The organism is Streptomyces sp. NPDC007917 (genome assembly GCF_042959105.1).
In the GTDB taxonomy this organism is placed as follows: domain Bacteria; phylum Actinomycetota; class Actinomycetes; order Streptomycetales; family Streptomycetaceae; genus Streptomyces.
Genome location: NZ_JBIBKK010000016.1, coordinates 113,983 through 226,976, shown reverse-complemented (window position 1 = coordinate 226,976; position 112,994 = coordinate 113,983). Strand labels below are relative to the sequence as shown.

Annotated in this window: 77 protein-coding genes and 2 pseudogenes; 33 read left to right on the top strand and 46 right to left on the bottom strand. The window is 73.7% G+C overall.

All coding sequences use genetic code 11. The features are described from left to right. The 4 genes from ACFZDL_RS29735 to ACFZDL_RS29720 all read left to right on the top strand — a co-directional run. The coding region (locus tag ACFZDL_RS29735) for a thioesterase domain-containing protein (RefSeq protein ID WP_353596380.1) at positions 1–937 on the top strand (937 nt) is incomplete at its 5' end. Further along, on the top strand, positions 938–1,621 hold the full coding sequence (locus ACFZDL_RS29730; protein ID WP_353596381.1) for an NAD(P)H-dependent oxidoreductase: 684 nt from the start codon (positions 938–940) through the stop codon (positions 1,619–1,621). Between the two features lie 415 nt (positions 1,622–2,036). Continuing rightward, the gene (locus tag ACFZDL_RS29725; RefSeq protein WP_353596382.1) at positions 2,037–2,510 is read left to right on the top strand and encodes a helix-turn-helix transcriptional regulator; all 474 of its coding nucleotides are present in this window, start codon (positions 2,037–2,039) and stop codon (positions 2,508–2,510) included. A gap of 123 nt (positions 2,511–2,633) precedes the next feature. Continuing rightward, positions 2,634–3,869 (top strand): MFS transporter, encoded by a 1,236-nt coding sequence (locus ACFZDL_RS29720; protein WP_353596383.1) that lies wholly within the window; start codon positions 2,634–2,636, stop codon positions 3,867–3,869. Positions 3,870–3,890: 21 nt separating this feature from the next. Here the strand turns inward: ACFZDL_RS29720 and ACFZDL_RS29715 are convergent, their stop codons facing one another. Next, on the bottom strand, positions 3,891–4,676 hold the full coding sequence (locus tag ACFZDL_RS29715; RefSeq protein WP_353596384.1) for a DeoR/GlpR family DNA-binding transcription regulator: 786 nt from the start codon (positions 4,674–4,676) through the stop codon (positions 3,891–3,893). A gap of 175 nt (positions 4,677–4,851) precedes the next feature. Here ACFZDL_RS29715 and ACFZDL_RS29710 point away from each other — a divergent pair, with 175 nt between their 5' ends. The 4 genes from ACFZDL_RS29710 to ACFZDL_RS29695 all read left to right on the top strand — a co-directional run bounded on the left by ACFZDL_RS29710 (position 4,852) and on the right by ACFZDL_RS29695 (position 9,711). Further along, positions 4,852–5,742 (top strand): SIS domain-containing protein, encoded by an 891-nt coding sequence (locus tag ACFZDL_RS29710; RefSeq protein WP_353596385.1) that lies wholly within the window; start codon positions 4,852–4,854, stop codon positions 5,740–5,742. Positions 5,743–5,828: 86 nt separating this feature from the next. Next, positions 5,829–6,671: a class II fructose-bisphosphate aldolase gene (locus ACFZDL_RS29705; RefSeq protein WP_353596386.1), complete on the top strand. Its 843-nt coding sequence runs from the start codon at positions 5,829–5,831 to the stop codon at positions 6,669–6,671. Between the two features lie 197 nt (positions 6,672–6,868). Continuing rightward, the gene (locus ACFZDL_RS29700; RefSeq protein WP_353596387.1) at positions 6,869–7,570 is read left to right on the top strand and encodes a glycoside hydrolase family 75 protein; all 702 of its coding nucleotides are present in this window, start codon (positions 6,869–6,871) and stop codon (positions 7,568–7,570) included. Between the two features lie 119 nt (positions 7,571–7,689). Beyond that, entirely contained in the window at positions 7,690–9,711 is a 2,022-nt protein-coding gene (locus ACFZDL_RS29695) for an AMP-binding protein (RefSeq protein ID WP_353596388.1), read from the top strand. On the opposite strand, the gene ACFZDL_RS29690 is transcribed toward ACFZDL_RS29695, so the two are convergent. After that, positions 9,644–11,092 carry a hypothetical protein gene (locus ACFZDL_RS29690; RefSeq protein WP_353596389.1) on the bottom strand — a complete coding sequence of 483 codons (1,449 nt, stop codon included), beginning with the start codon at positions 11,090–11,092 and terminating at the stop codon, positions 9,644–9,646. The genes ACFZDL_RS29695 and ACFZDL_RS29690 overlap by 68 nt on opposite strands. Positions 11,093–11,110: 18 nt before the next feature. Next, the gene (locus ACFZDL_RS29685) at positions 11,111–11,611 is read right to left on the bottom strand and encodes a GNAT family N-acetyltransferase (protein ID WP_353596390.1); all 501 of its coding nucleotides are present in this window, start codon (positions 11,609–11,611) and stop codon (positions 11,111–11,113) included. A gap of 99 nt (positions 11,612–11,710) precedes the next feature. Here ACFZDL_RS29685 and ACFZDL_RS29680 point away from each other — a divergent pair, with 99 nt between their 5' ends. Then, the gene (locus ACFZDL_RS29680; protein ID WP_353596391.1) at positions 11,711–12,175 is read left to right on the top strand and encodes an STAS domain-containing protein; all 465 of its coding nucleotides are present in this window, start codon (positions 11,711–11,713) and stop codon (positions 12,173–12,175) included. Here ACFZDL_RS29680 and ACFZDL_RS29675 read toward each other — a convergent pair. The 3 genes from ACFZDL_RS29675 to ACFZDL_RS29665 form a co-directional block, all read right to left on the bottom strand. Continuing rightward, complete coding sequence (locus ACFZDL_RS29675; protein WP_353596392.1) at positions 12,074–13,072, bottom strand: sigma-70 family RNA polymerase sigma factor; 999 nt, start codon at positions 13,070–13,072, stop codon at positions 12,074–12,076. The genes ACFZDL_RS29680 and ACFZDL_RS29675 overlap by 102 nt on opposite strands. Positions 13,073–13,216: 144 nt before the next feature. Beyond that, a complete protein-coding gene (locus ACFZDL_RS29670) occupies positions 13,217–13,468 on the bottom strand; it encodes a DUF6296 family protein (protein ID WP_353596393.1) in 252 nt (83 codons plus the stop codon). A 101-nt stretch (positions 13,469–13,569) separates the two neighbouring features. Beyond that, the gene (locus ACFZDL_RS29665; protein WP_353596394.1) at positions 13,570–15,006 is read right to left on the bottom strand and encodes an MDR family MFS transporter; all 1,437 of its coding nucleotides are present in this window, start codon (positions 15,004–15,006) and stop codon (positions 13,570–13,572) included. Between the two features lie 105 nt (positions 15,007–15,111). Between ACFZDL_RS29665 and ACFZDL_RS29660 the strand changes: the two genes are divergently transcribed. Further along, a complete protein-coding gene (locus ACFZDL_RS29660) occupies positions 15,112–15,831 on the top strand; it encodes a TetR/AcrR family transcriptional regulator (RefSeq protein ID WP_353596395.1) in 720 nt (239 codons plus the stop codon). A gap of 40 nt (positions 15,832–15,871) precedes the next feature. Here ACFZDL_RS29660 and ACFZDL_RS29655 read toward each other — a convergent pair whose 3' ends face one another. Next, positions 15,872–16,588, bottom strand: coding sequence for a 2-oxoglutarate/malate transporter (locus ACFZDL_RS29655; RefSeq protein WP_353596396.1), 717 nt, complete (start codon positions 16,586–16,588; stop codon positions 15,872–15,874). A 41-nt stretch (positions 16,589–16,629) separates the two neighbouring features. Between ACFZDL_RS29655 and ACFZDL_RS29650 the strand changes: the two genes are divergently transcribed. Further along, a complete protein-coding gene (locus tag ACFZDL_RS29650; RefSeq protein ID WP_353596397.1) occupies positions 16,630–17,265 on the top strand; it encodes a helix-turn-helix domain-containing protein in 636 nt (211 codons plus the stop codon). 31 nt (positions 17,266–17,296) lie between these two features. On the opposite strand, the gene ACFZDL_RS29645 is transcribed toward ACFZDL_RS29650, so the two are convergent. From ACFZDL_RS29645 to ACFZDL_RS29635, 3 genes are all read right to left on the bottom strand, one after another. Next, the gene (locus tag ACFZDL_RS29645) at positions 17,297–17,773 is read right to left on the bottom strand and encodes a nucleoside deaminase (RefSeq protein ID WP_353596398.1); all 477 of its coding nucleotides are present in this window, start codon (positions 17,771–17,773) and stop codon (positions 17,297–17,299) included. An 84-nt stretch (positions 17,774–17,857) separates the two neighbouring features. Further along, positions 17,858–18,412: a TerD family protein gene (locus ACFZDL_RS29640; protein ID WP_353596424.1), complete on the bottom strand. Its 555-nt coding sequence runs from the start codon at positions 18,410–18,412 to the stop codon at positions 17,858–17,860. 190 nt (positions 18,413–18,602) lie between these two features. After that, positions 18,603–18,983, bottom strand: a complete 381-nt coding sequence (locus ACFZDL_RS29635) for a hypothetical protein (protein WP_353596399.1) — start codon at positions 18,981–18,983, stop codon at positions 18,603–18,605. 329 nt (positions 18,984–19,312) lie between these two features. On the opposite strand from ACFZDL_RS29635, the gene ACFZDL_RS29630 reads away from it, so the two are divergent. The 6 genes from ACFZDL_RS29630 to ACFZDL_RS29605 all read left to right on the top strand — a co-directional run bounded on the left by ACFZDL_RS29630 (position 19,313) and on the right by ACFZDL_RS29605 (position 35,038). Further along, positions 19,313–26,587, top strand: a complete 7,275-nt coding sequence (locus ACFZDL_RS29630) for an SDR family NAD(P)-dependent oxidoreductase (protein ID WP_353596400.1) — start codon at positions 19,313–19,315, stop codon at positions 26,585–26,587. Next, positions 26,584–31,383: a beta-ketoacyl synthase N-terminal-like domain-containing protein gene (locus ACFZDL_RS29625; RefSeq protein ID WP_353596401.1), complete on the top strand. Its 4,800-nt coding sequence runs from the start codon at positions 26,584–26,586 to the stop codon at positions 31,381–31,383. Before ACFZDL_RS29630 ends, ACFZDL_RS29625 begins: the two co-directional genes overlap by 4 nt. A gap of 9 nt (positions 31,384–31,392) precedes the next feature. Then, positions 31,393–31,722, top strand: coding sequence for a phosphopantetheine-binding protein (locus ACFZDL_RS29620; RefSeq protein WP_353596402.1), 330 nt, complete (start codon positions 31,393–31,395; stop codon positions 31,720–31,722). A 3-nt stretch (positions 31,723–31,725) separates the two neighbouring features. Next, the gene (locus ACFZDL_RS29615; protein WP_353596403.1) at positions 31,726–32,571 is read left to right on the top strand and encodes an alpha/beta hydrolase; all 846 of its coding nucleotides are present in this window, start codon (positions 31,726–31,728) and stop codon (positions 32,569–32,571) included. Beyond that, the gene (locus tag ACFZDL_RS29610; protein WP_353596404.1) at positions 32,568–33,824 is read left to right on the top strand and encodes a glycosyltransferase; all 1,257 of its coding nucleotides are present in this window, start codon (positions 32,568–32,570) and stop codon (positions 33,822–33,824) included. Before ACFZDL_RS29615 ends, ACFZDL_RS29610 begins: the two co-directional genes overlap by 4 nt. A 122-nt stretch (positions 33,825–33,946) precedes the next feature. Continuing rightward, positions 33,947–35,038 (top strand): methyltransferase domain-containing protein, encoded by a 1,092-nt coding sequence (locus ACFZDL_RS29605; protein ID WP_391192897.1) that lies wholly within the window; start codon positions 33,947–33,949, stop codon positions 35,036–35,038. 67 nt (positions 35,039–35,105) lie between these two features. Here ACFZDL_RS29605 and ACFZDL_RS29600 read toward each other — a convergent pair whose 3' ends face one another. Then, entirely contained in the window at positions 35,106–35,384 is a 279-nt protein-coding gene (locus ACFZDL_RS29600) for a hypothetical protein (RefSeq protein WP_353596406.1), read from the bottom strand. A 248-nt stretch (positions 35,385–35,632) separates the two neighbouring features. On the opposite strand from ACFZDL_RS29600, the gene ACFZDL_RS29595 reads away from it, so the two are divergent. The 5 genes from ACFZDL_RS29595 (at position 35,633) to ACFZDL_RS29575 (ending at position 44,019) form a co-directional block, all read left to right on the top strand. Continuing rightward, a complete protein-coding gene (locus ACFZDL_RS29595) occupies positions 35,633–38,431 on the top strand; it encodes an alpha/beta fold hydrolase (protein WP_353596407.1) in 2,799 nt (932 codons plus the stop codon). 201 nt (positions 38,432–38,632) lie between these two features. After that, positions 38,633–39,487: an ABC transporter permease gene (locus ACFZDL_RS29590; RefSeq protein ID WP_353596408.1), complete on the top strand. Its 855-nt coding sequence runs from the start codon at positions 38,633–38,635 to the stop codon at positions 39,485–39,487. Positions 39,488–39,597: 110 nt separating this feature from the next. Then, positions 39,598–40,506 (top strand): ATP-grasp domain-containing protein, encoded by a 909-nt coding sequence (locus tag ACFZDL_RS29585; RefSeq protein ID WP_353596409.1) that lies wholly within the window; start codon positions 39,598–39,600, stop codon positions 40,504–40,506. Then, the gene (locus ACFZDL_RS29580; protein WP_353596410.1) at positions 40,503–41,327 is read left to right on the top strand and encodes an alpha-L-glutamate ligase; all 825 of its coding nucleotides are present in this window, start codon (positions 40,503–40,505) and stop codon (positions 41,325–41,327) included. Before ACFZDL_RS29585 ends, ACFZDL_RS29580 begins: the two co-directional genes overlap by 4 nt. Before the next feature lie 166 nt (positions 41,328–41,493). Then, positions 41,494–44,019, top strand: coding sequence for a SpoIIE family protein phosphatase (locus tag ACFZDL_RS29575; protein ID WP_391192873.1), 2,526 nt, complete (start codon positions 41,494–41,496; stop codon positions 44,017–44,019). 180 nt (positions 44,020–44,199) lie between these two features. Here the strand turns inward: ACFZDL_RS29575 and ACFZDL_RS29570 are convergent, their stop codons facing one another. The 5 genes from ACFZDL_RS29570 to ACFZDL_RS29550 form a co-directional block, all read right to left on the bottom strand. Beyond that, the gene (locus ACFZDL_RS29570; RefSeq protein WP_353596412.1) at positions 44,200–45,429 is read right to left on the bottom strand and encodes an alginate lyase family protein; all 1,230 of its coding nucleotides are present in this window, start codon (positions 45,427–45,429) and stop codon (positions 44,200–44,202) included. 98 nt (positions 45,430–45,527) lie between these two features. After that, on the bottom strand, positions 45,528–46,196 hold the full coding sequence (locus tag ACFZDL_RS29565; RefSeq protein ID WP_353596413.1) for a ThuA domain-containing protein: 669 nt from the start codon (positions 46,194–46,196) through the stop codon (positions 45,528–45,530). A gap of 163 nt (positions 46,197–46,359) precedes the next feature. Then, the gene (locus tag ACFZDL_RS29560) at positions 46,360–47,409 is read right to left on the bottom strand and encodes a substrate-binding domain-containing protein (RefSeq protein WP_391192895.1); all 1,050 of its coding nucleotides are present in this window, start codon (positions 47,407–47,409) and stop codon (positions 46,360–46,362) included. Positions 47,410–47,604: 195 nt separating this feature from the next. Next, on the bottom strand, positions 47,605–49,242 hold the full coding sequence (locus tag ACFZDL_RS29555) for an AMP-binding protein (protein ID WP_353596415.1): 1,638 nt from the start codon (positions 49,240–49,242) through the stop codon (positions 47,605–47,607). A gap of 123 nt (positions 49,243–49,365) precedes the next feature. After that, positions 49,366–51,906: an ATP-dependent Clp protease ATP-binding subunit gene (locus ACFZDL_RS29550; protein ID WP_353596416.1), complete on the bottom strand. Its 2,541-nt coding sequence runs from the start codon at positions 51,904–51,906 to the stop codon at positions 49,366–49,368. A 235-nt stretch (positions 51,907–52,141) separates the two neighbouring features. Between ACFZDL_RS29550 and sigJ the strand changes: the two genes are divergently transcribed. Both sigJ and ACFZDL_RS29540 read left to right on the top strand, forming a co-directional pair. Then, positions 52,142–53,014 (top strand): RNA polymerase sigma factor SigJ, encoded by an 873-nt coding sequence (gene sigJ, locus ACFZDL_RS29545; protein WP_353596417.1) that lies wholly within the window; start codon positions 52,142–52,144, stop codon positions 53,012–53,014. A gap of 72 nt (positions 53,015–53,086) precedes the next feature. Continuing rightward, the gene (locus tag ACFZDL_RS29540; protein ID WP_353596418.1) at positions 53,087–54,166 is read left to right on the top strand and encodes an FAD-dependent oxidoreductase; all 1,080 of its coding nucleotides are present in this window, start codon (positions 53,087–53,089) and stop codon (positions 54,164–54,166) included. 49 nt (positions 54,167–54,215) lie between these two features. Here the strand turns inward: ACFZDL_RS29540 and ACFZDL_RS29535 are convergent, their stop codons facing one another. Continuing rightward, positions 54,216–63,536, bottom strand: a complete 9,321-nt coding sequence (locus ACFZDL_RS29535; protein WP_353596419.1) for an amino acid adenylation domain-containing protein — start codon at positions 63,534–63,536, stop codon at positions 54,216–54,218. A 411-nt stretch (positions 63,537–63,947) separates the two neighbouring features. Here ACFZDL_RS29535 and ACFZDL_RS29530 point away from each other — a divergent pair, with 411 nt between their 5' ends. Then, positions 63,948–65,096: a CapA family protein gene (locus ACFZDL_RS29530; protein ID WP_353596420.1), complete on the top strand. Its 1,149-nt coding sequence runs from the start codon at positions 63,948–63,950 to the stop codon at positions 65,094–65,096. Between the two features lie 69 nt (positions 65,097–65,165). On the opposite strand, the gene ACFZDL_RS29525 is transcribed toward ACFZDL_RS29530, so the two are convergent. The 7 genes from ACFZDL_RS29525 to ACFZDL_RS29495 all read right to left on the bottom strand — a co-directional run bounded on the left by ACFZDL_RS29525 (position 65,166) and on the right by ACFZDL_RS29495 (position 72,053). Then, positions 65,166–65,591: a tetratricopeptide repeat protein gene (locus tag ACFZDL_RS29525; protein ID WP_353596421.1), complete on the bottom strand. Its 426-nt coding sequence runs from the start codon at positions 65,589–65,591 to the stop codon at positions 65,166–65,168. Between the two features lie 25 nt (positions 65,592–65,616). After that, on the bottom strand, positions 65,617–66,282 hold the full coding sequence (locus ACFZDL_RS29520; RefSeq protein ID WP_353596422.1) for an FMN reductase: 666 nt from the start codon (positions 66,280–66,282) through the stop codon (positions 65,617–65,619). Continuing rightward, on the bottom strand, positions 66,279–67,376 hold the full coding sequence (locus ACFZDL_RS29515) for an LLM class flavin-dependent oxidoreductase (RefSeq protein ID WP_353596423.1): 1,098 nt from the start codon (positions 67,374–67,376) through the stop codon (positions 66,279–66,281). Before ACFZDL_RS29515 ends, ACFZDL_RS29520 begins: the two co-directional genes overlap by 4 nt. Before the next feature lie 131 nt (positions 67,377–67,507). Further along, positions 67,508–68,446, bottom strand: coding sequence for a glucose-6-phosphate dehydrogenase assembly protein OpcA (gene opcA / locus ACFZDL_RS29510; protein ID WP_391192893.1), 939 nt, complete (start codon positions 68,444–68,446; stop codon positions 67,508–67,510). Positions 68,447–68,506: 60 nt separating this feature from the next. After that, positions 68,507–69,301 (bottom strand): DUF2127 domain-containing protein, encoded by a 795-nt coding sequence (locus ACFZDL_RS29505; protein ID WP_353594277.1) that lies wholly within the window; start codon positions 69,299–69,301, stop codon positions 68,507–68,509. A gap of 70 nt (positions 69,302–69,371) precedes the next feature. Further along, entirely contained in the window at positions 69,372–70,493 is a 1,122-nt protein-coding gene (locus ACFZDL_RS29500; RefSeq protein WP_353594276.1) for a CapA family protein, read from the bottom strand. Between the two features lie 9 nt (positions 70,494–70,502). Further along, a complete protein-coding gene (locus tag ACFZDL_RS29495; RefSeq protein WP_353594275.1) occupies positions 70,503–72,053 on the bottom strand; it encodes a PLP-dependent aminotransferase family protein in 1,551 nt (516 codons plus the stop codon). Between the two features lie 28 nt (positions 72,054–72,081). On the opposite strand from ACFZDL_RS29495, the gene ACFZDL_RS29490 reads away from it, so the two are divergent. Continuing rightward, on the top strand, positions 72,082–72,957 hold the full coding sequence (locus ACFZDL_RS29490; RefSeq protein ID WP_353594274.1) for an L-histidine N(alpha)-methyltransferase: 876 nt from the start codon (positions 72,082–72,084) through the stop codon (positions 72,955–72,957). 55 nt (positions 72,958–73,012) lie between these two features. On the opposite strand, the gene ACFZDL_RS29485 is transcribed toward ACFZDL_RS29490, so the two are convergent. Next, entirely contained in the window at positions 73,013–75,412 is a 2,400-nt protein-coding gene (locus tag ACFZDL_RS29485; protein ID WP_353594273.1) for a tetratricopeptide repeat protein, read from the bottom strand. Between the two features lie 53 nt (positions 75,413–75,465). Next, positions 75,466–77,319: pseudogene (locus tag ACFZDL_RS29480) on the bottom strand (BTAD domain-containing putative transcriptional regulator); the annotation flags it as partial. Positions 77,320–78,007: 688 nt separating this feature from the next. On the opposite strand from ACFZDL_RS29480, the gene ACFZDL_RS29475 reads away from it, so the two are divergent. From ACFZDL_RS29475 to ACFZDL_RS29455, 5 genes are read left to right on the top strand one after another with little or no spacing between them, the layout of a single operon-like run. Next, positions 78,008–78,652 carry a hypothetical protein gene (locus ACFZDL_RS29475; RefSeq protein WP_353594272.1) on the top strand — a complete coding sequence of 215 codons (645 nt, stop codon included), beginning with the start codon at positions 78,008–78,010 and terminating at the stop codon, positions 78,650–78,652. Then, a complete protein-coding gene (locus ACFZDL_RS29470; RefSeq protein ID WP_353594271.1) occupies positions 78,639–80,396 on the top strand; it encodes a GH3 auxin-responsive promoter family protein in 1,758 nt (585 codons plus the stop codon). The genes ACFZDL_RS29475 and ACFZDL_RS29470 overlap by 14 nt, the downstream gene beginning before the upstream one ends. Then, positions 80,393–81,253, top strand: coding sequence for an SAM-dependent methyltransferase (locus ACFZDL_RS29465; RefSeq protein WP_353594270.1), 861 nt, complete (start codon positions 80,393–80,395; stop codon positions 81,251–81,253). The genes ACFZDL_RS29470 and ACFZDL_RS29465 overlap by 4 nt, the downstream gene beginning before the upstream one ends. Continuing rightward, positions 81,250–82,557, top strand: coding sequence for a hypothetical protein (locus ACFZDL_RS29460; protein WP_353594269.1), 1,308 nt, complete (start codon positions 81,250–81,252; stop codon positions 82,555–82,557). The genes ACFZDL_RS29465 and ACFZDL_RS29460 overlap by 4 nt, the downstream gene beginning before the upstream one ends. Then, positions 82,554–83,303 carry a DUF6182 family protein gene (locus tag ACFZDL_RS29455; protein ID WP_353594268.1) on the top strand — a complete coding sequence of 250 codons (750 nt, stop codon included), beginning with the start codon at positions 82,554–82,556 and terminating at the stop codon, positions 83,301–83,303. Before ACFZDL_RS29460 ends, ACFZDL_RS29455 begins: the two co-directional genes overlap by 4 nt. A 5-nt stretch (positions 83,304–83,308) precedes the next feature. Here ACFZDL_RS29455 and ACFZDL_RS29450 read toward each other — a convergent pair whose 3' ends face one another. The 11 genes from ACFZDL_RS29450 to ACFZDL_RS29400 all read right to left on the bottom strand — a co-directional run bounded on the left by ACFZDL_RS29450 (position 83,309) and on the right by ACFZDL_RS29400 (position 93,247). Next, positions 83,309–83,713 carry a VOC family protein gene (locus tag ACFZDL_RS29450; RefSeq protein ID WP_353594267.1) on the bottom strand — a complete coding sequence of 135 codons (405 nt, stop codon included), beginning with the start codon at positions 83,711–83,713 and terminating at the stop codon, positions 83,309–83,311. A gap of 128 nt (positions 83,714–83,841) precedes the next feature. Beyond that, positions 83,842–84,072: a DUF1348 family protein gene (locus ACFZDL_RS29445; protein WP_353594266.1), complete on the bottom strand. Its 231-nt coding sequence runs from the start codon at positions 84,070–84,072 to the stop codon at positions 83,842–83,844. A 118-nt stretch (positions 84,073–84,190) separates the two neighbouring features. Beyond that, complete coding sequence (locus ACFZDL_RS29440) at positions 84,191–85,315, bottom strand: LLM class flavin-dependent oxidoreductase (RefSeq protein ID WP_353594265.1); 1,125 nt, start codon at positions 85,313–85,315, stop codon at positions 84,191–84,193. A gap of 59 nt (positions 85,316–85,374) precedes the next feature. Then, positions 85,375–85,929 (bottom strand): NADPH-dependent FMN reductase, encoded by a 555-nt coding sequence (ssuE, locus tag ACFZDL_RS29435; RefSeq protein ID WP_353594264.1) that lies wholly within the window; start codon positions 85,927–85,929, stop codon positions 85,375–85,377. A 217-nt stretch (positions 85,930–86,146) separates the two neighbouring features. After that, positions 86,147–86,227, bottom strand: a complete 81-nt coding sequence (locus ACFZDL_RS29430) for a putative leader peptide (RefSeq protein ID WP_353594285.1) — start codon at positions 86,225–86,227, stop codon at positions 86,147–86,149. Positions 86,228–86,328: 101 nt separating this feature from the next. Then, positions 86,329–87,618 (bottom strand): MFS transporter, encoded by a 1,290-nt coding sequence (locus ACFZDL_RS29425; RefSeq protein WP_353594262.1) that lies wholly within the window; start codon positions 87,616–87,618, stop codon positions 86,329–86,331. Continuing rightward, a complete protein-coding gene (locus ACFZDL_RS29420; protein WP_353594261.1) occupies positions 87,615–89,363 on the bottom strand; it encodes an ABC transporter permease subunit in 1,749 nt (582 codons plus the stop codon). The genes ACFZDL_RS29425 and ACFZDL_RS29420 overlap by 4 nt, the downstream gene beginning before the upstream one ends. 47 nt (positions 89,364–89,410) lie before the next feature. Further along, on the bottom strand, positions 89,411–90,907 hold the full coding sequence (locus ACFZDL_RS29415) for an ABC transporter substrate-binding protein (RefSeq protein ID WP_353594260.1): 1,497 nt from the start codon (positions 90,905–90,907) through the stop codon (positions 89,411–89,413). A 21-nt stretch (positions 90,908–90,928) separates the two neighbouring features. After that, positions 90,929–91,531 carry a GNAT family N-acetyltransferase gene (locus ACFZDL_RS29410; RefSeq protein ID WP_353594259.1) on the bottom strand — a complete coding sequence of 201 codons (603 nt, stop codon included), beginning with the start codon at positions 91,529–91,531 and terminating at the stop codon, positions 90,929–90,931. A gap of 16 nt (positions 91,532–91,547) precedes the next feature. Continuing rightward, positions 91,548–92,339: an ABC transporter permease gene (locus tag ACFZDL_RS29405; RefSeq protein WP_353594258.1), complete on the bottom strand. Its 792-nt coding sequence runs from the start codon at positions 92,337–92,339 to the stop codon at positions 91,548–91,550. After that, positions 92,336–93,247, bottom strand: coding sequence for an ATP-binding cassette domain-containing protein (locus ACFZDL_RS29400; protein ID WP_353594257.1), 912 nt, complete (start codon positions 93,245–93,247; stop codon positions 92,336–92,338). The genes ACFZDL_RS29405 and ACFZDL_RS29400 overlap by 4 nt, the downstream gene beginning before the upstream one ends. 102 nt (positions 93,248–93,349) lie before the next feature. Between ACFZDL_RS29400 and ACFZDL_RS29395 the strand changes: the two genes are divergently transcribed. Beyond that, positions 93,350–94,630 carry a histidine kinase gene (locus ACFZDL_RS29395; protein ID WP_353594256.1) on the top strand — a complete coding sequence of 427 codons (1,281 nt, stop codon included), beginning with the start codon at positions 93,350–93,352 and terminating at the stop codon, positions 94,628–94,630. 1 nt (position 94,631) lies between these two features. After that, positions 94,632–95,282 (top strand): response regulator transcription factor, encoded by a 651-nt coding sequence (locus ACFZDL_RS29390; RefSeq protein WP_353594255.1) that lies wholly within the window; start codon positions 94,632–94,634, stop codon positions 95,280–95,282. A 453-nt stretch (positions 95,283–95,735) separates the two neighbouring features. Here the strand turns inward: ACFZDL_RS29390 and ACFZDL_RS29385 are convergent. From ACFZDL_RS29385 to ACFZDL_RS29345, 9 genes and pseudogenes are all read right to left on the bottom strand, one after another. Next, positions 95,736–96,113, bottom strand: a pseudogene (locus tag ACFZDL_RS29385) (GtrA family protein); the annotation flags it as partial. 29 nt (positions 96,114–96,142) lie between these two features. Beyond that, a complete protein-coding gene (locus ACFZDL_RS29380; RefSeq protein WP_353594284.1) occupies positions 96,143–97,105 on the bottom strand; it encodes a glycosyltransferase family 2 protein in 963 nt (320 codons plus the stop codon). 28 nt (positions 97,106–97,133) lie between these two features. After that, positions 97,134–99,851: a YfhO family protein gene (locus ACFZDL_RS29375; protein WP_353594254.1), complete on the bottom strand. Its 2,718-nt coding sequence runs from the start codon at positions 99,849–99,851 to the stop codon at positions 97,134–97,136. A gap of 345 nt (positions 99,852–100,196) precedes the next feature. Next, complete coding sequence (locus ACFZDL_RS29370) at positions 100,197–101,168, bottom strand: lysylphosphatidylglycerol synthase domain-containing protein (RefSeq protein ID WP_353594253.1); 972 nt, start codon at positions 101,166–101,168, stop codon at positions 100,197–100,199. A 46-nt stretch (positions 101,169–101,214) separates the two neighbouring features. Next, complete coding sequence (locus ACFZDL_RS29365; RefSeq protein WP_353594252.1) at positions 101,215–102,483, bottom strand: glycosyltransferase family 87 protein; 1,269 nt, start codon at positions 102,481–102,483, stop codon at positions 101,215–101,217. Next, complete coding sequence (gene mptB, locus ACFZDL_RS29360) at positions 102,480–103,934, bottom strand: polyprenol phosphomannose-dependent alpha 1,6 mannosyltransferase MptB (protein WP_353594283.1); 1,455 nt, start codon at positions 103,932–103,934, stop codon at positions 102,480–102,482. Before mptB ends, ACFZDL_RS29365 begins: the two co-directional genes overlap by 4 nt. Before the next feature lie 54 nt (positions 103,935–103,988). Continuing rightward, complete coding sequence (locus ACFZDL_RS29355) at positions 103,989–110,654, bottom strand: type I polyketide synthase (RefSeq protein ID WP_353594251.1); 6,666 nt, start codon at positions 110,652–110,654, stop codon at positions 103,989–103,991. A gap of 80 nt (positions 110,655–110,734) precedes the next feature. Then, the gene (locus tag ACFZDL_RS29350; RefSeq protein ID WP_391192890.1) at positions 110,735–112,024 is read right to left on the bottom strand and encodes a beta-ketoacyl synthase N-terminal-like domain-containing protein; all 1,290 of its coding nucleotides are present in this window, start codon (positions 112,022–112,024) and stop codon (positions 110,735–110,737) included. 450 nt (positions 112,025–112,474) lie between these two features. Continuing rightward, on the bottom strand, positions 112,475–112,978 hold the full coding sequence (locus ACFZDL_RS29345; protein ID WP_353594249.1) for an AraC family ligand binding domain-containing protein: 504 nt from the start codon (positions 112,976–112,978) through the stop codon (positions 112,475–112,477). Positions 112,979–112,994 lie beyond the last annotated feature (16 nt).

The window sequence follows — 112,994 nt, the reverse complement described above, 5'->3', positions numbered from 1 at the left end:
CGGACGAGCCGTGGAACTCGGCATCCGCACACTGTTCAACACACCCACCATCGCCGGACTGGCCGCACTCATCGACTCCGGCACAGGCGGAGCGGACGCCATCGAGACGGCTGATCCGCTGGCGGTGATGCTGCCGCTGCGCGCCGGCGGTCACAGGCCTCCGGTGTTCTGTGTCCACCCCGCGGTCGGCATCGGATGGGTCTATGCGGGGCTGCTGCGGTATCTGGACGCCGACACCCCGCTCTACGTCCTCCAGTCGCCGATGCTCTCCGATCCGGCTGAGCGTCCCGGCAGTCTTGCGGAGATCGCCGAGACGTACATCGGACACATCAGGAAGGTGCAGGCCACCGGCCCGTACCATCTCGTCGGCTGGTCCTTCGGGGCCGGCGTGGTGCAGGAGATCGCCGCGCGGCTGCAGTCGGAAGGCGATGAGGTCGGGCTCGTCGCCGTTCTCGACGGTTATCCGGTCGTACCGCAGCTGACGGACGAGGCATCCGGTCTCGGCGCCCTTCTGGACTCGGTGGGCCTGCTGGCGGCGTCGGGAGGCTCCGCGGGCGAGGGCACCGAGGCGGCGGTCGACGACCGTTCGCCCGATATCGACGAGGAGCGGTTCCTCAGCCTCGCGGCGGAGCCGGGCAGCCTTCTCTCGCTTCTCCCGGCGCGGGCGCTCGCGCTGCTCCCCCAGGTGTTCGCCACCCATGTCGCGCTGTCGGGGGCGATCAGCGGCCATGTCTTCCGTGGTGATCTGCTCTTCTTCTCCGCCGCGGTGGGCAGAGGGGACGGCTGGCCGACTCCGGAGGCGTGGCGCCCGTACGTGGCCGGGGCCATCGAGGTGACCGAGGTACCCGTCGCACACGGCGCCATGACCGGGCCCGAGGCGCTTGCGGTCATCGGTCCGCGCCTGGCGGCGCGACTTCGAAGGGCGGTGTCGGCCTGAATGGGGCGCGCGGCGGCGGATGTCAGGGGACTTGTGGTGCGGGAAGAGAGTGAGGGCATCGTGCCGGAAGCGGTCCAGGTAGTGGGAATCGGCGGGTCCAACAGGGCGGGCTCGACCGCGGAGAAGGCCTTGCGCATCGCCCTCGCCGCGGCTGTCCGCCGGGGCGCGCGAGTGAAACTGATCAGCGGGCCGGACCTGGTGATGCCGCTGTACGAATATACGGCGGCAGAGCGGCCCGAACGGGCGAGAGCACTCGTCGAAGCCGTCTCGTCGGCAGACGGCCTGATTATCGCCACGCCCGCCTACCATGGCTCGATCTCGGGAATGGTGAAGAACGCACTCGACTACATGGAGGAACTGCGCGCGGACCGGCGGCCGTACTTCTCGGACCGGGCCGTGGGCTGCATATCGGTCGCCGGGGGCTGGCAGGCGTCGGCGTCGGCGGTTGCCGCGCTCCGGACGAGCGTTCACGCGCTGCGTGGCTGGCCCACTCCGCTCGGTGTCACGATCAATACGGAGACCACTTCGTTCGACGCCGACGGCCGGGTGCAGGATCCACAGGTGGCCGAACGCCTTGAGCTGGTGGCCGAGCACGTCGTCGAGTTCGCCTTGATGCGACGGATGTTGAAGGCGCAACAGAGGGAAACACCCGCGCTGCGGGAGCTTGCCCCGGCACAGATCTGACCGGCACGGCCACATATTGCCAAAGCCCTTGACACCCCTGCGGGCGGCACTTTAGCTTTCGGGACGGCGTTCAATATATTGATCCATGACCAGAGTGGGACCGTCAGTGGCTCAATGCGGAGCAGCTGAGAGCGGTCTGCGGGGATCGTTCGAATCTGGACGGGGGACAGTACATTGGGACGGGTGGCCATAAAACCACACCCCAAGACAGGATTAGCCGGGCGCGCAATCTTTGACACGGCCCGGAAGCGCCGCCACGCTGAAACCTTTTGGCGCATGTCGAATTCTTCTCCACCTCACACATGCCCCCGCCCTCGCTGATGCCCCGTCACGGGGCAGGAGCCCGGGGATCGGCCTGTCTAAATCCAGTGCACTAGCCTCTCGATATGGGGCAATGTCCATGGAAAGGGATGTCGTGAGCATATCTGAGAAATCTTCCCAATTCGGGGAGATTCTTCGGGAGTATCGAATATCATGCGGAATGACACAACAGGAGCTGGCGGACTTCTCAACGCTCAGCGTGCGCGCCATCCGGGATCTGGAACGCGGGAAAGTGGCCAGACCGCGGAAGGAAACTCTCCGTCTTCTGGTAAAGGCCCTGGATCTGCCCGCCGATGACCGTGAAAGATTTGAGTCACTGTTGATTTCGGCCCGCGGCAATCGATTCAGGTCGGCCGATCCCAACTCTCGGCAGCGAAATTCCCCCGCGAGCAGCCCTCGTGAGGATGCGCCGGATGTGGTACTCGCATACCTGCCCGAACGGGGCGCGGTGACACCTGATGCGCTAAACGGCGGAATCTATGCGGACGTGCTGAGTTCCCTGGCCAAGAACTTAAACCTGACAGGGCGTCACATGGCCATCGTGGTTCTCTCGCCGGACAGAGCGTGACCATTTCTCCTTTTACAGCGGTCCCCCACGCCAGAAGTGCCCGCGATGGCGGCCGTATCCGCAGACGGCCTCGTGACGGAGAGAACTGAATCAGTGGACAGCGAGACGAGTGCAGGGAAGTCCGTGGCAGAAGCGGCCCGTCCGGCCACCGCGGAGACGCACCGACTGGGCAGACCGGTCTACCTTCTCACGCTCTGCCAATTCCTCTACTACGCGGGCGTCAGCGTCGATCTGACCCTGACGGCCGTCGTCGGTCTCGAGATGGCGCCGGCGGCCGCCCTGGCGACGGTGCCGCTCACCCTGATGACGGTGACCGGAACCATCGCTTCGTACGCGACCGGAATGCTTTCCGCGCGTTACGGACATCGCACGGTCCTGGCGGTGGGCGCCTGTATCGCGGTGACCGGTGGCCTGGTCTCCATGCTCGCCGTCCAGACGGATTCCTTCCTCACCTTGTGCGTGGGGACCGCCATGGTCGGGGTGTACCGGTCGACGGGGGGCTACTTCCGGTTCCTCGCGGCGGACCTGGTGCCCAAGGCATCCCGGACCAGGGCGCTGAGCACGGTTCTCTGCGGTGGTGTGGCAGCGGCGATCGTCGGCCCCTGGGCCGCGACCGAGAGCAGTGGCCTCATGGGAGCCGAGTTCGCCGGCTCCTACCTGTTGGTGTCGTGCCTGGCGTTCGCCGTCGTGCCCGTCATCCTCGCCGTGCGACCCGCCTCGCCTCGTCCGACGGAGGCGGATGCCGACGCGGAGGAGGAGGAAACGGCCCAGGCCACGCGCGTCCGCGATGTCGTGCACACCAGTGACTTCCGCAGGGCCTTCTCCTTGCTGGCGGTGTCCACGGGCGTGATGACCATGCTGATGGCCGTCGGCCCGATCGGCAGCAAGCACGCCGGGCACTCCTTGTCCCAGGGAGCCATGATCATCCAGTGGCACATGGTGGGGATGTTCGCCCCCGCCTTGTTCAGCGGCAGGCTGACCACCGCGTGGGGCCCTCGCTGGACCGGGACGCTGGGGGCGTTTCTCCTGGTCACAGGGGCCGGCATCGGTTCGCTCGGCACGGGGATGTCCGCGTTCATGGTGTCGTTGGGGCTCGTGGGCGTGGGATGGAATCTCGCGTATGTCTCCGGCAGCGCCTATGCGGTCCGTTGCTACCCGCAGGGAAAGGGCGGGCGTGTCCAGGCCACGATCGAGGGCAGCACCGCGTGTGTGGGCGCCGTGGCCTCGTTCTCGGCCAACATGGTGTTCTCCCAGCTGGGATGGACGGGGACGAACCTCGCGGCGCTGGTCCTGCCGCTGATCGTCTGCGTGTGGCTGGCCCTCGCCCGCAACTCCGAGCGTGAGCCGGCCACCGCCTGAACCCGCCCGTCAGGGCAGCACTCAGGCCTGGATGACCCGGATGTCGGCCTCGGTGAAGCGGGCGACGAGGTCGTCAGGGGCGCCGGTGTCGGTGACCAGCACATCGATCTCGTCGATCGCGCAGATACGGGCGAAGGCGCGGTGGCCCAGCTTGGTGCTGTCGGCCACCACGACCACCCGCTCCGCGCGGCGGGCCATCAGGTGGTTGATGCTCGCCTCGCCCTCGTGGTGGGCGGTGGCGCCCTGAGTGAGGTCCAGCGCGTCCACACCGATGACCGCCACATCGAGGGAGACCTGGTCGAGCACCCCGGTGGCCAACGGGCCCATCAGCTCGAAGGACTGGGGACGGGCTACCCCGCCGGTGAGCACGATCTTGATCTGTGGGCGCACGGCCAGCTCACCGGCGATGTTCAGCGCGTTCGTCACGATGGTGACGGCGGGGGCGCCGCCGGGGGCGGTCAGGTCCGCGCGGGTGGCGATGGCACGGGCCGCCTCGGTCGTCGTGGTCCCGCCGTTGAGGCCGACGATCGCGCCGGGGTCGACCATCTGGGCGACGGCGGCGCCGATCCGCTGCTTCTCGGATGCGCGCCGGGCGGTCTTGTAGCGCAGCGGGAGGTCGTAGGACACGTTGTGCGCCACCGCGCCGCCGCGCGTGCGGGTGAGCATCTGCTGTCGGGCGAGTTCGTCGAGGTCGCGGCGGATCGTCGCAGCGGACACCGAGAGCTCGGCCGCCGCCTGTTCGAGGTCGACCTTGCCGTCCCGGGCCAACAGCTCCAGCAGGGCGTTCCAGCGTTCGGGCCGTTTCACGCCGTCTCCCTCACCCCGTCCTCGCCCGCGCTCGCCCGTCGTCGACCGCGCCGCTCACCCTATCGCGCCTGACGGGGAGCGCTGGACTTCTCTGCAAAATCATGCGCATTATCGGCCCGTACGATGCAACTCAGATCACGCCGTCTGCTCATTCACGCATGACAAGGGGAGCCGCATGAGCTACACCGAGGCCGAGATCGCCAGCCAGCCGGACTGCTGGCGCCGCGCCGCGGATCTGGTCCGGGAGCCGGGCGGAGCGGTACGGGAGGCGCTGCCCCGGGCGGGCGAGCGGGTCGCCGTGGTCGGATGCGGCACGTCGTGGTTCATCGCCCAGTCGTACGCGGCGCTGCGGGAGTCGGCGGGCCAGGGGGAGACGGACGCGTTCGCCGCCTCGGAGATGCCGATGGGCCGCCGTTACGACCGGGTGCTCGCGCTGTGCCGGTCCGGCACCACGACCGAAGTGCTCGAACTCCTCGGCCGCTTGCGCGGCACCGCGCCGACCACGGTGGTCACCGCCGTGCCCGGCTCCCCCGTCACCGAAGTGGCGGACTCGGTGATCCTGCTCGACTTTGCCGACGAGGAGTCCGTCGTACAGACCCGCTTCGCGACCACCGAGCTCGTCCTGTTGCGGGCCCACCTGGGCACCTCGCTCGACCGCCTGGAGGCCGACGGGCGCGCCGCCGTCGCCGCGCCGGTGGCCGACGGCCTGCTGGACGCCGAGCAGTTCACCTTCCTCGGGCGGGGCTGGACGTACGGACTGGCGCAGGAGGCCGCGCTCAAGATGCGCGAGGCGGCGGGGGCGTGGACCGAGGCCTATCCGGTGATGGAGTTCCGGCACGGTCCGATCAGCGTCACCGGCCCCAAGAGCGTGGTGTGGTGGCTCGGCGAGGGCGCCTGCGGGCTGGAGGAGGAGATCGCGGCCGCCGGCGGCCGGCTGGTCGGGGACGGACGGGACCCGGTGGCCGAACTGGTGGCGGTGCAGCGGCTCGCCGTCGCGATCGCCCAGGCGCGCGGCCTCGACCCGGACCGGCCCCGGCATCTGACCCGCTCGGTGATCCTCGGGTGACCGCGCGGCCCGGCGCGCTGCCGGGCCGCCGCCCAGTGCTGAGAGCGGGACAACCCAGACCAACGAACAGCGGAAGGAGCCGGGCCATGCCACTGGTGGCGACCGGCGAGATCGTCGGGCCGGCCGTACGGGCCGGGCTCGGCGCGGGGGCGTTCAACGTCATCCAGATCGAGCACGCGCAGGCGATCGTCGCCGGGGCGGAGGCGGCCGGCGCTCCGGTCATCCTGCAGATCAGCGAGAACGCCGTGCGGTACCACGGGGCGCTGGCCGCCATCGGGCGGGCGGCCGTGGAGGTCGCGGCCGCGGCGCGGGTGCCGGTCGCCGTGCACCTGGATCACGCGACCGACCCGGCCCTGGTGCGGGAGGCGGTCGGGCTCGGATTCGGGTCGGTGATGTTCGACGCCTCCGCGCTGGGCTACGAGGCCAATGTGGCAGCCACCGCCGAGGTCACCGCCGACTGCCACGCCCAAGGGGTGTGGGTGGAGGCCGAGCTGGGCGAAGTCGGCGGGAAGGACGGGGTCCACGCGCCGGGGGCCCGTACGGATCCGGCCGAGGCCGCCGCCTATGTCGGGGCGACCGGTGTGGACGCGCTCGCGGTCGCGGTCGGCACCTCCCACGCGATGGTCGTCAAGGAGGCGGTGGTGGACCTCGGGCTGGTGGCGGCCCTGCGCGCGGCCGTGCCCGTACCGCTGGTGCTGCACGGCTCCTCCGGCGTGCCCGAGGCGGATCTGACCCGTGCGGTGGAGGCGGGCCTGACGAAGGTGAACATCGCCACCCACCTCAACGTGGCCTACACGCGGGCGATCCGCGACCACCTCGCGGCCCATCCCGAGGCCGTCGACCCGCGCCGCTATGTCGCCAAGGCCCGCGACGCGGTGGCGCGCGAGGTGGCCCGTCTGCTCCCGCTGCTGCGGGCCGTCGCCCCCTGACGCCCCCTGACGCCCCCTGACGCCGCCTCCGACGCCGGCCGGGGTGTCCGCCGGGGCGTCGGGGGCGGCGCCCCTTCGTCGCACCAGGTCCCCTCGGTGCCCGAACCACGATCCGCGCCCTCACTGTTGACATGAGCTTATCAAGTCGTCCACGCTGCAAGGGAGGTTAGGAAAGGTTCCTAACAAAGGGGTGTGTCATGCGTAAGCGACTCGCGTTCGCGCTCGCCGGCGCCGGTCTGCTGGCCGTCTCCGTCACCACGGGCGCCGGTGCCGCCACCCGGGGCCCGGCACCGGCCCCCGAGTCGGCCAGCGAAGGCACGGTCACGGCGGCCCAGTTACTCGCCAAGGTGCAGAGCTGTTCGCAGATATCCAACGGCAAGTACCGCACCGACGACGAGACCTCGGCCACCATCCCGGTCTGCGGCGCCAACGGGGCGGTCTTCTGGAAGGCCGACATGGACATCGACTGCGACGGCCAGGTCACCTCGCGGTGCAATGAGGACACCGACCCGTGGTTCCAGGACGACACGGCCTTCCACCAGTCGGACGGCAAGCCGCTCATCGCCGACAAGCTGCCGTACGTGGTGGTGCCGAGCGCCAGCTCCACCTGGAACTACAGCCAGGCGGGCATCAAGGGCGGCGGCGTCGTCGCCGTCGTCTACAACAACAAGGTGGAGTACGCCGTGGTCGGCGACACCGGCCCCACCAAGATAATCGGCGAGGCGTCCTACGCGACGGCCAACGCGCTGGGGATAGACCCCGACCCGGAGACCGGCGGCGCGGACTCGGGCGTGACGTACATCCTGTTCAAGAACTCCTCGGTCTCCCCCATCGAGAACCACGCCAAGGCGGTCTCCGTGGGCGACGGCCTGGCCAAGCAGTTCATTCAGAACAACTGACCCCTACCCGGGTGCAACCGCCGGCCACCGGTCCGGCGTGCCAGTGTGCGGAAGCGCGGCCCTGGGCATGATCACAGATCAGGCGCAGGGCCGATCCGACGACCGCCGGGGGACACGTCATGCCGCAGGAGCCGCCCGCATCCCAGGATTCCGCCTCTCGCGCACGACGGTGCGTCCACCAGCTGTACGAGGACCACGCGCGCCGCACGCCCGACGCGGTCGCCGTCATATCGGGTTCACAGCAGCTGACGTACCGTGAACTGGACGAAAGGGCCAACCGGTTGGCCCGTCATCTGCGGGATGCGGGCCTGCCCCGGGGCGGGCCGGTGGCGGTGTGCCTGGGCCGCGATGCCGAGGTCCTGACCGCGGTGCTCGCGGTGCTCAAGGCGGGCGGGGCGTATGTGCCCGTGGAGCCGGACGCGCCGCCGCCGGTGCTGCGGCAGATACTCGCGGACCCGGGGCTCTTCGCCGCGGTCACCCGGGAGTCGCTGCGGGTCATGGTGTCCGACACGGTCCGCTCGGGCCGGCCGGTGATCTGCCTGGACACCCAGGCCGAGGCCATCGCCGCCCGGTCCGGGGAACCGCTGGACGCCGGGGTCGGCGCCGCTGACCTGGCGTGTGTGCTGTACACCTCCGGCACGGCCGGGCGGATGCCGCGGGGCGTTCTGCTCGAACACCGCACTCTGGCCGGCGCCTACGAGGGGTGGCGGGTGGTGTACCGCCTCTCTCCCGACGACCGCCACCTTCAGACGACGCCGTCGGAGTTCGCCGGATTCACGGCCGACTGGGTCCGCGCGCTGTGCTCGGGCGGCACGCTGGTGCTGGCGGGCCGGGACGAGGATCTGGACCGGGCGGGCGACGCCGCCCCGCTGCACCGGTTGATCGTCGACCGGGCGGTCACCGTCGTGGCGTGCGACGTCCCCACCGTACGCGGTCTGCACCGGCACCTGCGGTCGCGGGGCGCGGACCTCGCGGACGTACGGCTGATCGCGGTCTCGGGCGACAGCTGGTACCTGGACGAGCAGCAGGCCCTGCGCCGGACCCTGGGGCCGCATGTGCGGATCCTGAACGTCTACGGCGTGACCGAGGCCGCCGGATCGGGCGCGTACTTCGAGCTGCCCGACCGGCCCGCGACGACCGACCACCCCGAGCGCGTCTCGCCGATCGGCACGGCCTTCCCCGGCGCGGACCTGGCGGTGCTCGGCCGGGGCGGGGCGCCGGCCGCCTGGGGGGCGCGGGGCGAACTGGGCATCAAGGGACCGGTCGTGGGCCGCGGCTATCTCAATGGCCCGGCCTTCGCCGCCGGTCGCTTCCTGCGCACCGGCGACCTCGGCCGGATGCGTGACGACGGGGGGCTCGAACACCTCGGCCGGGTGGGCTCGCACGCCGACGCCGAGGCGGTGCTGCGCGGGCATCCCTCGGTCGGGGAGTGCCTGGTCACCGACATCGACAACGCCCAGGGCCACAAGACCCTGACCGCCTATGTCACCCCCGTGGACGGCGGCGAGGTCAACCCGAGCGAGCTCAGACTGTTCCTGGCCACCCGGCTGCCGTCCCCCCGGACCCCGCGCTCGGTGGTCCGGGTGACCTCGCTGCCCCGCACCCGGGCCGGCAAGCTCGACCGGAGCGGTCTTCCGCTGCCGGCACAGCGCGATGCCACACGGCGCGCGCCGGGCGGGAAGGGGGCGGTGTCGGGTGACGGGGGCGACGGGTGCGGCGTATGGGGCTCCGTCGCGGTGCTCACGCTGTTCTTCTCCTTTCTGTCCATGTTTCTCACCGACGCTCTGTGGCCGTATTCGACCGATCTGTCGCTGGTTCCCCAGCCCTGGGCGGCGCTGTTCACCGGGCTGTACCTCTGTGAGTCGCTGGCCTTCGGGCTGGGGATGGGATTCCTGTTCTGCGGGCGGCCGTTGATGGACCGCCAGGGGCGCTCCCCCGCCCTGACGAGCGCCGCGCATCTCGCGGTGGCCTGGCTGCTGATCGCGTGGTGGCCGCAGGACAACTACTACCGGCTCGCGGCCAAGACGGACTGGGCGCGGCAGGCCGCCCTCGTCTACGCCTTCAACGTCACGCTCATGATCGCCGCCGTCGTGGTCCTCGCGTTCGTCGTGGCGCGGCCCCGGACGGCGGACCGGAGCTGACGCCGGCGTCCGTGAACATCCCGCCCAGGGCGTCGTTGGCCGAGCGCACTACCGCCTCCGCCGCGTCCAAGGCCCCGGTTGTGCGGGCCGCGAGCGCCACGCCCACAGAGGGGTCGGGCTCGAAGGCCGCGGTCACCACGGTCGGCAGCAGCGTCACCCCGAGCGCGCGGCACCGGCGGGACACCTCGCCGAGGTGGCCGGCCAGCGCCGCGGCGGGGAGCCGGGCGCCCAGCGGCAGCCGGTCCAGGGTCCGTACGAGGGGCCGGCCGCCCCGGAGCCGGGCCAGCCTGGCCTGGATCATGAACGCCACGGCCGGGCCGGTGAGCCGGAGGTTGATCTCGACGGGGGCGAGCCGACCCGCCCGGTCCATGACGAAGTCGACGTCGTACCAGCCCTGGTAGCCCTCGGCGGCCAGGGCCCGGCCCACGGCCGTCGCGAACCGCTCGGCGACTCCGGCGGGCGCGTCGGGGACGGCCCCCGGGCCGACCGTGACCCCCTGGTAGTTCGTCCCGTCGATGTCCATCACGCCCACGCCGACGGGGTGGACGGCGCCCCCGTCGTCGACGACGGCGTCGAAGGTCAGGTTCCGCAGGGGGCCGGAGCCGTGGACGTACTCCTCGATCAGCACGGTGCCCCGGGCCAGTCGTCTGGCGAGGGCCCGGGCGCCGCCGGACTCGGCGACCTGGCCGGGCGTCACCACGGTGGTGCCATGGCCGCCCACTCCGTACTCGGCCTTCACCACCACCGTGGCTCCGGCTGCGGCACGGGCGGCCAGCGCGCGGGCGGCCCCGCGACGCGATGTCACGCGCTCCTGCGCGGGGACGACGATGCCGGGATGGGCCGGGGCGAGCGTGCGGAACAGCTGGTGGGCGGCTGCCTTGGACTCATAACGGCGCGTCACGCGCAGCGCCCGGCCGAAGCCGTCCGGTCCGACGTCGGGCCCGGACCCCGGGCTTGCCCCGGACCCGGGCGCGGACCCGGACCCGGGCCCGGTCCCGGCCGTCGGCCGAGCCCCGGCGAACAGCCGCTCGGATTCCGGAGTGCGGCCCCAGGTGATCACCTGCAGCCCGGACCGCCGGATCCGCTCCAGCAGCGCCGGCCTGGACCGCAGCCCCTCCGCCACCCCGCCGTCCTCGCCCGCGACCGCGCCGTACACCGCAACGTCTTGCCACTCCAGCACGCGCGACAGCTCGCGCGCCCAGAAGTCGTCGATCTGCCGCGGGAGCACGAGGATCCGCGGATGGGGGCTGTAGAAGGCGGCCAGGCAGGCGTAGTGGCCGCCGGCGCGCCGCACCGCGGGCGAACCGCCGGCGAACTGGGCGTTGAAGTCGCCGACGTTGCCGATGTGCACGGCCGGTGCCCCGCCGGTCCACGCGCGCACCCAGGAGGGCTCCGGCAGTCAGGGCCAGGCGGCCAGCAGCGGCAGGGCCCGGTCCGGGATGGATCCGGACGGCGCGTCGCCGACCCGCTGTGCGCCCATCGCCAGATAGAAAGACTCGGCGTTGGGGTCGGCCTCGATGGTCAGCCGTGTGAAGCCGAGCCGGCCCGCCTCCCGCAGCACATGCCGGTACAGCAGGCGGCCCACTCCCCCGCCGATCGCGTCCGGGTCCACGAACAGCATCCCCAGCTCACCCTCGGGGCCGTCTCCCTCCAGGGTGGCGAAGCCCAGGATCCGCCCGCCCTGCTCCGCGACCGTCGTCCTACGGGCCGCCACCTCGCCCGGGCGCAGCCGCAGTTCCTCCCGGCAGGCGGCCAGGAACGCCTCGTCGTACCCCCAATGGCCCTTGGACCTGAGCGCCAGCTCGCTCAGCGCCTCGGCCTCGTCCTCCCGCCCCGCCCGCAGCCGCCGCACCGCGTCCGCGGGCCCGGCCGCCGCCCTCCCGGGCCGATCACTCGTCATGTACAGATCCTGCCATCCCGGGCGATGAATTTCCCGGCACCGGCCGGTCTTCCAGGGTGAACGCACCAAGAGGACGAACTCACCGAGAGGAGGTGGACGTTGACCGCTCATGACGGGACGCCGACGCCCCGCGGCCCGGATCCCGAGCCCGCCGGCGGCCCTGGTGACCCCACGGTGGACACCCCGGCCGTGCTGGTCCTGGACCCCATGGTCGGCCGCGCCGAGGTGCCCGGGCTGTGCGCACGCCTGCGCGAGCTGGTGTCGCATGGCGCGGGGGCCGGTCCGATCGTGGTGGACGTGGCCGCGGTGCGCGCCCCGGACCTGGCCGTGCTCGAGGCGCTGGCCCGGCTGCAGCTCACCGCCCGGCGCCTGGGCAGCGGGATCCGGCTGCGCGGGGCGGGCGGCGAGCTGCGGGCCGCTCTCGCCCGCTCGGGCCTCGACACCGTGGTGCCCACGGCGGGCCTACCGGGCGTCGACGGGGTCGAGGCGGGCGGGCAGGCCGAACAGGGGGAAGAGGCGCGCGGTGTCCAGGAAGGAGTTGAGCGCGGTGATCCGGCCGGCTGACACCTCGATGACCTGGAGCGCCCATGGCTCATGGCCGCCGTCCGAGGCGGGGCGGTACTGACCGAAGGCGGGCGAGCCGTTCGCCACCGTCGGGATCAGCCGGGAGCCGCAGCAGCCTATGCCCTTGCCCAGCAGCCACCCGCGGATGTCGGCGTGGCCGCGCATCCACAGCGAGTAGGGCGGCATCGACAGCGTCGCGTCCTCGTGCAGCAGGGAGGTGAGGGAGTCGAGGTCGTAGCGCTCGAAGGCATCCACATACCGGGCGAGCAGGGCGCGCTGCTCCTCGTCCAGCGGCTTGACGGGGTCGGTGGCGCTGATCCCGCTGGCGGCGATGGTGGCCCGCGCGCGCTGCAGCGCGCTGTTGACCGACGCGACCGTGGTGTCCAGCAGCTCGGCGACCTCGGCGGCCTTCCAGGCCAGCACCTCCCGCAGGATCAGCACCGCCCGCTGCCGGGGCGCCAGGTGCTGCAGAGCGGCGATGAACGCCAGCCGCACGGACTCCCGCTGGGTGGCCAGCTCGGCCGGATCGCCACCCTCTGCCACGATCCGGCCGTCGGGGGCCGGCCCGACCCACGCGGTCTCCGGCAGGGGCGGGCCGAGGGGCGAGGAAGCCGTCGCCACCGACGTCAGGTCCATGGGCCGGGCGCGGCGCCGGCTGCCGCCCAGCATGTCCAGGCACACGTTGGTCGCGATGCGGTACAGCCACGACCGCAGCGCCGACCGGCCCTCGAACCGGTCGAAGGCCCGCCAGGCCCGGACCATGGTCTCCTGCACGGCGTCCTCTGCCTCGAACGCCGAGCCCAGCATCCGGTAGCAGTAGCCGGTCAGCTCCACCCGGTGCCGCTCCAGCTGCGGCTCGATCCCGGCCGCGCTTTCCGTCACCGTCACGTCAGTCATCGCAAGGCTCCCTGTCGACCCTCCGGCAATCCCTTGGTCGCAAGGTAGCGGCCGGGTCTGACAATCCCCCGGCGCCAGGCCCACCGGCAGCTTCCTCGCAGGCGAACGGCGCAGGTGGGACGGCGCCCGCGGGGCCCGGGAGGCTCAGCCGACGGGGCGCGCGCGCACCGCGGAGGAGTGCACCTGATGCCCGCCGCTGGCCAGCATCCGGACCTCGGCGCGGTCGCTTATCTCGGCCCGCACGATGCCGGTGTCGTCCGCGTACACGGGGTGGCCGCCCGGCCCGCTGCTGTCCGTGCGGTGCACCACCACGACGTCCTCGGCCACGTCCTCGACGGCCTGGGCCGAAGCGTCCGGATGCACGAAGATCAGCTCGTATCTCTCACGACGCGCCATAACACGCCCTCCTGCCACGCCATCCCGCCCACTCCCCAAACCGGGACATTCAACACTATCGAACGGGCCCGAACGCGCAAGAGCGCGACCGGACACACGCTTCAGCTCCGGGATGTTCCGCGCGGCGCGCGGGGCGGGCTCGGCAGCAGCAGCGCGGGGGCGAACGCCAGGACGCAGAAGGCCACGATCCACCAGAAGGTGTCCGCGAAGGCCTCGGCGGGGGCACCCGGCCGACCGGCCGTCCGGTGCCCCAGGATCGTGCCCAGGACCGCCGCGCCGACGGAGGCGCCCACGGTCTGGACCGTGGTGATGGCGCTGGTCGCGCGCGGGATCGCGGCCGGCTCGAGGCCGTGGTACGCGGCCGCCATCACCGGCACGGTGGCGGCGGCCGTGGCCAGGCCCCATACGAACAGCGCGGCGGACAGCAGCAGCTCACTGGTGTCCGAGCCCATCCGGGCACAGACCACGGCCGCGGGCAGGGCGGCGGCGATCCCGGCCAGTACGACCGGGCGGGCGCCGACACGGTCGGTCGCCCGGCCCACCAGCGGCAGGGCGGCCATGGTGCCCAGGCTCTGCGGAATCAGCAGCAGCCCGGCGGTGAGCGCGCTGTGGCCGCGTACCTGCTGGTAGTAGAGCGGCATCAGGAGCATGGCCCCGAAAATCGACATCCGGGAGAGGAAGTTCAGCGCGGACGCGGCGGCGAAGGGCCGCCGGGCGAACAGCCGCGGGTCCACGACGGGCGTGCCGCGGGTGCGCAGGGCGTGCAGCGTGAAGGTGGCGAGCAGCACCGCTCCGGCGGCGGTGGTTGGCACGCTGGTGCGGTAGAGGCCGTAGGTGAGCGCGGCGAGGGCCGGTGACAGCAGGGCGAGGCCCAGCACGTCCAGCGACGGCCCGGCGGCCGCGGGGCGCGGGGCGCGGGGGATGCCCCGCCAGGCCAACACGACGGCCAGCAGGCCGATCGGCACGTTGACATAGAAGATCCATCGCCAGCCGGGGCCCTCCACCAGCAGTCCACCCAGCGGCGGACCGGCGATCGGGGCGAGCTGTGCGGGTATCGCCACGACGCTCATCACCCGGCCGCGCCGCTCGGGCCCGGCCGCCTGGGCCAGGATGGCCATGCTCAGCGGCACGATCATGCCGCCGCCGACGCCCTGGAGCGCCCTGAAGGCGATCAGACTGCCCACCGACCACGCGGTGCCGCACAGCGCCGAACCGGCCGTGAAGACCGTGAGCGCGAACAGCCAGACCTTCTTGGCGCCGAAGCGCTCGGCGGCCCATCCGGTGACGGGGATGACCATGGCGATGGCCAGCAGATAGCCGGTGCTGACCCACTGGATCACGGCTACCGAGGCGTCGACGTCACGGGCGACACCGGCCAGCGCGACGGTGACCATGGTCATGTCGAGCATTGAGGTCAGCGCGCCGACGACGACGATCGCGGCCAGCCGGAGCAGCGCCGCGTCGAGCCGCGCGGGCGCGCGGGCGGGTCCGGGGGCCGGATCGGGGGACGTGGGGCGTTGAGGCGATCGGTCACTCATGGAGAAGGAAACTACACGGTGCAGTGTAGCTCTGTACACTGCACCGTGCAGTTCCCCAGCACGCACCGACCTCGCCGCACCCGCGGCCCCAGACCAGGAGCGCCCATGCCCCGCCAGGCCCCCCTTCGCCAGGGCTCACCCGAGAAGCGCGCCGCCATCGTCGCGGCCGCGCTGCGGATCTTCGTGAACGAGGGGTACGCACGCGCGAGCGTGGACGCGATCGCCGCCGACGCGAAGGTCTCCAAGCGCACCATCTACGACTACTTCGGCGACAAGGAACGCCTGTTCCTGGCGGCCATCGAGGAGACCGAGGCGGCGCAGGAGGAGGGGTTCCAGGCGCTGCTCGACCACACCTTGGACACTGTCACCGTCACCGCCACCGCCACCGCCGCGACCGCGCCGGGAACCGGCGGGCAGGGGCCCAGGGCAGCGGAGCTGGAGGCAGCGCTGATCGCGTTCGGCCGGGAGTTCGCGACCGCCGTCCTGCGGTCGCCCGTGCGGACGGCCCTGGTCCGGCTGATCAGCGCCGAGGCCGGCCACTTCCCCGCCCTGCGGCGCCGCGCGGGCTCGGTGGGACCGGCGCAGCGGGCCATCGCCGAGCGGCTGGCACGGTTCGCGGAGGCCGGGCTGCTCGACATCGCCGACCCGGTCGAGGCGGCTGAGTACTTCGGCCTTCTGATCACCGGCCGGGTGAACAACCGCTCGCTGTTCGGCGCCGTGGAGGTCGACGACGCGCTGATCGACGAGCTGGTGGCCGGCGGGGTGCGGTTCTTCCTGCGCGCGTACGCGCCCGGGCCCCGCCCGGAAGCGGGGACCCGGGGCTGAGCGACGCGCGCCCACGTCGGCGGGGGCCCTCAGCCGCCGGTCAGCCCGGCGCGCAGGACCGCCCGGCCGGGTTCAGCCGGATCAGGGCGGTGCCGTACGCGGCGAGCCAGACGACCCACATCAGCCAGCCGACCAGGCCGAGGAGGCCCAAGGGGCCCGCGTGGTCGATGACCAGGGGGACGAGGGTGGCCGAGGCGAACAGCAGCGCGGCCGACAGCAGCCCCAGGGCGCCGTGCCAGGACCGGATGAGCCCGCTCCGCAGGCCGCCGACGGACAGGCCGACGAGGGCGAGGGCCAGGAAGGTGCCGTTGAGGGTGAACAGCGCGTCATGGAACGCCCACAGCCCCGAGGTCCCGGCGGCGCGGTCCCCGGCCGTCGACGCGAGCGCGAGGCGCACCGCGATGACGCCGGCGAAGGCCGCGTTCTGCAGGATCAGACCGGCGAAGCCGAGGAGCGACCACGCCTCGCCCCGGTCGCGCTCGGACCGCCACAGCGCGGACACCGCGCCCGCGCCGAACAGCGTGGCCAAGGCCCAGGCGGCGGGGGTGAGGGCGGACCCGACGCCGACGACACCCGCCTTCGCACCGAAGAACGCGTCGACCTCGTCCACATCGGCGCCGGTGAGGGGCATACCGGCGGGGACCTGGATCACATTGCTGAACACGATCAGGAAGGCAAAGCCGAGGGCGGCGATACCGCTGATCCGGGAGAAGCCCATCGCCGTCCCGTGGAACGGCCACCATGATTGACGTAGCATGTATTCATTATAAGCAGCGTAAAGCCAAGGGGAGTCAAGCCATGAGCGCAGAGGGCGGCCGGCGCCGTTACGACTCGGTGCGCCGGACGACGCAGGCACAGCAGACTCGCGCGGAGATCGCCGAGGCCGCCCGTCGGCTGTTCGTCTCCCGGGGATGGGCGGCGACCACCGTGCGGGACGTGGCGCGCGAGGCGGGGGTCTCCGTGCCGACGGTCTACGCGGCGTACGGGAACAAGACGGGTCTCACCCGGGCCCTGGCCGACGCGGCCGACCTGACCGCTGACGCGTCGCGCATGCTCGCGGAGTTGGAGGCCCCGGCGGCCGAACCCGCCCGGCAGCTCGCGGCGATGGCCGGATATGACCGGCGGCTGTTCGAGCGCGCGGGAGATGTCATCGCGCTGGTGCGGGAAGCAGGGCGCGTCGAGCCGGAGTTGGCGACCGTCTACCGCGACGGCCGGGCGCGGGGCGACGAGACCCGTGTGCAGGTGTTCTCGTCCTGGCCGGCCGGTGTCCTCCGGCGCGGCCTGGACGTGCGGTCCGCCGTCGATGTCTACGCGGCGCTGTGCAACATCGACGTCTACACCGTGCTCACCGCGGAACGCGGCTGGTCACCCGAGCGGGTCGAGCGGTGGTGGGGCGAGGCGCTGGCCCGGGAGCTGCTCGCGCGAGGTGAGTGAGCTCCCCCTTCCGCCCTCGCCCACCCGCGCTTCAGGAGCCGTGGAAACGGCGGTGCAGTTCGCGTACGCGCTCGGCGAGAGCGGGATACGGGCCCTCCACCACGGCGCCCGGGACGACTTCCCGGATGGGCAGGGTCCGTACGGGAGGGGCCGGGACCCCGAGGTCGGCGAGCCAGGCCGCCAGTTGTTCGGAGGAGCTCGCGTACACGATGCGGCCCAGCCCGACCCAGCCGTGGGCCGCGGCGCACATCGGGCAGTGCTCGCCCGAGGTGTAGACGGTGGCCGCGGCGCGCTCCTCGGGGGTCAGGTGGGCCGCGGCCCAGCGTGCGATCTCGAACTCGGGGTGGCGGGTGCGGTCGCCGGACGCCACGTGGTTGTGGTCCTCGAAGAGGACGGTCCCGTCCGCGGCGACGAGCACCGACCCGAACGGCTCGTCGCCCGCTTCCAGGGCCTCGGTCGCCAGCTCCACGCAGCGGCGCAGATGGCGCAGATCGGCGTCGTTCGCCATGGTGGCCTCCTCGGGAAGTGATCTTGGCGGCATGCTAGGGCCTCGCCGCTTGCGAGCGCATCCTCAGTGAGAGGCCGGCCGGGGTCAGGAGTAGTCCCTGCCCATCAGCCCGGAGAATTCGTCCGGGTCGGTGTCGAATCCGCGGATCCCCTCGTGGAATTGCCACTCCCCCGAGTCGTTCCGGGTGAATTCGGCGATTGTCGCGGCTTTGGCGCCCAGGGCTCCGATGAAACCGCTGTTCACCAGTTCGGTGATCCCGTCGGCTATCCGGAAACTGCAGTTGGCCACGTCGCTGAAGGTCTTCGGACCGCTGCCCTGCTGGATGGCCACGCCCACGACCACACGGGTGTAGGAGGGGGACAGCCGGTCCAGCTCCAGGGTCATGACCTCGTCGGCGCCGAAGCCCTGGCCGGTCTGGCTGTCCCGGTTGAGGGTGATGGTGCCGTCGGGCGACCGGCGGTCGAAGTGCACGAGGTAGGCCGGTTCGCCGTACGGGTCCGCCGCGGTGTAGGTCGCCGCGATGATGTCGAGATCGTGCGGCGGCTGCCCCAGCGGGCTGGGGTCCCACTTGAGCGCCACCTGGACTTTGCTCGGGCCCTTGTTGAGACCGGTCACCTGACTCCCCTTTCCGGAATTGATCCGGCAGAATTCCCGCGCGCCCGGATCCTGCCGCACCAATCCCGCTGCACAACAATGGAGTTCGGATTTTATCAGCGGCATCCGGCCCGGAACGGCGGGACACGGCGGCCAGGCCGTAACGCGCGCCCCGCCCGGCACACCCGCACCGGGCGGGACCCACCGGTACGCACGGGACGCGCCGGTACGGGAATCAGCGCCCGCCGCCGGCCGAGCCCGCCGTCCGGCGGAGCTCATGGCGCAGCCGCACCAGCTCGCCGCGGCCGTGCGCCGAATATGACCCGGTCAACCGCCCCTTCTTGTAGAGCCTGAGCCGGTAAGGGATGGCGCCGGCCAGCCGGAGCACCACCGCGAACGGGGTCAGCAACAGCCGCAGAAGAAGTTCGGCCAGCCAGAAGGGCGTCAGCACCGCGAAGACGAGCAGGAAGGGCACGGCGATGATCGCGGAGATCGGGTCGTCGCCCAGACCGCTCGGGGCATGCTCGAACGCGACTTCCGGTTTGACCTTCCGCTTCCACGCCAGCCTCTGCTGTCGCAGCCGCCACTTGGTTCCGGATCCATCTTTCCAGCGCACCCGGGCACCCTATATCCCCCCTCCGGCCGGGCCGTGGCCGGGGCGTCCCGTCTCTTGGCCGAATCGGCCCGTTCATCGAATGGAAATCGATGATTGACACACCGATGGGGATTCTGCCCTTGTTTGTCGCAAGCGGGCCGTTCGCTCACTCCGGCCGATTCGGCGTGATCACCGGCCCACCGGGGCCTTCGCTCTTGACGTTCCATCAGAGCCGTCGTCTAATTTCATGCCTTGCGCCGCCCCGGGCGGAATTCCGAAGCCGTACCTTCGGTCCACGTTCCGGGAATGATCTCCCTTTACCCCGCTTCGCCGATTCTTTCGGAGACGCCATGAGATCTGCTGACCGGCTCGGCGACCTCGTCCTCGGCATCACTCCCTTCGGGCGACCGGACGCCAGGCTCGCCGCCGCCGTCGGCCGCGCCGGAGGGCTCGGGGTCCTGGACCTGGGAGCCGGGGACCGGCGGGCCCGGGAGGCGCTGGAGCGCCTGCGGGACTGGGCCCCGGGCGGCCGGTACGGCGTGCGGATCGGCCCCGGCTGCCGGCTGACGCCCGCCGACCTGGCGGCGGCCCGCTCCGGGGCGGTTCCCCGGGACGGGGGCGGCGGTGCGGGTCCCGACACGGTGGTGCTCGCGGCGGACTCCCCCTGGGCGGTGGCCGACGCCCTGGGTCGCGGCCGCGTCCTCGCCGAGGTCACCGACCTGGCCGAGGCGCTGGATGCCGTACGGGCCGGGGCGCACGGCCTGATCGCCCGGGGCGGCGAGAGCGGCGGCCGGGTCGGGGGCTTGAGCACCTTCGTCCTGCTGCAGCAGCTGCTCGCCGAGCCGAGGGTGTCCGTACCCGTGTGGGCCTGCGGCGGGATCGGCCTCCACACGGCCGCGGCGGCGGTCGTCGGCGGGGCGGCGGGCGTCGTGCTGGACACCCAACTGGCGCTGCTGGCCGAGTCGGGGGTGCCCGAGGAGACGGCCGCCGCGCTCCGCTCCCTGGACGGCTCGGAGACCGCCGTGGTCGACGGCCGTCGTGTGCTGCGCCGCCGGGGGCGCGAGCCGCGCGCCCGGCCGCTGCCCGTCGGCCAGGACGGCTTTCTGGCGGCGCGCTTCGCCGAGCGGCACGGGGACGTCGGCCGGACCGTACGCGCCGTGGCCGAGGCTGTACGGGATGCCGTACGCGACGAGTGCCCCGCCGCCGCGCTGCGCCCGGGTTCCCCGATGAGCGGGGCGCTCGGCACCCGGCTGCCGGTGGCGCAGGGCCCGATGACCCGCGTCAGCGACCGGGCCGGGTTCGCGTCCGCCGTTGCCGCCGATGGCGCTCTGCCGTTCCTCGCGCTCGCCCTCGCCGGACGCGAGCGGGCGCGCGCCATGCTGGCGGAGGCGGCGGCCGCGCTGCCGGGTCGGCCGTGGGGGGTGGGGGTGCTCGGCTTCGCACCGGAGGAGATCAGACAGGCCCAGCTCGAGGCCGTACGGGAGATCCGCCCCAGCCACGCGATCATCGCGGGCGGGCGGCCCGCGCAGGCCGAGGCGCTGGAGAGGGCCGGGATCGCCACCTTTCTGCACGTCCCTTCGCCGGGTCTGCTGGGGCAGTTCCTGCGCTCCGGCGCCCGTCGGTTCGTGTTCGAGGGCTCCGAGTGCGGCGGGCACGTCGGCCCGCGCCACAGCTTTCCGCTGTGGGAGGCGCAGATCGCGGTGATCGAGGACTTCCTGGACGAGGGGAACACGGACGGGGCGACGGCCCCGGTCGAGGTCTTCTTCGCGGGCGGTGTCCACGACGAGCGGTCCGCGGCGATGGTCGCCGCCCTCGCCGCCCCGCTGACCCGGCGTGGTGTGCTCGTCGGCCTGCTGATGGGCACCGCGTACCTCTTCACCGAGGAGGCGGTCGCCCACGGCGCCGTCCAGCCGCTGTTCCAGCGCCAGGTGGTGGCCGCGCGGCGCACCGCGCTGCTGGAGACGGCTCCGGGACACGCCACCCGCTGCGTCCCCAGCCCGTTCACCGAGGAGTTCGGCGCCGTCAGGGAGCGGCTGCGCGGGGAGGGCGTCCCCGAGCGGCAGGTGTGGGAGCGGCTGGAGCGGCTGAACGTGGGTCGGCTGCGGATCGCGGGCAAGGGCGTCGAGCGCGGCCCGGGCGGCGAGTTGGTGGCGGTCGACGAGGAGCGCCAATACCAGGATGGCATGTTCATGGCGGGTGACGTGGCCGTGCTGCGCTCGGCCACCACCACCGTCGCCGCCCTGCACCACTCCGTCGCCCCGGCCGCCGCCGACTTCTTCGGCCGCGCCGCGGCCGCGCTGCGCGAGCGCCTGGGCGTGGCCCCGCCCGGGTCGGCGGAGCGGGAGGCCCCGGCTCCGCTGGACGTGGCCGTGGTCGGGATGGCGTGCATGTTCCCGCGCGCCCCGGACCTCGCCACGTTCTGGGCCCATGTGGTCGGCGGTGTCGACGCCGTGACCGAAGTGCCCGTCGAGCGCTGGGACCCCGCCGTCCACTACTCCCCCGGCGAGGACGGCGCCACGGCTCCCCACGGCGCGACCGCCTCCAAGTGGGGCGGTTTCCTGCCCCCGATCCCCTTCGACCCCCTGCGCTACGGCATCCCGCCGGCGTCCCTGGGCAGCATCGAGCCGGTGCAGCTGCTCGCGCTCGAGGCGGCGCGGCGGGCCCTGGAGGACGCCGGATACCAGGCGGGGCCGGGCGAGCGGGGCGGCCCCGGCAGCGCGGGTGGCCGGGCCTTCGACCGCTCCCGTACCTCGGTCGTCTTCGGTGCCGAGGCGGGCAGCGATCTGTCGAACGCCCAGACGCTGCGCGCCGTGCTGCCGTCCTACTTCGGCACGGTGCCCGAAGGGCTGGCGGAACAGCTGCCCGAGCTGACCGAGGACTCCTTCCCCGGCATGCTCGCCAATGTCATCGCCGGGCGGATCGCCAACCGGCTCGACCTCGGCGGTGCCAACTACACGGTGGACGCGGCCTGCGCCTCGTCCCTGGCCGCCGTCGACGTGGCCTGCAAGGAGCTGGTCACCGGCAACAGCGACCTCGTGCTGTGCGGCGGGGCCGACCTGCACAACGGCATCAACGACTACATGCTCTTCTCCTCCGTGCACGCGCTGTCCCCGACGGGCCGCTCGCGCACCTTCGACGCCTCGGCGGACGGCATCGCGCTCGGCGAGGGCGTCGCGTGCGTGGTGCTCAAGCGGCTGGCGGACGCCGAGCGCGACGGTGACCGCGTCTACGGCGTGATCAAGGGCGTGGGCAGCTCAAGCGACGGGCGGTCGCTCGGGCTCACCGCGCCCCGGCCCGAGGGTCAGCGGGCCGCACTGGAGCGCGCCTACCGCAACGCCCGCGTCTCCCCCGCGGACGTCGGCCTCGTCGAGGCCCACGGCACCGGCACGGTCGTCGGCGACCGCACCGAACTGACCATCCTCACCGAGGTGTTCACCGCCGCGGGGGCCGCGCCCGGAAGCTGCGCGCTGGGCTCCGTCAAATCGCAGATCGGGCACACGAAATGCGCCGCGGGTCTGGCCGGTCTGGTCAAGACCGCGCTGGCCCTGCACACCGGCGTCAAACCGCCCACCTCGCAGCTGCGCCGCCCCAACGCCTCCTGGGACGCCAAGAGCAGCCCCTTCGCCTTCCACACCGAGGCCGGCCCCTGGGTGGCCCCGCCCGCCGAGCGGATCGCCGGGCTCAGCGCCTTCGGCTTCGGCGGCACCAACTTCCACGTCGTCCTGGCCGCCCACGACGCCGGCCCGCCCCCGTCCCACGCCCTGGACGCCTGGCCCGCCGAGCTGTTCACCTTCCGCGGCACGGACCGGGCCGCGGCCCGCCGCGCCGTCGAGGAGGCACTGGCGCTCGCCGAGGCCAACGAGGCGGCGGGGTCGCCCTGGCGGCTGCGCGACCTCGCCCTCACCGCCGCCACCCGCTCCGAGGCCGGTCAGGGGCCGGTCCTGGCGGCCGTGGTGGCCACCGCAGCGGACGGGCCCACCGGACCGGCGGCGCTGCTGCGCCGGGTCCTGGCGGGGGAACACGACCCGGCCGCGGGGATCTATCTGGCCGACTCGGCCGGGCCGGGCGACCTGTCCGCCGACGGCGGCGCGGGGCGGGGGCCCGGCAAGGTCGCCTTCCTCTTCCCGGGACAGGGCAGCCAGCGGCCCGGCATGCTCGCCGACCTGTTCGTCACCTTCCCCGAACTCCACGGCCACGCGCGGCTCGCCCGATCCCACGCCGCCGTCCTCCACCCGCCGGCCGCCTTCGACGAGCCGGAACGGGCCGCGCAGCGGGCCAGGATCACCGACACCCGGGTGGCCCAGCCGGCGCTCGGCGTCGCCGGCCTGGCCGCGCACTCGCTGCTCGCCGCGGCCGGAGTCCGCCCCGACATGGCCGCCGGGCACAGCTACGGCGAACTGGTCGCGCTCTGCGCGGCGGGCGCGCTCGACCCGCCCGCGCTGCTGGAGCTGAGCGCCGAACGGGCGTCCGCGATCCTGGACGCCGCGCGCGCCGCGGGCCCCGAACCGGGCACCATGGCGGCGGTGACCGCGAGCCGCGAGGACGTCGAACGCGTCCTGCTCCACGGCGGCCTCGCCGGCCAGGTGGTGGCCGCCAATCACAACGCGCCGCGCCAGACCGCGATCTCGGGGCCGCGGCGGGACGTGGACACCGCGGTCGGACTGCTGCGCAAGGCCGGGCATCAGGTGAAGCGGCTCCCCGTGGCCTGCGCCTTCCACAGCCCGCTGGTGGCCACGGCCGGCGACCGGTTCGCCAAGGCCCTCGCCCGGCAGCCGGTCCGTCCGCCCGAGTACCCGGTCTGGGCGAACCGCACCGCCGCCCCGCACGGCGGCCAGCCGGACGCCATCCGCGCGGAACTGGCGGCCCAGATCGGCGCGCCGGTCCGCTTCGTCGAGCAGATCGAGGCCACGTACGAGGCGGGGGCGAGGACCTTCGTCGAGGCGGGGCCCGGCACCGTGCTCACCCGGCTGGTCGGGGAGATCCTCGGAGACCGCCCGCACCGCGCCATCGCCTTCGAGGGGCGGCGCGCCGGGGCACAGGCAGTAAGCGCGGCCGGCGGCGTCGGGGCCGGTCCGCGCGGGCTGTACGGCTTTCTGGACGCTCTGGCCCAACTGGCCGTCGCCGGGCTGCCGGTGCGTACCGGCTGGATGTTCCGCGGCCGCGACGCCGTGGACGCCGGCCGCGCCGCGGCGCCGAAGCGGCCCGGCTGGACGGTGGACGGGCAGCTGGTCCGTACCGCCGCGGGTGAACTCCTGCCGGGCGCGCTGGCCCCGGCCCGACGTGTCGAGGAGACGACGGTGAGCCAGACGGACCGGGACGTGCTGATCCTGGAGTTCCTGAGAACCAGCCGGGAGATGGTGGCGGCCCAGCGCGATGTGCTCCTCACCCATCTGGGGGCCACGCCGGGGGCCGGGCCCGCCGGTCCCGTCGCGCCCGCGGCACCCGGGACTGCCGGAGCGGTCGGGGCGGCGGCCCTTGCGCCACAGCCCCTGAGCGGGCCGCCGCAGACGCCTGTGCCGACACCCGTGCCCACACCGCTGCCCACGCCGATGCCTGCCGAGGCGGCAGCCGTGGAGCCGGTGGCGGTCACCGAGGCGGAGGTGGCCCGTACGGTCGCGCAGATCATCAGCGAACGCACCGGATACCCGGTCGACATGATCGAGCCGGACCTCGACCTCGAGGCGGATCTGAGCATCGACTCGATCAAACGGGCCGAGATCGCGGGCGAGTTGGCGGCCCGCCTGGGCGTCGGCGGCACGGGCGGCAACGGTGCTGCGGCGCTCGCGGACGAAGAGCTCGAAGAGCTGACGAAGGCCCGTACTACCGCCGCGGTCACCGCCTGGCTCACCCCTCGGCTGACGGGCGAGGTGGCGGCGACCGGCGGCGCCGACGCCGCGCCGCACGGCATCGCCGCACCCGTGGCGCCCGGGCCGCAGGCCGCCTTGGGGCCGGAGGGCGCCGGTCCATGGGACGACATCGCCGCGACGCCCGGCGCGCCCACGGTCACCGGCCCGGAGGAAGCCGTCGAGTCCCCGGCGGGCCCGCCACCGCCGAGCGGCCCCGCCGCCCCCGGCCCCCAGGCCGCGGGCTCTGCCGTCAGGGGCGTGGCGCCGAAGCGGATGCGGCTGCGGTCCGTGCCGCTCACCGGGGGCGGGGCGGCCGGCGAGCCCTTGACCGCCCTGTCCGGTCGGCGGTTCGCGCTGCTGGGCGATGACGAGACCCTGGCCGGGGCGGTCGCGGAACGGCTGCGCGGGTGCGGCGCCGAGGCCGTGACCCTGGCGGGCGGGCACCTTCTCGGCGAGGGCGACGGTCCGTCCCCCGGCCACCCCCGGGAGGCGCCCCCGGACGGGGTGATCCTGCTCCAGCCGTCGGCCGCGGCCGGCGCTCCCGTACTGCCCGCGGCGTTCCCCGTCCTGCGGGCGGCCCTGGCGGGCGGGCCGCGGTGGCTGTTGGCCGCACGGCGGGCGGACCCGCTCGACGTCGCGACGGCCGGGCTGCACGGCCTGTTCCGCAGCGTCGCCCGCGAGTACCCGCGGACCGTGGCCACCGTCGTGGACCTCCCCCCGGACGCGCCCGCCACCGCGGTCGCCGACGCGCTGCTGGACGAGGTGTTCGCCCCCGACCACCCGCCCGTCGTGCTGCGCACCGCCGGCGGCCGGCACGGGCTGGAGCTCGTGGAGAGCGGCTTGGGCGTCCTCGGCACCTCGGGCGCCGGGCCCGCCGGGGACGGGGCGGCGGAGGCCGCGGCCATCGGCCTCGACCGCGACTCGGTGATCGTGCTGGTCGGCGGGGCGCGAGGGATCACCGCGCGGTGCGCGGCGGCCCTCGCGGCCGCCACCCGCTGCCGGGTCGAACTGCTCGGCCGCACCCCCGTACCCGCCGGGCCGGAGGACCCGGCCACCGCGGGGGCCCGGGACGAGGCCGCCCTGCGCGCGGCGCTCGCCGCGGCCGGCGGCCGAAGGCCCGCCGAGGTCCAGCGGGAGGCGGCCGGGATCCTGGCGCGGCGTGAAGTGGCCGCCACCCTGCGGGAGCTGACCGACCTCGGGGCCCGGGCGCGCTACCGGTCGGTCGACTTCCGCGACGCCGACGCGGTGCGCCAGGCCGTCAAGGAGATCCACGCCGACCACGGCCGGCTGGACGGCGTCGTCTACGCGGCCGGGGTGATCGAGGACCGGCTGATCGAGGAGAAGTCCGTCGAGTCCTTCCAGCGGGTCTACGACACGAAGGCGGGCGGCGCGCGCACGCTCCTGGACGCGCTGGAGGAGCTGCCGGGCGGACCGGGCGGCGGCGCAGGGGCGCCGTTGTTCGCGGTGCTCTTCGGCAGCGTCTCCGCCGTCCTCGGCAACCGGGGCCAGGCCGACTACGCGGCGGCCAACGACGCGCTGGAAACCCTCGGCGCGCGGTGGGCGGCCCGCACCGGCCGCCGGGCGCTGACCGTCCATTGGGGACCCTGGGCGCCCATCGGCGGGCACGCCGGGATGGTCAGCCCCGCGCTCGCGCGCGAATACACGAGGCGTGGCGTCGAGCTCATCGACCCCGAGGAAGGGGCGATGGCGCTGCTGCGCGAGCTCGCCTGGGGCGAGGAGTCCGCCCGGGCCGTCGTCTACACCGCGTCGAGCTGGTGACCGTGGCGTACGACGGCGAAGGCGGCGGCCGCAGACCCCCGGTGGCGATCGTCGGGATGGCCGTGCTGCTGCCCGGCGCGCCGGACCTGGGGACGTACTGGCGCAACCTGGTGGCCGGCGTGGACGCCATCACGGAGGTCCCGGCCCGGAGGTGGGACGCCGAGTTCTACGCCCCCGGAACCCCCGAGCCCCCCGGGACCCCCGGGAACGGCGTCGGCTCCGCCGCAGACCGGGTGTACTGCCGCCGTGGCGGATTCGTCGACGGGCTCGCCGAGGTCGAGGTCACCCGTTTCGGGATCATGCCCGCCTCCGTCCAGGGCACCGAGCCCGACCAGCTGATCGCCCTGCATGTCGCGGCCGCGGCCGTCGCCGACGCGGGCGGCGAGGGGCGGCTGCCCGACCGGGGGCGGATCGGGGTGGTGCTGGGCCGCGGCGGCTATCTGACGCCCGGTCTGGTCCGCCTCGACCAGCGGGTGCGCACCGCCCACCAGCTGGTGCGCACGCTCGGCGAGCTGCTGCCCGGCCTCGACGCCGACCAGTTGGAGCGAGTGCGGACCGCGTTCACCGAGCGCTTGGGCCCCGACCGCCCCGAGGCCGCCATCGGCCTGGTGCCCAATCTCGCCGCCTCGCGGGTGGCCAACCGGCTCGATCTGCGCGGCCCCGCCTACACCGTGGACGCCGCCTGTGCGTCCTCGCTCGTCGCCGTCGACCAGGCGGTGGGCGAACTGGCCTCCGGCCGGTGCGACGCGGTGCTGGCGGGCGGGGTGCACCACTGTCACGACATCACCCTGTGGAGCGTCTTCGCGCAGCTGCGCGCGCTCTCGCCGAGCGAGCGCATCCGCCCCTTCCACCGCGAGGCCGACGGGATCCTGATCGGCGAGGGCACCGGCGTCGTGGTGCTCAAACGGCTCGCGGACGCGCTGCGGGACGGCGACCGGGTGTACGCCGTCATCAAGGGCACCGGGGTGGCCGGCGACGGTCGCGCCGCGAGCCTGGTCACCCCGGACCCGGGCGGCCAGACGCGGGCGGTGCGACAGGCGTGGCGGGCGGCCGGTCTCGATCCGCGCGAGCCGGGCTCGCTCGGGCTGCTGGAGGCGCACGGCACCGCGACGCCCGCCGGTGACACGGCGGAACTGGTCACGGTGGCGGAGGTCTTCGGCCCCACGTCCGGCGACGCCGCCGGCCGCGCCGTGATCGGCTCGGTGAAGTCGATGATCGGCCACACCATGCCGGCGGCCGGCGTGGCGGGCCTGGTCAAGGCCGCCCTGGCGATCCACCACGGGCTGCTGCCGCCCACCCTGCACTGCGACGAGCCGCACCCGGCCCTGGCCGCGACCCGCTTCCGCCCGATCGCCACGGCGGAGCCGTGGGAGACCGGGCGGGGCGCGGGGGTGCGCCGCGCGGCGGTGAACGCGTTCGGGTTCGGCGGGATCAACGCGCATGTGGTGCTGGAGCAGCCGCCACCGGGGGCCGTTCGGCCCCCGGGGCCCCGGACGCCGGCCACGGCCACGGCGGTGGCCACCGCGCCGGGTGCCGGCGCGCCCGACGCCGTCGGCCCCGCCGCGCGCACGGGCCGGGCCAGGCCCGGCTCCGTCGCCGACACGCCGGACACCGCGGCCGTCACCGCGCCCATGGCCGCGCGGGCCCCCGCGTCCGGGGCTCCCCACACATCCACCGTCCCCAGGGCCCACGTCACCGAGCCGGAGCGCGTACTCACGCTGGGGGCCGAGACCCCGGAGCGGCTGGCCGCGTGGCTGGCGGCGGATGACGCGTCGGTGCGGGCCACCGGGCCCGCGGCGGGCCGGGTCAGGCTCGGCGTCGTCGGGCCGACCGCCAAGCGGCTGGCGCTGGCGCGGCGCGTGGTGGCGAAGGGGGCTTCATGGCGTGGGCGCAACGACGTATGGTTCACGCCCGCTCCGCTGCTGGGCGAGTGCGCGGCGGGCGGGCCGGGCCGGGTCGTCTTCGTCTTCCCCGGCCTTGAGGCCGAGTTCGCGCCACGGGTGGACGGCGTCGCCGAGTACTTCGGGCTCTCCCCCGCCACCGTCGGAGCGTCCGACGGCCGTCCGCCGGTCGGCGACGTCGGCCGCCACGGTGTCGGTGTCTTCGCCGTCGGCCGGCTGCTGGACGGCGCGTTGCGGCGGATGGGGGTGGCGCCGGACGCGGTGGCCGGGCACAGCGTCGGCGAATGGACCGCGATGGTGTCGGCCGGTCTGTACTCCGGCGCCGCGGTCGACGAATTCCTCGGCTCGTTCGACCCCGACGCGCTGCGCGTGCCCGGGCTGGCCTTCGGTGTGCTGGGCGCCCCCGCCGAGCGGGTGCTGGCCGCGCTCGCGGAGGGCGGGGACGGCCGGGTCGTGCTCTCCCACGACAACGCGCCGAGCCAGTCGATGGTGTGCGGGCCGCGGGCCGACGTCGACGCGTTCGTACGGCAGTTGCGCGGCGAGGGGGTGATCGGGCACGTCCTTCCGTTCCAGTCGGGGTTCCACACCCCGATGCTGGCGCCGTACCTGGGGCCGATCAGAGCGGCCGCGGAGCGGTTCGAGCTGTTTCCGCCGAGCGTGCCCATCTGGTCGGGGACGACCGCGGCGCCGTATCCGGCGGACGCGGCCGGGGTGCGGGAGCTGTTCGTCCGGCATCTGCTCGAGCCGGTCCGTTTCCGGCTGTTGACGAAGGCGCTGTACGAGGCGGGCTTCCGGGCGTTCGTGCAGGTCGGCCCGGGGCAGCTGGCCTCGCTCATCGATGACACGCTGCACGGGGCGGAACATCTCGCGGTGGCCGCCGACTCGCCGCACCGCGACGGCGTCGCCCAGCTGCGCCGGGTGGCCACCGCCCTGTGGGTGGACGGGGCTCAGGTGGACCCGTCCCTGCCGCGCCCCGCCACCGCGCCCGCCCTCCCGGCCCCATCCGCCGGCGCACCGCCCGCCACCGCGCCTTCCGCCGGCGCACCGCCCGCCACCGCGCCGAAGCCGGTACGGCTCGACCTCGGTGGGGCGCTGATCTCCCTGGACGCGCGCCACCTCGCCGGGCTGCGCCGCGCGGTGGCGTCCGGCGGCGCCCCTGCCGAGACCTCCGCCCTCCGGGCCGACGCCGTGTCCGCGCTGGACGCGGTGGCCCGGCGGTTTCCGGTGGCCGCGGAACTCGGCGCGCTGCTGCGGGAGACGGCCGGGGCGGTCACCGAGCTGATCGCCGTCGCGGACCGCGCGGGCGGACCGCCGGCCCAGCGGCTCCCGGCGCCGGTCCCCCAGCCGACACCGTCCGCCACCGCACCCCCGCCGACCACCTGGCGCACCGTGCTGCGAGTGTCCACGGACACCATGCCGTACCTGCGCGACCACTGCTTCTTCCGGCAACGGCCCGGCTGGCCCGACGAGTCGGACCGGTGGCCGGTCGTCCCGGCGACCACGATCGTCGGGCACCTCATGGAGGCGGCGGAGCGGGCGGCGCCCGGGCGGCGGGCCGTCGCGGTGCACGGTGCCCGGTTCGGCCGGTGGGTGACCGCCGCGCCGCCCGTCGAGGTGCCCGTCACTGTGACGCCCTCGCCCGACGGCCCGAACCGGCTGGCCGTGGACTTCGGCCGCAGCGCCCAGGGCACGGTGGAGCTCGCGCCCCGCTATCCGCACCCCCGCCCCGCCCCCTGGCCCGCCGACCCGGCCGCAGAGCGGCCCCCCGCCCACACCGCTGCCGAGCTGTACAGCCGGCGCTGGATGTTCCACGGCCCCGCGTTCCAGGGGGTCAGCGAGATCACCGCCATCGGCGCGGCGCGGGTGCGCGGCACGATCACCACACCGGCCGCGCCCGGCGCCCTGCTGGACAACGTCGGCCAGCTCCTCGGCTACTGGCTCATGGCCACCCGCACCGAGCGGACCGTGGTCTTCCCCGTCGGCATGCGGCACATCCGCCTGTTCGGGCCGCATCCGCTTCCCGGCACCGCGGTGGAGTGCGTGATCAGGATCGGCTCGCTGACCGACACCACGCTCGAGGCGGATGTCCAGCTGCTCGTCGACGGGCAGGTGTGGGCCCGGATCGACGGCTGGCAGGACCGCCGCTTCGACAACCACCCGAGCACCCGGCCGGTGGAGCGCTTCCCCGAACTCAACGCGCTCTCCCGGCCAGGTCCCGGCGGCTGGGTGCTGCTGCACGAGCGCTGGCCCGACCTGGCGTCGCGTGAGCTGATCATGCGCAACCACCTGGGCGGCGCCGAGCGCAGGGCGTACGAGCGACAGGCCCCGCGCGGCCGGCGGCAGTGGCTGCTGGGCCGGATCGCCGCCAAGGACGCGGTGCGGCAGTGGCTTTGGGCGCGCGGGGAGGGCCCTGTCTTCCCGGCCGAGATCGAGGTGTACGAGGACGCGCCCGGCCGCCCGTACGTCCTCGGGGCGCACGGCCGGACGCTGCCCGGACTGGACGTCTCGCTGGCGAGCCGGGCGGAGGCCGGGGTGGCCCTGGTGGTGCCGCGCCCGCCGGACCGCGAGAACTCCCGGCCGGGCCCCGGCATCCACATCGAGGAGATCGCCGGGCCGGACACCACCGCACAGGAGACCGCGGCCCTCCGCGCGGCGAAGGAGGCGGTCGCCAAGGCGGAGGGCGTCGGGGACGAGGGCGCCGAAGGCGGGGGCCACGGGCCGGACATCACCGTGCTCGACGCGGAGGACCCGCGGCGGCTCCTGCTCCAGGTGGCCACGGCCGCCGGGCGGCCGCGCCGCTACCGAGTGCACAGCGTGCGTACGGCCAACCCTCCCGGGTTGCCGAGCAGGGACTACGTCGTGGCCTGGACCACCGGCCCGGCGGACGACGAGTAGGGAGACACGATGAACACCGCCAAGCAGACCGCCGCGGCGCCCGTGGCGGACGACGAGGAGACCGTCCTCGCGGACATCGCCGGAATGCTCCGGAACATGCTCGACGAGTACGGCCTCGACGACATCGAGATCGCCGCGGACAGCCGGTTCATGGAGGACCTCGAGCTGGAGAGCATCGACCTGGTCACCCTGGCGGGAACCCTGCAGGCCCGGTACGGACGGCAGGTCAACTTCGCCGAGTTCGTGGCCGGGCTGGAGCTCGACGAGATCATCGACCTCACCGTGGGGCGCCTGGTCGAGTACGTCGTCGGCTGCCTGAAGGCCGCCGGGGGGAGCTGACCGATGGCCATGGTCCACACCGGCGGACCGGACGGCGTCAGGCTCCATGTGCAGCGGCTCGGCCCCGGCCGGACCGGGCCCGGGACCCCCACCGCCGTGCTGGTGCACGGCCTGCTCACCGACAGCCTGGCCGCCTACTACTTCACCGTGGGCCCCGGGCTCGCCGCGGCCGGGGTCGACGTGGTCATGTACGACCAGCGGGGCCACGGGCGCAGCGAGCGCCCGGCGCACGGCTACCGGCTGGAGTCCTTCGTCGGGGACCTGGAGCGACTGCTCGACCGGCTGGGCATCCACGGCCCGGTGCACCTGGTCGGCAACTGCTTCGGCGGGACGGTCGCGTTCCAGTACGCCGTCCGCCACCCGGAGCGGGTGGCCGGCCTCTCGCTGATCGAGTCCGAACCGGCCACCCGCGCATGGGCGGCGAAGCTCGACAGGCTCCTCGGCTACACCGCGGCCCAGCTGTCGGAGCACGAGGCCGACGCCCTGGCCTGGATCGACGCCCACCACGGCGGGCACACCGCCCGGCTGGCCAGATCGGCGGCCCGGCTGGTGCGCACCACCACCATCGCCCAGGACATCCCGTCGAGCCCGGTGCTGGGCGAGGGCCGGATCCGCTCCGTGCACAGCCCGGTTCTCGCCCTCTACGGCGCCGATTCGGACATGGCAGCCCAGGCGCCGTGGCTGGAGTCGCTGCTGCCGTGCAGCCGGACGGTCGTCGTGCCGGGCCACGAGCACTCGGTCCTGGTCGAGGTGCCCGCCCTGGTGCTCGACCATGTCCTCGGCTGGATCGGCGATCCCGGAGGAAGGGCTACGACGGCAGTCCTCGCCGAGGTGGAGGCGGCCTCATGAGAGGTCCCCACACCGCCGGACGCCGCTTCTTGTTCGTCGTGCCGCCGCTCGTCGGGCACATCAATCCCACGCTCGGCGTCGGGGCCGAACTCGCCGCCCGAGGCCACCGGGTGGCCTGGGCCGGGAGCCCTGAGGTGGTGGGACGGCCGGCCGGGGACCGGACGGTGATCTTCCGGTGCGCGGTGCCCCCGCTCGGCGAGGGGGACCTCAGCGCCGTACGCCCCGCGGACGCGCGGGGCCCCGGCGCGCTCAAGTTCCTGTGGGAGCGCTTTTTGGTGCCGCTCGCCGAGGCGATGGCCCCAGGCGTACGGGCCGCGATCCAGGAGTTCCGGCCGGATGTGGTGGTCGCCGACCAGCAGGCCGTCGCCGGTGGCCTGGTCGCCGAGCGGCTGGGCGTGCCGTGGGCCACCTCGGCCACCACCTCGGCGGAGTTCACCGGGGCGCTGGACGGCATGCCTCGGGTCGGCGCCTGGCTGGAGGGGCTGATGGCGGGGGTGCGCACCCGGATCGGCGACCCGGCCGGGACGGCGGATCCCCGCTTCTCGCCCCATCTGGTGCTGGCCTTCACCACCGAGGAGCTGGCGGGCCGCCCCGTGCGGGCCGCGGAGCGGATCCGCTTCGTGGGCCCGTCGATCGCCGTCTCCGCCCGCCCCGCCGCACCCGGCTTCCCCTGGCATTGGCTCGACCCGGCGCGGCCGGCCGTCCTGGTCACGCTGGGCACCGTCAACGCCGACGCCGGGGCGCGCTTCCTCGCCGTCTGCCGGGAGGCCGCGCGCGCCCGCGCCGACCGTCTCCAGACGGTGCTCGTCGACCCCGCCGGTGCGCTTGCGACCGAGTCCGGCGCGGCGCGGGACGACGGCGTGCTGGTGGTGCGCGGGGTCCCGCAGCTGCCGCTGCTGGCGCGGGTCGCGGCCGTCGTGTGCCATGCCGGGCACAACACCGTGTGCGAGGCGCTGTGGCACGGCGTACCGCTGGTCGTGGCGCCCATCCGCGACGACCAGCCCGTGGTCGCCGGGCAGGTGGTGGCCGCCGGGGCGGGCGTGCGGGTGCGGTTCGGCCGGGTCACGGCGGCCGGTCTCGGCGAGGCCATCGACGCCGTCCTGTACGAGCCGGGCCATCGGGCGGCGGCCGAACGCGTCTCGGCGTCCTTCCGCGCGGCCGGCGGCGCCGCCGCGGCCGCCGACCACCTCGAACGGCTGGCAGCGCGGGCCACCACCCGGCCACCTTCACAGCCCTCACTGGAGGAGAGATGAGCAGCGGCGTCGAACCACCCACCGCACGCGGGACCGGCCGGGAGCACCCGCCGGCGGGGCCGGGAGCAGAGCCGGAGGGGCCGGGAGCAGAGCCGGAGGGGCGCGCGCCTGTCGACGGCGGCATGGGCATCCCGGAGGCGAGCCGAGCCCCGAAGAAGGGCGATCGCGCCGCGGCCGTCGCCGCGCTGCGCCCGCGCTACGCGGCGGATCTCGCGCGGGGCACCGGGCGATTCTTCGAGCCGCGCCGGGCGGACTGCCCGTGGTGCGGCTCGGCCCGGCTGGAGGAGCGGCTGCGCACCACCGACCTCTTCCAGCACAAGCCGGGCGGCTTCCGCCTGGATCGGTGCCGGGAGTGCGGCCATGTGTTCCAGAACCCGCGGCTGAGCGGCGAGGGCCTGGAGTTCTACTACCGGGACTTCTACGACGGCCTGGGCGAGAAGGACATGGGCGGTCTCTTCGCCGGGCGGCGGAAGACGTACATCAGGCGTGCCGAGTCGCTGCGGCCCTTCACCGAGACCCCGGGGAACTGGCTGGACGTCGGCACCGGGCACGGCCACTTCTGCGAGGCGGCCCGCGCGGTCTTCCCCGGCACCCTCTTCGACGGTCTTGACCTGAGCGCCGGGGTGGAGCTGGCCGAGCGGGCGGGCCGGGTGACGCGGGGCATCCGGGGCGGCTTCGTCGAGCGGGTGGCGGAACTGGCCGACGGCTATGACGTGGTGAGCATGTTCCACTATCTGGAGCACAGCACGGATCCCCGCGGGGAGCTGCGCGCGGCGCGGCGGGCGCTGCGCCCGGGCGGACATCTGCTGATCGACGTGCCCGACCCGGAGAGCCGCTTCTCCCGGCTGCTGGGCCGCTGGTGGCTGCCGTGGCTCCAGCCGCAGCACCTCCACTTCGTGCCCGTGGCCAATCTGCGCGCGGAACTGTCCGGGCTCGGCTTCACCGTGGTCGCCGAGGAGCACGCCCGGCCGCACGACCCGGTGGATCTGCTCGGCGCGGTGTGGCTGCTGCTGAACGCCGCCGCCCCGCCCGAGGACCAGCCCTGGCTGGCGCGGCCGCCGGGGCGGGCCCGCCGGCTGCTGCGCACGGCGATCGTGCTGGCGGGCCTCCCCGCCCTGCTGGTGGCCGCCGCGCTGGACCAATTCCTGATCAGGCCGCTGGCGGGCCGGCGCCATCTGTCCAACGCCTACCGGGTGGTCGCCCGGCGCGACTGACCGGGCCTGAGAAACCTCGAGCGAGCGGGCCCGCCGCGCCGTGGGACGACGGCGCGGCGGGGCGGCGTCAGCGGTGCTCGTAGCGGATGAGGGACCGCACCATGCGGCAGGTGGTGTCGGAGGGCGGGCGCACCCCGATCCGGGAGGCGGTGGTGCGTATCTTGCGGTTGGGCGCCTGCTCGGGGCGGTACACCCCGGAGTTGAGCAGGGCGATGGCCAGGCGCATGGCCTTCAGCCGGCGGTGGTGGGTCTCGTACCACTCGCGCGGACGTCCGGCGGGCACTCGTTTTGTCGGGAGGGTCGCATAGCTCGGCAGGTCCGGAAGAGGTGTGGCGGCAGCGGCCATCGGCTTCCTCCAAAGGAGGTCGGGGACCCTTGTTCTTGACCCCTCCATTCTACTGCCGGGCACCGACAAAATCCCCTGGCCACGGGCGGTTTGAGCGATTCCGGCAGGCCACTTTCGCAGCGCCTCGCGGACCGCCGCGCCGTACCGCGGGTGGCGTACGGAAGACGGGCAGGGTACTCCCCGGGGAGGGGCCCGGAATCCACCCGGTGTCAGCTGCCCTGTTCCGGAGGCCCGCTTAGGGTGCAGACATGATTCTGCGAAAAGCCCGGCTGCGCGGCCGGCGGCTGATGGTCTCGGCGGCAGCCGCGGTCGCCGTGATCGCGGGTGCGGGCACCTGGGCGGCCGTCGCAGCTGCGTCCGATGACCGCCCGTCCGTCCACCGCGAGGACCAGGTGCTGGACATGCCGGGTGCCCGCATCGACACCTCGTACTTCACCGCGGGCTCCGGCCGCAGGCCGGCGGTGTTGCTCGCCCACGGCTTCGGGGGCAGCAAGGACGATCTGCGGGACCAGGCCGAGGAGCTGGCCCGTGACGGTTACGCCGTGCTGACCTGGTCGGCGCGCGGCTTCGGCGCGTCGACGGGGAAGATCGGGCTGAACGACCCGGAGCGCGAGGGCGCCGATGTCCGGCGGCTGATCGACTGGCTGGCCAAGCGGCCCGAGGTGCGGCTCGACGCGGCCGGCGATCCCCGGGTGGGGGTGGCGGGCGCCTCGTACGGCGGGGCCGCCTCGCTGCTCGCCGCCGGGTACGACCGCCGCGTCGACGCCATCGCCCCCGCGATCACCTACTGGAACCTGGCCGACGCGCTCTTCCCCAAAGGTGTCTTCAAGAGCCTGTGGACCGGCATCTTCTTCACCACCGGCTCGGCGGACCCCACCGCCGGCCAGGCGCCCGGAGACCAGGAGAACCCGGGAGGCCAGGAGAACCCCGGAAGCCAGGAGAACCCGGGAGAGCGGCAGAACCGGGAAGCCCGGACAGGCCAGGAAGCCCAGGCAGGCCAGGCCGCGCAGGCAGGCAGGAAGGGCCAGGGCGGCCAGGGCTGCGGCCGGTTCGAGCAGCGGCTGTGCGCGATGTACGAGCGGGTCGCCGTGTCCGGCAAACCGGACGACGCCGCCCGCCGGCTGCTCGAGGCCCGCAGCCCGTCCGCCGTGGCCGACCGGATCAAGGTCCCGACCCTGATCCTCCAGGGCCAGACCGACTCGCTCTTCCCGCTCGACCAGTCGGACGCGATGGCCAAGGCCATCAAGGCCAACGGGGCACCCGTCGCCGTCGACTGGATCGCCGGCGGACACGACGGGGGCGATCCGGAGACCGGGCGCGTCACGGCCCGCACCCGGGCGTGGTTCGACCGCTATCTCAAGGGCGACAAGGGCGCCGACACCGGGCCCGCCTTCCGGATCACCCGCACCGGCGGGTTCGACTCCACCGACGGCGCCGCCCGGCTCCGCGGCGCGACGGGCGACAGCTATCCGGGGCTCACCGGCCACGGGCGGACCGTGCGGCTGAGCGGCGGTGAGCAGTCGTTCGCCAACCCGCCCGGCGGCGGACCGTCGGCCGTCTCCTCGGTGCCCGGTATCGCGGGTCTCTCCCAGGCCTCGTCCCTGGGCGTCGGGGTCTCGCTCGACTTCCCCGGCCAGTACGCCCGCTTCGACTCCGCGCCGCTGCGCCAGTCGCTGCGCATCACCGGCTCACCCACGGTCAGGGTGCGGGTGAAGGCGGACGCGCCCGACGCGGTGCTGTTCGCGAAGGTGTACGACGTGGGGCCCGACGGGAGGCAGGTGCTGCCCTCGCAGCTGGTCTCCCCCGTGCGGGTCATCGGCGCCGAGCAGGGCCGGACCGTCGAACTCCGGCTGCCCGCCGTCGACCACGAGGTGGAGCCGGGCCACCGGTTGCGGCTGGTGCTGTCCGCGACCGACCTCGGCTACGCCTCGCCGAACGAGCCCGCCGACTACACCGTCTCCCTCGCGGACGGCGGCCTGACGGTCCCCACCGCACCGGGCGTGCGCACCCAGTCCGCCGCTCTGGCCTGGTGGGTGTGGGGGCTGCCGCTGGTGGCCGCCGTGGTGGCGCTGGCCCTGCTGCTGACCGGCAGGAGGCGCACGGCCGCCCCGGCGCCCGACCCGGAGCTGGCCGAGGTGCCGCTGCGGATCACGGGGCTGAGCAAGCGGTACGCGAAGTCGGTCGACCGGTACGCGGTCAAGGACCTCTCCTTCACCGTGGAGAAGGGACAGGTCCTCGGTCTGCTCGGGCCCAACGGCGCGGGCAAGACCACCACCTTGCGGATGCTGATGGGGCTGATCACCCCCGACAGCGGTGAGATCCGCGTGTTCGGACACACCATCAGGCCCGGCGCCTCGGTGCTCTCCCGTGTGGGCGCCTTCGTCGAAGGGGCGGGCTTTCTGCCGCATCTGACCGGCCGGGCCAACCTGGAGCTGTACTGGCGGGCCACCGGCCGCCCGGCCGAGGACGCCCACCTGGACGAGGCGCTGGAGATCGCGGGGCTCGGCGACGCGCTGGAGCGCGCGGTGCGCACCTACTCCCAGGGCATGCGCCAGCGGCTGGCCATCGCCCAGGCCATGCTGGGCCTGCCCGATCTGCTGATCCTGGACGAGCCGACCAACGGGCTCGACCCGCCGCAGATCCGCGAGATGCGCGAGGTGATGATCCGGTACGCGGCGGCGGGCCGCACCGTGATCGTCTCCAGCCATCTGCTCGCGGAGGTCGAGCAGTCCTGCACCCATCTGGTGGTCATGGACCGCGGCCGGCTCGTCGAGACGGGCCCGGTCGAGGAAATCGCCGGCACCGGGAGCAGTCTGCTGGTCGGCCACGAGGGCGAGCTGAGCGACGCCCTGGTGGAGAAGGTGGGCGCGCTGCCGGGGGTCGCCTCCGCGGCGCGTACCGGCGACGGGCTGCTGGTGCGCCTCGACGGCACCGGCCCCGCGCGGCTACTCAACGAACTGGTGCGCCTGGAGATCCCGGTGACCAGCTTCGGGCCCAACCGGCGCCTGGAGGACGCGTTCTTGACCCTGATCGGAGCGCCAGAATGAGCGTGTCTTGGCGCGCTGCGTGGGCTGGACTGAGGAGCCGCGCAGCGACGAAGGAGCGAGCAGTGACGAGGGAAGCCCACGCGTGGAAGCGCGCCAAGACTGAGCGGGGAGGACAGCCCGCATGAGCGTGCCGCAGGAGCGAGCAGTGGCGAAGGAATCCCGCGCGTTGAAGCGCGCCGAGGTCGAGCGGGAGGGTGGCGCATGAGTTCCCTGGTGGAGGCGGCGCCCGGACACCGTCCGGGCCGTACCCTGCCCCTGCGGGTCGAGGCGGTCCGGCAGCTGCGCCGGCGCCGGACCCTGGTGATGGCGACGGTGCTGGCCGCGCTGCCGTTCGTGCTGGTCGCGGCCTTCGCGCTCGGCGGCACCCCGGAGGGGCGCGAGAACCGGACCACGCTCATGGTCACCGCGACGGCCTCCGGGGCCAACTTCGCCGCCACGGCGCTGTTTGTCTCGGCCGCGTTCCTGCTGGTCGTGCCGGTGGCGCTGTTCTGCGGGGACACCGTGGCGGCCGAGGCCAACTGGTCCTCGCTGCGCTATCTGCTGGCCGCGCCGGTGCCCAGGACCCGGCTGCTGCTGAGCAAGCTCGCCGTGGCGCTGGGGTTCAGCGCGGCCGCCATCGTGCTGCTGCCGCTGGTGGCGCTGGTGGTGGGGACGGTGGCGTACGGCTGGGAGCCGCTGCGGCTCCCCACGGGCGGTTCGCTGGCCACGGGCGAGGCGCTGGGCCGGCTCGCCGTCGTGGTCGCGTACATCTTCCTGTCCCAACTGGTCACCGCGGCGCTGGCGTTCTGGCTGTCCACCGTCACCGACGCCCCGCTGGGCGCGGTCGGCGGGGCGGTCGGGCTGACCATCGTGGGCAATGTCCTGGACGCGGTCACCGCGCTCGGCTCCTGGCGTGACTTCCTGCCCGCGCACTGGCAGTTCGCCTGGCTCGACGCGCTTCAGCCGCATGCGGAGTGGAGCGGCATGGTGCAGGGCGTGTCGGTCTCGGTGGCGTATGCGCTGGTGCTGATCGCGCTGGCCTTCCGCGGGTTCAGCCGCAAGGACATCGTCTCCTGACGCACGGCCGTCCCGTTCCCGCCCGCGAGTGCTCCGGCGCGCCATGACATGCTGAGACGTTGTGGCGCGCCGGACGGGTCGGCGAACGTCCGGCGTGACAGGGAAGGTCGATGAGGCTCTGCTTTCTGGTGGAGGAGCACTACCGCCACGACGGTATGCCGTTGGAGGTGATCCGGCAGCTCACCGCCTGGGGACACCGGGTGGATGTGGTGTGGCCCGGGAGTTCGCTGGTGAGCGTGGCGGAGGCGGTGGGGGCGGGCAGCCATGACGCCTGGGTGCTCAAGACGGTCTCCGGGGGTCCGGGCCTGACGCTGCTGGAGGCCGCGGCTGCCGTGGGGCTGACGACGGTCAATGACGCGCGGTCGATTCGCGGGGTGCGGGACAAGGTGCTGGCGGCGGCGATCGGCGCCGCCCGGGGGCTGCCGATGCCGCGGACCTATGCGGCGGCCCGGCCCGAGTCGCTGGCGGAGATTCCGGAGGCGGAGTTTCCGCTGGTGGTCAAGCCCGCTGACGGGAGTTCGGGGCGGGCGGTGCGGCTGGTGTCCTCCCCCGACCGGCTGGCCGGGCTGCGGGCGGAGCTGACGGGGGAAGGGATGCTGATAGCCCAGCCGTATGTGGCCAACTCCGGGGTCGATCTGAAGGTCTACTGCGTGGGCGGCGAGCTGTACGCGACCGAGCGCAGCTCGCCGCTGCACCCCGAGGGGCCGGTGCGCGAGCGACGGGTGCCGCTGTCCGCCGAGGTGGGCCGGATCGCCGCCGAGGCCGGGGCGGCCTTCGGCCTGGATCTGTACGGCGTGGATGTGCTGCTGGGCCCGGACGGCCCGGTGATCGTCGATGTGAACGACTTCCCGAGCTTCCGTCAGGTGCCGGACGCGGCGGCACGGGTGGGACGGGCCGTCCTGGAACTGGCCCGCCGGGGTGCGAGCGGTACGGGGGCGGGGGCTGCGGCCGCGGTGCCCGCCAGGGCGCGGGCGCGGGTGGCGGAACAGGTCCCCGCGAGCGCCGGCGAGGGCCGATGAGGATCGGTCTGATCACCCCGGAGCCGGACCATCCGCTGCTGGCGGCCACGGCCGCGCTGCTGACGCCCCGGCACCGGGTGGAGGTAGTGGACCCGGGCGCCTGGGAGGGCGGGCCGGAAGATCCTGACTCCTTGGGGACACCCGCCGATGTCTATCTGCTGAAGGCGCGGACGCCCCGCGCGCTCGCCCTGGCCCGCTGCCTGGAGGAGCGTGGCGCCCCGGTGCTGAACGCGGCGGGGGCGACCGGGCTGTGCCAGGACCGGACGGCGATGGCCGCGCTGGCGCTCCGGGCCGGGCTGCCGTTCGCGCGCACCCGGACCGTGCCGGCCCTCGCCCGGCTCATCGGCGAGGAGCCCGCGTATCCGGTGGTGGTCAAGAGCCGGCACAGCCGGCGGCACGATCTGGTGGCCCGGGTCGACGACGCCGCCGGGCTGCGCGCCCTGGCCACCGTCTGGTCGGATGAGCCGGTGGTGGTGCAGCCGTTCACCGAGAACAGCGGCTGGGACCACAAGCTGTGGGTGATCGCGGGCCGGGTCTTCGCGGCCGTGCGCCGGTCGGAGCTGGCGGACCCCGCCCGCGGCCCTGCGCTGCCGCTGGCGCCGGGGGACCTGCCGGACGGCTGGGCGCGGCTGGCGCTGCGGGCCGGATCGGTCTTCGGACTGCAGGTGTACGGCGTGGATGTGATCGACGCGGGCGGCGGGGCGCCGCTGATCGTGGACATCAACGCCTTTCCGGGGGTGCGCGGCCAGGCCGGGGCCCCCGCGGCACTGGCGGACCTGGCGGTGCGTACCGCCGAGCAGGGCGCCGTCCCGGCCCGCTGAGCCGTCATGGGTGGCTCCGGTCCCGCTGAGCCCGTCGCGGGCGGATCCGGTCCCGGACCGCGGCGCGGAGTCGATTGAGCGGGCCTGGGCCCGGGGATCATTGTGGGGAGGGGCCGTGGCGTCCGGGCCCCGGGCCCGGGCATTCGGACACGGCCCGGCGAGGCAGATGCCGATGCGCAAGGACGATTCCGCGAGGTCCCGCGGCGGGGCCGGGGAAATCGGGCATCAGCGGGCCGCGCCGCTCTCGGCGGCGATCGAGGTCGATGCCCGGGGATATATCACGGCCTGGGGGGCCGATGCGGCGCGGCTGCTCGGGTACCAGCCCGGCGACATGCTGGGGCATCCGGTGCGGGATCTCCTCGCCGGGGATCTCCCCGCCTCGGCCCGGAGGTATCTGCGCGCGCAGCCGGGCGACGGGTGGAGCGGCCCGATCATGGCCAGGCACCGGGGCGGGCATCGCGTACCGCTGGCGGTCCAGGCACATCCGCTGACCGACGCCCGCGGTGGGATCCACTGGCTCGTGGTGGCGGGCAGGGAAGCGGAGGCCCGGCCCGGCCCGGAGCCCGGCCCCCCGGGGCTGTCCGAGGAGGAGCGGCTGCTGGAGAACTGGACGCTGGCCCAGATGCCGATTCCCGTGGCGGTCTACAACGCCCAGGCACGGCTGGTGGGCGCGAACGTGGCCATGACCCGTCTCATGGGGCGGTCGGTGGACCGGATGCGCGGGCTGCGCCTGCGCGAGATGGACCCGCGGCCCATCGTCCAGGAGCTCGACCGGCTCCAGGAGCAGGTCATCCGCACCGGAGAAGGGCTGAGCCACGAGGGCTTCGACCCCGCCCGGACCGTCTACCTGATCCCCGTGAAGGACGCGATGGGCGTAGTGCGGGGCCTGTCGGCGGTGGTCTTCGACTACACCGAGCAGTACCGGGCCCGCCGTCGGCTGGTCATCGTGGCCGAGGCCAGCGGCCGGATCGGCACCACCTTGGACGTGACGCGGACGGCGCAGGAGCTGGCGGACGTGGCGGTCGACCGGTTCGCCGACTTCGTCACGGTCGACCTGCTGGACGCGATCTACCACGGTCAGGAGCCGATGGTGAGGCCGGCGAGCCGGGCCGTGGACTTCCGCCGTATCGCGCAGCAGTCCGTCCTGGCGGGCTGCCCGGAGGCGGCGCTGGAGGCCGGAGGCGCGGAGTCGTGGCCGGAGTACTCGCCTCCCGCCCAGGCCCTGACGGCCGGCCGTGGGGTGCGGCACTCGATCCGGGACGAGGAGATCCGGCGCTGGATCAGGGAGGTTCCCCGGCGTGCCGAGTCGGTGCACCGGTACGGGATCCATTCGATGATGGCGGTGCCGCTGATCGCCCGGGGCACCACTCTGGGGGTCGCGATGTTCTACCGCCACCGGACGCGCGATCCGTTCGACGACGACGATCTGCTGCTGGCCGAGGAGATCACCGCGCGGGCCGCGGTGTGCGTGGACAACGCCCGCCGCTACACGCGCGAGCGCGCCGTCTCACTGGCCATCCAGCGCAGCATGCTGCCGCGTACGGGGATGCGGCAGGTGGCCGCGTCGATCGCCTCCCGCTACCTTCCGGCGCGCACCGCGGCGGGGGTCGGGGGCGACTGGTTCGACGTCATCAGGCTCTCGGGGGCCCGGATCGCCCTGGTCGTGGGCGATGTCGTGGGGCACGGGGTGCACGCGGTGGCGACCATGGGGCGGCTGCGGACCGCGGTGCGCACACTCGCCGACATCGGCCTTCCCCCGGACGAGCTGCTCACCCACCTGGACGATCTGGTCATCCGCCTGGACGAGGAGGAATTCCACACCGCCGAGGCCGAGCCCCGCCACCAGACCGGCGATGACGCGGCCGAGGAGCGGAAGGACAGCACCGGCGAGCTGGGCGCGACCTGTCTGTACGGGGTGTACGACCCGATCACCCGCACGGCCTCCTTCGCCAGCGCCGGCCATCCCGCGCCCGTCGTGGTCACCCCCGGCGGCGCGGTCACGCTGCCGCGTGTGCCCCCGGGGCCGCCGCTGGGCGTGGGGGGCCTGCCGTTCGAGACCGTCGATCTGGAGCTCCCGGAGGACAGCACGCTCGTCCTGTACACGGACGGGCTGCTGCGGTCCACCACCGTCGACCCCGACGAGGGGCTGGCGCTGCTGTGCCGGGCGCTGGCCGGGCCCGCCGAGTCGGCCGAGCAGATGTGCCAGTCCGTGCTGGACGTCCTCACCCCGGAGCGGGGCAGTGACGACATCGCCCTGCTGATCGCCCGGACCCGCACCCTGGACACCGGCAGCGTGGCTACCCGGGATGTGTCGGCCACTCCGGCCACCGTCGCCGAGGCGCGCCGGTGGGCCACGCGGCAGCTGATGGCCTGGGGCCTGGAGGAGGCGGTCTTCACCACCGAGCTTGTGGTGAGCGAGCTGGTCACCAACGCCATCCGCCACGCCAGCAGCCCCATCCAGCTGCGGCTGATCCATGACACCGGGCTGATCTGCGAGGTCTCCGACGCCAGCAGCACCGCCCCGCATATGCGCCGGGCCCGCAGCTTCGACGAGGGGGGACGGGGCCTGCTGCTCGTCGCCCAGCTCACCCAGCGGTGGGGCACCCGGCAGACCCCGCACGGCAAAGTCATCTGGGCCGAGCAGAGCCTCCCGCCGGGCCATGTGAACGACGCCCTTTCGATCTCCGCCTGAAATGCGAGCAGCCTGGGGCAGAGTTACGGCGTCTTCATGGGTACAAGGTGAGACAGGGGGGCCGTTGTGAACTGCAGTCAGTGCGGAGCGCCGGTCATCCAGGGGCCCACCGGCGGTTGGAGCTGTAACAACTGCGGGGCCTCGGGATGACCGGCGTGGAACGAAGACCGCCGTACCGCCCTACTTGGCGTACAGCAGGGTTCCGTAGCCCAGCTGGTCGAAGCCACCGCTCGTGGAGCCGTAGTCTCCACCGCCGCCCTCGGGGCGGACCTTCTCCGCCATGGCCGTGATGTACGGGACGGACAGGCCCCGGCGCCTGGCGTAGTGGTAGTGCAGGATGTCCCACACCGGCCGGATCTGGCCGCGGCTCGCGGCGGAGATCGCGGTGTGGGACTGCTGGTCGCAGTTCTGGCCGGAGCCCCAGGTGTAGGTGGTGAAGGGGACGTCCTGGCCGAGGTTGTACTTGGCGACGTACTGGGCGGCCTTCATGAAGCGGTTGTTGTCGTAGCCGTACAGGTCGTCGCCCTGGGACCAGGCCATCTCGCAGAAGGCGCCCATCTGGCCCATGCCCATCATGGTGTGGCCCTGGTCGCGGCCGGACTCCTGCCACTGGGCGAGGCCCTGGCTGTCGTACACGAACGGGATGGCGTGCTTGATCGAGCCGTTGCCCGCGCCGTTCTTGAAGTAGTTCACGGCCTGGTCGTACTTGGCCCCGTCATCGCACAGGATGCCGATGGCCAGGATCGAGTTCATGTTGCACAGGTCCCAGTTGGCCCAGTAGTGGGTGATGCAGGCGTCGTTGTGACCGGTGAGGAACTGGTTGTTCAGCGGGTAGAAGACATTGAGCATCATCCTCTTGAACCGGTTGAGGTCGAAGCCGGAGTAGCCGCGCATCAGCTCGCCGGCGTTGGCGAACTGGTAGCCGTAGATCCCGGCGGCCAGGAACCGGTCGGAGGTTCCGGTGACCGTGGTGAGCTTGGCGGACCAGGCGTTGAGGATGTCCCGGGCGGTGTCTCCGTGGGCGGTGGTCCCGGCGATCTTCCAGCGCAGGGCGTTCTGGTAGGCGGCGTGGATGTCGTTGTAGAGGATGCCGTAGTTCTCGCCGGTGCCGCCGCGGATGATGGTGGCCTGCGGGTTGGCCTTCCAGCCTGACTGTGCGTGCGAGTTGGCGATCAGCCGGTTCCAGCCGGCCAGCCACGGGTCGTCCCCGGCGGCCACCCGTACCTTGGCCCGGTTGAGCTCGCCGTAGGCGTTCAGCATGCCCGGGTGGGTGAAGGTGGCCGGGGCGGCGTCGGCGGAGCCCGCGGTGACGGCGGTGGCGATGCCGCCGGCGGCGCCCGCCAGCGCGAGCCCTCCGGCGGCCTTCAGCACTCCGCGGCGGCTGAGCTTGTGTGTGTTCTCGCGGCTCATCGAGAAGTCACTCCCATCGTGGGGGGTCGTGGGGGGGGTGCGGGTGTGGGGGGTGCGAAATGGGGGGTGTGGGGGATGGGGGGTGGTGCGGGATGTGGTCAGAGTGGTGATCGCGCCACGTGGCGGAGCCCGCCGAGGAGGTGGGCCCGGAAGGCGGGATCGTCGTACGCCTCACAGGTGTGTCCGAGCGCGGTGTAGAACACCCGAGCGCCGTCGTGCTCATGACACCAGACGAGCGGATGGTCGTCCCCCATCCCCCCGCCCTCGTACGAGGCCTCGTCGGCGGAGGCCAGCACCCGCACCGCACCGCGCGGGCTGGCCCGGAAGTCGTACCACTCGTCGGTGAACGCCCAGGTGGCGCCCAGATGGCTGGTCGCCGGGTGGTCCCGGTCCTCGATGGTGAGGACGCCCGGCTGCAGCGCGGGGTGGCGGTCGAAGCGGGCCCCGAGCAGCTCGCCGTAGTACGGCCAGCCGTATTCGGTGCACGCGGCGGCGTGGACACCCATGAACCCGCCGCCCGCCCCGCAGAAGGCCCGCAGCGCCTCCCGCCCCTCGGGGGTGAGCACATCACCGCTGGTGGAGAGGAACACCACGGCCGCGAAGCGGTCGAGGCCGCTTTCGAGGGCCCGCGGGTCCTCCGTGGCCACCACGTCGAAGCCGTGCTCGGCGCCGAGCTCACGGAAGGCGCGGACGCCGTCGGGGATGGAGTCGTGCCGATAGGCGGTGGTGCGGGTGCAGACGAGGAACCTCGGCCGGCTCTGCGCCATGGTGGTCGCTCCAAGAAGGCGTGCGGTGGCGGAACTGTGGAAAGCGATTACCATGATGAGGGCACCTCACCGTGACGTCTTCCATCGCTACCAGACGCGAAACTTTTCGATAGCTCCCGCAGCGGGTTCCACCGTCTCAGGAAGCTATCTCAGAGACCGTTTTCTAAGGCGCGCCCCGGCCCTGCGGGCGGCCGGGGCCTCCGGTGGACGCGCGGATGACGATGTGCGTGCCGAGCACCTGATGCTGGCTCTCGGGCAGTTCCTCGCGGTGCAGCGCCAGCCGCACCGCGGTGCGCCCCAGCTCCTCGTGCGGTACGTGCACGGTGGTCAGCGCCGGGTAGACGTCGATCGCCACCGGAATGTCGTCGTAACCGGCCAGCGAGACGTCCTCGGGCACCCGGAGGCCACCCTCGCGCAGCGCCTGCAGCGCCCCCGCCGCCACCATGTCGGTCCCCGCGAACACCGCGCTGAAATCCGCCCCGGAGGCCAGCAGCTCCTGAGCCGCGCGGTAGCCGTGGGTGCGGGTGAAGTTTCCGTCCACGATCAGGGCCGGATCCGGGCTCAGGCCCATCAGCTCATGGGCCCGGGTGAAGCCGCTGATGCGCTGGGTGCTCGTGGACAGGCCCGGGACCCGGGCCAGATACGCGATGCGCCGGTGTCCCGCGCTGAGCAGGTGGGTGGTCATCGCGAAGGCGCCGGCCTCGTTGTCGTAGTCCACGACGGTGGCCGGCACGCCCTCGCCCAGCGGCGGCCTGCCGACCAGCACCAGCCGCGAGCCCACCCGGTCCAGGGCGTGCGCGAAGTGGGTCATCCGGTCCTGGTAGGCCTTGTCCTCCCAGGCGCCGCCGACCACGATCACCGCGTCGGCCCGCTGCTCGCGCATCATCTCCACCACGGCGAGGACGCGCTGCGGGTCGCCGTGCGTGGTGCACAGCATGCACAGCCGCCCCTCGGCGGACGCCTGTTCCTCCACGCCGCGCGCGATGTGCGCGTAGAAGGGTCCGGTCACATCGTCGACGACGAACGCCACCGTCTTGTTGGTGGACCCGCCGAGCGCGCGGGCGTGCGCGTTGACCACGTAGTCCAGCTCGCGCATCGCCTTGAGCACCCTGGCCCTGGTGGCCGCGGCCACCGGATAGGTGCCGCCCATGACGCGGGAGACGGTGGACGCGGACACCCCGGCGCGCTTGGCGACGTCCCTGACCGTGGACACGTCCCTGCCCGCGGTGGACTCGGCCCGCCTGCCCGCCTTGCCCGAGCCGGTCGCCTCTGCTGCCTCGTTCACGTAGGCCTTTCCCCTCGGCCCCTTCTTCTCAGGGCTCGGTTCTCCCCAGCTGCCGCTGGGAGGTGCCCCCAGCCCCCGCGTAACCGTTCACGATAGCCGAGCGGGGGCCCTCCCGGGCCCGGCTCAGCGAGCGCGGGAGCTGACCTGCCGCGGGCGCAGCAGGAAACGCTGGGTCTTGCCACTCGACGTCTTCGGCAGCTCGGCGACGAAGTGCACGCGCCGCGGGTAGGCGTGCTTGGCCAGCCGGTCCTTGACCAGCTGCTGCAGTTCGGCGGCGAGGGCGTCGGGGTCCGAAGGCGACGAGGCCCCCGCGCGCAGCACCACGAAGGCCTCCATGACCTCGCCGTGTTCCTCGTGCGGGACACCGACCGCGGCCGCCTCCGCCACGGACTCGTGCTCCAGCAGCACGCTCTCCACCTCGAACGGGCCGATGCGGTACCCGGCCATCAGGATCACATCGTCGCTGCGCCCGGAGAAGAACAGATGGCCGTCCTCGTCCCGTGCGGCGGTGTCGCCGGAGTAGAACCAGTGTCCGTCGGGGCTGAACTTCTCAGCGGTGCGCTCCGGGGCGTCGCGGTAGCCCTCGAACCACATCAGCGGGCTCTTCGTGATGTCCATCGCCACCCGGCCGGGCATGCCGGGCTGGGCGACGGCGGAGTTGGTGTCCTCGCGCAGGACGGTCACGCTCCAGCCGGGCAGGGGCCGGCCCATGGAGCCGGGCTTGAGGTCGGTGCGCAGCGCGGGGTGCCAGGCGTTGGCGATGGCCATGCCCAGCTCGGTGGAGCCGTAGTGGTCGCGCACCGGGATGCCGAGGGTCTGTTCCGCCCAGGTGACCACGTCGGCCGGGAGCGGCTCGCCGGCGGCGGAGGCGCACCGCAGCCGCACTCCGTCGGGGGCGGGCGTGCCGCGCAGCTTGCGGTAGACGGTGGGGCCCGCGGTGAAGTTGGTGACGTTGAAGCGGGACAGCACCGCCCATGTCGCCTCGGCGGAGAACAGGCTGTTGAACAGCAGGCTGCGCAGGCCGAGGGCGAGCGGGGCGATGATGGCGTAGTACAGCCCGTAGGCCCAGCCCGGGTCCGCGGCGTTCCAGAACACATCGGTGGGCCGGTGGTCGAGGCCGAACTCCTGGTACATGGCGAATCCCGCGACGGCCCGCAGCGGGATGGGCACCGCCTTGGGCGGGCCGGAGGTGCCGGAGGTGAACAGCTCCACGATGGTGGCGTCCCCGCCGAGGGCGACCGGCGTGTCCAGCGGCGGGTGTGCCGCCAGCAGCTCGGCGAAGGACAGGTCGCCTTCCTCGGTGGGCCCGGTGGTGACGATCCGCCACGGCCGGTCCGCGGGGAGGTCGGGGCCCGCGGCCAGCTTGGGGCGCTGCCCGGCGTCCGTGATCACGACCTTGGTGCCGTTGCCGGTGACCCGCAGGGCGATGGCCGGGGGTGCGAACGCCGTGAACAGGGGCACCTGGACGGCGCCGATCCGCCAGATCGCGAGTGTCGCGACGAGCAGTTCGGCGGACTTGCCCATCAGCGTGGCGACCCGGTCGCCGGGGCCCACCCCGAGGCCCGTCAGGGCGCTCGCCATCCGCGCGGAGGCCTCACCGAGTTCGCCGAAGGTCATGTCGTGCCCGTTGAGGTCGGCGCCGACCACCGTGAAGGCGACGGCGTCGGCCGGGTGCCGGTCGCACAGCAGATGGGCGGTGCACGCCGCCGGGTCTCCGAAGGTCTTGAGCAGGTCGGCCATGCGCTGTTCCGGGCTGGTCAAGTGGGCTCCTCGTGCGTGCGGGCGAGCGGAATCCAAGTGCCACGGGTGATGGTGTCCCTGTTGGCTTGTACACGCTATCGCGCCCGCTCGCGAGCTCGGCAACCAGTGTTCACCAGACCGTTGTCAGCCAAGCGCGCCGGTGGGGTTCTCCTCCTTGCGGAAGGTCAGCTTCCCCTCTTCCACGTCGACTTCCACATGGCTGTGCGGCTGCAGCTTGCCGTTGAGCAGCATCCGGGACAGCGGGTTGTCGACTTCCCGCTGGATGGTCCGGCGCAGCGGCCGGGCGCCGTACTCGGGCTGGTAGCCGTGGTGGGCCAGCCAGTCGACGGCGGCGGGGGTGAAGTCGACGGGCACGTCCTGGGCGCGCAGCCGGCGCCGGGTCTCCTCCAGGAGCACATCGGTGATCTGCCGCAGCTGTTCGTCGGCGAGCCGCCGGAAGATGACGATCTCGTCGATGCGGTTGAGGAACTCGGGCCGGAAGTGTTCGCGCAGCGGGCGCAGCACCCGCTCGCGGCGCGCCTCCTCGTCGGCTTCCGCGCCACCGCCGAACCCCATGACCGCGCCGCGCCCGGAGATCTCCCCGGAGCCGAGGTTGCTGGTCATGACGATGACGGTGTTCTTGAAGTCGATGGTGCGGCCCTGGGCGTCGGTGAGCCGTCCGTCGTCGAGCACCTGCAGAAGGATGTTGAAGACGTCGGTGTGGCCCTTTTCGATCTCGTCCAGGAGCAGCAGCGAGTACGGCTGCCGGCGCACCGCCTCGGTGAGCTGCCCGGCCTCCTCGTGGCCGACGTATCCGGGCGGGGCGCCGATCAGCCGGCTGACGGTGTGCTTCTCCTGGTATTCGCTCATGTCCAGCCGGACCATGCGGTCCTCGCTGCCGAAGAGCGCCTCGGCCAGGGCGCGGGCCAGTTCGGTCTTGCCGACGCCGGTGGGGCCGAGGAACAGGAAGCTGCCGATGGGGCGGCCCGGGTCGGCGAGGCCGGCGCGGGAGCGCAGTACGGCGTCGGCGACGGCGGAGACGGCCTCTTCCTGGCCGATCACCCGCTTGTGCAGGTGCTCCTCGAGGCCGAGCAGGCGGTCCCGCTCCTCCTGGGTGAGGCTGCTGACCGGGATGCCGGTCTGCCGGGAGACGATGTCGGCGATGTCCTCGACGGTGACCTCGGCGACCTTGCCGGGCGGGTGCTCTTTGCCGGACCCCTCCTCGATGCGCCGGTTCAGGTCGCCGATCCGGTCGCGCAGCGCGGTGGCCCGCTCGTACTCCTCGGCGGCCACGGCCTGGTCCTTGTCCCGGGTGAGCTGCTCGACCTCCCGCTCCAGCGCCCGGACGTCGGTGCCCCTGGTGCTGGAGCGCAGCCGTACGCGGGCGCCGGCCTGGTCCATCAGGTCGATGGCCTTGTCGGGCAGGAAGCGGTCGGTGAGATAACGGTCGGAGAGCTCGACGGCCGCCAGCAGCGCCTCGTCGGTGTAGCGGACCTGGTGGTGGGCCTCGTAGCGGTCGCGCAGCCCGCGCAGGATCTCCAGCGCGTCGGAGCGGGCGGGCTCGGGCACCATGATGGGCTGGAAGCGGCGGGCGAGGGCCGCGTCCTTCTCGATGTGGCGGCGGTACTCCTGCAGTGTGCTGGCGCCGATGACATGCAGTTCGCCGCGGGCCAGGGCGGGCTTGAGGATGTTGCTGGCGTCCATCGGGCCGCCTTCGGAGCCGCCGGTGCCCACGACGGTGTGCAGCTCGTCGATGAAGATGATCAGTTCCTGGGAGTGGGCGCGGATCTCGTCGATGAGGCCGGTCAGCCGCTCCTCGAAGTCGCCGCGGTAGCGGGTGCCGGCCACCACGCTCGCGAAGTCGAGCTGCAGGACGCGCCGGGCGAGCAGGATGTCGGGGACGTCGGCCTCGGCGATGCGCTGGGCCAGCCCCTCGACGACGGCGGTCTTGCCCACGCCGGCCTCGCCGATGAGGACGGGGTTGTTCTTGCCCCGGCGGGCCAGCACCTCGATGGTCTGCTCGATCTCCTCGTCCCGGCCGATCACCGGGTCGATCCGGCCCTCGCGGGCCATCTCGGTCAGGTCGCGGCCGAACTTGTCGAGGTGGGGGGTCTCCCTCCGGCTGGGGCCGGGGCGCGTTTCGGTGGCGCCGGGGGCCGCCGCGAGGGGCCCCTGGGGGCTCGGGCGGGGCTCGAACCGGGCCGCGTGCAGCAGCTGCCCGGCCGTGGAGTCGTGGTTGGCGGCGAGCGCGATCAGTACGTGCTCGGGGCCGATGTACGAGGAGCCCGCGGACCGGGCGATCTCGTGGGCGTCGAGGAGCGCGCGCTTGACGGCGGGCGTGACCGCGACCGAGCTGCGCGGCGTCCCCTCCCCCGTCTGCCGGTCGATCTCGGCGACGAGGGCTTCGGGGTCGGCCCCGGCCCTGACGATCATGGTGCGGGTCGGCTCGGCCGTGAGCGCCGCGCGGAGCAGGTGTTCGGTGTCGAGGTCGGTGGATCCGCGGTCGGCGGCATACGAGGCCGCGGAGGAGACGAGCTGCCGTGCGGGCTCGCTCATCAGGCGTCCGAAGTCGACGTGCCGGGAGCCGGATCGCTGCCCGGCCGGTCCGACACCGAGGAAGCGTGCGAGAAAGTCTCCGAGGGGGTCCGGGCCGAATTCTTCCGATCCCTTGTACCCGCTGTTCATAGGCATCCGTTCCGGTGGCCCGGCGGACGCGGGCCCCGTTGTCATCGCTGCAAGGAGTCCTATTTGATGAATTTTGATTGATTTTATCCGACATCGGGGCCACTCGCCGAGGGCTGGAGCGGATTCGCCGCGCTCCACCCGCGGGCGGCGAGCGGAGCTGTCACACTCGGCCCCGCCATGTCGTCCTCTTCCCGGGTCACCCGAATCGGGACCGATACACGAGAGGATCGAGAACATGGCAGAGTCGGCAGTGTTTGAAGAGCACCGTGACCGTCTGTGGGCCATCGCCTACCGCATCACGGGGTCGGTGGCCGACGCCGACGACGCCGTACAGGAGTCGTGGCTGCGCTGGGACGCGCTGCCCGAGGACCGGGCGGAGGACCCCCGCTCGTATCTGACCGCCGTCGTCAGCCGGATCTGCTACGACCAGCTCGGCTCCGCCCGGGCCCGCCGCGAGTCCTATGTCGGCCCCTGGCTGCCCGAGCCGCTGGTCGCGGACGGGGGCCCGGAGGACCGGGTGACCCTGGACGAGTCGGTGGGCCTCGCCCTGCTCACCGTCCTGGAGCGGCTCACCCCCGCCGAGCGGACCGCGTTCATCCTGCACGACGTCTTCGCGGTCCCCTTCCCGGAGATCGCCGAGGTCGTCGGCCGCAGCCCGGAATCCGTACGGCAGCTGGCCTCCCGCGCCCGCAGGCACGTGCGCAGCGAGGCCCCGCGCCGCTCTGTCGACCCCGGGGAGCACCGGCGCGCCGTCGACGCCTTTCTGCGCGCGGGCATGGACGGTGACATGGACGCCCTGCTGGAGATCCTGGATCCGCGGGTCGTATGGCATTCGGACGGCGGCGGCAAGGTCATCGCGGCCCGGGTCCCCATCCGCGGCAGCGCGAAGGTCGCCTGCTTCGCCCTGGGCCTGGCCCGTCGCTTCGACCCGGCCACCATGGTGCTCCACGCGCGGGAGGTCAACGGCGCCCCGGGACTGGTCCTCGTCGACGCGGGCCGCGCGCAGATCACGGTCTTCGGGTTCACCGTGCACCAGGGCCGGATCACCGCGATCGACTCCGTCCTCAACCCCGAAAAGCTGCGCCACCTGGACCTCGGGGAGAGGTGAGGGGCGTCATGTCACACTCCGGGACGCCGTGTCGTCTCCCCGGTGACACCCCCTCACAAGGAGGCCACCGAGATGGAGAAGCACGAGGTCCTGGTGTTGGGCGCGGGCTATGCGGGGCTGCTGGCCGCCCTGCGGCTGGCGCCGCACGCGCGGGTGACGCTGGTCGACCCCGGTCCCCACTTCACCGAGCGCGTCCGGCTGCACGAACACGCCGCCGGGCGCCCCGATGTGACCCACCCGCTGCGGGAGCTGCTGCGCGGCACCGGTGTCACCCACCTCGCCGCCCGCGCCACGGGCCTGGACCCCACGGCCCGCCTGGTCACCACGGACGACGGACGCACCCTCCGCTACGACCGTCTGGTGTACGCCCTCGGCAGCCGCACCGTGCCCCCCGGCGAGCGCGCCTTCACCCTGGAGACCACCGCCGAACTGCACAAGCGGCTGCTCGACGGCCCCGGCGAGCTCGCGGTCGTCGGCGGCGGCCTCACCGGCATCGAGACCGCCGCCGAGATCGCCGAGGCGCACCCCGAGTGGCGGGTGCGCCTGCTCACCGGCGGCGAGATCGGCGGCGGTCTGTCCGCCAAGGGCCGGGCCCATGTCCGGACCGCCCTGACCGTGCTGGGCGTCCGCGTCGAGGAGGGCCAGCGGGTGGCGGCCCCCGAGGAGGTGGACGCCGACGCGGTCGTCTGGGCGGCCTCGATGACCGCGAACACCGAGCTCGCCGCCCGGGCGGGCCTCGCGCTCGACACGGCCGGCCGGATCCGCGTCGACGCCGCCCTGCGCTCCACCTCCCATCCGGAGATCTACGCGGCCGGGGACAGCGCCGCGGCCGGCTCACCGGCCGCCGGGGCGCTGCGCATGGCCTGCGCCACCGCCCTGCCCACCGGCTCGCACGCGGCCTCCTCCCTCATCGACGAGGCCCGCGGGCGCGAGCCGCGGCCGCTGCGCTTCCGGTTCCTGATCCAGTGCGTGAGCCTGGGCCGCCGGGACGGGCTGGTCCAGGCGGTGCGGGCGGACGACACGCCTCGTGAGCTGGTGCTCACGGGCCGGGTCGCCGCCCGCTTCAAGGAGCAGGTCGTCCGCCAGACGATCAGCTTGATGCACCTGGCGGCGCGCCGCCCCCAAGCCGTTCCGCTCGTCCCGTGGATCTGAGCGATCCGCAGGGGACCCGGCGGGCCGGGACGGGGCGCGACCGGGGCGGTCAGGGCGCCTGGGTACGCGCCGCCCTGACGTGTCCGGCGTAGCGGCGGAGCACGTCGAACCACCGCCGGGCGACCTCGGCCACCTGGTCGTCCTCCAGCACGCCCGACGGCCAGATCCACCGCGCCGCCAGCCTCGCCCCCCGCTCGCGGTCCTCGACCGCGACCGTGAGGGTGAGGGTGCGCTCCAGCGGCGCCCCGGCGTCCGCCCCGCCGCCCATCGCCGACCCCGCCTCGCCGGTGGGTGTCCAGTGGGCGGAGCGCTCGCCGACCTGGAACCGGCCCAGGTAGTTGACGGAGACCTGCGGGTCGCCGAGCGCGGCCAGTCGGGGAGCGGTGCGCGGGTTGAGGTAGCGCAGCAGGCCGTATCCGATGCCGTTGTCGGGCAGGGCCGCGAGCTGGGCCCCCACCCGAGCGGCGGCCTCGGTCAGCGCGGCGCCGGAGGCGTCGAGTTGTTCCTCGGAGATCTGCCCCGGGTCGAGGACGAGCGGGAACTGCGCGGTGAACCACCCGACGGTGGCCGACGGATCGACCCCCTCGGCGAGGAATTCGCGGCCGTGGGCCTGGAGGTCCACGAGCACACCGGTGCCCTCCTCGCCCCGCCAGCGCGCGTAGGCGACGGCGAACGAGGCGTACAGCACATCACGCAGGTCCACGCCGAGTGCGCCGGGCACCGCGAGCAGTGTCGCCGTGTCCTCCTCCGGGAGGTCGAGGAGCAGCATCCGCGCCGAGGCCAGGGTGTCGGTCCGCGGGTCGAGCGGCCGGGTGCCCAGTGTGGGCCGCTTCGGCTCGAACATCCGCGTCCACATCTCCAGTTCCTTCTCGCGCGCGGGCTCCACGGCCTCCTCGACCAGGTGGTGCGCCCACCTCCGGTAGGAGGTCGCCGGTGCCCGCGGATCCGGCCGCCGGCCGGCCGCCACCGCTTCGTACGCGCGGGCGAGGTCCGGCAGCAGGAACCGCCAGGAGACCCCGTCGACCACGAGGTGGTGCAGCAGGATCAGCAGCCGGCCGGGCCGCCCCGGCCCGGGGTCCAGCCAGACGGCCCGGAGGGTGCGGCCGGACGCGGGGTCGAGCTCCGCCTGGTGGCGGAAGGACGCCTCGGCCAGCGCCGGGGGCCACTGCGCCTCGTCTTCGACCTCGATGACCTGGTGGGTGAAGCAGTCGGCCACCCGGACCGAGCCGGGCTCCGCGATCTCCAGCGCCCGCCGCCCCCGGTCGTCCTTGTGCCGCATCCGCAGCGCGTCATGGCGGTCGACGAGCGCCTGGAGGGCGGCGATCAGATGCTCGGCGCGCGCGCCCGCGGGGACGCGGACCGCCATGGAGAGGTGGTACGCGTCGATCGGCCCCTCGCAGTCCCACATGCGCCTGATGATCGGTGTCGCCGGGAGCTCGCCCACCCCGTCGTCCGCGCCGCCGCCGTCGCGGTGGCGGCCCTCGCCGGCCGGCGCCGGGCGCGGCGCGCTCCGCTCGGCGATCGCGGCCAGCGCGGCGACCGTACGGCCCTCCGCCACGTCCCTGGGCCGCAGCGCCAGGCCGGCGTGGCGTGCCATGTCGGTGAAGCGCATGGAGACGATGGAGTCGCCGCCCATCAGGAAGAAGTCGTCGTCCACGCCCACGCTGCCCACCCCCAGCGCCTCGCTCATCAGCGAGCACAGCGTCTCCTCCGCGGGGGTGCGCGGCCGGGCCGCGGTCGAGGCGGCCGTGAAGTCGGGCGCCGGGAGGGCGGCGCGGTCCAGTTTGCCGTTGACCGTCAGCGGGAGTTCGGGCACCTCCACGAACGCCGAGGGCACCATGTGGCCCGGCAGCCGGGCCGCGGCGAGCCCCGCCAGCGCGGCGGGCCCGGGCAGCGTGGCGCCGGGTTCGGCCACCAGATAGGCGACCAGCGCCGGCCTGCCCGGCCGGTCCTCGCGCAGCACGACGGCCGCCCGCGCCACCTGGTCGAGGGCCGTGAGCGCGGACTCGATCTCGCCGACCTCGATCCGAAAGCCGCGCAGCTTGACCTGGCCGTCGGCCCGTCCGACGTACTCAAGCCCGCCGTCCGTTCCCCGTCGCGCCAGGTCTCCGGTGCGGTACATGCGCTCGCCCAGGGCGCCGAACGGGTCGGCGACGAACCGCTCGGCGGTCAGCGCGGGCCGCCCCGCGTAGCCGCGGGCCAGGCCGGGGCCGGCGACGTACAGCTCGCCGACGGTGCCCGGGGGCACCGGCCGCAGCAGATGGTCGAGGACATACAGCCGCAGATCCGGGATCTGGCGACCGATGGGGCTGACCGAGCCGTCCCGCGCCGCGTCGGCGCGGACCAGTTCGGTGTGGGTGACATGCACGGTCGTCTCGGTGATGCCGTACATGTTGACCAGCCGCGGCGCCTGCTCGGGGTGTCTGGTGTACCAGTCCCCCAGGCGGGAGACGTCGAGCCGTTCGCCGCCGAACACCACGTACCGCAGGGCGAGCCGCGCGACCGGCTCCGGGCGGTCGCGGTCGGCGCCGAGCAGCTGGTAGAACGCCGACGGGGTCTGGTTGAGCACGGTGACGCCCTGCTCGACCAGCAGTTCCAGGAATTCGGCCGGGGACCGGGTGACGGTGTGGGGAACGATCACCAGCGAGCCGCCGTACAGCAGCGGGCCCCAGATCTCCCACACCGAGAAGTCGAACGCGTAGGAGTGGAACAGCGTCCACACGTCGTCCTCGCCGAACCCGAAGAGGTGGTCGGTGGAGGTGAACAGCCGGATGACGCATCCGTGTGGGACCAGCACCCCCTTGGGCCGCCCGGTCGAGCCCGAGGTGTAGATGATGTAGGCGCCGTGCGCCGGGGTGAGCGGGCCGCCGCGGTCCGCGTCGGTCAGGTCGGTCGGCGCGAGGTCCTTCATGGCGCTCGTGACCCGCGGCGCGTCGAGCTCCACGACCGGCACGGCCGGTACGTCCGGGCCCTTTGGCAGCGCGCCGGCGGTGTCGGTGGTGGTGACCACGCACACCGGGGCGGCGTCCGCGAGGATGAACCCGATGCGCTCGCGCGGATAGGCGGGGTCCACCGGCAGATACATCGCGCCGCTCTTGAGAACGGCCAGCAGCGCCACGACCAGCTCGGCGCGGCGGTCGACCGCCAGGGCCACCACCCGCTCCGGCCCGGCGCCGTGCCCGGTCAGCACTCGCGCCAGGCGGTTGGCGCGGTCGTTGAGCTCCGCGTACGTCAGGGAGCGCGGGCCGTCGACCACGGCGATGTTGTGCGGGGTGGCCCGCGCCTGTGCCTCGAACCGCCCCGGCAGGGTCTCCTCGCACCGGACCCGCCCGGGTGCCGGCTGCCCCGCGGCCGCGGTCAGCAGCCGCGCCACCGGGGCCTCGGCCGCCCCTGGTGTTCCGGATGGTCCGGGCGCCTGGGTCAGCAGGCGTTCGAGCGCGTCGGCGGCCGCCGACGCCCGGCCCTGGCCGACGGTGTCCGGGCAGTAGTTGACGTGGATCCGCAGCCGCTCGCCGGGGATCGCGACCACGCTGAGCGGGTAGTGGGTGCCGTCCTCGGGGTGCACCCCGGTGACGGTCAGCCGCTTGGAGGCGGAGCGCAGGGCGTCCGGGTCGTGGGGGTAGTTCTCGTAGACCAGGAGGGTGTCGAAGAGCCGGCCGGTGCCGATGCGGCGCTGGATGTCGGTGAGGCCGATGTGGTGGTGGTCCAGCAGTCGGGCCTGTTCGCCCTGGAGGCGGGTCAGCAGCTGCGGGAGGGTCTCGTCGGGGCGCAGCCGGACCCGGGCGGGCACGGTGTTGATGAACAGTCCGACCATGGTGTCGATGCCGTCGATCTCGGGCGGGCGCCCGGAGACGGTGACGCCGAAGACCACGTCGTCGCGGCCGGTCAGCCAGCCCAGCACGATCGCCCAGGCGCCCTGCACCACCGTGTTCAGCGTCAGGTCGTGGCGGCGGGCGAAGGCGGCGAGGGCGGCGGTCTGCTCGGCCGTCAGCTCCAGCACGTGGCGCCCGGTGGCGGCCGCCGCGGGGGTGTCCTGGTCCGCGACGAGGGTCGCCCCGGCCACCCCCGACAGGGCGGTGTGCCAGGCGTCCAGCCCCGCCTGGGTGTCCTGCCCCTTCAGCCAGGACAGATAGGCGGAGTACGGGCGGGGTGTGGGCAGCGCGGCGGGCGCGGCAGGGTCGTGGGGGTCGTTGCCCGCGTCGTACAGCGCAAGCAGTTCCCGTGACAGCAGCGCCATCGACCAGCCGTCGAGCAGCAGGTGGTGGCTGGTCAGGACCAGCCGGTAGCTGTCCTCGGCGAGCCTCAGCAGCATGCAGCGGGCCAGCGGGGCGGTGTCCACGGGCAGGCGCCGCCCGCTGTCGGCGTCCAGCAGCCGGGCCGTCTCGGCCTCCCGCGCGGGCCCGTCCAGCCGCGACAGGTCGTGCTCCCGCCACGGCAGCGCCACCCGGGCGGGGATCACCTGCGCCGGCTCGGCGAGCCCTTCCCGTACGAAACACGCGCGCAGCCCCGGGTGCCGGGCGAACAGCCCCTCGGTGGCGGTGCGCAGCCGCGCCGGGTCGACCTCGCCCGCCAGGTCCAGGCCGAACCGCACCACATAGTCGTCGTGCGCGGTGTCGTCGTACGCGGCGTGGAAGAGCAGCCCCTGCTGCAGACCGGACACCGGCCAGACGTCGGCCAGGTCCGGCACGGCCCGCTCCAGCCGCTCCACCTCGGCCATGGACAGCGGGACCAGGGGGAAGTCGGAGGGGGTGTGGCCCCGGTGTGCCGCGTACGCGAGGTTTCCGATGTGCCGTGCATGGGTCACCAGGCCGGTGAGCGCGGCGAACCACGCGTCGGCGAGCTCCCGTACGGCCGGCTCGTCCAGCAGTTCGCCCGCCCAGATCCACACCGCCGTCAGCCGCGGGCCGTCCTCCCGGTCCTCGGTGTGCGCGTTGAGGGCCAGGGTGTGCGGCAGTGGCATACCGGGCGGGAAGCCGCCGCGCAGCGCTCCGAAGTCGGGGTCCGGGTCGGGCAGCCAGTCGGCGCCGTCGGACACGGTGAACCGGCCGAGGTAGTTGAAGCCGATCTGCGGGCCCGCGTGTCCGGCGAGCCGGCGCGCCGCGCCGGGGTTGAGATGGCGCAGCATGCCGTAGCCGATGCCGTGGTCCGGCAGCGCCGCGAGCTGTTCCTTGACCGTCCTGACGGCGGTGCCGAGCGCCGCGGAACCGGCCGTCACCTCGTCCCAGTCGAGCGCCCCGGGGGCGAGCCGCGCGGGGAACATGCTGGTGAACCAGCCGACGGTCTGGCTGAGGTCGACGCCGTCGGCGAGCTGTTCCCGGCCGTGTCCCTCGAGTTCAAGCAGCACATCGCCGGTGTCGCCGATGCCGCGGCGGCGCCGCCACTCGACCACGGCGAGGCTCAGCGCGGTCAGCAGGACGTCGTTGACCCCGGTGTGGTAGCGCTCGGGTACGGAGGTCAGCAGCGCGGCGGTGACCTCGCCCGGCAGGGAGAGCGACAGCATCCGGGCGCTGGTGGCGGTGTCCCGGGCGGGGTCCAGCGGGCGGGGGCCGAGGAGCGGGTCGGCGCCGTCGAGGATGCTCTCCCACAGGGGGAGCTCGGCCGTCCGGGCCTCGTGGTGCGCGCCCTCGGTCAGCAGCCGGGACCAGCGGCGCAGGGAGGTGACCGGGCCGGGGGTCGCGAGGGGACGGCCCTCGGCGGCCGCGGCCCAGGCGTCGGCGAGGTCGCGCAGCAGCACGTGCCAGGAGACCCCGTCGACCGCGAGGTGGTGGATCAGCATCAGCAGCCGGCCGGGCCGGTCGGGGCCCGCGTCGAACCAGACGGCCCGCAGTAACACCCCTTTCTCCGGGTCGAGTTGGCCGCGCGCCGCCTCCGAGGCCGCGTCGATGATCCTGCGCCACCGCGCGGTGTCGTCGGCGCCGGGGTTCACGTCCGGCAGGGGGACCCGGGTCAGGCACTCATGGCCGCGGACGGCGCCGCGCGGGGCGATCTCCAGCGGGCCGCCCACCCCGGCGCCCAGCGTGAGGCGCAGCGCGGCATGGCGGTCGAGCAGGGTGTCGAGCGCACCGGCCAGGTGGTCGTGGCACAGGCCGCCCTCCACCCGTACCAGCACCGACTGGTGGAACTCCTTGACGGCGTCCGGGCCGAGCCCCGTCAGCCAGCGGATGATCGGGGTCGGGGGGAGTTCGCCGCTGTCGTCGGTGTCGTGCGGGCCTTCGCCAGTGGAGGTGCCGTCGTGGGAGGTGTCCGCCGCGGAGCGGGCCGCGCGTGCCAGCGCGGCCACGGAGCGGTGTTCGAACACCTCGCGCGGGGAGATGGCGAGTCCTGCGGCGCGGGCGCGGCTGACCAGGGTGAGCGAGAGGATGCTGTCGCCGCCGAGGGCGAAGAAGCTCTCGTCGACGCCGACGCGGTCGAGCCCGAGGATGTCGGTGAAGAGCCCGTGGAAGAGCTCTTCCCGGTCCGTGCGCGGGGCCCGGTGTTCGGTGTTCTCGGCCGGCTGGGGCTTGGGGAGCGCGGCCCGGTCGAGTTTGCCGTTGGGGCTCAGCGGCAGCCGGTCCACCAGGACGATCCGCGCGGGCACCATGAACTCCGGCAGCCCGCTCCTGGCGCGGTCCATGAGCTCGTCCGGGAGCGCGGCGGCCGTGGCGTGGTCGGTGCCCGGCTCGGGGAGGACATGGGCCAGCAGCCGGGTGGCGCCGGGGCGAATTTCGTCGGCCGTCACCACGGCCCGCCGCACCGCCGGATGGCCCGCCAGCACGGCCTCGATCTCGCCGGCCTCGATCCGCAGGCCCCGCACCTTGACCTGCCCGTCGGCGCGCCCCACGTACTCGAGCTGGTGGTCCTCCCTGCGCCGCACCAGGTCGCCGGTGCGGTACAGCCGTGACCCGGGCGGGCCGTAGGGGTTGGCGACGAACCGCTGCGCGGTCTGGCCGGGCCGGTTCAGATAGCCCCTGGCCAGCCCGGGCCCGCTCAGCCAGAGTTCGCCGACCGTGCCGACGGGGACCGGGCGCAGGGCCGCGTCGAGTACATACGCGGCCGTGTTGGCGGTGGAGGTGCCGATCGGGGGTGTGCCCTCGCCGCCGAGCGGGCCGCTCATGGCCGCGCAGACGGTGGCCTCGGTCGGGCCGTAGCCGTTGAGCAGGACGGTGTCCGCGGCCCAGTCGGCCGCCAGCTCGGGCGGCAGCGCCTCGCCCACCGCCATCAGCCTGAGGCCGGCCGGGAGGGTGCCGCGGTCCAGGCTCGCCAGCACGGCGGGTGGCAGCACGGCGTGTGTCACGCCGAGGCCGCTGATCAGCTCCGGCAGCTCGGGGCCCGCGGGCGGCGCGCCGTCGACGCCGATGACCAGGCAGCCGCCGGACAGCAGCGCCGCGGTCAGCTCCCAGACCGCGGAGTCGAAACTCGGCGAGGCGAACTGCAGGACCCGGGACCGGGGCCCGACGCCGAACCGGGTGCGCTGGGTGTGCACCAGGCTCGGCAGGCCCACGTGGGTCACCACGACCCCCTTGGGCGTGCCGGTGGACCCGGAGGTGTAGACCACATAGGCGGGGTGGCGCGGTTCGAGCCGCGCGTTCCGCTCCTCGTCCCGTACGTCCGCCGGGTCGCGGCCCGCCAGGTCGCGGACGGTCTCGGGGGCGTCCAGGAGCAGCCGGTCGCCCGGCAGGTGTCCGATGGTCCGCGCGTGGGCGGTGGTCGTCAGCGTCAGCGCGGGCCGGGCGTCGGAGAGCATGAACTCGATCCGCGCGGGCGGATAGTGGGGGTCGACCGGCAGGAAGGCGCCGCCCGCCTTCCAGACGGCCAGGACGGCGACGACGAACTCGACGGACCGCTCCAGTGCGAGCGCGACCGGCGTCTCGGGGCCGACGCCGCGCTCGATGAGCGCCCGCGCCAGCCGGCCCGCCCGCGCGCCCAGTTCGGCGTAGGAGAGCTCGGTGGAGCCGGAGAGCACGGCGGCGTGCCCGGGGTGGAGCCGGGCCTGCCGCTCGTAGAGCTCGCCCGCCGTGGCGTCGGGCACCACCACGGCCACCTCGGTCGCCTTGCGTAGCAGAAAGCCCCGCTCGCGGTCGGTGAGCAGCGACACCTCGGCGAGCGACATACCGCCGCCGCCGGCCGCGACGGCCCTCAGCAGCCGGGAGATCCGCTCGCCGTGGCCCCGCGCCTCGGCCTCGCCCCATACGGCGGCGTTGGCGTCCAGGTCGACGGTGAGGCCCCGGCCGTCCAGGCGGTCGGTGAAGGCGAGCGCCAGGTCCTCGACGGGGCCGGTGGACAGGTTGTGGGCGGCGGCGGGGTGCGGGCCGAACCGCAGGTCGTAGTCGAACGACATGATGTTGACGATCATCGAGTACAGCGGGGTGGGCTGATCGTCCGGCGAGACCAGGCGCGCCATGTCGGCCGCGCGGTAGCGCTGGTGGGCGAGGGCCGACCGCATGGCCTTCTGGGCGGCGCGCGCCAGCTCCTCGACGGTCGTCTCCGGGCGCGGGGACAGCCGGACGGGCAGGACGTTGGACAGTGCGCCGGGGGTGGTCCTGGCGGTCGGGGTGGTGCGGGCGGTGACGACGAGCCCGAGCACCACCTCCGGCTCCCCGGTCATACGGTGCAGATACAGCGCGGCCACGGCGAAGAGCATCGCGGAGCGATGGATCCTCGCCCGCTCGCAGACGCGGTCCAGGGCGACCAGGTCCTGGGGCGACAGCCGGTCCGAGGCCCGGGTGAAACCGGAGGCGGGCGCGCGCCGACGGGTCAGGGAAACGGGTTCCGGAAGATCGCGCAATTGCTTGAGCCAGTAGTCGCGGTCCCGGGCGAACGCCTTTGACGCGCGGTATTCCTCTTCCTCGGCGAGCAGCCGGCCGAAATCACCGAAGGGGCTCGGCGGTATTTCCTCGCCCGCGTCCAGCGCCGAGTAGACCCCCGCCACTCGGTGCGCGATAAGCGGCCCGCTGAATCCGTCGACGAGAATGTGGTGGTATCGGCTGCACCAGAAATAGAGATCGTCCGCCAACCGGATCACCGCATGGGCGACCAGCTCCCCGTCCGGCAGCGGAACCGGCCCGGCCAAGAATTCCGCCATCCATCGCTCGGCGGCGGCGCGCGGGTCCGCTTCCGCCGTCAGGTCGACGCGGATGAGCGGGAAGTCGTCGCGGCCCTTGACGGCCCACCGCGGACCGGCCTCGTCCGCGGTGAACCGCACCGTGAGCGCTGTGCATTCGGCGAAGGCGCGGCGCAGGGCGGACTCGAATAAGTCGAAACGCAGCCGGCCAGGTATTTCGATGTATTCGCCGATGGTGTAAGCGGTGCTGTCCGGGCGCAGGGAGTGGGCGATCCAGAATTCGCGCTGCGCGGCAAACGGAATCCCCGGGGCGGAGCCATTGACAGGCATGAAGGGTCTGGCCTCCTCGATAAGTGGGCTGCCGATTTCAGGGGCGGTTTCCCGAGTGTAGGGCCGTAATGCGGCCGAATGGCCTGGCAGTTCGCTGCAATGGCAACTGTCGGCCGTACGGGCCTGCCGTGAATCCGCCCCCGGCCCGGCTCCGCGTCCGACCGTGAATCCGCCCGCGGCCCCGGCTCCGCATCCGACCGCGCGCCCGGCCCCGCTCTCGCCCCGTATCGGGCCCGCCCCCGGCGACACGCTGCGGTGCTCGGCCCGGCGGCGTAGCGGCGTCGGCCCATCGGGTGCCTTTCGTCGGCCGTTCCGGTGAAGCCCGGCGCCGTCGCGTCACGAGCGGACTCCCGCACGCACATAAATACGACTATCCACCTGTTTGCCCCATGTGAGCGTGAGGTGAGCCTTTTGTCTCTCGAGACCCGTCAACGGACCGCGCTCGTGGTCGCCGCGCTGCTCGGCGCGGCCACCGCGTGCACCGCCGGCATACCCGCCACCCCCGAATCGGGGGAGAAGTCCTCCCGGACCGCGGCCGCGGCGAAGCCCGGGCCCACCAGGGGGTTCACCCTGGTGGCCACCGGTGACCTGCTGATCCATGACTCGGTCATCCGCCAGGCGCGGGCGGACGCGGGCGGCAACGGCTACAACTTCGGACCCATGCTCGCCGGGGCCGAGCCCGTGGTCTCCCGGGCCGACCTGGCGATATGCCACATGGAGACGGTCTACGGCGCAGCGGGCGGGCCGTTCACCGGCTACCCGACCTTCAAAAGCCCGCCGGAGGTCGCCGAGGCCGCCAAGGAACTCGGCTACGACTCCTGCTCCACCGCCTCCAACCACACGCTGGACGCCGGCGCGGAGGGCGTGACCCGCACCCTCGACGCGATGGACCGCGCCGGACTCCGACACGCCGGATCGGCCCGCTCCGCCGAGGAGCACGCGATGCCGACGCTCATGAAGGCCGGTGACGCCACGGTCGCCCAGCTCGCCTACAGCTACGGCACCAACGGCATCCCGGTGCCCAAGGACAAGCCCTGGCTGGTCAACCTCATCGACCCGGCGCGGATCGTCAAGGACGCCCGGGCCGCGCGCCGGGCCGGGGCCGACGTGGTCGTGGTGAGCCTGCACTGGGGCACCGAGTGGCAGGAGGCGCCGGACCAGCTCCAGCTCTCGGTCGCCAAGAAACTCACCGCCTCGATGAACGGCGGGCGCCACGACATCGATCTCATCATCGGCACCCACGCCCACATCCCCCAGGCGTACGAGAAGGTCAACGACACCTGGGTCGTCTACGGCATGGGCGATCAGGTCGCGGGCGTCATGAACGACCCGCGTGGCCAGATGGGCTCGGCCGCCCGGTTCACCTTCGCGCCGCCCGCCACCACGGACAAGCCGTGGACCGTGAAGAAGGCGGAGTTCATCCCCCACGCCGTGGACAACGACCCGATCCGGGTGGTGAACCTCCCGCGCGCCGGCGGCCACACCGACGCCCTCGAGTCCATCCGCCGCGCCGTACTCAGCAGGGGCGCGGAGCGGGACGGGCTCACCATGGGCCGCTGACCTCCCGCCCCGGCGCCGGCCGGGGCCCATCGGCCCCGGCCCGGCGCCGAACCGCCGGCTTCAGCCCGGTCAGTCCGCCTCGGGCACCTGGCCAAAGGAGAACGCCTCGGCCAGGCGCAGCCACGTCCCCGCCTCCTCGGCGCGCCCCTGCCGCTCGAGCGTACGGCCCAGCATCAGATGGGCGTAGTGCTCGACCGGGTCACGCGCGATCACCTCACGCAGCTGCTCCTCGGCGCGGCGCAGTTGCGCGGAGTGGTAGTAGGCGCGGGCCAGCAGCAGCCGGGGGGCGGTCTGCTCCGGGGCCTCCTCGACGACCTGGACGAGGAGGCGAGCGGCCTCGGCGTACTGCTTCGCCTCGAAGAACAGCCCGGCCCGCTCCCAGCGCTCCGCGGTGGTCTCCTCGCGCTCCTTGTCGTCGAACAGGCTCAGCGCGGTGACCCAGCGGTCGGCGGTGGGCTCACCGTCGGGCCGGTAGTCGTTGAAGTTGTCGATCATGTGAGCTCCTCCCTGAGACGATCGGTTATTCCGGCCGCAGGGCCGCTAGTTGCTGCTCGAACGGCACGACGGCCTCGGCTTCGGGGGCCGCGGCACCCCGCCGGCCGCCGACCAGGTCCGCCAGCTCGCCCGCCGCGCGGTCGATACGGGTGGGCAGGGTGTCGGTGAGGGGGTCACCGGAGCCGCCCCAGTCCTCGGACGCGGCGTACACCGCGGTGGGCACCACGATCGCCCGCAGGTAGGCGAACAGCGGCCGCAGGGCGTGCTCCAGCGCCAGCGAGTGGCGCGCGGTGCCGCCGGTCGCGGCGGCGAGCACCGGCTTGCCGGCCAGGGCCGTGTTGTCGATCACGTCGAAGAACGACTTGAACAGCCCGCTGTAGGAGGCCGAGAAGACCGGGGTGACCGCGATCAGCCCGTCCGCGCCGGTGACGGTCTCGATCGCCTCCTCCAGGGCGCCCGACGGGAAGCCCGTCACCATGTTGTTCGCGATGTCGCCGGCCAGGTCGCGCAGCTCGACCACGCGCACCTCGGCCTCGTGCCCGTCCGCCGCCAGCCGCTGCCGGGTGGCCTCCGCCAGCCGGTCGGCCAGCAGACGGGTGGACGAGGGCACGCTCAGCCCGGCCGAGACGACGGCGAGCCTCACCGGCCGCGGCGCGCCGGGCTGCTGGGGAATCCGTACGACGTTCTTCACTGGGCCACCTCCTCGAGGGCCTTGGCGTCGCGCTGGGCCACCAGCGACGCGTGGGTGGGGGCGTCCGGCACCTCGGCCGGGCGGTTCTTGGCGAACTCCTTGCGCAGCTCCTCGACCACCTCGCCCAGCAGGTCGAGCTGTTCCAGCACCGTCTTCAGCGGCAGACCCGCGTGGTCGACGAGGAAGAGCTGGCGCTGGTAGTCGCCGAAGGTGTCGCGGAAGGTCAGCGTCTTCTCGATGACCTCCTGCGGGCTGCCGACGGTCAGCGGCGTCTCGGCCGTGAACTCCTCCAGGGAGGGGCCGTGGCCGTAGACGGGCGCGTTGTCGAAGTACGGCCGGAACTCACGGACGGCGTCCTGCGAGTTGCGGCGCATGAACACCTGCCCGCCGAGGCCGACGATGGCCTGCTCCGGCGTGCCGTGCCCGTAGTGCGCATACCGCTCCCGGTAGAGGTTCACCAGCTTCTTGAAGTGGTGCTTGGGCCAGAAGATGTTGTTGGCGAAGAACCCGTCGCCGTAGTAGGCGGCCTGCTCGGCGATCTCCGGCGAGCGTATGGAGCCGTGCCAGACGAACGGAGGCACGCCGTCCAGCGGCCGCGGCGTGGAGGTGAAGCCCTGCAGCGGGGTGCGGAACTTGCCCTCCCAGTCGACGACGTCCTCGCGCCACAGCCGGCGCAGCAGCGCGTAGTTCTCGACCGCGAGCGGGATGCCCTGGCGGATGTCCTGACCGAACCAGGGGTAGACCGGGCCGGTGTTGCCGCGGCCCATCATCAGGTCCACCCGGCCGTCGGCCAGGTGCTGGAGCATCGCGTAGTCCTCGGCGATCTTCACCGGGTCGTTGGTGGTGATCAGGGTGGTGGAGGTGGACAGGATCAGCCGCTCGGTGCGGGCCGCGATCCAGCCCAGCATGGTGGTCGGCGACGAGGGCACGAACGGCCGGTTGTGGTGTTCACCGGTCGCGAAGACGTCGAGGCCCACCTCTTCCGCCTTCTGGGCGATGGTGACCATCGCCTTGATCCGCTCGTGCTCGGTCGGCTCCCGACCCGTGGTGGGGTCCGTCGTGACATCGCCGACCGTGAAAATCCCGAACTGCACCGGTCTCACCCTCCTAGGATGTTTACGATTCAACTATATCCCCGGAACGTGGCACCTGTCGCCCCTATTCCCCCGCACGTGGCGGGGGAAGGGTGTCGGTTCGGGTCGGCCGTCGTGGCTGGTGGGAGGGGTCAGCCGAGCTGTCCGGGCGCGGCGGACGGAATCGTGGCGCGCAGGGCGGCGGCGTACGCCTCGTCGGGGTCGAGCCGGCGCAGCTCCTCCGCGATCAGCTCGGCGGTGCTGCGCACCTTCAGCGCGAGGGTGCGGTCGGGCTGGCCCGGGATGGACAGCTTGGCCACCGGACCGTCCGGGCGGTCGATGTGGATGTCCCCGGCCGCCGTCCGCAGCCGCACGCCCGTGACCACCGGACCGTCGGTGACCACCTGCTCGACCGGCACCCTCAGCCGGCCCGCGAACCAGCGCGCCAGCAGCTCGGCGCTCGGATTGTCCGCCTCGCTCTCCACCACCGCCGAGATCACCGATGCCCGTGCCTGGTCCAGCGCGGCGGCCAGCATGGACCGCCAGGGCGTGAGCCGGGTCCAGGCCAGGTCGGTGTCGCCGGGCGCGTACGAGGCGGCGCGGGCCGCCAGCTCCCGCAGCGGGCGCTCGACCGCGTACGCGTCGGTGATCCGCCGCTGTGCCAGCCTGCCCAGCGGGTCCCTGGCCGGGTGGTCCGGGGCGTCGACCGGCCACCAGACCACCACCGGGGCGTCCGGCAGCAGCAGCGGCAGCACCACCGACTCGGGGTGCTGGGCGAGCTCGCCGCGCAGCCGCAGCAGTACGGTCTCGCCACTGCCGTCGCCACCGCCGACGCGCACCTCGGCGTCCAGCCGGGAGGTGCCGCGCTCGCGCGGGGTGCGGCCGGGCCGCTTGATCACCACGAGGATCCGGGAGGGGTGCTCCTGGGAGGCCTCGCCCGCGGCCTTGAGGGCGTCGTAGTGGTTGGCCTCGTCGGTGACGATGACCAGCGTCAGCACCATGCCGACCGCAGGGCTGCCAATCGCCCTGCGGGCCTGTACCAGGGCAGCGTTGATCCTGCTCGATGTGGTGTTGGTCAGGTCGGTGTTCATGGCCCGCGCCAGCTCCTGCCGTTCTCGCATCAGCGTTTCGTCCGCGGCTCGAGCGTATCGTCACTCCTCCGTGCCGCCGGGGCGAATGATCAATGCCGGATGACCGGCCGCGGCCTCCACCTCGAGCAGCGAGGCGCTGTGCCGCTCCGCCTCGAACGCGGCATGGCCGCCGCGCAGCCCGAAGAGCCGCTTGGAGAGCATGATGTAGAGCACGGCGAGGACGTTGACCACCAAGGTGGCGATCTTCAGCCAGCTGACCTTCTCCGTCAGCTCATAGATCTCCAGTGGCAGGAACGCGGCGGTGGCCACCACCGCCAGATACTCGGCCCACCGCTTGAGCAGCCACAGCCCCACGCCCTCGACGATCTCGACGATCGCGTAGGCGGCCAGCGCCGCGGCCACGATCACCAGGGTGGAGTGCCGGTACTCGAAGGTCTTGCGGATGCTGTCGACCACCGGCGAGTGGTCGAGGTCGTAGTGGAAGTGGCGGGCGACCGGCCGGAAGACGGTGAGGTCCGCCTCGAAGAGCTTGCGCACGGCGGCCCGGCTGTTGCTGAACCGCCACACCGCGACGGCGGCCAGCAACACGAACAGCCCGCGCACGATCCGCTCGGCGGCGATGAAGCGCATCACGATCAGGTCCCGCAGGGCCTTGCCGCGCGGGACGAGCGGGGCGTCGGCCGCGGGCCCGGAGCCGTGCGGCTCGCCGAGGGCGAAGTCGCCGCAGCGCAGACAGCGCCAGGCGTCGCCCAGCGCGGTCGCGGCGTGCAGCCGCTCGCGCAGGTCGTCCTCGGTGGGTGAGTAGGTGACGTGGCCGCGCCGGGCGCAGGTACGCCGGTTCCAGTCGATCTTCACGCTCAGCGCTCCGTTCCAGTGATGGCCGGCGTGTCGGGCATGTCCGTGATCGTAGGCGCTGTCCCTGTGCTCACCGGGCCTGGGGCCACTCCAGGCAGAGGGCGCCGTCCGGGCCGAGGACGACGCGGGAGCCGAAGTCGGAGCCGACCCGGTTGAGCACCGCGCGCAGCCAGCGGGAGTCGCCGGGGGTGGCGTGGCACAGCCGCATCCGCCGGGCCCGCATGGGCACCATCCTGATTCCGGCGAGCTCACCGGTGTCCGGGGCCACCGCGACGAAGTACAGCAGCCGCAGATCGTCCCGGTACTCCTCGTAGCCGGTGATGCCCTCGTAGTCGTCGATGAAGTCGCCGCAGCCGTAGAGGACGAGCTTGCCTCGGTACACCTCCAGGGGGCGGGGGTGGTGCGAGGAGTGGCCGTGCACCACGTCGGCGCCGCCGTCGAGCAGCGCGTGCGCGAAGCGGATCTGCTCGTCGGAGACGTCGTACCCCCAGTTGCCGCCCCAGTGGATGGAGACGACGGCGATGTCGCCCGGCCGCTTGAGCTGCCGGATCCGGCGGGCGAACCGGGCCGCGCAGGCCTCCGACAGCTCGGGGAGGAAGTCGACGCCGGACCGGCTCTGCGCCGCGGCCCACTCGTACGGAATGCCGCTGGACCCGGTGCCGCAGGAGAAGACCAGCACACGCCGGCCGCCACGGACCGGAACGGCCGCGGGCCGCCGCGCCGCGTCGGCGTCCCGCCCCGCGCCCGCCACCCGCAGCCCCGCCCCGGCCAGGGCGTCGAGCGTCTCCGCGAGCCCCCGACGGCCGAAGTCCAGTACGTGGTTGTTGGCGAGGACGCAGACATCGGGCCGGCCCACGGTCAGGGAGGGGAGATTGGCCGGGCTCATCCGGTAGTGCACGCTCTTGCCCGGCGCGAACTCGTCGCTTCGGGTCACGCTCGTCTCCAGGTTCACCACCCGGGCGTCGGGCGCCGTCTCCTCCAGCACCCGCAGCGCGTCCCCCCACGGCCACGCGTAGTCCGCCGGGCGCGGCACCCTCCCGTGGGCCTCCTCGGTCAGCTCGACATACGCCCTGGAGTCCCGGATGTACGGCTCCCGCAGCTCCGGGTCCCCGGGGTGCGGGAGGATCTGGTCGACGCCACGGCCGAGCATCACATCGCCGCAGAGGAACAGCGTCGTCGCATCGCCGCCCACACCCCCAAACTAGCCCGTGGCCGAGTCCCGCCCCAGCCGTTGCCCCGCGCCTTGCCCCTCCCGCTGCCCCAGCGCCTGCCCCAGCGCCTCGCCGATGAGGGCCACGCCTTCGGCGATGGCGGTCGGCGTACTCGCCGCGTAGCCCAGGACGAGCCCCGGGCGGCCGGGACGGCTGCTGTGCCACGACAGGGGCTGGGTCTTCACACCGTGCGCGAGCGCGGCGGTGGCGAGATCGGTGTCGGAGAACTCGCCGTCGAAGGTGACCATCAGATGCAGGCCCGCGGCGGCGCCGTGCACCACGGCGCCCGGCAGCCGGTTCCGGATGGCGCCGATCATCGCGTCCCGGCGGCGACGGTGGCGGCGGCGCACATGGCGCAGATGGCGTTCCAGTTCGCCCGACTCCATCAGCTCGGCCAGCACCAGCTGGGGCAGCGCGGCGTTGCCGAGGTCGGCGAACCGCTTGGCGGCCACCAGCGCGTCCCGGTACCTGGGCGGCGCGAGCACCCAGCCCACCCTCAGGGCGGGGGCGAGCAGCTTGGACACGCTTCCGGCGTAGCAGACGTGTTCGGCGAGCATCGACCTCAGGGCGGGGGCCGGTGGCCGGTCGTAGCGGTGTTCGGCGTCGTAGTCGTCCTCGACGATCAGCCCGCCCTCACCGGCCCACCGCATCAGGGCGCGCCGCCGCTCGCCGCCGAGCACCACCCCGGTCGGAAACTGGTGTGCCGGGGTCAGCAGGACGGCCGGGGCTCCGGTGGCGCGCAGCGCGTCGACGCGTACGCCGTCGGAGTCGACCGGGACCGGCGGGGTGTCCAGCGCGCAGTGGCGCAGATGCTGCCGGGCGCCCAGGGACCCGGGGTCCTCCACGGCCACCTGGTGGATTCCGTCGGCCCGGAAGACCTGCCCGATGAGCCCGAGTGCCTGGGCGGTACCGGCCACGACGAGGACATCGTCCGGGTCCGCCCTGATCCCGCGGTTGCGGGCCAGCCAGTTGGCGACGGCCAGCCGCAGCGCGGGCGTCCCGCGGGGGTCCCCGTACCCGAAGTCGGCCGCCGAGAGGCCGGCGAGCACGGAGCGCTCGGCGCGCAGCCAGGCGGTGCGCGGAAACGAGGCCAGATCGGGCAGGCCGGGCGACAGGTCGATCCGGGCCGGCGCCGAGCGCAGCGCGTCGAAGACGTCCGCTCCGGGCGGAGCGGCGAACAGCGCGCCGGCCGGCGGGTGGCCACCCGGTGGTTCACGGCCGGGTGGTGGCGGCGCCGCCGCCACCGGCGCGGCGACCACGACCGTGCCGCCCCGCCCGCGCCCGGCGACATGTCCGTCCTCGCTCAGCCGCCGGTAGGCCTCGGTGACCACGCCACGGGACACCCGCAACTCCCCGGCCAGCACGCGGGTGGCCGGCAGCCTGCTGCCGACCGGCAGGCGCCCGTCCGCGATCGCGGCCCGCAGCCGCCGGGCCAGCCAGTCGGCGAGCCCGCCCGGCGGGGCCTCCTCGGTGTTCAGCTGCAGGAAGTCGGAGCCGGAGGTTATGGACCGGTCGATCGTCCCCTCATTGGACCTGTTCACCGGGCCATTATGGCGACACGTTGAAGGCATGCACACGGACACTCACATGAACGCGCACACCGGCATGGACACGCACACCGGCATGGACACGGACACGGCGCCCGGCTATGTCCACGGCTACTCGCGCCACGAGGCCCGCCGCCTCGGCGACCAGGCGGACACGCTCGCCGCGCTGCTGCACGCGGACACCGCGTACCCGGCCGGCAGCCGGGTGCTGGAAGTGGGCTGCGGGGTGGGCGCCCAGACCGTTCATCTGCTCACGTCCAGCCCCGGAGCACACCTCGTGGCGGCGGACATCTCCGCCACATCCCTCGCCCGGGCCCGCGCCAACGTGGCGGCCCACGCGCCGGGGGCCCGGGTGGAGTGGTGCCACGCCGATGTGTTCGACCTGCCGTTCGCGGACGCGTCGTTCGACCACGTCTTCGTGTGCTTCGTACTGGAGCATCTGCGCGCGCCGGGGCGGGCGCTGGCCGGGCTGCGCCGGGTGCTGCGGCCCGGGGGCACGATCACCGTGGTCGAGGGGGACCACGGGTCGGCGTTCTTCCACCCCTCCAGCCCGTACGCCCACGCGGCCATCGACCACCAGGTCACGCTGCAGTCGGCGGCGGGCGGCGACGCCCTGATCGGCCGTCGGCTGCAGCCGCTGCTGACCGAGGCGGGATATGACGACGTGGTCGTCCGCCCGCGGACTGTCTACGCCGACGGCACCCGCCCGGCCCTGGTGTCCGGCTTCACCCGCAACACCTTCATCGCCATGGTCGAGTCCGTCCGCGACGACGCGCTGGCCGCGGGTCTCACCACCCGCGGCGACTGGGACCGGGGCATCGCCGATCTGCACCGGACGGCGGACGACGGCGGCACGTTCCACTACACGTTCTTCAAGGGGGTGGCGGTGAAGGGCTGATCCCCCCGCCGGCGGGGCTTCGGCGGCAGGCCGGACGGGAGGCGGACCGCGCGGGTCACGCCCCGGCCGCGGGCGGCGCGGCCTCGGACAGCAGGCGCTCGCGCTGGGCGAGGGCCCAGGCGTAGCCGGGGTTCATGGCCAGCGCACGCTCCAGGTCCGCCAGGGCGTCGGTACGCCGCCCCATGGCCTCGTGGGTCATCGCGCGGCTGCCGAGGGCCCAGGTGTACCCGGGGTCGAGGGCGAGCGCCCGGTCGTACTGGACCAGCGCCTCCTCGTATCGGCCGGCGAAGTGGTACACCCTGCCGCGCTCCCCCACGATGTCCCGCGCCCCGGGGGCCAGGCCCCCCGCCCGGTCGAGGTCCTCCAGCGCCCCTGCCACGTCGCCGAGCCGGCTGCGCAGGCGGGCCCGCCGGAGCAGGGCCCAGACGTATTCGGGGTACAGGCCGATGGCCCGGTCGAAGTCCTCCAGGGCCTCGTGCTCCATGCCGAGTTCGGCCCGCATCTGTCCGCGGCCGGCCAGGGCGAAGGCGTCCGCCGGGTCGGCCTCGACCACCCGGTCGAACGCCGCGAACGCCTCCTCGCGGCGGCCTGCCCGGCGGTAGGTCTCGGCGCGCTCCCTGGGGATCCACTCCGAGTCCGGGGCCAGCCGGTCGGCGCGGTCCAGCGCCTCGAGAGCGTCCGCGAAACGGCCCATCGCCCGGTACGTCACGACTGTTCCGAAGTGGGCGCGGACATGGGCCGGGTCCAGGGTGAGGGCCTGCCGGAAGTCGGCGAGCCCGGCCTCGTACTCCTCGACGGATCTGCGATGCCAGCCGCGGACCGTGAGCGCGGCCACCCGGCCCGCGTCGTCCAGTTCCGCCCGGGCGAGCAACAGGCCCAGCACCTCGATCCCGAGACGGTGGTCGTCGGCGAGCGCGGCCAGGGTGGCGCGCCCCCACTCGCGCAGCGGGGCCGAGTCGGTGTCCTCGCCCGCCTCGGCCAGCGTCCGCGCCCAGCGCCGGGCCACCGCGGGGCCCGCGTCGCAGGCGTCGATCCCGTCGCGCAGCACGCCGGGCAGCTCCGTGGACGGCCGGGCGCACAGCAGGTGGTACGACTCCTCCAGCCGCAGAGCGCGCCAGGGCTCGTGCTTCCACAGCCCGGCCGGTTCAAGACCCGCCGCGGCCGCCTCCCGCCACCGGGCGAACGCGCTCGCCAGCCGCGTGTGCGCGGCGCTCCACCGCTGGGGCGAGCCGCTCCGCTGGAGGCGGAGCATCGGGGCGCGTACGACGTCGTGGTAGCGGACCGGGCCGCCTCGCCCGCTGACGAACGGCAGGGAGCGCAGCCAGGCGAACAGCTCCGCCGCGCCGTCCTCGACCACCGCCTGGAAGACGTCCTCGTTCAGCAGGCGCGGCAACGCCCCGGCGAGCGCGGCGGACCGGCGGACCGGGTCGCGCTCCCACTTCAGGAAGCGCTCGACGGCCGTGGCGCTGGGATCGTGCACGCCATCGGGGTGTCCGGCGTTCTCGGCGAGGGTGGACACCAGCACCGGCAGCCGGCCGGAGAGCCGCAGCACGTCCCGGACCACCCGCTCGTCGGTGACCCCTCTGGCGGTGAGCAGCTGCCGCGCCTCCGCATCGGTGAACGGCTCCAGGGACAGGTCCTCGACGGCGTCGGCGTAGTCCGCCCAGCGGCCGGGGTCGAGCGGGCCCTGCCCGGACAGGACGACGACGGCGTTCTCGGGCAGCCTGCCGTGGCGCTCGCTGGTCAGCAGGGTGTGCAGCCAGGAGTCGAACAGCGGCCCGGTGCGCTCGTAGGTGTCGAAGAAGAGCACCGTCCACGGCGCCGCGGCGGCCGCCTTGGACACCTCCGCCACCAGCAGCGGGGTGAGCACCCGGAGCGGGTCGAGCAGCAGCTGGACGTCCTCCTGGTTGCGGAAGCGGGCGCTGAGCGTGACACGCAGCCGGTCGGCGCCCTGGGCGAGTTGCGCCGGATCGACGGCGCCGGTCAGCGCCCCGACACCCGGGATCATGCCGATGCCGAAGAGGCCCGCCCGCGCCACGGCCAGCCCGCCGGGGCTGGGCGCCTGCGGATCGCCCTCCGGCCGTATCGACTCCGCCTCGTGAAGGCGCTGCCGGTAGGTCGCGAGCTTCCGGTCCAGCGAGGTGAACTCGCGCCCCTGCCGGGCGAACTGGGCGCTGATGGCCGCCATCGCCTCGAGTACGCCGTCCGCCGGCTCGTCCACGCAGGCGGTGAGCGCGCCGTGGTCCTGGCGTGCGGCCTGTTCCAGCCGGCGGACCAGCCAGGTCTTGCCGACGCCCGCGTTGCCGTGGACGTGGAAGACGAAACGGTGCCGCTCGTCCTCCGGCGGGAAGGTGAAATTCCGCTGAAACGCCGCCAGTTCGTCATGTCGGCCCACGAATCGGGCGCGTCTGCGCCGCTGGATCAGCTCCTGCATCGACGGCCGCGCCTGCCCCATCAGCCCTCCCTGGTCCGCGCCCAGTCTCTCATCCCCCGTGGCGGCACCCCGGTGTCGTACAGCCGCGTCGCCGGCGCGGACGCGCGCTCGTGGTCGGGGACCTCGTGGTCGGCGCGGCGGGCGTAGAGCCGGATCAGGGGGTGGTAGCGGTAGTGGCCGGGGGCGGGTGACTCCAGGAGGCCACTGTCGACGAGGGATTCCAGGAGGGGTTCGACGGACGGGTCGTGCCGGTCGCGGCCGAGCAGCGCGGCGGCCACGGGCAGGGACAGCTCGGGGCCGTCCGCGAGCGCCAGCAGACGGAAGGCGCGGGCCTGGTCGGGACGGAGTCGGTGGTACGCGGGGGCGAAGCAGGAGGCGACGGCGAGATCGCCGATCCGCAGTTCGTCCAGTCTGCCGCGCTCGTCGGCGAGCCGGGTGGCCAGGGCGGACACGGTCCAGGCGGGGCGGGCGGACAGGCGGGCCGCGGCGATCCGGATGGCCAGGGGGAGGAAGCCACAGGCGGCGACGGTGTCCCGGCAGGCCGCGGGTTCGGCCTCGGCGCGCTCCTCGCCGATGGCGCCGGTGAACAGGGTGAGGGCTTCCTGCGGGGTCATGACGTCGAGGTCCAGCGGGCGGACGCCGTCGAGGTCGGCGAGCCGGGCGCGGCTGGTGACCAGGGCGGCGCAGCCGGGGGCGCCGGGGAGCAGGGGACGGATCTGGGGTCCGTCGTGAGCGTTGTCGAGCACGACCAGCACCCGGCGGCCGGCGAGGGTGGACCGGTACAGCGCGGCCCGTTCGGGTGTTCCTTCGGGGACGGCGGCGGCGGGGATGCCCAGGGCCCGCAAGAACGCGGCGAGGGCGGCTCCGGGGTGGGCGGGGCGGTCGCCGTGGCCGAGCAGGTCGACGTGGAGTTGCCCGTCGGGGAAGTGGCCGCGGACCGTGTGGGCGACCCGTAACGCCAGCGCGGTCTTGCCCACTCCGCCGAGCCCTCGGACGGCGAGGACGGGCATCACCGTGCCCTGGGCGCGGGACAGTTGCTCGGCCAGGCGGTGCACCAGGGCGGTGCGGCCGGTGAAGTCGGGCGGCTCTGCGGGGAGTTGCGCGGGGCGCGGTGAGACGTAGGGGACGGCGTCCTTGGCGGGCGGGCGCGGCGGCGGAACCGGAGGGCGGATGAGGGCCGGGGACGCGCACAGGATGTTCTGGTAGAGCTCGGTCAGCTCGGGGCCCGGGTCCACACCGAGCTCTTCGGCGAGCAGATGGCGGGTGTCGGTGTACACCCGCAGCGCCTCGGCCTGCCGGCCGCCGCGGTACAGCGCGAGCATCTGCAGCGCGCGCAGCCGCTCCCGCAGCGGGTACTCGACGGACAGCGCGGTGAGCTCCGCGATGGCCGCCGTGTCGTGGCCCAGTTCCAGGTCGAGTTCCAGCCGGGCCTGTAACAGGGTGAGCCACCACTCCGTCAGACGGGCGCGCTGGGCCTGCGCGTAGGGCCCGGGGACGCCACCGAGGGGTTCGCCGTCCCACAGGTCCAGGGCCTTGCGGAGCAGTGTCCTGGCGCGCGGCAGATCGCCCGCGGCACGGGCGAGCCTGGCCTGCGCCTCGTGGCCCTCGCACACCATCAGGTCCAGCGCCTCGGGCGGCATGTGCAGGGCGTATCCGCCGGAGTCGGAGACGAGGGCGCGGGGACCCAGGGTCTTGCGCAGCTGGAAGGCGTAGGTCCGCAGGGTGGCGAGCGCGCGGGGCGGCGGTTTGCCGCCCCACACCGCGTCCATCAGCTCCTGCGCGGTGGCCGTGTGGCCGCGGCGCATCAGCAGCGCGCACAGCAGGGCGCGCTCCTGCGGCCGCCCCGCGGCCAGTGTCTCGTCGCCGCGCCGCACCCGCACCGGCCCCAGGACCGTGAACCGCAGCGCGGCCGGGGGCGGCCCGGCCATGGCCACCGGGGGCGCCACCGCGTCACGGCGGCGGTGTTCGGGCACGTCGAAGCCGAGGTGGTGCAGCGGGGTGCCGAACATCTCCTCCAGGACACGCTGCGCGGAGGGCTGTGGGCAGGGCGGCCCGGGTTGCCGCCACCGGTGGAACTGGCGCGCCGTCACCTCGTGGGGCTCTCCCAGCCGCGCGGCCACCGTCGCGTAGACCATGAGAAAGACCGCCGGCCGTGCCCACTGCCGCTCCTTGCACGCGCGTGAAAAGGCCGTCCCCCGCATTGCCTCGCCTCCGAGCCCTGTCCCCCGACGCTCGTGGATCACTCTAGTCGCCGGGGGCTCGCGGGCAGCAGTGTTCCGCGCGGCGGGAAAAGTCCGCAGGCAAGTCCGGTCTTCCGGCCTTCTGCCCGTCCCCGTCGAGGGACGGACCAGGATATGGACATCGTCTTGCCCTCGGCGGGCCCGGACGTGCGGCGTGTTGTGCGACGTCAGCACCGATCCGATGGGGGACACTCCACTTTCCGGCGCTCGACGTCCGAACATCCGGCCACCTCCCAACGCTTCCTGATCGGATGCCCATGTCCGCGATGTTGACTTTCCCCACCCAGCCGGGACGGCACCCCCGGCAGCCGATCGGCGGGCCGCCACGCGGCCCGGCCCGCGGTGCAGCACCGGAACTACGTAAGGAGTGCCGATCGTGCGGACGACTCATCCCGGTTTCTCCGTCCTTCTGGGGCCGGACTACGCCGGAAAGTCTTCGGTGATGTCCGAGTTCGCCAGGTCGTCCCCGTCCTGGCGGCTCATCTCCACGGACGAACGTTTCCTTCAGCCCTCCCACGCGCTGATCGGCCGGCTGCGCAGGGATGTGGCGGTGGATGTGCTTCCGTCCCTGGGGAGGGACTACTCGCCGGAGTTCACGGCCAGCATGCTGCAGACGGCGGTGGTGCACCTGCGGGACCGCATCGAGGAGCGCGACACATCGTCACCCACGCTCGTCGACTCGTACTACTACAAGATCTTGGCCAAGTGCAGGCTCGCCGGGCTGCGGGACAACCCGATGTTCACGTGGTGGCGTTCCTTTCCGCAGCCGCGCCGCGTGGTGTTCCTGGACGTGTCCACCGCCACGGCCTGGCGCCGCTCCGGCAACGGCGCGGACACCAACCGGCTGGAGTACTACGGCGACCGCCCCGACCCCAAGGGTTTCGCGGCCTACCAGACCAGGTTGCGGCGCCTGATGCTCGACGAGATCAGCCATCTGCCGGTCACGGTGATCCGGGCGCAGGGCGATGTCGCCCAGACCGCTCAGGCCATACGAAAGGTGTTGTCAGATGAAGACCGCTGAGCCCCAGGCCGCAGAGCCCCCGAACACCCGGCCCCCGGACTCCGAGGAGCGGACCGCGGAGCCCGCGGCCGCCGAGGACCGGCTCGACCGGTACCGGGCGCGCGTGTTCGAGGAGCGGAAGCGGCTGCGGCGGGCGTTCTCCGACCCGGCGGCGCGGCAGCGCGAAGTCCTCACCGACCTGCTGACGTTCAACGCGGGAACCGACTACGGCAAGGCCCACGGCTTCGACCGCCTGCGCACCCTGGACGACCTCCGCAAGGCGGTTCCGGTCCAGGACTACGCGGCGCTCTCGCCGTGGATCGAGCGCATGGCCGAGGGCGAGCCGAACGTCCTGACCGCCGACCAGCCCGCGGTGTTCTTCACCAGCAGCGGCAGCACGGGGGCGCACAAGAAGATCCCGGTCACCCCGCGCTTCATGCACACCACCTTCTTCCCCTTCTACTACGCCGCGTGGGCCCCGATGGCCGAACACTTCCCGGATGTCCTCACCCGGCCGGACGCGGTGCTCAACCTCAAGCACGACCCCGTCGTCGCTCCCGCGACCACCGCCTCCGGGCGCCCCCACGTCGGCGCCAGCCAGGTGGACTTCGGGAGGATGTTCGGTGAGCACCTGTCGGCCGAGCCCGGCACCGCCGCCCCCTGGGCCACCCTGCCGGTGCCGGTGGCGGCGGACGACCACGTGGAGAAGATGTATCTGCGGCTGCGCATGGCCGTCGAGAGCGATGTGCGCTGTGTCATCGGGATCAATCCGGCGATGGTCGCCGCGGTGCCGTACCAGCTGAGGCTGTGGTGGCCGCGGATCGTCAAGGACGTCCGCGACGGCACGCTCGGCGGCCATCCGTTCCGCTCCCCCAACCCCGGGCGCGCCGCCGAGCTGGAGCGCCTGGCCGCGTACTTCGGCACCGTACGGCCCGCCCACATCTGGCCGAACATGCGGGTGCTGTTCTGCTGGACCACCGGCCTCGCCTCGCTCTATCTGCCCCGGCTCCGCGAGGAGTTCGGCCCCTCGGTGACGGCCCTGCCGGCACCCGTGGCGGCCTCCGAGGGCCCGGTCGCCGTGGCGCTGGACCGGCACCCGACGGCGGGCAGCCTGGTCGTCACGGCTTCCGTGTACGAGTTCGTGGACGCCGACCGCGACCTGGGCCCCGATGTGGAGACGCTGGGACCGCACGACCTGGAGCCGGGCCGGGAGTACCACGCGATCTACAGCCATGTCGGCGGCCTGTACCGCTACGCGGGCGGCGATGTGGTCCGTGTGGTCGACACGGTGGACGGGGTGCCGCGCCTGTCGTACGCCGGCCGCGGGAACCGCTCCGACGTGGCCGGGGAGCGGCTGCGCGACGCACAGGTCGTCCGGGCCCTGCAGTCCGCGCTGGGCGGCGCCGGCCTCGCCGTGCGCAACGCCGCATGCCATGTGGAGACCACCGGCGGTCGGCCGCCCCGGTATGTGTTCGCCCTGGCCGGCGAGACGGCGTGGAGCGCCAACGAGACACGGCGGCTCACCGCCGCGCTCGACACCGAGCTCACCCGGGAGTCGGCCGACTACCGCGCGGCTCGCGACGCGGGCCGGCTGGGCCCCGCCGGCCTGCTCCGGCTCGACAGGGACGCCTTCCTGAAGGAGTGGCAGGACTCGGTGGGCCGCGGGGTGCGCCCCACCCAGGTCAAGGACCGGCTTTTCCGACAGGACCCGGAGAACTGGCGGCAGCTCACCGGCGCCGCCGCCCGGCAAGGAGATCGATCATGACGCAACTCGACGCCATCGAGCGCACCTGTCTGCTCACCGCCGCGCTCCGGGCCGGGGAGAGCCGCAGGGACGACCGGCTCTACCACGACCCGTACGCGCAAGCGCTCGTCGGCGACGCGGGCCCCGAGCTGCTGGCCGAGATCCGCTCGGCGACCTTCCCGGAGGGCGACGTCCCGCGCACGGTGCCGAGCACCTTCGACTTCAACCCCATCCGCACCCGCTTCTTCGACGACTGGCTGCGGAGCGCCGCCGCCGATTCGTCGATGACCCAGATCGTGCTGGCCCCGGCGGGCATGGACGCGCGGGCCTACCGGCTGGGGTGGCCGGACCACATCCGCTTCTTCGAGCTCGACCGGCCCTCGGTCCTGGAGGTCAAGGAGAAACTGCTGGCCGCCGAGCGGCCCGGCGCCGACCGCCGCCCGGTCCCCGCCGACCTGCTCGCCCCCGGCTGGGAGGACGCTCTGCTGGAGGCGGGCTACGACCCCGCTCTGCCCTCGACCTGGCTCTTCGAAGGGCTGCTGTACTACTTCTCACAAGGCCAGGTCGAGGGGCTGCTGCGGCGGGTCGCCGCGGTCACGGCACCCGGCAGCCGCATCGGCGCGGACGTGGTCAACGACAGGGCGCTGACCGCGCCGAACATGCGCGGCCTGCTCGAGGTGTTCGCCGGCTGGGGCTGCCCATGGGTGTTCGGCACGGACGAGCCCGAGGCGCTGTTCGGGCGGCACGGCTTCACCGTCGAGGCGGTGCAGCCCGGGGAGCCGTCGGCCCACTACGGCAGGTGGCGGGACCCCGTGCCGCCGCGTACGGCCGAGGGCGCCGAGAGGGTGTTCCTGGTCCACGGAAGCCGGACCGCATGACCGGCACCGCGGAACCCGTACCGCTGCTCCGCGGCGCCCCCGGGCGGCCGCTGGGCCCGGCGCCGCTGCCCGGTGGCGCCGAAGGCCGGGCCGCGGCCGGCCACGGGCAGCCCCGGGTCCTGCTCGCGCCGGTCACCATCACCCCCGGCAAACCGCTGACTCCCAGTCACCTCAAGGGGCTCTTCTGGGTCGATGTGATGTACCGCGCCACCGCGCGGCTGGCCGATGTCACCTACCGCTACAGCCCCACCACCTACCACCCCACCGACCAGACCCTCGGCTTCTGGGAGTACCTGGACCACACGCTCGGCGACACCGACTACTCCCAGCTGTCCGAGGAGGAGATCGGCGAGCTGTACATCGGCTACCGCGCCGACGGCCGCCGGGCCCCGGTGTCCGCGCTGCGGCCGTACCTCGACGCGATCGAGCACCACGGCTGGGTGCATCCGTCCAGCGCCCGCGTCCTGGAGCTGTGGTCGGCGCAGTACGCGCGGCTCGGGATGCACGACCCCGGCCTCACCGGACACCAGCCGCCCGGCATGACCCTCGACGAAGTGCTCGACCGTCTGGTGCCGCTCGGGCTGTGCCTGGACATGCGCGAGTACGGCGGGCCGGTCTACCTGGACGCCACCCGGTACGGGCTGCCGCTGCGGCAGATCGCCACGGCGCAGGGGCGGCCCAACTACCTGGCGTGCGCGCTGCGTGAGCTGGTCCCGCTCGTCCCGGGCTACGACGAGGTGGTGCTGCTGTACGACCGCGAGCTGGAGCCCGACTACCAGCTGCTGCAGCGCGTGCTGTCGGCGCTCGGCCCGGTCGTGCGGCGAGTGCCGGTGGGGCGGGTGCCGATCGACGGACAGATCCGGTCCGCACGCCACGGCGACTGGCGCGGCCACTCGGCGGGCGCGCTGCTCGATGCCCTGGGCGCCGACCACGACGGACCGGCGCTGCGGCTCGGCATGCGGCTGTACTTCATCGCCACGCTCGGGCCGGGTGACCGGCAGTCGTTCCGTCCGGAACTGCTGCGCCAGTGCGTGGTGCGCGCCGAGCGGATGCTCGCGTCGTACGGGGCCACGGCCGACGCGGCCCCGGAGAGCGCGGATCGGGACAACGCCGCCCGGGGCAAGGCGGATCGGGTCAACGCGGCCCGGGGCAAGGCGAGTTCGCCGGGCACGGCGCTGGACGGTTTTCTGGCGCGGCAACGCGGCGACCACACCTACGTCGACCCGTACCGCCTGACCTCCGGGCTGCTGGCCAAGCACCGCCCGGCCCCGGTCCACGAGCTGCTGCCGGCGGTGTTCCTGTGAAGCTCTCCCAGGACCTGCTGCGGGCCGAGGCCGTACGGCGTATCCGGGTCGCCCGCCCCGATCTGGCCGCGGAGGTGGACTGGTCCACCGCCACCGCCCTGTCGGAGGCGCACGCCCGGATCCAGGAGTTCGCGGACACCGACGGGCTGCTCGCCGTGTCCGTCGTGCGCCGCTTCGAGCAGGCCGGGTGGACGCGCGCCACCTGTGAGTTCGCCCTCGGCCTGGCGCCGGAGCGGCTGGCCGCGTGGCGGGGCTCGTTCTCCCGTACCGTCTTCCTGGCGGGAAATCCGGACAACCTCGGCGACCGGGTCCGGTTCGACCACATCGCCGAGGACGGCTCGGTCGCGTGGACAGGACCGGCCCCGGCGGGCGCCTCCGCCGGGCTGCGCAGACTGCTCAAGCTCTTCGACGGTTCCAGCGGCCTGCCACTCCGCCCCGACACTCCCGTCCGGATCCCGGAGGCCATCGGCCCGCGCCACCGGCCGCCCGTGCGGCGCGAGCTGTATGTGGCCACGGCCGGGATCACGGTCGCGGACTGTCTGGTGCACCTCAACCATCTGCTCGTGGAGGCGGTCCTGGACGGCCTGATAGCCCCTGGCGACACTCTGATCATCCGTCAGGTGCCACGCCTTGCGGGGCTCTCAGGGCCGTACGCGGCGCTGCGGGTCGGCGCGGAGCGCGAGCACCCGGACCGGCTGCGGGCCTACGCCTGTCTGAGCGAGGAGACCGTGGGCGCGGTCCGGTGACTGCCTTACGACGCCGACGAGTCCTCCTCGTCGCTGCCGTAGGGACGGGTGATGATCTCCATGACGTGGCCGGCCGGATCGTGGAAGTACAGGCCGCGCCCGCCGTAGTAATGGTTGATCTCGCCCGGCTGCTTCCCGTGCGGATCGGCGTAGTAGGTGATCCCCGCGTCCTTGATCCGCCCGAAAGCCGCGTCGAACTCCTCGTCGGAGATGAGGAAGGCGTAGTGCTGCGTGGTGATGGGCTCGGCCGGGACCGTGGCGAAGTCCAGGGTGACTCCGTTACTGGTGTCCACGGGGATGAACGGGCCCCATTCGGCACCGACCTCAAGACCCAGGATGTTCGCCAGGAACTCGGCGGACTCCCGCTTGTCCCGGGAGTGCACGATGGTGTGATTCAGCTCGACTGACATGGTGGAATGCCTCCACAAAGCATGTCCCGGACACCTCCATGCCTCACCCAGCCGGTGACCGACACGCGATGCCGTACTCCTGAGCCTAGTCGGCGGCCGCCCACCCCGTCGAGCGCACGCCAAGGGCCTCACAGGCCGAGGTCGCTCAGCCCCGGGTGATCGTCCGGGCGGCGGCCCAGCGGCCAGTGGAACCTGCGCTCCGATTCCTTGATCGGCAGGTCGTTGATGCTTGCGTGGCAGCGCGTCAGGGCGACCTTCCCGGGGTCGCGGGAGTTCCAGCCGTCCTCGGCGGCGCGGACCTTCCGGATGGCGGTTTCCCTGGTGAAGGGAGGGAACGGGGGACGCGATTCCTCGGACATATCAGCAGCTCCTCACAGGAGAGAACCATCGTTCTCATCCTCTGCCGAGGGCTGTACGAGAACGATGGTTCTCACGCAAGCGCCGCAGGGCCGGTCAGCGGACGCGGTCTGAACGGGTCTAAACGGCGATCCGCTCCTCGCCACGGAAGGGGTGGTTCCACAGGCCACGGTCGCGCAGGATCGGCAGCACGCCCTCGCCGAACCAGTACGCCTCTTCCAGGTGCGGGTATCCGGACAGGATGAACTCGTCGAGGCCCAGGGCGTGGTACTCGGCGATCCGGTCGGCGACCTCGGCGTGGCTGCCGACCAGCGCGGTCCCCGCGCCACCGCGCACCAGCCCGATACCGGCCCACAGATTGGGGTGGATCTCCAGCCCGTCCCGGCCCCCGCCGTGCAGCGCGAGCATCCGCTGCTGCCCCTCGGACTCACTGCGGCCCAGGCCCTCCTGCACCGCCCGAACGGTCTCCTCGTCGAACCCCTCCAGCAACCGCCGCGCCTCGGCCCACGCCTGCTCCGCGGTGTCCCGCGTGATCACATGCAGCCGGATGCCGAACCGCGGGCTCCGCCCCTCCTTCGCCGCCAGCCCCCGCACCCACGCGATCTTCTCCGCCACCGCCGCCGGCGGCTCACCCCAGGTGAGGTAGACATCCGCGTGCCGGGCCGCCACGGCTCCGGCGGCAGCAGAGGAACCGCCGAAGTACACCTCGGGGACGGGGTCGGGCAGCCGGGCCAGCTTGGCCTCCTCCACCCGCAGATGCTCACCCGCCACATCCACGGTCTTCCCGTCCCACAGATCACGCACGATGCCCAGGAACTCACCGGTGCGCGCATACCGGGCGTCCTTGTCCAGGAAGTCCCCATACGCGCGCTGCTCCCGGCTCTCGCCACCCGTGACGACGTTGAGCAGCAGCCGCCCACCGGTCTGCCGCTGGTAGGTCGAGGCCATCTGCGCCGCGAACGTGGGCGACAGGAACCCGGGCCGGAAAGCCACCAGGAACTTCAGCCGCTCGGTGCGCTGACTGACCATCGCGGTGGTCAGCCACGCGTCCTCGCACCAGGCCCCGGTCGGCGTCAGCGCCCCCACAAACCCCAAGTCCTCGGCCGCACGGGCGATCTGGGAGAGGTAGCCCACCGACGGCGGCCGGTCGCCACCGCTCGCGGTGGCCGGGCTGCCGTGGCCGCCGCCGACGACATGGCGGCTGTCGCCGTTGGTGGGTAGAAACCAGTGGAAGGTGAGACTCACGGGGAAACTCCGTTCGAGGTGGCGTGCGGCCGGCAGGGGGCGGGGGGGCGCCGTCGGTGTCAGCCGGCGGCGGCGAGCAGCGGGGTGCCGCCGAGCGCGAGGGAGAACCGGTCGACGACCTGGGTGAGGGCTTCGGCGGGGCCGGGGGCGATGGTGAGGGCTCCGTCCGGCCCGACCTGGAGGTCCTTGTCGAGGGTGAACCAGCCCTGGACGATGTGCCCGGCGCCCATGGAGCTGAGCACCGGACGCAGCGCGTAGTCGATGGCCAGGACGTGGGCCGTGGTGCCGCCGGTGGCCAGCGGCAGCACGGTCTTGCCGTCGAGCGCGTACTGCGGGAGCAGGTCCAGCAGGGACTTCAGCAGACCGGAGTAGGCGGCCTTGTAGATGGGCGTACCGATGACGACGCCGTCCGCGCGCGCGAACAAGGCGGTGGCCCGGACGATGGCCGGGTGCGCGAAGTCGGCGCCCAGCAGCGCTTCGGCGGGGATGGTGCGGACGTCCAGCGGTATCACCTCGTGTCCGTGACGTTCCAGCCGGGCGTCCAGGTGGCGCAGCAGCCGGGCGGTGCGGGAGGTGGCGGAGGGGCTTCCGGAGACGGACAGGACGGTGGCCATGAAGGACCCTTCGGGGAGGTGGTGCGCTGCGGTGGTCCGGCCGGTCGGCCGGTCAGGGCGCGAGAGCGAGTTGACGGGGCATCGAGGCGTACGGGTGCGGTGCCGCGATCACGCTGGTGACCTCGTGGCGTGGGAGAGCGCACAGCCGGGACGCGCGCGGCCGGGATGTGTCAAAGGCGGCGCGACGAGGATGCGGGGAGGACGGGGGCGGGCTCGCTCAGGCCCGGCAGGGACAGGACGCGCTGGAGACACGCGCGAGATCGACGTGGCGTCGCCGCGTGAGATCCTGTCGCTTCATGTCCTCGATCAAATCAGTGGCGAGTACATCCGGTCAAGGAGCACCAAGCGGGTTTCCACATCCCGGACATGGTCGGCGTCGTTCCTTTGAGACCGACGCGTTCACCGGGTGGGCCCGGCGTCCCGGTGGCGCGGCAGCAGGGCGACCGCGGCCACCGGGAGCGCGGTGAGCACCAGCCAGGGAACCGCGGCCGGCAGGTCGGCGTCGAGCAGCGAGCCGGTCGCCGCGCTGCCGGCCAGGACGACCAGGCCGGAGACGGACGACAGCGCGCCGGTGTAGAGGCCGAGCCGGCCCTCGTCGGCGAGGTCGGGTACCCAGGCCCGGGCGGCCGGGGCGAGCAGCATCTGGCCGAGGGTCAGCAGGACGACGAGTGCCGCCGACGGGAGCAGCCCGGCGGTGCCCGTCCAGGCGGCGGGGCGGGCGGCGGCGACGGCGGCGAATCCCACGGAGAGCAGCAGCAGCCCGGCCGTCATGGAGCGGCGCAGGTCAAGCCGGGCGGCCGCCCAGTGGGTGATGGGCAGTTGGGCGGTCACGACCAGCGCCGAGGAGAGGGCGAACAGCCAGGCCAGCGGGGCCTGCGAGCCCACCGCGCGCTCCACTTCCAGGGGCAGGGCGAGGTAGAGCTGGTTGTACGCCAGCAAGTAGACGCCGTACGCCAGACACAGCGCGAGAAAGCGCCGGTTGCGCAGCAGCGCCCGTACGCCGCCCGGGGGCCGGGCGCCCCCGGGGACCGAGTCCTTGCCGGCGTCCGCGCGGCTGGGGATGTGCTGGGGCAGCAGCCGCAGATGTCCGGCCAGGACGAGGACGAAGACCGCCGCCCCGGCCAGGCATACGGCGCGGAAGTCCACGGCCAGCAGGAGGGCGCCCAGCAGCGGTCCCACGAACGCCCCGGCCTGCCCGGCGACGGAGAACAGCGCCAGGACGCGGGTGCGGGGTCCGCCGCCCGCCTTCTCCCAGGCCACCGCCTGGCGGGCCACCTCGGACTCCACGGCGGGCGAGAACAGCGCGGCCGCGAAGCCGATCAGCAGCACCGCGCCGATCACCGCCCAGGTGCGCTCCGCCCAGCCCAGCCATGCGAAACCCGCGATCCGCAGCGTGCAGCCCGCCAGCACCACCGGCCGGATGCCGTAGCGGTCGGCGAGGGCGCCGCCCACCACGAACAGCCCCTGTTGGCTGAAGGTGCGCAGGCCGAGCACCAGGCCGACCAGCCAGCCGGCCATGCCGATGGCGGTGCCGAGGTGTTCCGCGAGGAAGGGCAGGACCGCGTAGAAGCCGATGTTGAAGGCGAGCTGGGTCCGGATCAGCAGCCGCAGCAGGGGCGGCAGCGGCGGCAGCCCGGCGCGCCGCCGCCGGCGGCGGGTCGGGCCGGCCGGCGCCCGGGTGCCGGTCATCGGGCCCGCTGCCGCAGCGCGGAGGGCGCCCGGCCGCCGCGCCGGGCGCGGCCCGGCCACGGCCACCGCACCCCGTCGGCCGCGGTGACCGCCAGCGCGCCGAGGACGGCGAGCATCGCGGCGGGGGCCAGCACCGCCCAGGGGGCGCGCTCGGCGTACGGGTGGTTCTCGGCCAGCAGCAGACCCCATTCGGGGGACGGCGGCTGGGCGCCGAGGCCGAGGAAGCCGAGGGAGGCGAGGGCGAGCGCCACCGAGGGCAGCCGCAGCAGCGCGTGCCGGGTGACCGGTGGCAGTACGGCGGGCAGCAGGGCGCGCCGCAGCACATGCAGCCGTCCGGCGCCGAGCGCGCGGGTGGCGGCGAGGTGGGTGGTGGCGAGCTCCTGCCGCAGCAGGGCGGCCGTGTGCGCGGCCAGCGGGGCCCAGGCGACCGCGGCCACGGCGAGCGCGGGCGTGGCGGGGCCGCCGCCGGTGACGCCGGTGACGAGGAGTCCGGCGAGCACGGCCGGTACGGCGTTGACGGTGTCGACGAGGGCCTGGGACACCCGTGGCACCAGCCCGAGCGCCACTCCGGCCAGCAGCGCCGCGACGCTGACCGCGAGAGCCAGGGCGAGGGTGGTGAGGGCGCCGTGACCGACCCGGGCCAGCAGGTCGCGGCCCAGGGCGTCGGTGCCGAACGGATGCGCCCAGGAGGGGGGCCGGAGCCGGGCGGCGGTGTCCAGCGCCAGCGGGTCGCGGGCCAGGCCGAGGGCGATGACGCCGAGCAGCAGCGCGCCGAGGAGCAGGGGCAGCGTGCGGGGCTCCGGGGCGGCGGGCCGGTGCAGGGTGACCAGCGCGCCGTCGCGCAGCGCGGGCCCGAGGAGGGCGCGGCCCGCGAGGTGGGCCAGGCCGCTCACGGCGGCGGCGAGCGCCACCAGGGCGAGCGTGCCGGCCTGGAGCACGGGCAGGTCCTGGGCGATGGCGGCTTCCAGAGTGAGCCGGCCGAGCCCGGGTATGTCGAAGATCTGCTCCACGGCGACCGCGCCGCCGGTGAGGCCGACCACGAAGAGCCCGAGGTTGGGCAGCAGTCCGGGGACGCACCGGCGCAGCGCGTGCCGGGCGATGCGCCGGCCCGGGATGCCTCGGGCGGCGGCGGCCCGCGCCCACGGTTCGGCGAAGGAGCCGGGCAGCGCGTCGTCGAGCATCCGGCCGAGCAGCGCCCCGGTGGGCAGGCCGATGGCCAGGGCGGGCAGGACGAGCCAGCGCGGCCCGTACCAGCCGAGCGCGGGCAGCCACCCGAGCTGCACCCCGACCACGGTGGCCAGGACGGAGGCGGTCAGGAACTCGGGCAGCGCGGCGAGCATCGCCGCCGCGCCGCCGGTGCGCCGCGCCCCGGGGCCCGGTCCGGGGGTCGCCCGGACCGGGCCCAGCCTCAGGGTGCGCGCGCACACCGCGGCGGCAGTGAGCACGGCGACGGCCAGGGCCGCGGCCATGAGCAGCAGTGAGGCGCCGAGGGCCGTGGCGACGGCGGGCAGTACGGGCTCGCCCGAGATCCAGGAGTGGCCGGCGTCGCCGCGCGGCAGTCCGCCGAGCCACTGGCCGAGCAGGTGGACGGGCCCGGCGTCGAGGCCGAGTTCGTCGCGTACGGCGGCCAGCACCTCCGGGGCGGGGTCGCGTTCGGCCGACCGGGCCTCCAGCACGGTGCGTGCGGGGTCGGTGCGGGAGAGCCACGGCAGCAAGCCGATGCCGCACAGCAGGGCCGCGGCCACGGTGACGCGCCACAGCGCGCCCGCCGGGGCGCCGCGGCGTATGGCGCTCAGCGCCGGGTCCCGGGGCCGATGAGGGTGCGCTCGTACGGGTCGAGGAGCACGCCGTGGACCGAGGTGCGGACGCCGTGGACGATCCGCTGGTGCACGAGCGGGACGGTCGCGTCCGTGCGCAGGACCTCGGCCTCCGCCGCCATCGTCGCGTCCTGGCGCTTCACGGGGTCGGCCGCGGACCGGGCCGCGGCGACCGCCCGGTCGACCCGCTTGTCGCACAGCAGCGCCAGGTTGTAGCTGCCGTCGCAGGTGAAGTCGCTGGCGAGGACGGAGACCGGGTCGCCGGTGTCGAGCATGGTGTTGCGCGCGCCGACGAAGGCGTCGAACTCGCCGGCGAGCGCGTCGCCTTCGATCCGCGAGGACTCGCGCACCTCCACCTCGACCGTGAACCCGGCCTTCTTCAGCTGCTGTTGCAGCACCTGGGCGACCTCGGGCAGCTCGGGCCGGTTGTCGTAGGTGGCGAGGGTGATGGCGGTGCCGTGGACGCGCGCGGCGCGCGCCCGCTCCTTCGGCTCCACGCGTTTGCCGGCCGCCCAGGTCAGGGCGGGTCCGAACACGCCCTGACCGCGGTCGGCGCGGCCCTCGTACACGTCCTTGGCGAGGACCGAGGTGTCCACCGCCTCCCGGGCCGCGGCCCGCACCTTCGGGTCCTTGAAGGGGCCGGAGCGGGTGTTCAGCAGCAGGCTGGTGGTGCGGGCGGTGGCCAGTTCGCGGGCGGTGCCCGCCTCGAGTGAGGAGGTCTGGGCGACCGGCACGGCTTCGGCGATGTCCACCTCGCCGGTGCGCAGGGCGTTGGTGCGGGCGGTGCCGTCGGCGATGAACCGCGCGTCGACGCCGGAGGCCTGGGCCCGGCCTCCCCAGTAGTCGTCGAAACGGTCCAAGGTGGCCCGGTTGCCGCCGCCTGCCTTGGTGAGCACATACGGTCCGGTGGCGGCGCCGGCCGGGTCGACGGTGCCCTTCTTCCGGTACGCCTTGGCGGACAGCACGGCCAGGCTCGGGCTGGACAGCCGCAGCGGCAGCGCGGGGTCGGGGTCGGGGGTGGTGACGCGGACCTGCCGCTTGCCGACGGGTTCGGCGGTGAGCTTCGTCCCGGAGAGCGCGGCGGGGGCCGGGTCGGCCCGGGTGGCGCGGGTGAGGGAGGTGGCGGCCGCGGCCGGGGTGAGGTCGGTCCCGTCCTGGAACCGGGCCTCGCGCAGGGTGAACAGCCAGGCGTGCTCGTTCTCCTGACGCCATGATTCGGCGAGCGCGGGGGACGCGGCGCCGTTGGCGTCGAGCCGGGTCAGCCCCTCCGTGACGCCGAGCCGGCTGAGCAGGGTGGCGTCACTGCCGTACGGCGAGAAGTTCTCGGCGGGCGGGAAGGCGAGCGCGACGCGCAGCCGTGTGCCGGATCCGGAGCCGGACGGGGAGGAGTTGTCCTCGGCGGCGAAGCAGCCGGAGAGCAGCGGGGCGAGCAGCAGGCCGGAGAGCAGCCGGCGGCGGCGGGCGAAGCGCATGGTCCTCGTTCTCCACGGGTTTTACGAGCGGGACGCCGCACAGACTACATGATTATCATTTCCATTAGCTTCTTTGATTTCCTGGCGCCCCGCCCGCATGGGCAGCTCGAAGTGCACGACGCTCTGACCGCCACCGGGCGCCGTCCGCTCGTCGCACACCACCTCCCCCAGGGACCGCCAGAACGCCTCGGCGCCGGGCACCGCGGGGTCGGTGTGCAGATAGACCGCGCGGTAGCCGCCATCGGCCGCCGCGAAGTCCAGCAGCCGGCCCACCAACTCCCGGGCGAGCCCGCGCCGCCGGTGTTCGGGCCGTACGTACACCCGGCGCAGCTGCGCGGTCCGGCCCGAGGGGTAACGCTCGGCGAGGGAGCGGGGGTTGGGCGGATGGGCGGGCCCCCGCGCGTCGAGCGCGCCCGTGGCGACGACCCGCCCGTCGCGCTCGTCGACGGCGACGAGCAGGGTGTGCCGCGCGGACCGGAGGTAGGCGCGCTCCGGATCGACGATGTCGCCGTGCCAGCGCGGCACATACCCCGTACCGAAGTCCCGGTACACGGTGTCGAGCATCACGCTGCGGGCACCGTCGAGGTCTTCGGGCGTGGCCGTCCTGATGCGGTAGTTATGCACTTGCACATCTTATGCATCAAGGGTCGCGGCGGCGCAGCACCATGACACCCCCGATCAGGGCCGCCGCCGTCCAGGCCAGCAGGATCACCAGCGCGGCCCCGGGACCGAAGTCCCGGTGGGTGATGAACGACTCGTCCACCGTGACCACCCGCATCATCACCGCCCCGGCCTGGTCGGGCAGGAACTGCGCGACCGTCCGGATCCTGGGCACGTTGCCGAGCCCCTGCGAGTTGAGGAAGAGCAGCGGGATCAGGATTCCGAGCGTGAGCGCCGTGCTGCGCAGCATCGTGGCCACCCCGATCGAGAACGCGCACATCAGCGTCAGATACGCCCAGGCGCCCAGGGTCGCGCGCACCACGCCGGGGTCGCCGAGGGACACGCCCTGCGGGCCGAGGGCCCACTGCGCCGCGAAGAAGGTGACGTAGACGGTGAACAGCGAGAACACCAGGGCGATCAGCGTCGTGGCCGCCACCTTGGCCCCGAAGAACACCCCCCGGCGCGGCACCGCCATGAGCGAGGCGCGGATGGTGCCGCTGGTGTACTCGGCGCCGATCTGCAGCACGCCGAACACGACGACGGCGATCTGGCCGACGGTCAGGCCGAGGAAGCCCGTCGCGACGGGGTCGAAGTTCTCCTGCCGTTCCCGGTCCATCCCGGAGAAGCTCTCGCTGACGGAGTGGCCGACGAGGAGCCCGAGACCGACGCTGACGACGAGGGACAGCAGCAGGGTCCACAGCGTCGACCGAACAGTACGGATCTTGATCCACTCGGCGGCGAAAGCCGCCCGCGCCCGGGCCGTGTCCATCATCGCGCACCCCCCGCCCGGTGGTCGGCGGCCTCGCCCGTGAGCCGCATGAACGCCTCTTCGAGCGAGGCCTGTCGGGTGCTGACCTCGTGCACCGTCAGACCCTGGGCCGCCGCCAGCTCGCCGACCGCCGCGGCCCGCGTCCCGTACGCCTCCAGCGCCCCGTCGGCCGCCTGCTCCACCCGGACGCCCACGGCCGCCAGCGCGGCGCGCATCCGCTCCGGCTCGGGTGTGCGGATCCGCACGCTGGAGCGGGAGTTGGCCTCGATGAACTCGGCCACGGTGGTGTCCGCGAGCAGCCTGCCGCGCCCGATCACGACGAGGTGTTCCGCGGTGAGCGCCATCTCGCTCATCAGATGGCTGGAGACGAACACCGTCCGGCCCTCCGCCGCCAGGTCCTTCATGAGGGTGCGGATCCAGAGGATCCCCTCGGGGTCGAGGCCGTTGACCGGCTCGTCGAACAGCAGCACCGGCGGATCGCCGAGCAGCGCCGCGGCGATGCCCAGCCGCTGCGCCATGCCGAGCGAGAGGCCCTTGGCCCGCTGCTGGGCCACGCCCGCCAGCCCGACCAGCTCCAGCACCTCGCGCACTCGCCCCTCGGGGATGCGGTTGCTGCGCGCCGGCCACCGCAGGGTGTCGTACACGCTGCGGCCGCCGTGCACCGCCCTGGCCTCCAGCAGCGCACCGACGCGGCGCAGCGGATCGGGCAGGCGCCGGTAGCGGTCGCCGTCGATGAGGACATGGCCCGTGGTGGGGCGGTCGAGGTCCAGCATCATCCTCATCGTGGTGGACTTTCCCGCCCCGTTCGGCCCGAGGAACCCGGTCACCTGGCCGGGCCGCACGGTGAAGGACAGCCGGTCGACCGCGGTGGTGGTCCCGTACTTCTTGCTGAGGTCGCGCACTTCGATCACGCCGTTCACGCTAGGAACGAGGCCGGCTGCCGCGCTGTGGTCGAAAGTCGCCGAGCCCGGCGACCAAAGTGGACAGCGCGATCGAGGCCTTAGCCTGCTGCCATGAGCCTGCCGCCCCTGGGCCGAAGTCTTCTCGCCGCCGCCGTGGTCGTGGCGGACACCGCGCTGTTCGTGGCCGCACACCACGGCGTCCCGCTCCCCTGGGCCGCCGTGGGGTACGCGCTTGCGGTGGCGGGCGTGGTCGCGCTGGGCGAGCGGGCCCCGGCGGCGGCCTTCACGGCGGCCCTGCTGCTGGCCGCGCTGACCGGAGGCTCGTACGTCCTGCTGCTGTGGGCCGCCTACGGGGCCGGATCCCGCGTGCCCATGGGGCGGGACACGGCCCAGGTGGCGGGTGCCGCGCTCGGCTGGCTCGCGGTACGGCTGGTGGCCTGGCCGGCGGACGCGCCCGCCGTCCCGCAACTGGTCTCGGTCTTTGTGGTGTTCGTGGCGCTGCCGCTGCTCGTCGGCCGGTATCTGGCGCAGCACCGGCGGCTGGTGGCGGAGCTGGGCCGGCGCAACCGGCGGCTGCGCCGGGAGCGGGAGCTGCTGGCCGAGCGGGAGCGGCTGCGGATACGGCTGCGGATCGCCCGGGACATGCACGACTCCCTCGGCCACCGGCTCAGCCTGGTGTCGGTGCAGGCCGCGGCGCTGGAGGTGACCGAGCTGCCGGCGGCGCAGCGGAAGGCCGTCCGGCAGTTGGCCCAGACGGCGCGCGGTGCCATGGACGAACTGCACGAACTGGTGGGGGCGTTGCGGGGGCCGGACGAGACGGCCGCCCGGGCGCCCGGGGCGGAGGCGATCGACTCGGTGGTGGCGGAGTTCCGGGCGGCCGGGGTGCCGGTGGCGCTGCGGCGCGGCGGCGAGCCCCGCCCGCTGCCCCCGGCGGCCGGGGAGGCGGTGTACCGGGTGGTCGAGGAGGGGCTGACCAACGCGGCCAAGCACGCCCCGGGCCGCCCGGTGACGGTGTGCGTCACCTGGGAACCCGACGCGCTGCTGCTCACCGTGGTCAACCCGGTCCCGGACGGGGAACGCCCGGTCGCGGGCGGGGAACTGGACCTGGACAAGGCGGGCGGCGGACACGGACTGCGGGGGCTGGACGAACGGATGCGGCAGATCGGCGGGTTCGTCGACCACCGGCTGTCGGACGGCGGTTTCCGGCTGGTGGCGATGGTGCCGACCGCCCCGGACACCCTCCCCGACACCGTCTCGGGCCCAGGCCACGACCCCGACGGCGACGACGGTGACGCCGGGGTCGGGGGCCTGCGCACCGTCGCGCTCGGATTCGCCACCGCCGCCGTGATGTTCGTGGTGCTGCCGGTCGGCATGCTGCTGGGGGTGGGCTGAGGTGATCAGGGTGCTGGTGGCCGACGACGAGCCGCTGATCAGGGCCGGTATCCGCACCGTACTGGAGTCGGCGCCCGATATCGAGGTGGTCGCGGTGGCGGAGCACGGCCGGGCGGCCGTGGCCCAGGCGGTCTCCCACCGGGTGGATGTGGCCCTGGTCGACATCAACATGCCGCTGCTGGACGGGCTGAGCGCGCTGGAGGAGCTGCGACGGCAGGCGCCCGCGGTGCGCGCGGTGGTGCTGACGGCGTTCGGGGCCGAGCCGAATGTGCTGCAGGCGCTGCAGAGCGGCGCGGCGGGGTTCGTCCTGAAGAACTGCACGCCCGACGAGCTGATCCGCGCGGTGCGCGCGGCACACGGCGGCGAGGCCTATCTGTCCCCGGCGGTGACCCGCCCGGTGCTCGACCTGATCGCCCCGGTCGCGGCCCGGCGCCGCCGGGAGGCCGCCGAGCGGCTGACCGCGCTCAGCGAGCGCGAGTCGCAGGTGCTGGGCCTGGTGGCCGAGGGCATGTCCAACGCCGAGATCGGCCGGGAGCTGCACATGAGCGAGAAGACCATCAAGACGTATGTGAGCCGGGTCCTGGCCAAGCTGGGCTGCTCGAACCGGGTCCAGGCCGCCCTGCTGGTCCGCGACGCGGGGCCGACCGGCTGACCCGGTAGGACGCGCTCAGAGCCCGCGGGACCCGCTCTCGATCCGGTACTGCTCCACCAGTGCCTCGAACCGCTCGGCGTCGCCCTCCCTCAGCTCGACCGGGCCCCGCTCCCCGATGGCGGCGCGCACCTGGTCGGCCACCTCCGCCGCCCGCACACCGGAGGTGTGGACGCCGAGCACCAGCACCGTGGCCCCGTCGCCTTCGGCCCGCTCGTCAGCGCCGAGGGTGAACTCCCAGGGGATGTCGCACGGGCCGTCGTGCCATTCCTCCGGACACAGGAGGCGGGCGATCGGCTCCTGCAGGGCGATGGCCTCCTCGGTGCCCGCGCAGCCGTACACGCGGATCTCGTACACGCGCGACTCTTCTCCGGCCGGCATACCTCTCCCGTACTCGATGTCCAGGTGACGGCCTGGCACGGTAGTGGCCGCCGTCCGCCGCCGCACCCGGTTTTCGGCGGGCGCGCGGGAGCCCTGGCCGAGCATGATCGTCCTGGAGAGGACAAAGGTGATGGGCACGGCCACCGCGGCGGCCATCAGCGGGGCCGCCCGGTCGCCGGTGTGCAGGAGGTCGACGAGGACGTAGACCCCGCCGGTGGTGATGACGAAGTTGGCGGCCGTGGTCAGGGGGAAGAGCAGGAACTTCCGCCAGGTCGGGCGGGTGCGGTAGGTGAACCAGCAGTTGAGCAGGAACGAGCCGACGGTGCTGAGGGCGAAGGCGGTGACATGGGCCGCGAGGTAGGGCAGCCAGCGCAGGAAGCACAGGTACATGCCGTAGTACGTGGCGGTGTTGACGACGCCCACCAGGCCGAATCTGAGGATCTGGCCGAGCATCGCCGGGCGCGCGGGTCGGGTGCGAGGCGTCACCGGACGAGATCCTTCAGCGGGTCCTTGAGCGGGGCGGCGGGGACGGCGTTGGTGGACTGCACCAGGAAGTGGGGGCGCCGCTTGACCTCATAGTAGATGCGGCCGATGTACTCGCCGATCACACCGACCATGACCATCTGGACGCCGGCCAGCGCGGTGATGACGACGAGGAGGGTGACATAGCCGGGGGTGTCGACCCCGTTGACCGCCGCGCTGCCCACGATCCACGCCGCGTACAGCGCGGCCACCGACAGCAGCAGCAGGCCGAGGTAGACCGCGGCGCGCAGCGGCTTGTTGTTGAAGGAGATCAGCCCGTCGGCCCCGTAGTTGAGCAGTTGGCCGAACGTCCACTTGCTGCGCCCTTCCTCGCGTACGGCGTTCTCGTACTCGAAGGTCACGCTCGGGAAGCCTACCCAGGCGAACAGCCCCTTGGAGAAGCGGTTGTACTCGGTCAGCGCCAGCACGGCGTCCACCGCCCGCCGGGACAGCAGCCGGAAGTCGCCGACGCCGTCGACCAGCTCCACATCGACGAAGCGGTTGATGAGCCGGTAGTAGGCGCGGGCGGTGAGGACCCGGGTGACCCGGTCGCCGTCGCGGGTGCGTTTGGCGATGACCTGGTCATGGCCCTGGGTGTGCAGCTCCACCATGCGCTTGACGAGCTCCGGGGGGTGCTGCAGATCGGCGTCCATGATGACGACCGCGTCGCCGGAGGCGTACCGCAGCCCGGCCAGCATCGCCGCTTCCTTGCCGAAATTGCGGCTGAAGGAGACGTAGCGGACCCGGGGATCGGTTTCGGCCAGCTTTTTCAGCAGAGAAAGCGTACGGTCCTTGCTGCCGTCATCCACATAAACGAATTCGACGTCGTGGTCGACCGCCGTGAGTTCTCGGGTGAGGTGTTCATGAAAACGAGCGATCACGGCTTCTTCGTTGTAGCAGGGTACGACGATGGAAATGAGCATGGTCTCCCCCGTGCGGAATTCGCGGGCGTCAGTGGTCGGCATGGCGGCTCTCCCGTCGGTTGCGCAGCAGCCGGTATCCGGCCTGCAGGGTCAGGACCAGCAGTGCGGCGGCTCCCACGGCGGAGCCGAGACGCAGGCCGGGAGGGCGGAACGTGCAGTCGATGGAGGTGGCGGAGCCGTCGAGCTCCACGGCGATCAGGCCCAGGTAGCTGTCGGCCGGGCGGTGCCGGCCGCCTCCCGTGGCGCACTGCCAGCCCGCGATCCGCGGGGCGGCGACCACGGCGATCCCGCGGGAGCCGGGGGGCAGTTCCGCCCGGATGCCGCTGTCGGTAACGCTGTCGGAAACATGGACGGAGGTGGCGCCCCGGTCCCGGAGCCGGTCTGTGGCCGCGCGCAGCCGCCCGGTGTCCAGGCAGCCGATGGAGTCGGCTGGGACGGTGCCGCCCTTCTGGATGGTCAGATCCACCTCGACGCGCCCCGACGCCGGGGCCTTCCCCAGCGGCTGCATGGGGGCGATCTTGGTGACCGGGTGGTCGCCCCGGAACCCGACCGGGGGCCGGTCGGCGCCGCGCAGCGCGGCGGTGCCCCAGTAGTGCGGCGCCCACAGGAAGACCTGGGAGCCGCCCGGGCACGTGGTGGTCAGCAGCGCCTTCGGGCGGGACTGCTTGGTGGGGCCGGGGGGCAGTCGGTAGCCGTGGTCGGGGGTGCGGGCGGCCGGGCTGCCGTCCGCGCCGCGTACCGAGATCCGGCCGGGCAGGGTGTACACCCGGGCCCCGAGCAGCAGTTCCTGGTTGTGGAACGGCGAGGGGCCGTACACGGGCGCCTTCTTGGCGGCCGGCCGGACGGTGACCAGGGGCGGTACGGACTGGCGGGTGACGTACGGCTCGATGTCGGTCGTCGCGTTCGGGTCCCGGTGCGGATCGGGCGCGGAGTGGACGCGGGCGCCGACCGAGAAGATGGCGTCGGTGACCGGGTTGTCCAGGCTCTGCACGGACCGGCCGCGCGAGGTCCAGCCGCCGCCGAGGGCGGTGAGGGTGCGGCTGAGCACATCGGCGGTGAGGCTGCTGTAGTACTGCGCGCCCTGCCCGCCGACCAGCAGCGGGTCGTTGCCGACGGTCTGCTCGCGGCCCGGGTCCGTACGGTACCGGGGCCAGCCGTCCGCCTCCGCGATCAGCTCCTGCTGCTTCTGCTGGCGCTGCCCCCAGGGCGCGTAGTCGTCCAGATGTCCCAGCCGCAGCCGGTCGGCGACGGCCGTGGTGGCCGCGGACTGGCCCACCTGGGCACCGATCAGCAGGACCACGGCGAGGGCGGCGAGCAGCGGACGGCCGTGCTTGCGGGCCAGCCGGGCCAGCAGCAGGGCGGCCGCCACGGCCGCGACCCCGGCCAGCAGGAGCGGATAGGTCCACGGGCGCATCAGCTCGGTGGCGCGGGAGGCGGCCGCCGCCATCACCGACAGCAGCGCGCCCGCGGCCAGCAGCGGGCGCCGGCCCGGGATGCCGTGGGCGAAGGAGAGCCAGGCGGCGGTCACCAGCAGCCCGCACAGCACGAAGGTCTCGCGGTACTGGCTTCCGTTGGGGACGCTGAAGGCGTGCCAGGCCAGCTGGGTGGGCCCCCACTGCAGGGACAGCGCCACCGCCGCGACCAGCAGCGTCCAGCCGCTCCGCAGCCGCCTGGGGACCGCCGGGTTGAACGGCAGCGTCAGGGCGAGCAGCAGCGCGACGGTGTCGACGTAGACGGCCGGGCTGCTGAAGTTGTACGTGCCCGGGAGCAGCCGGGCCATGACGTCCGTCCACGGCTTGGGGGTGAACTCCAGGACCCGGCCCGGGTAGGCGTGTTTGGTGCCGAAGTAGATGACCGAGACCATGGGCGCCGCGAGGCCCATGCCGAGCGCCAGGACGCCCGCCAGCCGGCCCACCGGCCGCCACAGTGGGGCGAGCCGCCGACGCAGCGGGACGCCGGTGGGGGCGTGTTCCACCAGCAGCCGGGTGAGCAGCAGCAGTACGGCGCCGAGGGTGGCCATGTACGCGGTGTAGAAGTTGGCGATCCACACGAGTGCGACCAGCAGAGTGCCCACGACGAACCGCCGCCCCGCAAGGGCCCAGTGGCCGATCAGGCACAGCAGCGGCAGCGCGATCAGCCCGTCCAGCCACATGGGGTTGTACGACGCCTCGGCCACGGACCAGCCGCACAGCGCGTACGAGGCGCCGAGCGCCCCGGCCGCCCACCACCGGCCGGGGCGCAGCGTCAGCAGCAGCTGGGCCATCACCGCGCCGGCCGTGGCCATCTTCAGCAGCGTGATCACATACACCGCGAGGTCGATCTCGTCGCGCGGGAAGAGGGCGACGAGCAGCGCGAACGGGCTGCCGAGATAGGTGCCCAGGTCGGGCAGGAAGCCGGCGCCGTAGCCGGACTGCCAGTTGAGGAACAGGCCGCCGTCCCCGCGGCCGTGCAGCAGGTCCCACAGATGGGCGTGGAAGGGCACGAACTGGTTGCCCAGGTCGTTCACGCTGCGGGTCCGGAACCCGAAGGGGAAGCTGCGGGCCACGGCGTCGCCGAGACAGAGGGCGGCCACCGTGACCAGCGCGGCGAGCGCGGCGGCCCGGGCGCGGACACCGCGCGGGGCGCCCGGCAGCGCGTCAGGCGCGGACGGCCCGGCGGGCGCGGACGGCAGCGCGTCAGGCACGGGCGGCGCGGCGGCTTCGCGCGGCTGGTCTTGCGGCCGAGTGCGGGCCGGCCGACGGGTCATGAGCGATCGCATGAATTCGTCAGGATCCAATTCCGATAGACGGCGTGAATTGTGACTTCACGCCGATTACCTGTCCGGCGACGCGGACGAGTTCCCATGGCGTGGGTCACACGTCCCGGCCGCGTGCGCGGGCAACTCGAATGGACGTCGCACGACTCCCCCCAGTGGAATGCGCGGCGCGCTCACTCGGCCTGTTTGACCCCGCGAATCCATGATTGGTTGCCCCGCGGTCCGGGGAATTTACAAAACGATGGGGGGACTTCCGGAATTAATCCTTCGTATTTTCTGTGTTCACCTTTTGGGCGGCAAAAGGCAACGTACGAAGCATCAGGGGGCTACGGGGGTTCAGACAATCTTCCAGCGCACCAGGGTCGCCAGCACCAGCGCTCCGGGGATCAGCGGGAGCCACACCGTGATGAAGCGGTAGGCGAGCACCGCGGAGGTGGCGGCGTCCGCCGGGGCCCCGGCCGCGACGAGCGCGACGACCAGCGCGGCGTCCACGGAGCCGATGCCTCCGGGCGACGGGACGACCGCGGCCAGGCAGGTCGCGGCCAGGTAGGCCAGCACGACGTGCGCGGGCGGCACCTCCAGCTCCACCGCGACGGCGACCGCCGCGAGCCCGGCCGCCTGCAGCACGGGAAAGGCCAGCGAACCGCCCCACAGCGCAAGCGCCCTGGACGGCCGGGCGTGCAGGGAGCGGACGTCGGTGAGGGCGGTGACCAGGAAGGTGCGCACGATCCGGCGCACCGGACGGATCGCCAGGACCGCGACCACCAGGGCACAGGCCGCCGCCCCGACGGCGAGCGGCAGCGCCGCCCCGATCCGGCCCGGGAGCAGCGGCCCGAGTCTGAGCGCTTCGGGGAAGGCGACCAGGAGGACCAGCAGCAGCCCGACGCGGGCGGTGGCCTCCGCGAGGAAGTACAGGGCGAGCGCGGCCGAGGAGCGGGCGGCCGGGAGGCCGCAGCCGGTCATGAAGCGGATGTTGACCGCGCTCGCGCCGATCCCCGACGGCAGCAGGTGGTTGGCCGCTCCCGCCGCGAACTGGGTGGCGAACAGCCGCCCCGGGGGCAGCCGTTCCAGAACGGTGCCCTGCCGGGCGAAGGAGACGGCGACCCAGCCCAGGCCGGTCGCGGCGACCGCGGCGAGCAGCCAGTAGGGGTCGGCGTCGAGGAGCTGACGGGCGCCGGAGCCGATGAGCGACCAGTGCCCGATCACCCATGCGGCGACGAGGGCGATCGGCAGCAGGCACAGGATCTGGCGCAGCGGAAGCCGCCGGCGGGCGGGGAGGCTCTGCCGCTCGGGCATCATCGCGGGCATGTGCGCTCACAGGTGCTGAGGGGGCAAAGAGACCGGGGCAGTGTGGTCAGGTTGTCCGCCGCGGAAGGCCTTGGGGCGTACTCCGGTCGACATCCGGTCGGCGCGGCGGTGGCGAACAGGCGACGGCCGGCTCGCGCGCGGTGACCTCCGGCTCGCGCACCGGGAGGGCGAGCAGCAGGCCGAGGCAGATCCAGACGTAGGCGTTGCTGCCCAGGAAGCCGTCCACGCCGGTGAAGTGGAACCGCCACAGCCACACCACGCTGCTGCACAGGATCACATACACCGCGGCCGCCGTGGACAGCAGCCGGCGGCGCACGGGCGGCGTGCCGGACCGCAGCCCGGTGTCGACCAGCACGGTCAGGGCCGGGATCAGCCAGACGAGATGGTGCACCCAGGTGATCGGGCTGACCAGACAGGCGGCGACGCCGGTCAGCGCGAACCCCGCCGCCTCGTCCCCCGCGGCGGCCGCGCGCCGCACGCGACGGGCCCACAGGGCCAGGACGGCGAGCGCCCCGAGCGCCCAGATGGCGCCGCTCGGCGGGACGGGGTCGGTGAGCCGGGCCAGCACACCGCGCCACGACTGGTTGGAGACATACGCGGCGACCCCGATGCGGTCGGTGTCCCACAGGTCCTCGGTCCAGTAGTCCCGCGACGCGGTCGGCGCCACCCAGGCGGCCAGCAGGGTCGCCGCCACCGCGGTGCCCGCGGCCGTACCGGCGGCGCGCCGGCGCCCGGTGACGGCCAGATAGCAGATGAAGATCGCCGGAGTGAGCTTGATCGCGGCGGCCACGCCGATGGCGAACCCCGCGTACCTGCCCCGGCCGGTGGACAGCAGCCAGGCGTCGAAGAGCACCAGCGCCAGCAGGACCAGGTTGACCTGGCCGAAGCTGAAGGTGTCCCGCACCGGCTCCAGCAGGGCGAACAGGCAGGCCGCCACGGCGAAGGCGAACCACCGGTGCCGGGCGTGGCGGCGTACGAGGGGGCCGGTCAGCCAGTACAGCACGACCGCCGAGGCGGCCAGGTTGAGCAGCATGCAGATGGTGATCGCGCCCGGCCAGCTCACCAGGGCCATCGGCAGCATGCACAGGGCCGCGAAGGGCGGGTAGGTGAAGCCGTAGGCGGTGCCGTCCGCGCCGGGCACCGTGTAGTCGTAGATGCGCCCGCCGTCGTGCAGCCAGTGGTCGACGGTGCCGTAGTAGACGCTCAGGTCGAACCAGTCGCGGTGGAGCGGCACGGTGGCCAGGAAGAGCGCCACGGCCCCGGTCAGCCCGAGCGTCAGCAGCAGCCGGCCGCGCGTGGTGGTGGGCCCCGTCATGCCGCGTGCTCCGTCCAGCGGTCGCCTGCGGCGAGTCCGGGGGCCCGTCTGACGCACCACAGCGTGAGCAACGCCAGCGCGCCACCGCATACGGCGAGGGCCAGCTGCGCTCGGTCCGGCGCGAATCCGCTGGGCAGTACGGCCAGGGCGAGCACCCCGCTCGCGGCGGCGACCGCGCGGCGCACCGGCCCGCTCGGCGCGGCCGCGGCGATGAGGAACAGCCCCCACAGCAGATACCAGGGGCGGATCGCGGGGCCGAGCGCCGCCACCGCCGTCAGGCTCAGCCCCAGCGCGTAGACGGGGCGGGAGCGGGAGGCACGCAGCCAGAGGACCCCGACGGTGACGGCGGTCGCCAGCAGGCCGAGCACCTGCCAGGCCGGGGTGGCCAGCGGCGCCAGACCGCTGCCGAGGGCGTGCAGACCGGCGCCGGTGGCGCGGCCGAGGGCGCTGGTCAGCGCCCAGTTGTCCGGGGAGACCGGGGTGGTCAGGGCGGTGATCCAGCCGTAGCCGGTGCCGGCGACGGCCGTGGCCGCGCCCGTGGTGCCGAGCGCCAGGGCGCCGGTGGCCAGCGCGGCCCGGGTGCGCCGCCATCTCCCCGTCAGCAGATGCGCCCAGAGCGCGGCGACGGCCAGCAGCCCGAGCGCGGCGGGCGCCTTGACCAGGGCGGCCAGGGTGACCAGCACGGCGCCGCAGGCGGGCCACCGGCCGGTCGCGGCCACCAGACCAGCGCAGAGCAGCCCGATCATCACGGCGTCGTTGTGCGCCCCGCCCACCAGGTGGAGCAGCAACAGCGGGTTGAGCGCCCCCAGCCACAGGGCGGCGGCCGGATCGGTGCCGCAGCGGCGCGCCAGTGCGGGGAGGGCGAGGATCATCAGCGCCACACCGGCCAGCGCGACCAGCCGCATGCCGAAGACCCCGGCAGACACCTCGGCGCGGGAGGCGCCCACGACCGCCGTCTCGAAGGCGAGGGACACCGGGCCGTAGGGGGCGGGGGTGTGCTGCCACAGGGGCGCCACCTCGGCGGCGAGCGGCCCGCCGAGCCGGGCCGGGCCGTGTACGTACACATCGATGCGCGCGTCGACCATGGCGCCCTGGGCGAGATAGCTGTAGACGTCCCGGCTGAACAGCGGGGGCGCGGCCAGCAGCGGGGCGGCCCAGACGACGAGGGTCAGCAGCAGGGTGCGCGGGCCGGGCGGCCGGGGGCCGCGTACCGCGCGGCCCAGCAACAGCCAGGCCCCGACCAGCAGCACCAGGCCGAAGTACGTACTGACCAGGCCGAGCGCGACGCGGCCGGAATCGGGGACCAGGACGTCCGCCACCGGCAGCGCGCCGGCGGTCCGTCCTCCCGTCGCCAGTGCCAACGAGCCCGCGAGCCCGAGCAGCACACACTGGTGCGGGTGGACGACAAGGGCGGCATGAGCGACACGGCTGAGGAACACACGACGGACCAGCACCTGACCAGAATTGGCCCGCCGTGTGTCCGAAAATTGACGCCGCGGTCACCGTCAGTCGGCGGCCAGGTGTCGGCCGCCTGGCGTGCCCCCGGCGATGTCCAGCCCCATGTGCTCGGCGAGTCCGACGGCGAGCTCCGCCACCGTCGGGTGCTGCCAGACGAAGTTGGCGGCGAGCCTGACGCCCAGGGCGGATTCGAGCCGTACGCGCAGCTCCATGGCCAGCAGGGAGTCGAAGCCGAGGGCCTTCAGTGAGGTCTGCGGGTCCAGCGTGGAACCGCTGAGGCGGAGGACCGTACGGATGTGGTCGCCCAGGTACGCCTCCAGGGCCGAGCGGCGGGCCAGACCTGCGGGGAGTGCGGTCAGCCGGGCACGGATGTCGTCGCCCGCGCTCTGTGCGCCGCCGGCGCTGCCGGTGTTATCGGCATTGTCGGCGTTTTCGGCATTGTCGGTGTTGTCGGGCAGCAGCGGGCCGAAGAGCGCCGACTGCCGCCCGGCCGCCGGGATCCAGGTGCCCGGCTCACCGGGGATCACCCCGGTCTGCACCCGCCCGTGCGCCAGCAGGGCGCCCAGCGCTCGGAGGCCCCGGTCGGTGGGGATGGTCTCGTAACCGCGGTCGGCGAAACCGGTGGCGACGCCGGTCTCGCCCCACGGACCCCAGTTGACCGCGAGGGTGGGCAGCCCGCGCGCGGAGCGCCAGGCGGCGAACCCGTCAAGCCAGGCGTTCGCGGCGGCGTACGCGCCCTGACCGGGGTTGCCCAGCAGGGAGGCCATCGAGGAGAACACCGCGAACCAGTCCAGCGGTTGCCCGGCGGTTGCCTCGTGCAGCCGCCACGCACCGGTGACCTTGGGCGCCCACACCCGCCGCAGCTGGTCCTCGCGGATGTTGGTGACCGCCGCGTCGTCCAGCGCCATGGCGCTGTGCACCACCCCGCGCAGCGGCGTCCCGTCCGCGGTGGCGGCGGCCACCAGGCGCTCGGCCGTGCCCGGTCGGGCGATGTCGCCGAGCACCACGGTGATCCGGGTCCCGCCCGCCGACAGCTCGCTGAGCTCCCGTGCGGTGGCGGCCGCGGGGGCCGTACGGCCGTTCAGCACGAGGTGTCCGGCGCGGTGGGCCGCCAGCCAGCGCGCGGTGGCCAGACCCAGGCCGCGCAGACCGCCGGTGATCACATACGCCCCGCCCTCGCGCACCGGCCGCGGCCCGTCGGGCAGCACGGCGCCGGCTTCGCCCTCCTCGGGCACGGTCAGCACCAACTTGCCGATGTGGCCGGCGCCCGCCATCAGCCGGAACGCGTCGGTGGCCGCCGACAGCGGAAACGCCGTGCACCGCAGCGGCGCCAGCCGCCCCTCGGCCAGCTCGGCGACCACCTCGCGCAGCGCCGCGCCGAACACCGCCAGGCGCTCGCGCTGCAGCTCGCCGAGGTCCACGGTGCTCAGGGTGATGTTGTGGCGCAGCGGCGCCAGACCCAGCGGGGCGTCGGAGAGGATGTCGCGTACGCCCAGTTCGACGAAGCGGCCGAACGGCCGCAGCGCTTCGAGCCCGGCCCTGATCGCCGCGCCGGACAGCGAGTTGAGGACGACGTCGACCCCCTCCCCTCCGGTCGCCGCCCGGGCCTGCGCGCAGAAGTCCAGCGAGCGCGAGTCCATGACGTGGCTGATGCCCATACCGCGCAGAAAGCGCCGCTTGTCCTCGCTGCCCGCGGTCGCCAGCACCTCGGCGCCCAGCAACCGCGCCACCGCGATGGCGGCCAGCCCGGTCCCTCCGGTGGCCGAGTGGATCAGCACCCGCTCCCCCGGGGCCAGCCCGGCCACATGGCGCAGCGCGTACCAGGCGGTGAGGAACGCGATGGGCAACCCCGCGGCGGTGACCGCGTCAAGACCGGCCGGAGCGGGTGCTACCACCTCGGCGGGGACGACGGTGAACGAGCCGAACGCACCACCGTTCACATCCGCGGCGAGCACCCGGTCGCCGACGGCGAGATCGGTGACGCCCGCCCCGACCGCGGTCACCTCCCCGGCGCACTCGAAGCCGATCCGGTACCGGATGTCACTGTCGCCGGGGAGCAGCCCCATGGCCGTCAGGACATCCCGGAAGTTCACCCCGGCCGCGCACACGCGCAACTCCACCTCACCCGGCCCCGGCCGACGCCGCCCCGTCGCGGCGAGCTCCAGACTGTCCAGGTCCCCCAGGCGTCCCGCCCGCAGCCGAAAGCCGTCCACGCCGTAGCGCACACCGCGGGCAGCGGCCGCGGAGCGCTCGGCGTCCGTCAGCGGCGCGTATGCCAACCGCGCCACGAACCGGGCCTCACCCCGCAGGGCGACCTCGTCCTCGGGCGCGCCGGCGAGGAGTTCGGCGGCGAGCTCCGGCAGCCAGGCGGGGGCCGGGCGTTGAGCGGAGCCCGTGCCCCCAGGCGGTTCGGGCGCCTCCGGGCCCCCGGCCAGGGCGGTGGCCCCGGGCGGGGCGGCGCCCCCGCAGGGGTCGGCGGGCTCGGCGTCGGCGGTGGGTGCGGTGTCGACCAGCGTGGGGCGCATCCGGGGGTGTTCGAGTGCGAGGACCCGTACCAGCCCGCGCAGCGCGCTCTGCGCCGGGTCCGCGGCCTCCCCGGGCGCCACGGCCCGGGCGCCGCGGGTGATTACGTACAGGCGCGGCGGCTCCGGCTCGCGGGTGGCGATCGCCTGGGCGGCGCCGAGGGTCCTGCGGGTGCGGGTGAGGGCTTCGGTGGCCGGGTCCGTGCCGGTTGCCGCACCGCTCAGCAGGACCACGGCCGTGGTGGCGCCACGGGCCAGGCGGTCGGCCATGGACTCGTGGAAGGCGTCGAGGCGGTGGTCCTCCGGCGGCCAGTCCCAGGCGTCGGCCCGCGCCCCGGCCGCGCGCAGCGCGCCGGCCAGCTCGCGCGCCGAGTCGTCCGTCCCGCCCTCCCCGACGACCAGCCAGTCCCCCGCCGGGACGGTGGCCGCGGGGGCCGGCCGTTCGGCGCGGTGCCAGCCGGTCTCGAGGAACCAGTGGTCGACTTCGGTGGTCTCGGGGACGGCGTGGCGCGCCAGCCGCAGCCCGTCGATGGCCAGGACGGGGGTGCCCGCCTCGTCGAGCAGCCGGATGTGGCCGATGAGCGTGTCGGACGTGGCCTCGACGACGCGGGCGTGGCAGTACACCGCGGTCGCGGTGTCGCCGAGGACCCGTAGGGAGCGGATCCGGACCGGCAGGATCAGCCCGTGGTCGGTCTCGTGCAGCAGCCCCGAGAGGAGGAGCTGGCCGCACAGGTCGACGAGGGCGGGGTGGACGCGCAGCGCGTGCTCGGGGGTGCGCGCCGCCTCGGGTATCTCGACCCGCGCCCAGAAGCTGTCGCCGCGGCGGGAGGCGTGCACCTCGGTGATCCCGTTGAACGCCGGCCCGTGGTGGAGCCCGCGGGCCCGCATGTGGGCGTACAGGGAGGCGGGGTCGAGGGGGACGGGGTGGCGCAGGGCGAGGTTTTCCACGGACGCGGCGTGGGGCCTCGGCGGTACGGCCGGCCTGCGCACCACCGCGGTGGACTGCCGTGTCCAGGTGCCGTCGTCGGCGCGTCCGAAGATCGCGCAGTCGGCGCGGTCGGCGGCCGCCAGGGTGAGGGTGGTGGTGATGTCGGTGTGCTCGGCGAGCCGCAGCGGCTCCCGGAAGTGCACATCGGTGACCTCGACCTCGGTGGGCCGGGCGTCGAAGACCTCGCAGGCGGTGGTGAGCGCGAGGGCGTAGTGGGCGGCTCCGGGAAACACGGGGGCGCCGTAGACCTTGTGGTCGTCGAGCCAGGGCTGCGCGGCGGTCCCGGCATCCCCGAGCCAGGTGTGCCGGACCGGATCGCCGGGCACCTCCGTGTGGTTGCCGGGCAGCGGGCCGGCGGCCGGGCCCGGCCGCCCTCCTGGGGCCGCCGTCAGGGTGGGCCGGGTCCAGTGGCGCCGGCGGTCGAAGGTGATGGTGGGGACGTCGGCGAGGGCGGCCCTCGGGTACAGCCGTGTCCAGTCCACGGAGACGCCCGCACAGTGCAGGGCGGCCAGTTGGGTGCGGAAGGTGGCCGTCTCGTCCTCGTCGCGGCGCAGGGTGGGCAGCACGACGTGTCCTCCGTCCAGGCCTTCCAGGCTTTCCAGGCAGCGGCCGACGGAGTGGGTGACGACGGGGTGCGGGGCGATCTCGACGTAGACCAGATGACGGTCGGCGGCCGCGGCGGCGACGGCCGCGGCGAACCGGACCGGGCGGCGCAGATTGGCGCACCAGTAGTCGGCGTCGAAGGCGGGGACGGTGTGCGGATCGTCCAGCACGGTGGAGTAGAACGGCACGCGGGGGCCGCAGGGCGTCAGATCGGCGAGGGCGTCGCGCAGATCGGCCAGGAGGGGGTCGACCTGGGGGGAGTGCGAGGCGACGTCCACCGCGACCAGGGCGGCCGGGATGCCGCGCGCCTCCCAGCCCGCGACCAGGCGCTCCAGGTGCGCCGCGTCTCCGGCCACGACCGTGGCGTCGGGCGCGGCCATGACCGCGACCGTGACCGCGGCATCCGCGGCCGCGGCATCCGTGACCGGGGCTCCCCTGGCCACGGATTCGGCGCCACGTTCGGCACCACCTTCGGCGCCGTGCCCGTCGCCGGCTGCCGCGTCGGCTGCCGCGTCGAGTTCGGCCTGTACGTCGTCGGCCCCCAGCCCCACGGTGGCCATCGCGCCGCGCCCGGCGACCCGGGTCAGCAGCGCGGAGCGGCGGCAGATCACCCGTACCCCGTCGGCCAGGGACAGCGCCCCGGCCACGACCGCGGCGGCGACCTCGCCCATGGAGTGTCCGATGACCCCGGCGGGTTCCACGCCGTGGGCGCGCCAGGCCGCCGCCAGCGCGGTCTGCAGGGCGAACAGCACCGGCTGGACCCGTGCGCAGCCGGTCACCGGTTCGCCGGAGCGCACCACGTCGAGCACCGAGAACCCGGCCTCGGCGGCGATCAGTTCATCGGCCTCGGCGAGCGCGGCGGCGAAGGCGGGCTCCTGCTCCAGCAGGCCGCGCCCCATGCCTGCCCATTGCGAGCCCTGGCCGGAGAACACCCACACCGGTCGCCGGGACACCGCGGCCCCCACCTCCCCGGCCACCGCTGCGGGGTGGCTCCGCCCCGCCTGTGACGCGCGTAGAATTCGCACGAGTTCGTCCCGGGACGCCGTGATGACGCCGAGCCGCCCACGGCCCGGGCTGCGCCGCGCGGCGAGCGTGTGGGCGATGTCGCGCAGCGGTACGGCCGCGCCGTCGCCCTCCAGCCAGTCCGCGAGGCGCCCCGCCGCGGCCGGCAGGGCCGCCCGGGAGCCGGCCGGCACCAGGAACACCAAAGGCGTCGTGTCCCGCTCCCGCCGCGGTGGCCGGGCGCGCCGGCGTGCCGATGTGGCGGGTGGCTCCTCCAGCAGCACATGGGCGTTGGTGCCGGAGAACCCGAAGGAGGACACGGCGGCCAGCCGGGAGGGGGTGAGCACCGGCCAGCGCGTCGGCTCGGTGGGCACGAACAGCCGCGTTTCCCCGGCGTTCTCGATGGCCGGGTTCCAGCGGGTGAAGTGCAGATTGGGCGGGATCGCCCCCCGGCCAAGGCACAGCACCGCCTTGATCAGCCCGGCCACCCCGGCGGCGGGCTCCAGGTGGCCGAGGTTGGTCTTGACCGACGTCAGGGCGCACCGGCCGGGGCCGCTCCCGTACACCGCGGCGAGGCTGGTGAACTCCACCGGGTCCCCCACCGGGGTGCCGGGGCCGTGCGCCTCGACCATCCCCACGTCGCGCGGGTCGACCCCGGCCCGCTTCAGCGCCTCCTCGTACAGGGCGCGCTGGGCGGCGGCCGAGGGCGCGGCGAGCCCGTCGGACCGGCCGTCCTGGTTGACGGCGGAGCCGCGCAGCACCGCCAGGATCCGGTCGCCGTCCCGTGCGGCGTCGGCGAGGCGCTTGAGCGCCACGATCCCGCAGCCCTCGCCGCGTACGAAGCCGTCGGCGGCGGCGTCGAAGGCATGGCAGTGGCCACGGCGCGAGAGCATGCCCATCCGGGTGAACGAGCGCGTGATCTTGGGGTCGAACATCAGGGTGACCCCGCCGGCCAGGGCCAGATCGCACTCCCTGGCGCGCAGCGCCTGGGCCGCGAGGTGCACGGCGACCAGCGACGAGGAGCAGGCGGTGTCCAGGGCGACGCACGGGCCGTGCAGCCCCAGCAGATAGGAGATCCGGCCGGCCGCCACGCAGTGCCCGTTCGCCAGGATGGAGCCCTCGTTCTCGTGGGGTCGCCAGTCGAGGCCGTCCAGGTAGTCGTGGTAGCTGAGCCCGGTGAAGACGCCGGTCGAGGTGCCGGCCAGCCGCTCCGGCGGCATCCCGGCGTGTTCCAGGGCCTCCCAGGCCACTTCGAGCAGCAGCCGGTGCTGGGGGTCGAGGACGTCCGCCTCGCGGCCGGACACGCCGAAGAAGTCGGCGTCGAAGCCGGAGACGTCGCGCAGATAACCGGCGCGCACGGGCACGGGGGTGCCGTCGGCCAGGGTCCGGGCGTCGAGTTCCCGCCCACCGTGCGGCGCCCACATCTCCACCCGCTCGGCCGGGGGATCCCCCAGCGCCTCCCGCGCGTCCATCAGCAGCCGCCACAGCGCGGCGGGCGAGTCGACGTCTCCCGGGAACCGGCAGCCCATGCCGACCACCGCGATACGGCCGGCGTCCTGTCCGGGCGGCCGCCCGGATGCGTGTGTGTTGTGACTCATCGGGTTCTCCGAGGGGTTGTGCCACGGCGGGGTCGGCCGTGAGGGGTGGTTCCGCGCTGGGGGCCGCCCGCCGGCCGGCGCTAGATGGCGTCCGGGCCGCCCAGCAGCATGGCGTGCTTGACACCACCGGTCTGGTAGCTGAAACACAGCGCGTAGTCGAAGTCGAGCGGCCGGGTGCGCGTTCCGGGCACCGGGTCGAAGGGGAGCCCGTCCATGGGCTGTTCGCAGTTCGCGGTGGGACACACCGCGCCCTGTTCCATCATCATCAGCGTCAGGCCGGCGCCCAGGCACCCGGCCGGGGCCCCGTGGTGGCCGAAGCACGCGTCCTGCGAGGTGATCAGCACCGGGTCCGCCGCCGCCCCGTACAGGGTCCGGACGGCGCCCGCCTCCACGGCGGCCACGGCCGAGTCCCCGTGACCACAGCTGTGGATGTACGGCACCCGCTCGATCCGCCACCGCTCCCCCAGGCAGCGGCGCGCGGCGTCCGCCAGCTGGGCGCCGGTGTCATCGGCTCCCAGCGGGTTCGCCAGCCCGTCGCGGGTGAGGGCGGTGGCGAGCACCTGGCCATAGATGTGGGCGCCGCGCCGGCGGGCGCGCTCGCGGCTCTCGACGATGACGGTCGCCGCGCCCTCGCCGTAGTTGATGCACTCGGAGCGCCGGTCGTACGGCCGCATCACGGCGTCGGACGAGGGGGTGAGACCCAGCATGCCGGGCTCGCCGCCCAAGGCCTCATAGGCGCGTCGGGCGCTCTCCAGCAGGCGTTCCGCCGTCCGGATGACCTCTCTGTTGAAGACGTCGACGCCGGTGACCGCGGCGAGTTCGATCTCGCCCGCGGCGATCAGGCGCTGGGCGTGGCCGAGCTGTACGGATCCGGAGGCGCAGCCGCAGGCCACCGTGAAACACGGGCCGGTGGTGCGGGTCAGCGCCCCTTGCACCACGGCGACATCGGAGGGGGTGCCGGCCTGTCCGCCCGCGACGAACAGTTCCAGCGCGTCGAGTGGCGCGGTGTGCGCGGGGTCGGTGCGCAGCGCCGCCACATAACTCTCCACATTGCTGTCGATCCCGCCTCTTCCGACGAGCAGCGCGGCCTCTCCCAGGTCGCCGGCGTGGATGTCCAGTTCGGCATCGGCGCATGCCTCCACCAGCGACACCAGTCCGAACCGGTGCGCGTCGGTGAAATGCCGGGAGAAGAATTCCGGGATTTCGGGAACGCGTTCCGCGAACATGCCGTCGGAGAGCTCGACCGAGCCGTAGTACGTCCCGTTCCGCCCGAGACAGCAGCCGCCCCGAGAGGCGATGTTCCACACCTGACCTGCGGTGAAGGCCGGTCCGTCGTCGCCCGGCAGACAGAAGCCCAGGCCGGTCACCACGGCGTCCCTGGGGCTTCCGCGGACTTCGCGGGAAGTGTTCGGCGGGCTCATGACGCCCTGCCGCGGCTGAGCACAGTCATGTCTTTGCGTCCAATGCGATGGAGTCAGCCGCGGGTTCCTGACCCCCTCGGCCGAGAGAAATCCACATCACGCTTCAACGTTTTGTGGAATAGACAACGTACGCCGCGGTGTCGAGCGGAGAAAGGGAGTGCCGAAACACAAGGTGGTACGGGCCCGGGGAAGTTGGTACCCCGGCGAATGGGATCGCGAGAAGGGCGCACCGGCAGAACGGCGGAGAGCCCCGGCTCCCCCCGCTCCGCCTCGCGCGCCCGGCGCCCGCGCGGCACCACCGGCGCCACCGGGGGCGCCGCTGCCCGTGACCGGCGGGACCGCCGCCGTCCGTGACCGGCGGGTCGCCCCCGGTCACGCCGGTGCGCGTGCGCGGGCGCGTCAGTCCGACGGCAGGCGGGTGCCGCAGCGGGCGCAGTAGCGGGCGTCGGACTCCTGCGCGAGCCGGCCGCACTCCGTGCAGACCCGGTTGAGCAAGCAGGCCGGCTCGCCCCCTTCCGGCGCGGCGGGGCGGGCGGCGGGGCGGGCGGCGGAGCGGATCGTGAGGCCGGGGCGGCGGCGGTGCACGGTGAGATAGACCAGACCGTCCGCGCCGGCGGAGAGGGCGCGGCGGGTGCCGTGCGGCAGCCATGTCACACAGCCCGGCTCCAGCTCCTGCCGGGCGTCCGCCACCTCGAGCCACCCGCTGCCGCCGGTCACATACAGCAGCACGTCGAGGTCCTGCTCCACATGGAAGTCGACCCGGCCGTCGGCAGGCAGCCGGATCACGTTGGAGTCGAGTTGACGCCCCTCGGCGGCGAGCCGCCACAGGGCCCCGCCCCGGTCCGCCGTGACCTCGCGCATCAGGTCCGACACCCTCCCCTGCACACCAGCGACAGACGGCATCAGCTACCCACCGTTC

Bases quoted from the DNA above. Each gene is read 5' to 3' on its own strand.
- ACFZDL_RS29590 (WP_353596408.1), top strand. From the start codon at position 38,633: ATGAGTTCCCTGGTGGAGGCGGCGCCCGGACACCGTCCGGGCCGTACC.
- ACFZDL_RS29430 (WP_353594285.1), bottom strand. From the start codon at position 86,227: ATGAAGCGACAGGATCTCACGCGGCGACGCCACGTCGATCTCGCGCGT.
- ACFZDL_RS29630 (WP_353596400.1), top strand. From the start codon at position 19,313: ATGAGATCTGCTGACCGGCTCGGCGACCTCGTCCTCGGCATCACTCCC.
- ACFZDL_RS29655 (WP_353596396.1), bottom strand. From the start codon at position 16,588: ATGCTACGTCAATCATGGTGGCCGTTCCACGGGACGGCGATGGGCTTC.
- ACFZDL_RS29345 (WP_353594249.1), bottom strand. From the start codon at position 112,978: ATGCCGTCTGTCGCTGGTGTGCAGGGGAGGGTGTCGGACCTGATGCGC.
- ACFZDL_RS29380 (WP_353594284.1), bottom strand. From the start codon at position 97,105: ATGCTCATTTCCATCGTCGTACCCTGCTACAACGAAGAAGCCGTGATC.
- ACFZDL_RS29355 (WP_353594251.1), bottom strand. From the start codon at position 110,654: ATGAGTCACAACACACACGCATCCGGGCGGCCGCCCGGACAGGACGCC.
- ACFZDL_RS29570 (WP_353596412.1), bottom strand. From the start codon at position 45,429: ATGAGCCGCGAGAACACACACAAGCTCAGCCGCCGCGGAGTGCTGAAG.
- ACFZDL_RS29645 (WP_353596398.1), bottom strand. From the start codon at position 17,773: ATGGCGAACGACGCCGATCTGCGCCATCTGCGCCGCTGCGTGGAGCTG.
- ACFZDL_RS29700 (WP_353596387.1), top strand. From the start codon at position 6,869: ATGCGTAAGCGACTCGCGTTCGCGCTCGCCGGCGCCGGTCTGCTGGCC.
- ACFZDL_RS29375 (WP_353594254.1), bottom strand. From the start codon at position 99,851: ATGACCCGTCGGCCGGCCCGCACTCGGCCGCAAGACCAGCCGCGCGAA.
- ACFZDL_RS29660 (WP_353596395.1), top strand. From the start codon at position 15,112: ATGCCCCGCCAGGCCCCCCTTCGCCAGGGCTCACCCGAGAAGCGCGCC.
- opcA (WP_391192893.1), bottom strand. From the start codon at position 68,446: ATGAACACCGACCTGACCAACACCACATCGAGCAGGATCAACGCTGCC.
- ACFZDL_RS29445 (WP_353594266.1), bottom strand. From the start codon at position 84,072: ATGTCCGAGGAATCGCGTCCCCCGTTCCCTCCCTTCACCAGGGAAACC.
- ACFZDL_RS29620 (WP_353596402.1), top strand. From the start codon at position 31,393: ATGAACACCGCCAAGCAGACCGCCGCGGCGCCCGTGGCGGACGACGAG.
- ACFZDL_RS29460 (WP_353594269.1), top strand. From the start codon at position 81,250: ATGACCGGCACCGCGGAACCCGTACCGCTGCTCCGCGGCGCCCCCGGG.
- ACFZDL_RS29585 (WP_353596409.1), top strand. From the start codon at position 39,598: ATGAGGCTCTGCTTTCTGGTGGAGGAGCACTACCGCCACGACGGTATG.
- ACFZDL_RS29710 (WP_353596385.1), top strand. From the start codon at position 4,852: ATGAGCTACACCGAGGCCGAGATCGCCAGCCAGCCGGACTGCTGGCGC.
- ACFZDL_RS29650 (WP_353596397.1), top strand. From the start codon at position 16,630: ATGAGCGCAGAGGGCGGCCGGCGCCGTTACGACTCGGTGCGCCGGACG.
- ACFZDL_RS29605 (WP_391192897.1), top strand. From the start codon at position 33,947: ATGGGCATCCCGGAGGCGAGCCGAGCCCCGAAGAAGGGCGATCGCGCC.
- ACFZDL_RS29550 (WP_353596416.1), bottom strand. From the start codon at position 51,906: ATGAACAGCGGGTACAAGGGATCGGAAGAATTCGGCCCGGACCCCCTC.
- ACFZDL_RS29730 (WP_353596381.1), top strand. From the start codon at position 938: ATGGGGCGCGCGGCGGCGGATGTCAGGGGACTTGTGGTGCGGGAAGAG.
- ACFZDL_RS29425 (WP_353594262.1), bottom strand. From the start codon at position 87,618: ATGACCGGCACCCGGGCGCCGGCCGGCCCGACCCGCCGCCGGCGGCGG.
- ACFZDL_RS29575 (WP_391192873.1), top strand. From the start codon at position 41,494: ATGCCGATGCGCAAGGACGATTCCGCGAGGTCCCGCGGCGGGGCCGGG.
- ACFZDL_RS29600 (WP_353596406.1), bottom strand. From the start codon at position 35,384: ATGGCCGCTGCCGCCACACCTCTTCCGGACCTGCCGAGCTATGCGACC.
- ACFZDL_RS29695 (WP_353596388.1), top strand. From the start codon at position 7,690: ATGCCGCAGGAGCCGCCCGCATCCCAGGATTCCGCCTCTCGCGCACGA.
- ACFZDL_RS29365 (WP_353594252.1), bottom strand. From the start codon at position 102,483: ATGACGGGGCCCACCACCACGCGCGGCCGGCTGCTGCTGACGCTCGGG.
- sigJ (WP_353596417.1), top strand. From the start codon at position 52,142: ATGGCAGAGTCGGCAGTGTTTGAAGAGCACCGTGACCGTCTGTGGGCC.
- ACFZDL_RS29705 (WP_353596386.1), top strand. From the start codon at position 5,829: ATGCCACTGGTGGCGACCGGCGAGATCGTCGGGCCGGCCGTACGGGCC.
- ACFZDL_RS29525 (WP_353596421.1), bottom strand. From the start codon at position 65,591: ATGATCGACAACTTCAACGACTACCGGCCCGACGGTGAGCCCACCGCC.
- ACFZDL_RS29685 (WP_353596390.1), bottom strand. From the start codon at position 11,611: ATGACGAGTGATCGGCCCGGGAGGGCGGCGGCCGGGCCCGCGGACGCG.
- ACFZDL_RS29540 (WP_353596418.1), top strand. From the start codon at position 53,087: ATGGAGAAGCACGAGGTCCTGGTGTTGGGCGCGGGCTATGCGGGGCTG.
- ACFZDL_RS29470 (WP_353594271.1), top strand. From the start codon at position 78,639: ATGAAGACCGCTGAGCCCCAGGCCGCAGAGCCCCCGAACACCCGGCCC.
- ACFZDL_RS29665 (WP_353596394.1), bottom strand. From the start codon at position 15,006: ATGAGTGACCGATCGCCTCAACGCCCCACGTCCCCCGATCCGGCCCCC.
- ACFZDL_RS29370 (WP_353594253.1), bottom strand. From the start codon at position 101,168: ATGCCCGCGATGATGCCCGAGCGGCAGAGCCTCCCCGCCCGCCGGCGG.
- ACFZDL_RS29535 (WP_353596419.1), bottom strand. From the start codon at position 63,536: ATGCCTGTCAATGGCTCCGCCCCGGGGATTCCGTTTGCCGCGCAGCGC.
- ACFZDL_RS29675 (WP_353596392.1), bottom strand. From the start codon at position 13,072: ATGACTGACGTGACGGTGACGGAAAGCGCGGCCGGGATCGAGCCGCAG.
- ACFZDL_RS29415 (WP_353594260.1), bottom strand. From the start codon at position 90,907: ATGCGCTTCGCCCGCCGCCGCCGGCTGCTCTCCGGCCTGCTGCTCGCC.
- ACFZDL_RS29615 (WP_353596403.1), top strand. From the start codon at position 31,726: ATGGCCATGGTCCACACCGGCGGACCGGACGGCGTCAGGCTCCATGTG.
- ssuE (WP_353594264.1), bottom strand. From the start codon at position 85,929: ATGGCCACCGTCCTGTCCGTCTCCGGAAGCCCCTCCGCCACCTCCCGC.
- ACFZDL_RS29465 (WP_353594270.1), top strand. From the start codon at position 80,393: ATGACGCAACTCGACGCCATCGAGCGCACCTGTCTGCTCACCGCCGCG.
- ACFZDL_RS29595 (WP_353596407.1), top strand. From the start codon at position 35,633: ATGATTCTGCGAAAAGCCCGGCTGCGCGGCCGGCGGCTGATGGTCTCG.
- ACFZDL_RS29490 (WP_353594274.1), top strand. From the start codon at position 72,082: ATGCACACGGACACTCACATGAACGCGCACACCGGCATGGACACGCAC.
- ACFZDL_RS29395 (WP_353594256.1), top strand. From the start codon at position 93,350: ATGAGCCTGCCGCCCCTGGGCCGAAGTCTTCTCGCCGCCGCCGTGGTC.
- ACFZDL_RS29610 (WP_353596404.1), top strand. From the start codon at position 32,568: ATGAGAGGTCCCCACACCGCCGGACGCCGCTTCTTGTTCGTCGTGCCG.
- ACFZDL_RS29450 (WP_353594267.1), bottom strand. From the start codon at position 83,713: ATGTCAGTCGAGCTGAATCACACCATCGTGCACTCCCGGGACAAGCGG.
- ACFZDL_RS29580 (WP_353596410.1), top strand. From the start codon at position 40,503: ATGAGGATCGGTCTGATCACCCCGGAGCCGGACCATCCGCTGCTGGCG.
- ACFZDL_RS29670 (WP_353596393.1), bottom strand. From the start codon at position 13,468: ATGGCGCGTCGTGAGAGATACGAGCTGATCTTCGTGCATCCGGACGCT.
- ACFZDL_RS29405 (WP_353594258.1), bottom strand. From the start codon at position 92,339: ATGATGGACACGGCCCGGGCGCGGGCGGCTTTCGCCGCCGAGTGGATC.
- ACFZDL_RS29565 (WP_353596413.1), bottom strand. From the start codon at position 46,196: ATGGCGCAGAGCCGGCCGAGGTTCCTCGTCTGCACCCGCACCACCGCC.
- ACFZDL_RS29485 (WP_353594273.1), bottom strand. From the start codon at position 75,412: ATGGGGCAGGCGCGGCCGTCGATGCAGGAGCTGATCCAGCGGCGCAGA.